The sequence below is a fragment of the Hydrogenophaga borbori genome, from assembly GCF_003417535.1.
GTDB lineage: Bacteria > Pseudomonadota > Gammaproteobacteria > Burkholderiales > Burkholderiaceae_C > Hydrogenophaga > Hydrogenophaga borbori.
On record NZ_QVLS01000008.1, the window covers coordinates 56,192 to 166,602 of the forward strand.

The 110,411-nt window shown below is 70.4% G+C and carries 107 protein-coding genes, 1 tRNA gene and 1 riboswitch (2 of these 109 running past the window's edge); of the genes, 56 read left to right on the top strand and 52 right to left on the bottom strand.

Annotated elements, in window-relative coordinates; all coding sequences use genetic code 11:
• The 3 genes in view from DY262_RS14005 to DY262_RS14015 are tightly spaced (at most 24 nt apart) and all read right to left on the bottom strand, a layout consistent with a single transcriptional unit that may run on beyond the window.
• Positions 1–180: the 5' end (the start) of a tripartite tricarboxylate transporter substrate binding protein gene (locus DY262_RS14005; protein WP_116959670.1), read on the bottom strand. 801 nt of this gene lie to the left of the window's left edge; the window shows 180 of its 981 coding nt (coding positions 1–180); the start codon lies at positions 178–180; its stop codon lies off the left edge, out of view.
• 24 nt (positions 181–204) lie between these two features.
• Positions 205–1,368 carry an acyl-CoA dehydrogenase family protein gene (locus tag DY262_RS14010; RefSeq protein ID WP_116959671.1) on the bottom strand — a complete coding sequence of 388 codons (1,164 nt, stop codon included), beginning with the start codon at positions 1,366–1,368 and terminating at the stop codon, positions 205–207.
• A 12-nt stretch (positions 1,369–1,380) separates the two neighbouring features.
• The gene (locus DY262_RS14015; RefSeq protein ID WP_416186973.1) at positions 1,381–2,226 is read right to left on the bottom strand and encodes an IclR family transcriptional regulator; all 846 of its coding nucleotides are present in this window, start codon (positions 2,224–2,226) and stop codon (positions 1,381–1,383) included.
• Between the two features lie 127 nt (positions 2,227–2,353).
• Between DY262_RS14015 and DY262_RS14020 the strand changes: the two genes are divergently transcribed.
• Positions 2,354–3,565 carry a CaiB/BaiF CoA transferase family protein gene (locus DY262_RS14020; RefSeq protein WP_116959672.1) on the top strand — a complete coding sequence of 404 codons (1,212 nt, stop codon included), beginning with the start codon at positions 2,354–2,356 and terminating at the stop codon, positions 3,563–3,565.
• Positions 3,566–3,605: 40 nt separating this feature from the next.
• Here the strand turns inward: DY262_RS14020 and DY262_RS14025 are convergent, their stop codons facing one another.
• From DY262_RS14025 to DY262_RS14035, 3 genes are read right to left on the bottom strand one after another with little or no spacing between them, the layout of a single operon-like run.
• On the bottom strand, positions 3,606–4,091 hold the full coding sequence (locus DY262_RS14025; RefSeq protein WP_116959673.1) for a MaoC/PaaZ C-terminal domain-containing protein: 486 nt from the start codon (positions 4,089–4,091) through the stop codon (positions 3,606–3,608).
• Between the two features lie 5 nt (positions 4,092–4,096).
• Complete coding sequence (locus tag DY262_RS14030) at positions 4,097–5,119, bottom strand: YhdH/YhfP family quinone oxidoreductase (RefSeq protein WP_181936505.1); 1,023 nt, start codon at positions 5,117–5,119, stop codon at positions 4,097–4,099.
• Positions 5,120–5,148: 29 nt separating this feature from the next.
• A complete protein-coding gene (locus tag DY262_RS14035) occupies positions 5,149–6,369 on the bottom strand; it encodes an acyl-CoA dehydrogenase family protein (RefSeq protein WP_116959674.1) in 1,221 nt (406 codons plus the stop codon).
• Positions 6,370–6,555: 186 nt separating this feature from the next.
• Here DY262_RS14035 and DY262_RS14040 point away from each other — a divergent pair, with 186 nt between their 5' ends.
• Both DY262_RS14040 and uvrA read left to right on the top strand, forming a co-directional pair.
• Positions 6,556–7,674 carry a CaiB/BaiF CoA transferase family protein gene (locus tag DY262_RS14040; RefSeq protein ID WP_116959675.1) on the top strand — a complete coding sequence of 373 codons (1,119 nt, stop codon included), beginning with the start codon at positions 6,556–6,558 and terminating at the stop codon, positions 7,672–7,674.
• 86 nt (positions 7,675–7,760) lie between these two features.
• Complete coding sequence (uvrA, locus tag DY262_RS14045; RefSeq protein ID WP_116959676.1) at positions 7,761–10,817, top strand: excinuclease ABC subunit UvrA; 3,057 nt, start codon at positions 7,761–7,763, stop codon at positions 10,815–10,817.
• 28 nt (positions 10,818–10,845) lie between these two features.
• Here the strand turns inward: uvrA and DY262_RS14050 are convergent, their stop codons facing one another.
• The 3 genes from DY262_RS14050 to DY262_RS14060 are packed head-to-tail and all read right to left on the bottom strand — an operon-like array spanning position 10,846 to position 13,499.
• Positions 10,846–11,724, bottom strand: coding sequence for a MipA/OmpV family protein (locus tag DY262_RS14050; protein WP_116959677.1), 879 nt, complete (start codon positions 11,722–11,724; stop codon positions 10,846–10,848).
• Positions 11,721–12,263 carry an RcnB family protein gene (locus tag DY262_RS14055; protein WP_245980995.1) on the bottom strand — a complete coding sequence of 181 codons (543 nt, stop codon included), beginning with the start codon at positions 12,261–12,263 and terminating at the stop codon, positions 11,721–11,723. The genes DY262_RS14050 and DY262_RS14055 overlap by 4 nt, the downstream gene beginning before the upstream one ends.
• Before the next feature lie 39 nt (positions 12,264–12,302).
• Complete coding sequence (locus DY262_RS14060; protein ID WP_116959679.1) at positions 12,303–13,499, bottom strand: DUF4382 domain-containing protein; 1,197 nt, start codon at positions 13,497–13,499, stop codon at positions 12,303–12,305.
• Between the two features lie 127 nt (positions 13,500–13,626).
• Between DY262_RS14060 and DY262_RS14065 the strand changes: the two genes are divergently transcribed.
• On the top strand, positions 13,627–15,174 hold the full coding sequence (locus tag DY262_RS14065) for a CYTH and CHAD domain-containing protein (RefSeq protein WP_116959680.1): 1,548 nt from the start codon (positions 13,627–13,629) through the stop codon (positions 15,172–15,174).
• 30 nt (positions 15,175–15,204) lie between these two features.
• On the opposite strand, the gene DY262_RS14070 is transcribed toward DY262_RS14065, so the two are convergent.
• From DY262_RS14070 to DY262_RS14095, 6 genes are all read right to left on the bottom strand, one after another.
• Positions 15,205–16,302 carry a DUF1513 domain-containing protein gene (locus DY262_RS14070; protein ID WP_245980996.1) on the bottom strand — a complete coding sequence of 366 codons (1,098 nt, stop codon included), beginning with the start codon at positions 16,300–16,302 and terminating at the stop codon, positions 15,205–15,207.
• A 76-nt stretch (positions 16,303–16,378) separates the two neighbouring features.
• Entirely contained in the window at positions 16,379–17,419 is a 1,041-nt protein-coding gene (locus DY262_RS14075) for an imelysin family protein (RefSeq protein WP_116959682.1), read from the bottom strand.
• Entirely contained in the window at positions 17,419–18,879 is a 1,461-nt protein-coding gene (locus DY262_RS14080) for a di-heme oxidoreductase family protein (RefSeq protein ID WP_116959683.1), read from the bottom strand. Before DY262_RS14080 ends, DY262_RS14075 begins: the two co-directional genes overlap by 1 nt.
• Complete coding sequence (locus DY262_RS14085) at positions 18,876–20,030, bottom strand: imelysin family protein (RefSeq protein ID WP_116959684.1); 1,155 nt, start codon at positions 20,028–20,030, stop codon at positions 18,876–18,878. The genes DY262_RS14080 and DY262_RS14085 overlap by 4 nt, the downstream gene beginning before the upstream one ends.
• Positions 20,031–20,132: 102 nt before the next feature.
• Positions 20,133–20,735 (bottom strand): glutathione S-transferase family protein, encoded by a 603-nt coding sequence (locus DY262_RS14090; RefSeq protein WP_116959685.1) that lies wholly within the window; start codon positions 20,733–20,735, stop codon positions 20,133–20,135.
• The gene (locus tag DY262_RS14095; RefSeq protein ID WP_116959686.1) at positions 20,732–21,445 is read right to left on the bottom strand and encodes a glutathione S-transferase family protein; all 714 of its coding nucleotides are present in this window, start codon (positions 21,443–21,445) and stop codon (positions 20,732–20,734) included. Before DY262_RS14095 ends, DY262_RS14090 begins: the two co-directional genes overlap by 4 nt.
• 162 nt (positions 21,446–21,607) lie before the next feature.
• Between DY262_RS14095 and DY262_RS14100 the strand changes: the two genes are divergently transcribed.
• From DY262_RS14100 to DY262_RS22140, 3 genes are all read left to right on the top strand, one after another.
• Positions 21,608–21,868 carry a hypothetical protein gene (locus DY262_RS14100; RefSeq protein WP_116959687.1) on the top strand — a complete coding sequence of 87 codons (261 nt, stop codon included), beginning with the start codon at positions 21,608–21,610 and terminating at the stop codon, positions 21,866–21,868.
• 276 nt (positions 21,869–22,144) lie between these two features.
• A complete protein-coding gene (locus DY262_RS21800) occupies positions 22,145–22,603 on the top strand; it encodes a hypothetical protein (protein ID WP_181936506.1) in 459 nt (152 codons plus the stop codon).
• Positions 22,518–27,578, top strand: a complete 5,061-nt coding sequence (locus DY262_RS22140) for a calcium-binding protein (protein WP_181936507.1) — start codon at positions 22,518–22,520, stop codon at positions 27,576–27,578. Before DY262_RS21800 ends, DY262_RS22140 begins: the two co-directional genes overlap by 86 nt.
• 8 nt (positions 27,579–27,586) lie before the next feature.
• Here the strand turns inward: DY262_RS22140 and DY262_RS14110 are convergent, their stop codons facing one another.
• The 3 genes from DY262_RS14110 to pyrF form a co-directional block, all read right to left on the bottom strand.
• Entirely contained in the window at positions 27,587–29,020 is a 1,434-nt protein-coding gene (locus DY262_RS14110) for a DUF1501 domain-containing protein (RefSeq protein WP_116959691.1), read from the bottom strand.
• Positions 29,021–29,030: 10 nt separating this feature from the next.
• Complete coding sequence (locus DY262_RS14115) at positions 29,031–30,872, bottom strand: DUF1800 domain-containing protein (protein WP_116959693.1); 1,842 nt, start codon at positions 30,870–30,872, stop codon at positions 29,031–29,033.
• A 150-nt stretch (positions 30,873–31,022) separates the two neighbouring features.
• On the bottom strand, positions 31,023–31,865 hold the full coding sequence (gene pyrF, locus DY262_RS14120; protein ID WP_116959695.1) for an orotidine-5'-phosphate decarboxylase: 843 nt from the start codon (positions 31,863–31,865) through the stop codon (positions 31,023–31,025).
• A 75-nt stretch (positions 31,866–31,940) separates the two neighbouring features.
• Here pyrF and DY262_RS14125 point away from each other — a divergent pair, with 75 nt between their 5' ends.
• Complete coding sequence (locus tag DY262_RS14125; protein WP_116959697.1) at positions 31,941–32,852, top strand: DMT family transporter; 912 nt, start codon at positions 31,941–31,943, stop codon at positions 32,850–32,852.
• Positions 32,853–32,867: 15 nt separating this feature from the next.
• Here the strand turns inward: DY262_RS14125 and DY262_RS14130 are convergent, their stop codons facing one another.
• From DY262_RS14130 to tsaB, 3 genes are all read right to left on the bottom strand, one after another.
• Positions 32,868–33,740, bottom strand: coding sequence for a uracil-DNA glycosylase (locus DY262_RS14130; RefSeq protein ID WP_116959699.1), 873 nt, complete (start codon positions 33,738–33,740; stop codon positions 32,868–32,870).
• Positions 33,737–34,282 (bottom strand): ribosomal protein S18-alanine N-acetyltransferase, encoded by a 546-nt coding sequence (gene rimI / locus DY262_RS14135; protein ID WP_116959910.1) that lies wholly within the window; start codon positions 34,280–34,282, stop codon positions 33,737–33,739. The genes DY262_RS14130 and rimI overlap by 4 nt, the downstream gene beginning before the upstream one ends.
• A 140-nt stretch (positions 34,283–34,422) precedes the next feature.
• A complete protein-coding gene (tsaB, locus tag DY262_RS14140) occupies positions 34,423–35,184 on the bottom strand; it encodes a tRNA (adenosine(37)-N6)-threonylcarbamoyltransferase complex dimerization subunit type 1 TsaB (RefSeq protein ID WP_116959911.1) in 762 nt (253 codons plus the stop codon).
• 61 nt (positions 35,185–35,245) lie between these two features.
• Between tsaB and dacB the strand changes: the two genes are divergently transcribed.
• A complete protein-coding gene (gene dacB / locus DY262_RS14145) occupies positions 35,246–36,715 on the top strand; it encodes a D-alanyl-D-alanine carboxypeptidase/D-alanyl-D-alanine endopeptidase (RefSeq protein WP_245981004.1) in 1,470 nt (489 codons plus the stop codon).
• A 4-nt stretch (positions 36,716–36,719) separates the two neighbouring features.
• Here the strand turns inward: dacB and DY262_RS14150 are convergent, their stop codons facing one another.
• The 3 genes from DY262_RS14150 to purE all read right to left on the bottom strand — a co-directional run bounded on the left by DY262_RS14150 (position 36,720) and on the right by purE (position 39,550).
• Entirely contained in the window at positions 36,720–37,715 is a 996-nt protein-coding gene (locus DY262_RS14150) for an L-threonylcarbamoyladenylate synthase (protein WP_116959913.1), read from the bottom strand.
• A gap of 13 nt (positions 37,716–37,728) precedes the next feature.
• The gene (locus DY262_RS14155) at positions 37,729–38,967 is read right to left on the bottom strand and encodes a 5-(carboxyamino)imidazole ribonucleotide synthase (RefSeq protein ID WP_116959702.1); all 1,239 of its coding nucleotides are present in this window, start codon (positions 38,965–38,967) and stop codon (positions 37,729–37,731) included.
• Between the two features lie 88 nt (positions 38,968–39,055).
• Positions 39,056–39,550 (bottom strand): 5-(carboxyamino)imidazole ribonucleotide mutase, encoded by a 495-nt coding sequence (gene purE / locus DY262_RS14160; RefSeq protein WP_116959704.1) that lies wholly within the window; start codon positions 39,548–39,550, stop codon positions 39,056–39,058.
• A gap of 77 nt (positions 39,551–39,627) precedes the next feature.
• On the opposite strand from purE, the gene trxA reads away from it, so the two are divergent.
• Positions 39,628–40,536 (top strand): thioredoxin, encoded by a 909-nt coding sequence (trxA, locus tag DY262_RS14165; RefSeq protein ID WP_116959707.1) that lies wholly within the window; start codon positions 39,628–39,630, stop codon positions 40,534–40,536.
• 83 nt (positions 40,537–40,619) lie between these two features.
• Here the strand turns inward: trxA and DY262_RS14170 are convergent, their stop codons facing one another.
• The 3 genes from DY262_RS14170 to DY262_RS14180 form a co-directional block, all read right to left on the bottom strand.
• Positions 40,620–41,528, bottom strand: a complete 909-nt coding sequence (locus DY262_RS14170; protein WP_116959709.1) for a phosphoribosylaminoimidazolesuccinocarboxamide synthase — start codon at positions 41,526–41,528, stop codon at positions 40,620–40,622.
• A gap of 118 nt (positions 41,529–41,646) precedes the next feature.
• Positions 41,647–42,645 (bottom strand): tripartite tricarboxylate transporter substrate binding protein, encoded by a 999-nt coding sequence (locus DY262_RS14175; RefSeq protein ID WP_116959710.1) that lies wholly within the window; start codon positions 42,643–42,645, stop codon positions 41,647–41,649.
• A 67-nt stretch (positions 42,646–42,712) separates the two neighbouring features.
• Entirely contained in the window at positions 42,713–44,407 is a 1,695-nt protein-coding gene (locus DY262_RS14180) for a long-chain fatty acid--CoA ligase (protein WP_116959711.1), read from the bottom strand.
• 166 nt (positions 44,408–44,573) lie between these two features.
• Between DY262_RS14180 and DY262_RS14185 the strand changes: the two genes are divergently transcribed.
• On the top strand, positions 44,574–45,401 hold the full coding sequence (locus DY262_RS14185) for an IclR family transcriptional regulator (protein WP_116959713.1): 828 nt from the start codon (positions 44,574–44,576) through the stop codon (positions 45,399–45,401).
• A gap of 78 nt (positions 45,402–45,479) precedes the next feature.
• Here the strand turns inward: DY262_RS14185 and fba are convergent, their stop codons facing one another.
• A complete protein-coding gene (gene fba / locus DY262_RS14190) occupies positions 45,480–46,544 on the bottom strand; it encodes a class II fructose-bisphosphate aldolase (RefSeq protein ID WP_116959715.1) in 1,065 nt (354 codons plus the stop codon).
• A gap of 164 nt (positions 46,545–46,708) precedes the next feature.
• Between fba and DY262_RS14195 the strand changes: the two genes are divergently transcribed.
• The gene (locus DY262_RS14195; protein WP_181936508.1) at positions 46,709–47,473 is read left to right on the top strand and encodes a DUF481 domain-containing protein; all 765 of its coding nucleotides are present in this window, start codon (positions 46,709–46,711) and stop codon (positions 47,471–47,473) included.
• 18 nt (positions 47,474–47,491) lie between these two features.
• Here DY262_RS14195 and pyk read toward each other — a convergent pair whose 3' ends face one another.
• Complete coding sequence (gene pyk, locus DY262_RS14200) at positions 47,492–48,919, bottom strand: pyruvate kinase (RefSeq protein WP_070399482.1); 1,428 nt, start codon at positions 48,917–48,919, stop codon at positions 47,492–47,494.
• 235 nt (positions 48,920–49,154) lie between these two features.
• Here pyk and DY262_RS21805 point away from each other — a divergent pair, with 235 nt between their 5' ends.
• Complete coding sequence (locus DY262_RS21805) at positions 49,155–49,313, top strand: hypothetical protein (protein ID WP_181936509.1); 159 nt, start codon at positions 49,155–49,157, stop codon at positions 49,311–49,313.
• A gap of 33 nt (positions 49,314–49,346) precedes the next feature.
• Here DY262_RS21805 and DY262_RS14205 read toward each other — a convergent pair whose 3' ends face one another.
• From DY262_RS14205 to DY262_RS14230, 6 genes are all read right to left on the bottom strand, one after another.
• On the bottom strand, positions 49,347–50,699 hold the full coding sequence (locus tag DY262_RS14205; protein ID WP_116959719.1) for a sensor histidine kinase: 1,353 nt from the start codon (positions 50,697–50,699) through the stop codon (positions 49,347–49,349).
• Positions 50,696–52,114: a CHASE3 domain-containing protein gene (locus DY262_RS14210; protein ID WP_116959721.1), complete on the bottom strand. Its 1,419-nt coding sequence runs from the start codon at positions 52,112–52,114 to the stop codon at positions 50,696–50,698. The genes DY262_RS14205 and DY262_RS14210 overlap by 4 nt, the downstream gene beginning before the upstream one ends.
• Before the next feature lie 12 nt (positions 52,115–52,126).
• Positions 52,127–52,552, bottom strand: a complete 426-nt coding sequence (locus tag DY262_RS14215) for a response regulator (protein ID WP_116959723.1) — start codon at positions 52,550–52,552, stop codon at positions 52,127–52,129.
• 169 nt (positions 52,553–52,721) lie between these two features.
• Complete coding sequence (locus DY262_RS14220) at positions 52,722–53,042, bottom strand: BON domain-containing protein (protein ID WP_070399486.1); 321 nt, start codon at positions 53,040–53,042, stop codon at positions 52,722–52,724.
• Positions 53,043–53,067: 25 nt separating this feature from the next.
• Complete coding sequence (locus tag DY262_RS14225; protein WP_116959726.1) at positions 53,068–53,505, bottom strand: BON domain-containing protein; 438 nt, start codon at positions 53,503–53,505, stop codon at positions 53,068–53,070.
• A gap of 71 nt (positions 53,506–53,576) precedes the next feature.
• Positions 53,577–53,822 (bottom strand): CsbD family protein, encoded by a 246-nt coding sequence (locus DY262_RS14230; protein WP_116959728.1) that lies wholly within the window; start codon positions 53,820–53,822, stop codon positions 53,577–53,579.
• Positions 53,823–54,064: 242 nt separating this feature from the next.
• Between DY262_RS14230 and DY262_RS14235 the strand changes: the two genes are divergently transcribed.
• On the top strand, positions 54,065–54,697 hold the full coding sequence (locus DY262_RS14235; protein ID WP_116959730.1) for a response regulator: 633 nt from the start codon (positions 54,065–54,067) through the stop codon (positions 54,695–54,697).
• 16 nt (positions 54,698–54,713) lie between these two features.
• Here the strand turns inward: DY262_RS14235 and DY262_RS14240 are convergent, their stop codons facing one another.
• Positions 54,714–56,159, bottom strand: a complete 1,446-nt coding sequence (locus tag DY262_RS14240; protein ID WP_116959732.1) for a phospholipase D-like domain-containing protein — start codon at positions 56,157–56,159, stop codon at positions 54,714–54,716.
• Between the two features lie 249 nt (positions 56,160–56,408).
• Here DY262_RS14240 and DY262_RS14245 point away from each other — a divergent pair, with 249 nt between their 5' ends.
• The 4 genes from DY262_RS14245 (at position 56,409) to DY262_RS14260 (ending at position 61,724) form a co-directional block, all read left to right on the top strand.
• Complete coding sequence (locus DY262_RS14245; RefSeq protein WP_009515886.1) at positions 56,409–56,573, top strand: DUF1328 domain-containing protein; 165 nt, start codon at positions 56,409–56,411, stop codon at positions 56,571–56,573.
• A 429-nt stretch (positions 56,574–57,002) separates the two neighbouring features.
• Positions 57,003–58,775 carry an N-acetylglutaminylglutamine amidotransferase gene (locus DY262_RS14250; RefSeq protein WP_116959734.1) on the top strand — a complete coding sequence of 591 codons (1,773 nt, stop codon included), beginning with the start codon at positions 57,003–57,005 and terminating at the stop codon, positions 58,773–58,775.
• Between the two features lie 22 nt (positions 58,776–58,797).
• The gene (ngg, locus tag DY262_RS14255) at positions 58,798–60,528 is read left to right on the top strand and encodes an N-acetylglutaminylglutamine synthetase (RefSeq protein ID WP_116959736.1); all 1,731 of its coding nucleotides are present in this window, start codon (positions 58,798–58,800) and stop codon (positions 60,526–60,528) included.
• Positions 60,525–61,724 carry an osmoprotectant NAGGN system M42 family peptidase gene (locus DY262_RS14260; protein ID WP_116959739.1) on the top strand — a complete coding sequence of 400 codons (1,200 nt, stop codon included), beginning with the start codon at positions 60,525–60,527 and terminating at the stop codon, positions 61,722–61,724. The genes ngg and DY262_RS14260 overlap by 4 nt, the downstream gene beginning before the upstream one ends.
• Here the strand turns inward: DY262_RS14260 and DY262_RS14265 are convergent, their stop codons facing one another.
• From DY262_RS14265 to DY262_RS14275, 3 genes are read right to left on the bottom strand one after another with little or no spacing between them, the layout of a single operon-like run.
• Positions 61,725–62,906: an MFS transporter gene (locus tag DY262_RS14265; RefSeq protein ID WP_116959741.1), complete on the bottom strand. Its 1,182-nt coding sequence runs from the start codon at positions 62,904–62,906 to the stop codon at positions 61,725–61,727.
• A gap of 46 nt (positions 62,907–62,952) precedes the next feature.
• On the bottom strand, positions 62,953–64,125 hold the full coding sequence (gene tgt, locus DY262_RS14270) for a tRNA guanosine(34) transglycosylase Tgt (protein ID WP_116959743.1): 1,173 nt from the start codon (positions 64,123–64,125) through the stop codon (positions 62,953–62,955).
• 46 nt (positions 64,126–64,171) lie between these two features.
• On the bottom strand, positions 64,172–65,089 hold the full coding sequence (locus DY262_RS14275; protein ID WP_116959746.1) for a LysR family transcriptional regulator: 918 nt from the start codon (positions 65,087–65,089) through the stop codon (positions 64,172–64,174).
• Positions 65,090–65,206: 117 nt separating this feature from the next.
• Here DY262_RS14275 and DY262_RS14280 point away from each other — a divergent pair, with 117 nt between their 5' ends.
• The 6 genes from DY262_RS14280 (at position 65,207) to DY262_RS14305 (ending at position 69,258) form a co-directional block, all read left to right on the top strand.
• Positions 65,207–66,490 carry an aromatic ring-hydroxylating dioxygenase subunit alpha gene (locus DY262_RS14280; RefSeq protein WP_116959748.1) on the top strand — a complete coding sequence of 428 codons (1,284 nt, stop codon included), beginning with the start codon at positions 65,207–65,209 and terminating at the stop codon, positions 66,488–66,490.
• Positions 66,487–66,981: an aromatic-ring-hydroxylating dioxygenase subunit beta gene (locus DY262_RS14285; RefSeq protein ID WP_116959750.1), complete on the top strand. Its 495-nt coding sequence runs from the start codon at positions 66,487–66,489 to the stop codon at positions 66,979–66,981. Before DY262_RS14280 ends, DY262_RS14285 begins: the two co-directional genes overlap by 4 nt.
• Positions 66,978–67,358: a chorismate mutase gene (locus DY262_RS14290; protein ID WP_116959752.1), complete on the top strand. Its 381-nt coding sequence runs from the start codon at positions 66,978–66,980 to the stop codon at positions 67,356–67,358. The genes DY262_RS14285 and DY262_RS14290 overlap by 4 nt, the downstream gene beginning before the upstream one ends.
• A complete protein-coding gene (locus tag DY262_RS14295) occupies positions 67,355–68,350 on the top strand; it encodes a Bug family tripartite tricarboxylate transporter substrate binding protein (protein WP_116959755.1) in 996 nt (331 codons plus the stop codon). The genes DY262_RS14290 and DY262_RS14295 overlap by 4 nt, the downstream gene beginning before the upstream one ends.
• Positions 68,351–68,372: 22 nt before the next feature.
• Positions 68,373–68,690, top strand: a complete 318-nt coding sequence (locus tag DY262_RS14300; protein WP_116959757.1) for a non-heme iron oxygenase ferredoxin subunit — start codon at positions 68,373–68,375, stop codon at positions 68,688–68,690.
• A 133-nt stretch (positions 68,691–68,823) separates the two neighbouring features.
• Positions 68,824–69,258 (top strand): c-type cytochrome, encoded by a 435-nt coding sequence (locus DY262_RS14305; RefSeq protein ID WP_181936510.1) that lies wholly within the window; start codon positions 68,824–68,826, stop codon positions 69,256–69,258.
• Positions 69,259–69,270: 12 nt separating this feature from the next.
• Here DY262_RS14305 and queA read toward each other — a convergent pair whose 3' ends face one another.
• Positions 69,271–70,314, bottom strand: coding sequence for a tRNA preQ1(34) S-adenosylmethionine ribosyltransferase-isomerase QueA (gene queA, locus DY262_RS14310; RefSeq protein WP_116959760.1), 1,044 nt, complete (start codon positions 70,312–70,314; stop codon positions 69,271–69,273).
• A gap of 63 nt (positions 70,315–70,377) precedes the next feature.
• Here queA and recG point away from each other — a divergent pair, with 63 nt between their 5' ends.
• The 4 genes from recG to DY262_RS14330 all read left to right on the top strand — a co-directional run bounded on the left by recG (position 70,378) and on the right by DY262_RS14330 (position 74,976).
• Positions 70,378–72,474: an ATP-dependent DNA helicase RecG gene (gene recG, locus DY262_RS14315; protein ID WP_116959762.1), complete on the top strand. Its 2,097-nt coding sequence runs from the start codon at positions 70,378–70,380 to the stop codon at positions 72,472–72,474.
• 117 nt (positions 72,475–72,591) lie between these two features.
• Positions 72,592–73,551: a hydrogen peroxide-inducible genes activator gene (locus DY262_RS14320; RefSeq protein ID WP_070399504.1), complete on the top strand. Its 960-nt coding sequence runs from the start codon at positions 72,592–72,594 to the stop codon at positions 73,549–73,551.
• Positions 73,548–74,426, top strand: coding sequence for a 4-hydroxybenzoate octaprenyltransferase (gene ubiA / locus DY262_RS14325; protein WP_116959764.1), 879 nt, complete (start codon positions 73,548–73,550; stop codon positions 74,424–74,426). Before DY262_RS14320 ends, ubiA begins: the two co-directional genes overlap by 4 nt.
• A gap of 49 nt (positions 74,427–74,475) precedes the next feature.
• On the top strand, positions 74,476–74,976 hold the full coding sequence (locus DY262_RS14330) for a GNAT family N-acetyltransferase (protein WP_116959766.1): 501 nt from the start codon (positions 74,476–74,478) through the stop codon (positions 74,974–74,976).
• Between the two features lie 12 nt (positions 74,977–74,988).
• On the opposite strand, the gene proC is transcribed toward DY262_RS14330, so the two are convergent.
• Genes proC through DY262_RS14345 form a run of 3 tightly spaced genes read right to left on the bottom strand, consistent with a single transcriptional unit; the run spans position 74,989 to position 78,156 of the window.
• Positions 74,989–75,822, bottom strand: coding sequence for a pyrroline-5-carboxylate reductase (gene proC, locus DY262_RS14335; RefSeq protein WP_116959914.1), 834 nt, complete (start codon positions 75,820–75,822; stop codon positions 74,989–74,991).
• 29 nt (positions 75,823–75,851) lie between these two features.
• A complete protein-coding gene (gene glpK / locus DY262_RS14340; protein WP_116959768.1) occupies positions 75,852–77,351 on the bottom strand; it encodes a glycerol kinase GlpK in 1,500 nt (499 codons plus the stop codon).
• A 19-nt stretch (positions 77,352–77,370) separates the two neighbouring features.
• On the bottom strand, positions 77,371–78,156 hold the full coding sequence (locus DY262_RS14345) for a DeoR/GlpR family DNA-binding transcription regulator (RefSeq protein ID WP_116959770.1): 786 nt from the start codon (positions 78,154–78,156) through the stop codon (positions 77,371–77,373).
• Between the two features lie 155 nt (positions 78,157–78,311).
• On the opposite strand from DY262_RS14345, the gene DY262_RS14350 reads away from it, so the two are divergent.
• The 27 genes from DY262_RS14350 to DY262_RS14480 all read left to right on the top strand — a co-directional run bounded on the left by DY262_RS14350 (position 78,312) and on the right by DY262_RS14480 (position 97,951).
• The gene (locus tag DY262_RS14350) at positions 78,312–79,391 is read left to right on the top strand and encodes an ABC transporter ATP-binding protein (protein ID WP_116959915.1); all 1,080 of its coding nucleotides are present in this window, start codon (positions 78,312–78,314) and stop codon (positions 79,389–79,391) included.
• Positions 79,391–80,476, top strand: a complete 1,086-nt coding sequence (locus tag DY262_RS14355) for an ABC transporter ATP-binding protein (RefSeq protein WP_116959773.1) — start codon at positions 79,391–79,393, stop codon at positions 80,474–80,476. The genes DY262_RS14350 and DY262_RS14355 overlap by 1 nt, the downstream gene beginning before the upstream one ends.
• A 58-nt stretch (positions 80,477–80,534) precedes the next feature.
• Positions 80,535–81,428, top strand: a complete 894-nt coding sequence (locus DY262_RS14360) for a carbohydrate ABC transporter permease (RefSeq protein ID WP_116959776.1) — start codon at positions 80,535–80,537, stop codon at positions 81,426–81,428.
• Positions 81,421–82,233 carry a carbohydrate ABC transporter permease gene (locus tag DY262_RS14365; protein ID WP_116959777.1) on the top strand — a complete coding sequence of 271 codons (813 nt, stop codon included), beginning with the start codon at positions 81,421–81,423 and terminating at the stop codon, positions 82,231–82,233. The genes DY262_RS14360 and DY262_RS14365 overlap by 8 nt, the downstream gene beginning before the upstream one ends.
• A gap of 30 nt (positions 82,234–82,263) precedes the next feature.
• Positions 82,264–82,572 (top strand): DUF2160 domain-containing protein, encoded by a 309-nt coding sequence (locus tag DY262_RS14370; protein WP_116959779.1) that lies wholly within the window; start codon positions 82,264–82,266, stop codon positions 82,570–82,572.
• A 90-nt stretch (positions 82,573–82,662) separates the two neighbouring features.
• Positions 82,663–84,393, top strand: coding sequence for an ABC transporter substrate-binding protein (locus DY262_RS14375; protein WP_116959781.1), 1,731 nt, complete (start codon positions 82,663–82,665; stop codon positions 84,391–84,393).
• A 63-nt stretch (positions 84,394–84,456) separates the two neighbouring features.
• Positions 84,457–86,001 (top strand): glycerol-3-phosphate dehydrogenase/oxidase, encoded by a 1,545-nt coding sequence (locus DY262_RS14380; RefSeq protein WP_116959783.1) that lies wholly within the window; start codon positions 84,457–84,459, stop codon positions 85,999–86,001.
• Positions 86,002–86,205: 204 nt separating this feature from the next.
• On the top strand, positions 86,206–86,574 hold the full coding sequence (rplN, locus tag DY262_RS14385; RefSeq protein ID WP_009514936.1) for a 50S ribosomal protein L14: 369 nt from the start codon (positions 86,206–86,208) through the stop codon (positions 86,572–86,574).
• 10 nt (positions 86,575–86,584) lie between these two features.
• The gene (gene rplX / locus DY262_RS14390; RefSeq protein WP_116959785.1) at positions 86,585–86,905 is read left to right on the top strand and encodes a 50S ribosomal protein L24; all 321 of its coding nucleotides are present in this window, start codon (positions 86,585–86,587) and stop codon (positions 86,903–86,905) included.
• Positions 86,902–87,447 (top strand): 50S ribosomal protein L5, encoded by a 546-nt coding sequence (gene rplE / locus DY262_RS14395; RefSeq protein ID WP_416186972.1) that lies wholly within the window; start codon positions 86,902–86,904, stop codon positions 87,445–87,447. Before rplX ends, rplE begins: the two co-directional genes overlap by 4 nt.
• A gap of 8 nt (positions 87,448–87,455) precedes the next feature.
• The gene (rpsN, locus tag DY262_RS14400; RefSeq protein ID WP_116959786.1) at positions 87,456–87,761 is read left to right on the top strand and encodes a 30S ribosomal protein S14; all 306 of its coding nucleotides are present in this window, start codon (positions 87,456–87,458) and stop codon (positions 87,759–87,761) included.
• 18 nt (positions 87,762–87,779) lie between these two features.
• Entirely contained in the window at positions 87,780–88,175 is a 396-nt protein-coding gene (rpsH, locus tag DY262_RS14405) for a 30S ribosomal protein S8 (RefSeq protein WP_070399518.1), read from the top strand.
• Between the two features lie 24 nt (positions 88,176–88,199).
• Positions 88,200–88,733 (top strand): 50S ribosomal protein L6, encoded by a 534-nt coding sequence (gene rplF / locus DY262_RS14410; protein ID WP_116959788.1) that lies wholly within the window; start codon positions 88,200–88,202, stop codon positions 88,731–88,733.
• Between the two features lie 11 nt (positions 88,734–88,744).
• Positions 88,745–89,110: a 50S ribosomal protein L18 gene (gene rplR / locus DY262_RS14415; protein ID WP_070399520.1), complete on the top strand. Its 366-nt coding sequence runs from the start codon at positions 88,745–88,747 to the stop codon at positions 89,108–89,110.
• Between the two features lie 18 nt (positions 89,111–89,128).
• Positions 89,129–89,647 (top strand): 30S ribosomal protein S5, encoded by a 519-nt coding sequence (rpsE, locus tag DY262_RS14420; protein ID WP_070399521.1) that lies wholly within the window; start codon positions 89,129–89,131, stop codon positions 89,645–89,647.
• Between the two features lie 11 nt (positions 89,648–89,658).
• The gene (gene rpmD / locus DY262_RS14425) at positions 89,659–89,841 is read left to right on the top strand and encodes a 50S ribosomal protein L30 (protein WP_070399522.1); all 183 of its coding nucleotides are present in this window, start codon (positions 89,659–89,661) and stop codon (positions 89,839–89,841) included.
• 14 nt (positions 89,842–89,855) lie between these two features.
• A complete protein-coding gene (gene rplO / locus DY262_RS14430; protein WP_116959790.1) occupies positions 89,856–90,296 on the top strand; it encodes a 50S ribosomal protein L15 in 441 nt (146 codons plus the stop codon).
• Between the two features lie 23 nt (positions 90,297–90,319).
• On the top strand, positions 90,320–91,639 hold the full coding sequence (gene secY, locus DY262_RS14435; RefSeq protein WP_116959792.1) for a preprotein translocase subunit SecY: 1,320 nt from the start codon (positions 90,320–90,322) through the stop codon (positions 91,637–91,639).
• 3 nt (positions 91,640–91,642) lie between these two features.
• Positions 91,643–91,861, top strand: a complete 219-nt coding sequence (gene infA / locus DY262_RS14440) for a translation initiation factor IF-1 (protein WP_009514918.1) — start codon at positions 91,643–91,645, stop codon at positions 91,859–91,861.
• 42 nt (positions 91,862–91,903) lie between these two features.
• Entirely contained in the window at positions 91,904–92,017 is a 114-nt protein-coding gene (gene rpmJ / locus DY262_RS14445) for a 50S ribosomal protein L36 (RefSeq protein WP_009514917.1), read from the top strand.
• Between the two features lie 22 nt (positions 92,018–92,039).
• Positions 92,040–92,405 carry a 30S ribosomal protein S13 gene (gene rpsM / locus DY262_RS14450; protein WP_009514915.1) on the top strand — a complete coding sequence of 122 codons (366 nt, stop codon included), beginning with the start codon at positions 92,040–92,042 and terminating at the stop codon, positions 92,403–92,405.
• A gap of 18 nt (positions 92,406–92,423) precedes the next feature.
• A complete protein-coding gene (gene rpsK, locus DY262_RS14455) occupies positions 92,424–92,828 on the top strand; it encodes a 30S ribosomal protein S11 (protein WP_009514913.1) in 405 nt (134 codons plus the stop codon).
• Positions 92,829–92,998: 170 nt separating this feature from the next.
• Positions 92,999–93,622: a 30S ribosomal protein S4 gene (rpsD, locus tag DY262_RS14460; protein ID WP_070399525.1), complete on the top strand. Its 624-nt coding sequence runs from the start codon at positions 92,999–93,001 to the stop codon at positions 93,620–93,622.
• A 102-nt stretch (positions 93,623–93,724) separates the two neighbouring features.
• Positions 93,725–94,708, top strand: a complete 984-nt coding sequence (locus tag DY262_RS14465; protein WP_070399526.1) for a DNA-directed RNA polymerase subunit alpha — start codon at positions 93,725–93,727, stop codon at positions 94,706–94,708.
• Positions 94,709–94,793: 85 nt separating this feature from the next.
• Entirely contained in the window at positions 94,794–95,189 is a 396-nt protein-coding gene (rplQ, locus tag DY262_RS14470; RefSeq protein WP_070399527.1) for a 50S ribosomal protein L17, read from the top strand.
• Between the two features lie 17 nt (positions 95,190–95,206).
• Positions 95,207–95,283 (top strand) — tRNA-Met (locus DY262_RS14475).
• Between the two features lie 204 nt (positions 95,284–95,487).
• Positions 95,488–95,583: riboswitch (glycine riboswitch) on the top strand.
• A gap of 55 nt (positions 95,584–95,638) precedes the next feature.
• Positions 95,639–97,951 (top strand): penicillin-binding protein 1A, encoded by a 2,313-nt coding sequence (locus tag DY262_RS14480; protein ID WP_245981007.1) that lies wholly within the window; start codon positions 95,639–95,641, stop codon positions 97,949–97,951.
• Here DY262_RS14480 and DY262_RS14485 read toward each other — a convergent pair.
• Genes DY262_RS14485 through DY262_RS14515 form a run of 7 tightly spaced genes read right to left on the bottom strand, consistent with a single transcriptional unit; the run spans position 97,909 to position 106,086 of the window.
• Positions 97,909–99,609, bottom strand: coding sequence for an FAD-dependent oxidoreductase (locus tag DY262_RS14485; protein WP_116959794.1), 1,701 nt, complete (start codon positions 99,607–99,609; stop codon positions 97,909–97,911). The genes DY262_RS14480 and DY262_RS14485 overlap by 43 nt on opposite strands.
• 17 nt (positions 99,610–99,626) lie before the next feature.
• Positions 99,627–100,799 carry an acyl-CoA dehydrogenase family protein gene (locus DY262_RS14490; RefSeq protein ID WP_116959797.1) on the bottom strand — a complete coding sequence of 391 codons (1,173 nt, stop codon included), beginning with the start codon at positions 100,797–100,799 and terminating at the stop codon, positions 99,627–99,629.
• 26 nt (positions 100,800–100,825) lie between these two features.
• A complete protein-coding gene (locus tag DY262_RS14495; RefSeq protein WP_116959799.1) occupies positions 100,826–101,272 on the bottom strand; it encodes a MaoC/PaaZ C-terminal domain-containing protein in 447 nt (148 codons plus the stop codon).
• 20 nt (positions 101,273–101,292) lie between these two features.
• Entirely contained in the window at positions 101,293–103,458 is a 2,166-nt protein-coding gene (locus tag DY262_RS14500; RefSeq protein WP_116959801.1) for an acetate--CoA ligase family protein, read from the bottom strand.
• A 12-nt stretch (positions 103,459–103,470) separates the two neighbouring features.
• Positions 103,471–103,911: a Zn-ribbon domain-containing OB-fold protein gene (locus DY262_RS14505; protein ID WP_116959803.1), complete on the bottom strand. Its 441-nt coding sequence runs from the start codon at positions 103,909–103,911 to the stop codon at positions 103,471–103,473.
• Entirely contained in the window at positions 103,908–105,101 is a 1,194-nt protein-coding gene (locus tag DY262_RS14510) for a thiolase family protein (protein ID WP_116959805.1), read from the bottom strand. Before DY262_RS14510 ends, DY262_RS14505 begins: the two co-directional genes overlap by 4 nt.
• A 16-nt stretch (positions 105,102–105,117) precedes the next feature.
• Entirely contained in the window at positions 105,118–106,086 is a 969-nt protein-coding gene (locus tag DY262_RS14515) for a Bug family tripartite tricarboxylate transporter substrate binding protein (protein WP_116959807.1), read from the bottom strand.
• Between the two features lie 195 nt (positions 106,087–106,281).
• On the opposite strand from DY262_RS14515, the gene DY262_RS14520 reads away from it, so the two are divergent.
• A complete protein-coding gene (locus DY262_RS14520) occupies positions 106,282–107,916 on the top strand; it encodes a sigma-54 interaction domain-containing protein (protein ID WP_245981009.1) in 1,635 nt (544 codons plus the stop codon).
• A gap of 20 nt (positions 107,917–107,936) precedes the next feature.
• Here DY262_RS14520 and DY262_RS14525 read toward each other — a convergent pair whose 3' ends face one another.
• Both DY262_RS14525 and ytfE read right to left on the bottom strand, forming a co-directional pair.
• On the bottom strand, positions 107,937–110,219 hold the full coding sequence (locus tag DY262_RS14525; RefSeq protein ID WP_116959811.1) for a nitric-oxide reductase large subunit: 2,283 nt from the start codon (positions 110,217–110,219) through the stop codon (positions 107,937–107,939).
• A gap of 17 nt (positions 110,220–110,236) precedes the next feature.
• Positions 110,237–110,411: the 3' end of an iron-sulfur cluster repair protein YtfE gene (ytfE, locus tag DY262_RS14530; RefSeq protein WP_116959812.1), read on the bottom strand. Its footprint extends 503 nt past the window's final position; 175 of the gene's 678 nt are visible here — the last part of the coding sequence; the start codon falls outside the window, past its right edge; its stop codon occupies positions 110,237–110,239.

The following is a 110,411-nucleotide window of genomic DNA, read 5'->3' on the forward strand; positions in this document are numbered from 1 at the left end:
GCGCGCGGACAGCTTGTCCGCGATGGCGCGCGCGATCGAGTCCACGATGCCGCCCGCCGAGAAGGGCACGATGATGCGCACCGGCTTGTTGGGGAAGCTGTCCTGGGCGAAGGACGGCGCGGTGGCCAAGGCCAGTGCGCTGGCGGCGCTGGCCAGCAGGGTGCGGCGGCTGAGGGTCATGTTTGTCTCCTGGTTGTGGTGGGGTCAATCGGTCGCGGCCATGGCCATGGTCCGCTTGGCAATATTGGTCAGGTGTATCTGGCTCGTGCCTTCGTACAGCCGGAACAGGCGCACGTCGCGGTAGAAGCGCTCCGCCACGTTGTCGTTGATGTAGCCCTGGCCGCCGAACACCTGCACGGCCCGGTCGGCGACGCGCCCGCACATCTCGCTGGCGAACAGCTTGCACATCGAGGCTTCCATGGTCACGTCGAGGCCGTCGTCGCGTTTGCGCGCGGTCTCCAGCAGCAGGGCGCGCGCGGCGTGTACCTCGGTGTTGCTCTGCGCGATCATTTGCTGCACCAGCTGGAACTCGGCGATGGCCTGGCCGAACTGGCGGCGGCTGGCCGCGCGCGCGACCATCTCGTCGACCAGGCGGATGGCCGGGCCGATGCACAGGCCCGCCAGGTTGATGCGCTGCTTGTTCAGGGCGCGCATGGCGGTGCGGAAACCCTGCCCTTCCATTTCGGGGCCGCCGACGATGGCGCTGGCCGGCACGCGCACCCGCTCCAGCACCACCTCACCCACGGGCGAGCCGTGCTGGCCCATCTTGCGGTAGGCCTCGGGCGTCGACAGGCCCGGCGCGCCGCGCTCGACCAGGAAGGCGGTGATGCCGCGGGCGCCCTTGCCGTGCGGGTCGGTGCGCGCGAACACGGTGAACAGGTTGGCCAGGGGCGCGTTGGTGATGAAGCACTTGCGCCCCGTGATCAGGTAGTCGCCGCCATCGCGAACGGCCACGGTCTTCTGCGCGGTCGCGTCCGATCCCGCCTCGGGTTCGGTGAGCGCGAAGCAGCCGGTCAGTTGCCCGCTGGCCAGCCGCGGCAGGTACTGGCGCCGCTGTTCTTCGGTGCCGTCCACCACCAGCGACTCCGAGGCGATGCCGGTGTTGCCGCCGAAGCGGGCGCGAAAGGCGGTCGCGCACTGCGAGACCTCGATGTTGACCAGCGACAGCTCCTCGCTCGTGAGGCCGGCGCCGCCATAGGCTTCGGGGATGCTGTGGCCGAACAACCCGAGGGCGCGCATGCGCTCCACCAGCGGCTCGGGGATGCGGTCCTCGCGGTCGACGTCCGCTTCGGCAGGGATGCACTCGTCGCGCACGAAGCGACGGACTTCGGCGAGCAGCGTCGAAAAGGCGTCGGGGTCTCGGATCATGGGGTCGGGTTCTCAGTTGGTGGCGCGAACGCCGTAGGCGAGCTCGATCTGGCGCACCGCTTCCAGCAGCAGGGGAGCCACCTCGCGCGAGAGCTTGTCCTTGGGCAGGCTGTAGCCGATGAGCGTGCAGTTCATGGCCACCGGCTGCTCGCGGGCGGGCAGGCGGATGGGCGCGGCGATGGCATGGACGTCCTTGCGCCAGTCGCCGCGCGAGTGGCAGAAGCCGTGGGCGGCGAACAGCTTCTGGTCGGCCTCCCAGGCCGCGCGGTGCTTGTCGTACATCTCGCGGTCGTGCACCTTGAGGTAGTTCAGGATCGCCGTCTGCTCCGGCTTGGGCAGGCTCTGGATGAGCGCGCGGCCCATGGCCGAGGCCAGCAGCGGGCGGGTGCTGCCGATGTCCGGCCAGTGGTAGTTGGCCTTGTCGGCGCGCACGGCATCCAGGTACACGACGTCGGCGCGGTCGCGCATGCCGAGGTTCACCGAACAGCCGGTCGCGCGCGCCAGCTGCTCCATGAAGGGCCGCGCCACCTGGCGCACCTGGGCGCCGGCGAGCACGGGATGGCTCAGGGACAAGACACCGCTGCCCAGGCGGTACTTCTGCAGCGCGGGATCGCGCGTGAGGTAGCCCAGCAGCGTGAGCGTGTAGGTGAGCCGCGAGACCGTGGGTTTGGGCAGGCCGGTGCGTTCGGCGATCTCGCGGTTGCCCAGCACCGGATCCGCCACCGTGAAGGCACGCAGCACGTTGAGGCCACGCGCCAGGTTCATGGAGAACTGGCGGTCCTCCGCGAGGTCGTGGGGATCGACGAGGCCGGGGAGGGTGATCGAGGTCATGCGGCGTTTCGCTTGCTTGGTGGCCATGATGGGTACTTCGAAAGACGGGGTAAACGGCTGTTTCGCTGTGCGAAACATCGATTGTGGGCAGCGAAAGGCTCTGGCACAACGGCGTGGCGCGGCCGACCGCGGCCACAGACTCAAGGACCTCACCGTGACCCCGACCCCCAGCTCAGCAGGCGCCCTCGCGGGCGTGCGCATCCTCGACATGGCCACCGTGCTGGCGGCCCCCATGGGCGCGACCCTGTGCGCCGACCATGGCGCCGAGGTCGTGAAGCTGGAACTGCCCGATGGCAGCGACGCCCTGCGCGGCCTGCAGCCGGTGCAGGACGGCGTGCCGCTGTGGTGGAAAGTGGCCAACCGCGGCAAGCGCGGCATCACGCTGGACGTGCGCCAGGCGCGCGGGCGCGAGCTGTTCCTGTCCCTGCTCCCGCGCTTCGACGTGCTGGTGGAGAACTTCCGCAGCGGCACGCTGGACCGCTGGGGCCTGGACATCGCCACCTTGCACGCGGCCAACCCGCGCCTGGTGGTGGTGCGGCTCACCGGCTTCGGGCAGACCGGGCCGTACAAGGCGCGGCCCGGCTACGCGCGCATCTTCGAGGCCATGAGCGGCTTCACCAACCTGACCGGCGAGGCCGGCGGGCCGCCGCTGCACAGCAACTTCCCGGTCGGCGATGCCGTGGCGGGCCTGTTCTGCGCCTTCTCCATCGCGTCGGAGATGGTGCGCCTGCGCGGTGACCCGAACGCCAAGGGCGTGGAAGTGGACCTGGCGGCCACGGAGGCGCTGTTCCGGCTGCTCGATTGCCTGCCGGTGGAGCACGAGCGGCTGGGCCAGGTGCGCCGGCCCGAGGGCAACCGCGCCAGCTACACGGCGCCGTCCAACATGTACCGCAGCCGCGACGGCCAGTTCTTCTCGCTCGTGGCCTCGTCGAACGCGATCTTCGCGCGCCTGTGCGAGGCCATCGGCGAGCCCGAGCTGGCCAGCGACCCGCGCTTCAACACCAACCCGGCGCGTGTGCAGAACCTGGTGGCGCTGGACCAGCGCCTGAGCGAGTGGTTTGCCCGCCACGACTACGCCGAGCTCGCCAGCCGCCTCGAACAGGCGGGCCTGCCCTTCAGCAAGGCTTACACCATCGAGGACATCGAACAGGACCCGCACTTCATCGCGCGCGGCGCCATCGTGCGCCTGCCGGACCCGGACTTCGGCAGCCTGCCCGCGCCCTGCGTGGTGCCGCGCGTGGTGGGACGTGAGATGAACGTGCCGCGCACCGGGCCGTCGGTGGGTGAGCACAACGCCGAGGTGTACGGCGCGTTGGGGATTGGCGCCGAGGAGCTGGAGCGGCTGCGGGCGCAGGGCGTGATCTGAGGCGCCCTCCGGGGGGGCGGTGGCGCACCGCGCCCGTTCTTCAGCTGGCCGGTGCGCGCTCCGGGTCGCGGAGGTACATGCACTGCACCTCCATGGTGTGCACGGCGGTGCCGTGCTGGTTCACGATCTCGCGCCGAAAGCCCACCACGCCGCGGTCGCCCTTGCTGGTGGGGTGGGTCTCGATCACTTCCATCACCAGGTGCACGGTGTCGCCGGCCTTCACCGGCGCGTGGATGCGCCACTTGTCGATGCCCAGCATGGCCACCAGCGTGCCGTCGTTCAGGCCCGACTGGCAGAGCAGCCCGGTGGACACCGCGAAGACCAGCGGGCCGTGGGCGATGGGCTCGCCATAGGGCTGCGTGCGACAGAACTCGTGGTCCATGTGCGGGGCGTTGAAGTCGCCCGAGACACCGGCGAAGTTGACGATGTCGGCCTGCGTGATGGTGCGCCGCGCGGTCTGGAAACGGTCGCCAAGCGCGAACTCGTCGAAGTACCTGCCGCGCGGGCGGGTGGTGGGGGTGCTCATGGGGATCAGGCTCCTTCGAAACGCAGCAGGGCGCGGCCCGAGTTGCGGCCCGCCAGCTGCGCCTCGCTGAAAGACAGCAGCTCGTCCAGGCCGATGAAGCCGAGCTGCGGGGTCAGGCGGTCGAAGTCGGGTTTCCAGTCGCCGCCCAGGCGCGCCCACAGGCGGTGGCGCTGCTCCCAGGGCGCGTTGGCCACGATGCCCACGAGCTTGACGGCCCGCATGATGAAGGGCAGCACGCTGCCGTCGAAGCTGTTGCTGGCGGCGTTGCCCACGCAGGCCACGCAGCCCTGGTCCTGGGTGGAGCGCAGCAGCCAGGCCAGCAGGGGGCCGCCGACGTTGTCGATGGCCGCCGCGAACTGCGCCTTCTCCAGCGCGCGCGGGGGCGCGGCCAGGATCTGGCCCGCGTCGAGCACCTCGCTGGCGCCGGCGGCGCGCAGCGCCTCGGCCTGTTCCATGCGGCGCGTGATCGCGACCGCCCGGTGGCCTGTGCGGGCCAGGATGCCCAGCGCGCTCAGGGCCACGGCGCCGCCCGCGCCGGTGATCGCCACGGGCCCCGAGTCCGGCCGCAGGCCCTCCATCTGGAAGCGCTCCAGCGCCATGGCCGCGGTGAAGGCCGGCACGCCGAGCGCGGCGCACTCCAGGGCCGTCAGGCCGGCGGGCAGGGCCTGCACGTGGGCCGCGGGCACGCGCACGATCTCCGAGAAGCCGCCGTCGAAGGCGATGCCGGTCTGGAAACCGTGCACCAGCACCGTCTGGCCCGGGGCGAACGCGGCGGCGTCCGAGCGCAGGACGTCGCCCACCAGCTCGATGCCGGCCACACGGGGGAAGCCGCTGATGATCTTGGCCTTGCCGTGCAGCGACAGGCAGTCCTTGAAGTTCACGCCCGCGTAGCGGTTGCGAATGACCACCTCGCCGGGGCTGAGATCGTCCAGCGTGAGTTCTTCCAGGCGGCTCTCGGCGCGGCCGTCCACCATATGGGTGCGAACGGCGCGAAAGCGCGGGGGGATGGCGGTGTGGGCGCTGGGCATCGTTGATTGACCTCTCGTCTTGGCTTTGATCAGTAGTCCACCAGGGAGCCTTCGTGCAGGCAGGGGTTGCGTTCGGCGCCGCGCGCGCGGCGCACCCAGTCCCGCCCGATCACGGTCTTGTGCACCTCGCTGGAGCCTTCGCCGATCTGGTTGAGCTTGGCGTCGCGGAAGAAGCGCTCCAGGGGGAAGTCCTGCAGGTAGCCGCGCCCGCCGGTGAGCTGCAGCGCGTCGGTGACGACTTTCATGCACAGGTCGGTGGCCTGCAGCTTGGCCATGGAGGCGTAGGTGGCGACGTCGGCGTCGCCGCGGTCGTACTTCTCGGCCACCAGGGACAGCAGCGCGCGCGAGGCCTCGATCTGCGTCGCCATGTCGGCCAGCATCCATTGCACGCCCTGGTGTTCGCCCAGGGTCTTGCCGAACACGCTGCGGTCGACGGCGTAGGCGGCGGCGATCTCCACCGCGCCGATCGCGCGGCCCAGGGCCATGGCGGCGTGGCCGATGCGCGCGCGCAGCAGGGCGTCCTGCGCCAGGCTGAAGCCCTCGCCCTCGGCGCCCAGGCGGTGCGAGGCCGGCACGGCCACCTGGGTCAAGCTGAGGGAGGCGATGGGCACGCCGTACCAGCCCAGCTTGCCCACGTCGGGGCTGATGGTGAAACCGGGTGCGTCGCGCGGCACCAGCGCGGCAAGAAAGGTCGAGGGCTCGTCCTCGGCGCAGCCCACGATGACGAACCAGTCGGCGGTGCTGGCGCGGGTGATGAACTTCTTGCGGCCGGTGATGCTGTAGCCGCCGGGCGTGCGCCGGAACACGGTCTTGAGGCCGCGCACGTCGGAGCCGGCCTCGGGTTCCGTCAGGCCGAAGGCGGCCTGCAGTTCGCCGGTGCACAGGCCGGGCACCAGCTGCTGCTTCAGGGCCTCGCTGGCGCCGGCCACGATGGCGCGCGTCGACAGGTCGGTGCCCGTGATGAGCGAGGCCGAGGTGCTGCACACGCGCCCCAGCTCTTCGATGATCCGGATGCGCAGCTGCTGTCGCGCGTCGCTGCCGCCATAGGCGCGCGGAAAGGCGGTGCCCACGATGCCCTCGCGGGCGAGCAGGCGGAAGTGGTCCCAGGCGAACACGTCCTGGCGGGCCACCTCGGCGGCCTGGGGGCCCAGGGTGTCGCGGCAGAGCCCGCGCACGCGCTGGACCATGGCCTGTTCGTCGCTGGTCAGTCGGTGCAGGAAGTGGTCGCCGAAGAGAGTGGGGTGGTTCATGGTGCGGGCCTTTGCGCGGCATCATGCGGCGCAGGGCAGGCCGAGTCGAGACGGTGTTTCGATGTGCGAAACGGCGCCTTGCGCCCGCGCCAGGGCGGTGGCCTGATGGGCGCTTCACACCGGCCGTGCCATGCCCCCGACCCCTTGCCTTCGACCGTTCGCCCACGCGCCTGGGGAGTGCCCGCCATGACGCGGCAAGGCCCGCTGGCCGGCCTGCGCGTGTTGGAGATCGAGGCGATCGGCCCGGTGCCGCTGGCCGCCATGCTGTTGTCCGACCTGGGCGCCGACGTGTTGCGGGTGGACCGGCCGGCGGCGCCCGAGCTCGGTGTGCCGCGCGACCCGCGCTTCGAGCTGAGCGCGCGCGGGCGCCGCTCCGTGGTCATCGATCTGAAGGAACCGGCCGGCGTCGAGCGCGCGCTGTGCCTCGCCGAGCGGGCCGACATCCTTCTGGAGGGCATGCGCCCCGGCGTGATGGAGCGCCTGGGCCTGGGGCCCGACGAATGCCTGGCGCGCAACCCGAGGCTGGTCTATGGCCGCATGACGGGCTGGGGCCAGCACGGTCCCTTGGCCGACACGGTGGGCCACGACATCAACTACATCGCCACCACCGGCGTGCTGCACGCCATCGGCCCGCGCGACGGGCCGCCGGCCGTGCCGCTCAACCTGGTGGGCGACTTTGGCGGCGGCGCCCTGGTGCTGGCCTTCGGCGTGCTGGCCGCGCTGCACGAAACGCGCGCCAGCGGCCAGGGCCAGGTGGTGGACGCCGCCATGGTCGATGGCTCGCTGGCCCTGCTGGCGCCCGTCATCGGCCGCTGGCAAAGCGGCGCCTGGCGCGATCAGCGCGAGGCGAACGCGCTCGATGGCGGCGCGCACTTCTACGGCTGCTACGCCACCTCGGACGGCCAGGCGGTGGCGGTGGGCGCCCTGGAGCCGCGCTTCTACGCGGCGCTGCTCAAGGGCCTGGGTCTGTCGCCGGACGCGCTGCCGCCGCAGCACGACCGCAGCGCCTGGCCCGCGATGCGCGCGCGCCTGGCGGCCCTGTTCGCGCAGCACCCGCGCGAGCACTGGGTGAAGGTGTTCGAAGGCACCGAGGCCTGCGTGTCGCCGGTGCTGTCGATCGCCGAGGCCACGCGCAACGCCCACCTGCGGGCACGCGGCAGCCTGCTCGAGCTCGACGGCGTGCTGCAGCCGGCGCCCGTGCCCCGCTTCTCGCGCACGCCCGGCGCCGTGGCGGGGCCGCCGGTGCCGCGGGGCGGTGGCGGGGAGGACGCGCTGGCCGACTGGGGCCTGGCCGCCCCGGGCTAGGCGGTCCGGGGCGCGAATGCGCTGCGGTTTATCATGCCCGGTTGCCCTGCACGAACCGCGCCTTGAACCCGATCCCGCCCGCCGATATGCCGCCCACCGACCTGAGCCCGGGCGATGCCGCCGCCCCACCCAAGGTGGCCGACGCCGACGCCCGCTACCTCGGCGATGCCATGCGCCTGCGCGGCGCCACGCTGTCGGTGCGCGGCGCGCGCACGCACAACCTCAAGAACATCGACCTCGACATCCCCAAGCACCGGCTGGTGGTGATCACGGGGCTGTCGGGCTCGGGCAAGTCCAGCCTGGCCTTCGACACGCTTTACGCCGAAGGGCAGCGCCGCTACGTGGAAAGCCTGTCGGCCTACGCGCGCCAGTTCCTGCAGCTGATGGACAAGCCCGACGTGGACCTGATCGAAGGCCTGGCGCCGGCCATCGCCATCGAGCAGAAGGCCACCAGCCACAACCCGCGCTCCACCGTGGGCACGGTGACCGAGATCCACGACTACCTGCGCCTGCTCTACGCGCGCGCCGGCACGCCGCACTGCCCCGACCACGACCTGCCGCTGGCCGCGCAGAGCGTGGCCCAGATGGTGGACGCCACCCTGGCCTTGCCCGAGGGCACGCGGCTGATGGTGCTGGCGCCCGTGGCGCGCGCGCGCAAGGGCGAGTTCGCCGAGCTGTTCGCCGACATGCAGGCGCGCGGCTACGTGCGCTTTCGCGTCGATGGCGCGGTGGTGGAGGCCGAGGCCCTGCCGGCGCTGAAGAAGAACGACAAGCACGACATCGACGTCGTGATCGACCGCCTGAAGGTGCGCGCCGAGGCCGACGCCGCCGGCACCCATACGCAGCGCCAGCGCCTGGCCGAGAGCTTCGAGGCCGCGCTGCGCCTGGCCGACGGCCGCGCCCTCACGCTCGACATGGACTCGGGCGAGGAACGCGCGCACTCGGCGCGTTTCTCCTGTCCGGTGTGCCACTACACCGTGGCCGAACTCGAGCCGCGACTGTTCTCCTTCAACTCGCCCCTGGGCGCCTGCCCCACCTGCGACGGCCTGGGCCACACCGAGTTCTTCGATCCCGCGCGCATCGTCGCCTTCCCATCGCTCAGCCTGGCCAGCGGCGCCATCAAAGGCTGGGACCGGCGCAACGGCCACTACTTCTCGCTGGTCGAGAGCCTGGCCGCGCACTACGGCTTCGACGTGGACACGCCCTGGGAGTCGCTGCCCGAGGCGGTGCGCCAGGTGCTGCTGTTCGGCTCGGGCGACGAGGAGATCCGCTTCCAGTACGCGCTGGACGGCGGCGAGCGCGCGAACAAGCGCGTGAACAAGAAGCACGCCTTCGAGGGCATCGTGCGCAACTTCGAGCGGCGCTGGCGCGAGACCGACAGCGCCACCGTGCGCGAGGAACTCGCGCGCTACCGCGCCACGCGGCCCTGCCCGGAGTGCGGCGGCGCGCGCCTGCGCCGCGAGGCGCGCCACGTCTTCGTGGGCGAGGGCGCGCAGCGCCGCGCCATCTTCGAGATTGGCCACGTCACGCTGGGCGAGGCCCTGCGCTGGTTTGCCTCGCTCGCGCTGAGCGGCGCCAAGGGCGAGATCGCGGGCCGCGTGGTGCACGAAATCCGCCAGCGCCTGAGCTTCCTCAACGACGTGGGCCTGAACTACCTCAGCCTGGACCGCAGCGCCGACACGCTCTCGGGCGGCGAGGCCCAGCGCATCCGCCTGGCCAGCCAGATCGGCAGCGGCCTCACCGGCGTGATGTACGTGCTTGACGAGCCCAGCATCGGCCTGCACCAGCGCGACAACGACCGCCTGATCGGCACCCTGCAGCACCTGCGCGACCTGGGCAACACCGTGCTCGTGGTCGAGCACGACGAGGACATGATCCGCGCCGCCGACCACGTCATCGACATGGGTCCGGGCGCCGGCGTGCACGGCGGGCGCGTGATGGCCCAGGGCCGCTGCGAGGACGTGGTCGCGGTGCCCGAGTCGCTCACCGGCCAGTACCTGGGCGGCACGCGCCGCATCGAGGTGCCGGCCCGGCGCACGCCCTGGCAGCCGGCGCGCGTGGCCACCGTGCCGGCCGAACCGGTCAAGCCCCGCTTCCCGAGCGCCAGGGGCCGCGCGGCGGCCGTGCCGCCGGCCTCGGCCGCCGACGGCGGCCAGGCGATCCGCGTGCTCGGTGCCAAGGGCCACAACCTGCGCGGTGTCTCGGTGGACTTCCCGGTCGGTCTGTTCACCTGCGTCACCGGGGTCTCGGGCTCGGGCAAGTCCACGCTGGTCAACGACACGCTCTACGCCGCCGTGGCGCGCGCCATCTACCGCTCGCACGACGAGCCGGCGCCGCACGAGGCCATCGAGGGCCTGGAGCACTTCGACAAGGTCATCAACGTCGATCAGTCGCCCATCGGCCGCACGCCGCGCAGCAACCCGGCCACCTACACCGGCCTGTTCACCGGCATCCGCGAGCTGATGGCCGAGGTGCCGGCCGCGCGCGAGCGCGGCTACGGCCCGGGCCGCTTCAGCTTCAACGTGGCCGGCGGGCGCTGCGAGGCCTGCCAGGGCGACGGCGTGGTCAAGGTCGAGATGCACTTCCTGCCCGACGTCTACGTGCCCTGCGAGGTCTGCCACGGCCAGCGCTACAACCGCGAGACGCTGGAGGTGCTCTACAAGGGCAAGAACATCGCGCAGATCCTGGAGCTCACGGTGGAGCAGGCGCACGCCTTCTTCGGCGCCGTGCCCACGCTGGCGCGCAAGCTGCAGACCCTGCTGGACGTGGGCCTGTCCTACATCCAGCTCGGGCAGGCCGCCACCACCCTGTCGGGTGGCGAGGCGCAGCGCGTCAAGCTCGCGCTGGAGCTGTCCAAGCGCGACACCGGGCGCACGCTCTACATCCTGGACGAGCCCACCACCGGCCTGCACTTCGCCGACATCGAGCTGCTGCTCAAGGTGCTGCACCAGCTGCGCGACGCCGGCAACACCATCGTGGTGATCGAGCACAACCTGGACGTCATCAAAACCGCCGACTGGGTGATCGACATGGGCCCCGAGGGCGGCACCGGCGGCGGCACCGTGGTGGCGCAGGGCACGCCGGAAGCCGTGGCCGCGAACCCGGCCAGCCACACGGGGCGTTACCTCAAGCGCCTGCTCTGAGGCCGGTGGCGCTTGAAGCCCTGCCGTCTCATCGGTTGCGGTAGGCCAGCCCCAGGCCCGCGCTGAAGGTGGTGGGCCGCGTGGCCAGCGGGCTGCGCCGCGCGGCGCCCTGCAGCTGCGCCACGCCCAGGCCCGCGTAGCCCACCCAGTGCCGGTTGATGGCGGAGGTGAGGCGCCAGCCCAGCGACAGGCTGTCCCAGCCCGAGCCGATGGCGTAGGCGGGCAGTCCGGTGGCCGCGGCGCCCTCGGGGTCGATGCCGTAGTGCGTCTGGCGGAACGTGCCGTTGGCCCAGCCGGCACCGAAGGACAGGTCCCAGTGCGTGTCGCGCGAAAGGCGGTGGCGGTAGTTCAGGCCCGTGTCCAGGCGCAGCCCGCCGTCGCGGCCCAGCAGGTCCTGCGAGGCCCGGCTGGTCAGGCTCCAGTGCTCGCTGAGCGTCAGGCCCAGGGTGAGCCGGCCGCGCACGGTGGCGCGCACCTTGCCCAGGCCGTGGTAGCGCGGGTCCTTCTCGTCGCGCCAGTCGCGGCCCTCGTCGATCGAGAGCGAGGTGTTGAGCGTGAGCCTGTCGCCGCGCGCGAGCTGGGTGCTCACGCCGCTGTCCACGGTCTCGCGGCCCTGGTTGAGCAGGGCGCTGGCACCGGAACTGGCGAAGCGCCAGCGCCCGAGTTGAAAGGCCCAGATGCCGCCCAGCGAGAGCTTCTGCTCGGCGGTGCCCAGCGGGTTGGCCGAGGAGCCGATGGCCGCGCCGATGAGGTAGTCGCGGCTGGCCTGCAAGGCCAGGTCGTCGCGCGGTGCCGGCGGCGCCGATGCCGGGGCCGGCTCGGCGGTGGGGGCTGCGTCGCCGCGTTCCTGCGCGAGCCCGGCCGCGGCGGACATCAGCAGCGCCGCGGCGGCCAGCGCGGGCTTCACAGCCGGCCCAGGTCTTCGATGGCGTCGACCACGATGCCGGTGCCGATGGCGATGAGCAGGATGTCGGTGGCCACGCGCACGTACTTGTGGCCCGCCGGCGGCACGCCCAGGCGGATGGAAATGGCGTCTGGCACGGGGTAGTAGACGACGTCGCGCGGCAGGGGCGCGCCGCGGTGCCACTTCTTGGCCTGGCCGGGGGGCATGCAGCCGTTGTGCTTCTTGGCCAGGCCGGGCGGGCAGTGGCCGGCGCGCCAGCGGGGCTCGTAGTACTCGACGGCGGCGCGGCGCTGCGTGTCGGTGAAGTAGCCGCCGATCTGCACGTTCACCGAGAGGTTCGTCCGGTCGCCGTCGGGACGGACATACCGGGTGCCGCCGTCGCGATCGCCACGGTCGCCGCGGTCATCGCCCTTGTGGGGTTTGCCGCCTTTGTGTTTTTCCTCGGACTGGCCGTGTTTGCCGCCGCCAGCGTGCGGGGGTTTCTCGGCCAGCGTGGGCGCGGCGGCCAGGGCCAGGGCGGTGCCCAGGAGGAGGGCGGACAAGGAGCGGGAGGGAATGGGCATGGCTTGAGGCTCTGCGGTTCAGGGGAAAACAAAATCCTGGTCGATGGTGTCGCTGGCGGCCGCGGTCAGGGGACCGGCGGTCTTGCTCACGCCGCCCGTGGTGGCGCGCAGCGTGAACTGGCCCGCCGCCGCGTTGTCGGCCGAGAAGCTCAGGCTGCTGCCGGCGGCGTGCTGGGCCACCTGCGGCGCCGCCACCGCGTTGCCGGTGTAGGCGTATTCGCCGGTGACGGCGTTCACCGGCCGCTCCACGAGCGTGAGGGTGTCGCCCGCCGTGAGCGTCTGGCGCAGGGCCACGGTCGCGTCGAGCTCGGTGGGCACGGGCGTGAGCGAGACCTGCCCCGTGAAGATGGCCGTGCCCGAGGCGGGCGGGTCGATGCGCTGGCCGGCCGGCGCGGCGCGCACCAGCTGACCGCTGAACACCTGCAGCTGGCGCACCGCCGCCGTGGCCCGCCCGGGCGTGACCACCACCAGCGTGTACTCACCCGGCTCCACGGGTTGCAGCTTGAACAGGCCGTTGGCGTCGGCCACGGTGGCGCGGCGCACCTCGCCGTTCTGCTGCAGCGAGACGCTGGCGCCCGCCGTGGCCGCGGCGAGGGAGACCTCGCCGATCACGCCGGTCTCCACACGCGGCAGCGTGCGCAGCACGGGCTTGAGCAGGTACTGGCCCGAACCCCCGGCCACCACCACGGACCGGCAGGCGTCGAAGTCGATCACCACGTCGGTCAGGCCGTCGCGCTGCACCGCCAGGCTGGTCTGCACCTTCAGGCCCGACTGCTGGCCACTGGGGGTTTTGAGCGGCACCCTCACGCCCGGGTTGCCGCTGAGCACGATCCAGTTGCGGTCGGCCTGGGCGCCGGTGTTGGGCGCCAGCACCAGGCGCAGGCGGGTGTAGGTGCCGGCGGGCACGCGCGTCTGCCCGAGGTTGAGCAGGGCGCCGTTGGTGTAGTCCAGCAGGTTGACGCTGAGCGGCGGGTTGACGGGGATGGAGCGCCAGCCCGGGTCGCTGTCGGGCGCGTCGGCGGTGTGCACGCGCACCTCGTTCACCGTGACCACCACCTCGTCGTAGCCGCAGGCGGGGTTGTCGGTGAGGGCCACGCGCAGCGTGCCGCTGCCGCCGTTCCCATCGCCGCCACCACCACCACAGGCGGCCAGCAAGCCCAGCAAGCCCAGCAGGGCCGCGCCCAGCGCGGCGCGCATCCAGGACATCGTGTGCATGTTTGTCTCCAACGACACCGCCGCGCTCAAGGGGGCGCGCCAGCGGTCATTGTTGGCCGAGGCGGCGCCCGCGTGGTAACCGGCTGTAAGGTAGCGACCCTCAGGCGAACTGTGGTCTGATCGATCCATGCCACAGGAAACCGAGCTCAAGCTCGCGCTGCACCCCAAGGACGCCGGGCGTTTGCTGGCCCACCCGCTGCTGGGCGGCCTGCCGCGCGTGGGCCAGCGCCTGTTCAACACCTATTTCGACACCCCCGAGCTGGCGCTGCGCGAGGCGCGCCTGGCCTTGCGCGAGCGCCGCGTGGGCGCGCGGCGCTGGCTCACGGTCAAGACCTCGGGCAGCAGCGTGGGCGGCCTGTCGCGGCGCGGCGAATGGGAGGTGCCCAAGCCGCGCGGGCGGGTCGATTTCGCGCGCGTGGTGGACGAGCCCGCGCTGGCCGCCGCCCTGCAGGACTGGGCGCCCCGGCTGCGCGCGGTGTTCCGCACCGACTTCGTCCGCCGTGCCCTGGTGGTGGAACACGCGGGCGCGCGCATCGAACTGGCGGTCGACGACGGGCACATCAGCGTCGGCAGCGCCCGGCGCGCGCGCCGCGAGCGCCTGCTCGAGGTGGAGCTGGAGCTGCTGGACGGCCCGGTCGACGCGCTGTTCGACCTGGCGCACACCCTGGCGCTCGGCCCCGAGGGCCAGGCGGGGCGTGCGCTGCGCCTGCACCCCGAGCCGCGCAGCAAGGCCGAGCGCGGCTACGCCCTGTTCGCCGGCCAGGCCGCCATGCCCCGGCGCGCCACGCCGCTGGCGTTGGCGCGCGGCATGGCGGTGCGCGAGGCCTTCCAGGCCGCCAGCCTGGCCTGCCTCACGCACCTGCAGGCCAACGAGGCCGAGCCGCGCGCGCTCGCCGACCTGCCGCTGGCCGGCGCGCCGCTGCCCGACCCGGAGTTCGTGCACCAGCTGCGCGTGGCCCTGCGCCGCCTGCGCACCGGCCTGCGGCTGTTTCGCGAGCACCTGCCGCGCCGCTGGGTGGCGCACTGGTCGGCGCACTGGAAGGGCCTGGCCGACGCGCTGGGCGCGGCGCGCAACTGGGACGTCTTCGCTACCGAATGGCTGCCCGATCGCCTGCCCGACAGCGACGCCCGCGCCGAGGCCCAGGCCCTGCGCGCCTGGGTGGACGCCCAGCGCCGCGCGGCCAACCTCGCGGTGGCGCGCCGGCTGGCCGACCCGGCGCACGCCCTGGCCTTGCTGGCCTTCACGCGCTCGGTGTTCGCGCTGCCGGCGCCGCGCGCGCGGGTGAACCTGCCGCGCTGGGCGGTGGCCCGGCTGCGCGCCGGCCATGCTCGGTTGCGCGAACAGGCGCGCGACGCGCGCCGCCTGGGCCCCGACGGCCGCCACGAGTTGCGCCTGGCGCTGAAGAAGCTGCGCTACACGCAGGAGTTCCTGATCGGCCTGCTCGACCCCCAGCGCGCCGCGCGCAGCACCGCCACCTTGGCCGAGGCGCAGGCGCTGCTGGGAGAGCTGAACGATCTGGCCACGGCGCAAGGCCTGCTGCAGCAGGTGCCGGCCCGTGTGGCGCCCACGCTCGTGGCCGCCTTGCAGTCGGGCCTGCAGGCGCAACTGGAGGCGGGCCTGCTGGCCCTGCCGGCCATGGAGCGCGCGCTGGAGCGCTCGCCACCGCCCTGGTGAGCGAACCGCGCCGGGGCGGGGGCCGGGCCCTCAGGCGCGCGCGCTCACCCAGTGGTTGTCGAGTTGCAGCGCGGACGACAGGGTCTGGCGCTCGCCGTCGTGCCAGGTGACCGCCGCGCCAGCGGCCCAGGCGTGCCCGGGCCGCGCGGCCAGGGCGCCGGCCGAGGGCAGGTTCACCCGCTCGGCGATGGCACCGCGCGCATCGAGTCCCAGCAGCGCGTTCGCTCGAGTGGCGCTGAGCCAGAAGCCGCCGCCGGCGCGCGCGCAGATGTCGGCGCCATAGCCGCGCGCGTGGGCCATGGGGGGCGCGGCGCGCAGCGCATCGCCGTCCCAGGTGGCCAGCAGGGGGGCGTCGCGGCGCGCGGCCTCGTCGTCGTGTTCGGCCTGCAGGGCGATGCCCACGCGCCGGCCCACCGGGTCCCAGGCGAGGTGGCGCACGCTCAGGCGCGGATCGTCCAGGCGCCACTGGCCCAGCAGTGCGCCCGAGGCCGGGTCGAGCGCCACCAGCGAGGGGTCCATGCGCGACAGGTCGCGGTGGCTGCGGCCGGTCTCGCTTTGCGTGGGGATGCCGCCGTTGGCCACGATCAGCGCGCCGGCCGGGACGCGGCCCAGGGCCTCGGGCAGCACCAGCATTTCGTGCGGGTCCATGCCCTGCGTGGCCCACTCGCCGGTTTTCTCCAGCGTGCGCGGATCGCGCACGCCGATCAGCCCGGCGGCGTCGGCCTGGTTGGTCTCGGTGGTCCACACCGCGCGCCCGTCGCTGGAGGGCAGCACGTGGCCGTTGAGCCGGCGGTCGTCGTTCACCCAATGCCACTGCGCCGCGCCGCTGTCGGGCCGCCAGCGCAGCAGCCAGTCGCCGGGGCGGCGCGCGGCCACCAGCACCGCACCGTCGGCTTCGAGGGCGAGGCCGTGCGCGCGCGTGGGCAGCGACAGCTGCGCCAGGGCCGATACGTGGTCCTCATCCACGCGCAAGACGCCCGCGAAATACCGGCCGCGCTCAGCCCAGCTGGCCATGAGCCGGCTGTGGGGGGCGTCGCCCGCCAGCGCGCGGGTGCCCAGGCCAGCGGCCAGCCAAGCCAGGACACCACGGCGAGTCAGTCCGGTGGCGAGCGAGGCGTCCAGGAACACCGCGGATCCGGCTTCGCCGGTCCGCTGGTGTGGTCCCCGGAAGGGGACGCCGCGCAGCGGCGCAGGGGGGAGCCGTCTAGTCGCCATCGGCACTGGAGAAACCCAGGTTGACTTCGAGGCTGCCCGCGACCTCGGACTGCATCAGCGTGGTCAGCTTCTTGAGCGCGCGCGCCGCCGCGTCCACGCCGGCGGGGGCGCCCGGCTGCACGCCCTGCATCGCGCGGTCGGCCTCGTCCACGGTCGCGCGCCAGCGATCGGCCAGCGCGATGTGTCCGCGCCCGCGCAGGTAGGACTCGATGCTCACCCGGCCCGCGCCGATGGCGGGCGCGCCGCTGTCGGGCTGGCGCGCCAGGGCGCGCAGCTCGGCCCAGCCGGCGGCCCAGGCCGCGCCGGTCTGGCCGCTGGGCAGCCGCGCGAAGGCGGGCGCCGCGCCGCGCGTTTCGGCCTCGCGCAGGGGTTTTTCCATGCCCGTCCAGCGCAGGCGCTCCAGGCCGCCCAGCCATTGGTTGATGAACTCCACGAAGGCCGTGACGGCGGCCTCTTCTTCGGGCGGCGCGGCGGCCAGCGCGTCGAAGGCGGCGCGCAGGGCCTCGGCCTCGCGCTGCACGGCCTGCGCGGCCAGCACGGCGTAGGCGCAGGCGCCGCTGCGCGGCGCGGCGGGCGCGCTCCACAGCAGGTACTCGATGGCGGGCAGGCCCTTGGCGGGCGTGCCCACGCGTTCCATGTCGTCCAGGGACTTGGGCTCGCGCGCCAGCGAGCGCTTGAGCAGTTCGGGACGCAGCGGCTGAAAGTCGATCTCGCGCAGCGAGCGGCGCTCGATCAGCGGGCCCACGGCCACGGCGGCCAGCCGTTCCCAGGCCAGCACGGTCTGCGTCCAGGCCGCGCGCGCCGGCGCCAGCGCGGCCGGGCCGGCGCAGTGGCCTTGCAGCGCCTGCACCAGCGTGGGCGCCTGCTCGGCGAAGGCGCGCGCCAGCGGCGCGGTGTGGTCGCGGTACAGGGCGGCCACCGCGTCGGGCGGGTAGTAGTAGGGCGCGGCGGCCTGCGCCCACAGCGCGCCGGGCGCGCACAGCAGCAGGGTGAGTGCCGCGCCAACCCGCCAGCGGAATCGGGTACGCATCAGAGGCTCTCCACGAATTTCACCAGGGCGCGGCGGTCGGCCTCGCCGAACTTCAGCACCTGCTGCTTGCTGGCCTCGGCCTCGCCGCCGTGCCAGAGGATGGCCTCGAGCACGCCATTGGCGCGGCCGTCGTGCAGCAGGCGGGTGTGACCGTTCACGTCCTTGATCAAGCCGATGCCCCACAGCGGCGGCGTTTTCCACTGGCGGCCGTTGGCCAGGAAGTCGGGCCGGCCATCGGCCAGCGCCTCACCCATGTCGTGCAGCAGCAGGTCGGTGTAGGGGTGGATGGTCTGGCCCTGCAGGGCCCGGCTGGTCAGGCGCGGGAAGGGGCCTTCGGCCGTGGTGTAGGTGGGCCGGTGGCAGACCGCGCACTGCGCCTGCGCGAACAGCCGCTGGCCCCGCAGCACCTGCGGGTCCTGGATGTCGCGGCGCGCGGGCGGCGCCAGCGTGGCCTGGTAGAACACCACCTCGTCCAGGGTCTTGGCGTCGATCTCGGGCTGGCCGTTGCGCGAGCCCTTGGGCGCGGCCAGGCAGTCCTTCTGCCGGGGCGTGCAGGTCTCGTCGGGGAACTGCGCCGAGGTGATGCCGATGTCGCCGTGGAAGGCGCCCGCCGTCTGGTGGGCGATGGTGGCCACGTTGGCCTTCCAGCCGAAGCGGCCGAGCATCTCGCGCTGCGCGAACACGTCCCACACGCGGTTGGGCTGGCCCTTGATGGGGCCGGGCAGCGCGGCCTGGGCCTCGGCGTTGGCCAGCACCTCACTTTCGGGGATGGCTTCGAGCAGGCCCACGCCGATGACCTGCGGCGCGATGCGCGGGCTGATCATGGCGCCCGGGGCGAAGGGGCCGTAGGCGAGGCGGTCGACGATGTACTCGGGCCTTTGCAGCGTGTAGGGCGTGCCGTCGGCGAAGCGGCCCTGGATGGCCTGCCAGCGCAGGCGCACCCGGCCCTCGGGCTTGACGCCCTGGATCGCCGCCGTGTTGAGCTGGTCGCCATAGACCGGGTCGTGCTTCGGGCCGCCGTGCGCGTCGCTGCCGGGCACCGACAGGCGCAGCAGCAGGGCCAGCGGTTCCTGGTCGGAGATGCCGCGCTTCCACGGTGGCGGCTCACCGCGGCCGTCGAACAGGTGGCAGGCGCCGCAGGAGCGCGCCAGGAAGTTCGGGCCCAGGCCGTCGCGCGCCTTGGTGCTCGCGGGGGCCTCGACCCAGTTGCGCTTGAAGAAGGAGTTGCCGATGACGAAGCGCGTGCGCTCCGGGTCGGTGAGGTTGGCGGCGGGGAAGGAGAAGGCGTTCTGCCCCGTGGCCCAGACCGTGGTCGCGCCGCCGGTCTTCTCGCCCAGGGGATCGGGCGCCGCGTCGGTGGGGCCGGCCGGGGCAGGCGCTTGTGCCGCCGCCTGCAGCGCGGCGACCGAGGTGAGCGCCGCCACGCCCAAGGCCGCGGCGGCCCAGGCCGCTCGCTTCACGGTTGCACCAGCGTGAGTTTGGCGATGCCCACGGCGGCGGCGGCGGCCACGATGTCCTTGGACTGCTCGGTCAGGCTCTTGATGGTGGCCTCGATCTTCGGGCGGCCCGCCGAGCCGGCGACGATGGCGCGGTCGAAGGGCGCGGGAATGGCTTCGGCCGACTCCACCGAGGTGCGGATCTGCTTCGTGGTCTTGTCGGCCACGCCGGCGTTCCTGGCATTCACCAGGTCGCGCAGGCTGGGGCCCTGCAGGGTGCTGCCGTCGGCGCGCACGTAGCGGCCCAGCCAGACGTTCTCGATGCCCTTGGCGTTGGCCACGGCGTCGCGGTGTGTGTTGTCGGAGAAGCAGCTGTGCTCGTCTTCCTGGTCCTGGCTGGCCAGGGCCACTTCGAGGCGCTCGCCGGCCAGTTCGCCGCGCGAGAGCGAGCCCATGGCCACGAACATCTTGCGCAGCGACTCGTTGCCGCCCTTCTCGAACTTCGCGCGGTAGTTGTTCTTGGCGCCCGGCGCCCAGGCCTTCACCAGGCCGCCCAGGTCGTCCACCAGCAGGTCGGTGACGGTGTTGAGGTACTGGCGTCGGCGGTCGGCGTTGGGGGCCTTGCCGTCGACAAAGTCCTCGAAGCTGCGGTTGCCCGGGCCGGTCTCGGACAGGTCCTGGCCCCAGAGCATGAACTCGATGGCGTGCCAGCCGGTGGCGATGTTTTCCTCGCCGCCTTTTTCGTTCAGCGCGGCCAGCGCCTTTTTGGTGAGGGGCTGCTTCTTGTTGTTGACGAGGCCGGCGGTCTTCTTGCCGTCCACATAGTCCACGTAGGACTCGTCCATGGGCCAGGCGTTGAGCCGGCCTTCGGGGCCGTTGTCGTTGTCGATGGGGCCGCCATAGAAGCGGAAGGCCTCGGTCTGTCCATAGAACTCGCGCGCCGCCAGCCAGGCCTTGCGGGCCGCGTCCTGGGTGGGCTGCGAGGGCGCGGCGGTGAAGGCCTTGACGGCGGCCTGCAGCGCCTTGGCGGCGCTCAGCGTGTCCTCGTAATTGGCGTGCACCAGGGCCGCGTAGTGCGCGGTCACGCTCGCGGGGCTGGCACCGGTCTGGGCATGCAAAGGGGCGGCCAGGCTCAGGGCGAGCACGGCGGCGGCGGCGAGGGGCTTCAGGCGCATGGCGGTTCTCCAGGACGGAAGGGGGAAACGCCGAATTCTAAATGCAAATAATTCTTATCCTTGACTTAAGCAGGGCTGACGGGGCCGCCGTCTGACCGGGGGCTACCGCGCCGCCACCCGATCCCGCCACGCCGCCAGGGCGGCGAGGCCCTGTTCCCCCGGCTTGAACTTGAGCAGCCGCGCGAATTCGATGGTGCAGAAGGCCGTGATGTCGGCGATGGTGAAGCGCTGCCCCGCCACCCAGGGCTGGCCTTGCAGCAGGCCGTCGAGCCAGCGCAGGGTCTCCATCGCCTTGGCCTGCTGCGACGCACCGAATTCGGGGAACTGCGGCTGCTCCAGCACCGCCAGCCCGGGGTGCTGGTGGCGGATCGCCTGCGCCAGCGGCAGCGTCACGTACCACTCCACGTGCCGGTCGGCCATCTCGATGAAGGCGCGCTCCTCGGCGTCGCGGCCCATCAGGTTGGGCTCGGGCTGCAGGCCCTCGAGGTAGGCGCAGATCGCGCGCGACTCGCTCAGCACGCGGCCGTCGTCGAGTTCGAGCACGGGGATGCGCGCCACCGGGCTGCGCGAGAGCGCGGGGTGCGATTTGTGTTCGTGCGCGTTGATGTCGACCAGCACCTCCTCGATGCCGGTCATGCCCTTCTCGGCGATGAACATCTGCACGCGGCGCGGGTTGGGCGCGCGCTCGGACACGTAGAGCTTCATCGGCGGTCCTCCTTCAGGCTCTGGCCGGTTTCCATCAGCTTGCGCGCGTCTTGCGAGAAGCGGCGCGCCGCTTCGTCGCCATCGCGCGTGAGGTCCACCGTCGACGGCGGCGATTCGATGCCGCGCTGCACCGCCGGGCGCGCGCGGATGGTGTCGCGCCAGCGCTTGAGGTGCGGCAGGTCGTCGATGTCCACGCCGGACCAGCGGTGCGTGCGCACCCAGGCCCAGTTGGCGATGTCGGCGATGGAGTAGTCGCCGGCCAGGTACTCGTGGTCTTTCAGGTGGCCGTCGAGCACGCGGAACAGGCGCTTGGTCTCGCCCTGGTAGCGATCGATCACCGCCGGGATCTTCTCGGGGAAGTAGCGGAAGAACACATTGGCCTGTCCCATCATCGGGCCCACGCCACCCATCTGGAACATCAGCCACTGCAGCACGCGCGAGCGGCCCTGCGCATCGCTTGGCATGAGCCGCCCGGTTTTTTCGGCCAGGTAAATCAGCACCGCGCCCGACTCGAACACCGCGAAGCCACCGGCTTCGTGGTCCACGATGGCCGGGATGCGGCCGTTGGGGTTGATGGCCAGGAACTCGGGACGCTTCTGCTCGCCGGCCGTGAGGTCCAGCACCTTGAGCGTGTAGGGCAGGCCCAGCTCCTCGAGCGCGATCGAGGCCTTGTGGCCATTGGGGGTGGCGGCGGTGTAGAGGTCGATCATGGGCAGATGCTACTGGGCGACCTCGGCTGGACGGCGGCGGCGGGTTGATCCCGAATACGGCGCGAGGGTATGGCGCGCAGCGGGCATGGAATATCGCGGCCGATTGGCAACCGGCCGCAGTTCAGCTGGCCGTTCGCTGGAGGCGATTCAAGGAGGCATTCCATGAACGACGACAACACCCCGCGTCACCCGACTCAGGAAAAACCCGCCACTCGGGAGCCCGCGGACAAGGACCTGTTCTCGGACCAGGACGGCGCCGACATCTTCATCGGCAACAAGGGCCTCGACCGCCTCTTCAGCGGGGCCGACAACGATGGGATCTTCGTTCATCTGAAGCTGATCGACGTACAGGCGAAGACCCAACAGGGCCCTCCCAGCGACGGCGGCGGAGGAGCAGAACCACAAGCCGGACAGCCCGACTGAAGCGCTGATGGGGATGCGTTGTATGGCGAGAGCAGGAGCGACAAACCCTCATTCACGCGCGAAGAGAGGCCTCAAAAAAAAGGTATCCCGCGAGGCGGTCACGGGCGATGCCCCACTGGATGATTTTTAAGGAGGAGCGAAATGAATGAAAAAAGTAAACGACACCGCTTCCGGCGATTGATTTCAACGTGCGCGTTGTTGACAGCAAGCGCCTTGGCGAACGCTGAGGACAGGCAGCCAACGGGGTGGGAGCTGGTTACTACTGAAGGGCAAACCATGCCGGTTCCCAAGGTCTGGCTTGAGGGTGAAGAAGCTCGCATCGCGCACAGCCTCAAGCTGCCTGACGTGGTGCCTAAGCCGCAGCCCTACGATTTCAAGCAGCCCTTCTGGGAGAGGCTTTGGTTCGGGGCGCACCGCAAGGCATCGGTGCGCTATTTCGATCACCTCTGTGCCACCGAGGCAGGGCAGTGGATCGTGCGAACGGTGCCGGATGTGGATGGCTTCTATTTCGCCCGACCGCTGGGCAGTCAGCTGCCGTTGCCCCTGATGACGCAGCGCTGGGGGCCGGAGAACCCGTGGGTGGAGAGAGAGTTGGTGGGCATGCTCGGCGATGAAAAGCACGCCGCATGGAGCTTCGTCTACCCGCCGCGTGTACACCACGGGCATCACCACCACCAGTACCGATACCTCGCGCCTGGGCCAGGGCGACGCTTTGCATGGCGGTGCGGGCGATGACTGGCTCTTTGGCGAAGCCGGGCAAGACCAAATGGACGGCGGCAGCGGCAAAGACGTGCTCTTTGGTGGTACCGACAGCGACTCGCTGGACGGTGGCGATGGCGACGACGTGCTGGTGGGTGACCTCAGCGACAAAGCCACCCCGCTGCATGGCGACGACCGGCTGAGCGGCGGCGCGGGCGATGACCGGCTGCAGGGTGATGGGGGCCATGACCAGCTGTTCGGCGGCGACGGCGATGACGAACTGCAAGGCGACGGCAAGGCCACCCCTGTGTACCTGCACGGTGACGACTTCCTCGACGGCGGTGCGGGGAGCGACACGCTCTGGGGCCACGGCGGCGCCGACCAGCTGCTGGGGGGCACGGGTGACGACGGCTTGTGGGGAGACGACGGCCCCAGCTTTGCCATCGACAAGACCTGGCACGGCCAGGACCTGCTCATGGGCGAGGAGGGCGACGACCTGCTGGTGGGCGGCGGCGCCGCCGATACCTTGTTGGGCGGCGCGGGCGACGACTGGCTCTATGGCGATGACGTCCCCGACGTTCCGGGCCTCTACACCGTCGACGCCAGCGCCCACGGCAACGACTGGCTCGACGGCGGTGCCGGCAACGACCAGCTGGTCGGCGGTGGCGGCCGCGACCAACTGCTGGGCGGTGAAGGCGACGACGTGCTGAAGGGCGGTGATGGCGACGACTTCCTGGACGGTGGCAGTGGCCTGAACCACCTGGCGGGCGGTTCTGGCAATGACACCTATGCCGTTCGGGGCGCCGATCTCGCTCAGCCCGCCCCCGCCACGGATCAGCCCTTTGACGTGCGCACCACCCTCAGCGACAGCCAGGGCAGCAACCTCCTGCGTGTGGATGCGCGGCAAAGCGACATCAGCTTGTTGCCCGGCTTGAACGCCGATGGCAGCACGGGTGTCTGCATGGTGTGGCGCACGGGCATCGACGCGCAGGGGCAGCCGCAGGTGGCGGTGCTGGCCATGGACTCGCTGCGCTCGGCCGCCAGTTTCACGGTCGAGTTTTCCGATGGCCAGCGCGTGGCGTTCTCGCGGTGGGTGGGCGATGCGCTGCAGGCCGAGATCACCGAAGAGAGTCCGCAGGCGGGCGATCTGCTCACGGGCGCCGCCGGCAACGACCACCTGGGCGTCTACGGCGCAGGCTCGCAGGTCATGGGCGGGCGGGGCGACGACACCATCACCCTGGGCGCCGAGGGCAGCGTGGTGCGCTTCGACCGCGGCGACGGGCACGATGTGCTGCAAGGCTGGTACGGCGAGCAGCACATTGCCTTCGGCGCGGGCATAAGGCCCGAAGACCTGAGCGTGCGGCTCACGCCGCAGGGCCGGATCGTGATCGCCATCGCGGATGTGGATGGCGCTGAGAGCGGTGATCGCCTCGAGCTGCCTGTTTCCTCCTGGGGCTTGCCGAGCAATGGTTTCCTGGCCGACGTGGGTTTTGCCGACGGCCGGACGCTGACGTGGCGGGACTTGCTCGCCCAAGGGGTTCGCATCGAGGCCGATCCGAACAGCATCTGGGTGACCGGCACCGATGCCAAGGACCAGTTCTCGGGCGTGCCGGCGAATGCCACGCTGGCGGGTGGCGCGGGCGACGATCAATACCACTTGTCTGCGGGCGAACGCGCCACCGTGCGCGACAGCCAGGGCCTCAACCGCATCGTCTTCAGCGCCGATGCCGCGTCCGATTGGGCGGCTGTGGGCGTGCAACGCGCCGCCCCCACCGCCGATGGCCTGGACTCCAACGACCTGTTGCTGAGCGCCGGTGGAGCCACCATTCGCCTGAGCGATGCGCTCACCCAGGGCGATCGTTTTGAGATCGCGCTGTCGGATGGTCAGGCGCGCCCGCTGGCCGAGCTGGTGCGGGGCCTGGGGTCCATGGGCGTTGAAGACGGATGGGACAACGGCTATCTCATCGGCGGCGATGGAGACGATCTGCTGCGGGGACAAGGCGGCCAGGACACGCTCAGTGGCCAGGGCGGCAGCGACGCCTTGCTGGGCGGCGAAGGCGATGACCTGTACCTCATTGATTTCGACCCTGGGCACGACCAGATCATTGACCTTCAAGGCCGCAACACCGTGCGTTTCGGACCCGGGGTGCCGGCGGACGCGGTTCGGATCGAGCGCGTGGGCGACGGCACCGACCTGCGCCTGTCGCTCGACGACGAGTGCAGCGTCACCGTGCGCCGCGCGCTCGAAGGGGCCGTGGTTCGTTATGAATTTGATGACGGCAGCGCCTGGACCCTGGACAACCTGATCGGGCGCCTGGGCCTGTCCCACGGCCTGAGCCTGGTGGGCACGTCCGGTAGTGACGAGTTGGTGGGGACCGTGCTGGGTGACTTCATCAGCGCCGGACCGGGCGACGACAGCCTGTCGGGTGGCCCAGGTGACGACGAGCTGCGTGGCGGCGCAGGCGACGACCGCTACCGGTTCCAGCTCGGCGACGGCGTGGACCGCCTCATTGACCCCGAGGGCGCGAGCGAGCTTCATTTTGGCCCGGGCATCACGCCTGAGCAGCTCTCGGCCGCGCACGAAACCCTTGATGGCACCCGCTGCGTTCGCCTGCGCTACAGCGCCGACGACAACCTGCTGATCCGCGACGACATGCCCTTGGACGGTTTGCGTTTTTTCTTTGACAACGGAGAGGTCCGGCAGGCCCATGCTTTGTATGCGGAAATCTTGATGAGCGATGGCGCACCGCTCGTGGGCAGTGCGGGGGATGACGTCCTTGTCGGTTACGCCTCGGCCGATGTGCTGCAAGGCTTGGATGGCATGGACACGCTGCAAGGTGGCGCCGGCAACGACCGCCTCGATGGTGGCGCGGGCTCCGACCATCTCTACGGCGGGCATGGGCAAGACAGCTATGTTCTGCGCGCTGGCGACGGCCTGGACCGCCTGGCCGAGGCCCCGGGCCAGTCCTCGCGCCTGCTGCTCGATGGCATCGCGCCAGAGGCGCTGAACTTCGGGCGCATCGGCAACGACCTGCTGGTGCGGCACGGGGGTTCCAACGCCGCCGCTTTCATCCAGGACGCCTATGGGGCGAACACCCGTTGGACATTGGTGGACGCGCAAGGCCGGGAGCAAGACCTGTTGGTCCTGGCTTCCCAGGCCATTGCCGAGCAAACCCCTGCACAAAGCCAAGCGGCCTTCGCAGCGGCGGCGGACGCCCAGGCCGGGCCGATGACCTCGGCTCGGATGTACCTGGGAGACGGCGGCTGGGGTTGGCTGGGAGGCTTGCACCGTACCGATGAAGCGGGCACTTTCACAGAGGATGCCGGCACCTTCGATGAGCGCGTCTACCGATGGGAGAAAACCACGCAGCACACCGCGAGCGACGAGGCTGACGTGGTGCTGGGCGGCGAACGGGATGGGTCATCCTTCAAGAGCGAACTGCTCGCCACGGTCGAACGGACTGAGACGGTGTGGGGCCAGCGCTTCGTTGGCTACAAAACCGTCACCACGGGCTCGCCGGATCGCTTCATGTCCTTCGACGACTACATGGTGGGTGCCGACGGGGTGTTTGCGACCAATCGCGTCTCGCTCGTGCCGGACAAAACGAACGGCATGGGCGTTGGCCACTTGTCTGTGTGGCTCCACGGCGACCTGCGCACCGAGTCCATCCCAGTCTACGAATCCGGCTGGGTGACGGAGAACCGCGTCGACTACTATTACCGAGCAACTTATGTCAACGTTCGCACGGTGGTCGAGCACCAGGGCGGTGACGGCGCCAACCACATCGGCCTGCAGGGGTCGGCCACCACGCTGGTGAGCGCGGGCGGTGGCGACGACGTGGTCGAGTCGCAGAACGCCACGCAGGAAACGCCTGGGTATAAGGACACCGGATCGCCCGACTGGATCGACGGCGGTTCCGGCGACGACCTCATCCGCGCGGGCGCTGGCGACGATGAACTGCGTGGTGGCCTGGGCAATGACACCCTCGTCGGCGGCGCCGGTGCCGATGTCTACGTGGTCGACGCCATGGACGACGGCTGGGACGTGATCGACGAGCGCGCCGTGCCCTCCGTGCATGTCACCGTCGCCACCTGGATGTACCCGCGCGCGGACTCGTCATCGCAATGGCGACTGGATCCGGCCGTGGAAGCTGAGTTGCGCTCGCTGGCCGGAAAACTTGACGAGGAGCAGGAGCTGCAATTGCAGGACGGGTCGCACTTCGAGTTCGACATGCCTGCAACGGCCGACAAGCTCAATGCGCTGATGCGTTTGGACCAACGCCCATTGAGGTTCGATGCCAGTTCCTATTCCGCGATCGACTCCCCGGACCTGGACGGGCTGATTGCCCGCGTCAGCGGGCGGCCCTTGGTGTCCTACTCCAATCCGTATTGGAGCAGCGACGCTCCGCACCCACCCAACTGGGGCAGCGAGGCTCCCCGCCCGCCAATCCACTTCGACGATCAGTCCTTGCGCTCCCTCGACGCCGACACCGTGCGCCTGGGCCCAGGCATCGACCCTGGCGCGCTGCAAGCGAGCTGGTCCACGGTGGACACCGAAGAAGGCCCCTGCCGTGCGCTCACATTGAGTTGGGGCGGCCCGGGCGGCGTGCACGTGCTCATGCCGGAGGACGGCGCTATTCCCGGAGCCGGCATCGAATGCTTCGAATTCGCCGATGGCACGGTGTGGTCGATGGAGCAGATGGTGGCGCTGGTGTCGAGCGCGCCCAAACCCGTGGTGGCTGCCGTGAGCGAGTGGCCCGCCCTGGCGTCAGGGAACGATCGCTGGCGGGATATCTGGGCTCTGGGCGACAACGGTGCCAGCAATCCGTTGTCGCAAGGCGTCTTCTCAGGAGCGGAGCTCAGCCCGGCGCAGGCGACCTTCGAAGCCCAGTTCAACAACCTCATCCACGCCATGGCGGCCTTCGCACCACCGCCGATGGCCAGCTTCACGCCGTCCAGCGACACCCAGGCCAGCGCCTTCGTGCCGGTGCTGGCGGCCAACCCGTTCTGAGCCCGCCCTCAGGCCATGAACCCCAGATTGCCCGGGTAGTCCACGCTGTTGAAGTTGCCGATGTAGGGCAGCACCTGGCCCAGTTCGCCGCCGCTCACGCCGAACCACTGCGCCAGCGTGGCCGCGTACTGGCTCACCGAGGTGCTGGGCAGCAGCCGGCCCTGGCCCACGTGCCACTGGTCGAAGCTGTCGCTGGTGCTGTTGGTCACGCTCACGGGCGGGGCCTTGCCGTAGAAGGCGCGGCCGCGCACGGCGCCGCCCACCATGAGGTGGTGCGAGCCCCAGCCGTGGTCGGAGCCGTCGCCGTTGGAGGTGAGCGTGCGGCCGAAGTCCGAGGCGGTGAAAGCGGTCACCTTGTCGGCCACGCCGAGCTGCACGGTGGCGTCGTAGAAGGCGGTGAGCGCGCCGCTCAGGCGCTCCATCAGGCCGGCCTGGCCGTTGAGCAGGTTGTCGTGCAGGTCGAAGCCGCCGAGCGAGACGAAGAACACCTGGCGCCGGCTGCCGAGCTGGTTGCGCGCGGCGATCAGCCGCGCGACCAGGCGCAGCTGGCTGGCCAGGCCGTTGTTTGCCGGGAAACCGCTGAAGGGCGCGGTGTTGGCGGGAAAGGCGTTGAGCGCGCTGGTGATGGCGCCTTCGGTGCCATAGGCGCGCGCGGTGACCAGGTTGTATTCGTTCTCCAGCGCGTGCGCGCGGGTCTGCATCGCGATGTCGACCAGCGCCGAGCGCACCGCCGGCGAACCGTAGACGTTGCCGTTGAGGCAGTTGATGCGGACCGCCCCGCCGCTGCCCACCTGGTAGCTCAGCGCCTCGTCGCCCGAGAGGAACACGGTGTTGCCGGCCACCGAGACGCAGGTGAGCACGCTGTTGGTGTTGCTCGATCGTGCCAGGTCGCCCACCTGGCCGCCCCAGCCCGTGGTGCTGCCTTCGGCGGCCGAACTCATCCACACCGATTGCTGGTCGTTGTGCGAGAACAGCTTGGGCGGGCGCGGGAAGGACGCGCTGTTGCTGTTGTACTGCTGCCGCGTGAGCGGCACCACCAGGGGCCCGACGTTGAGCTGCACGGCGGCCGCGCCGGTGTTGAAGAGGTTGGCCAGGCCCGTCATGGCCGGGTGCAGGGCGTACTGTTTGCCGTCGGGCAGCGGCACGGCGGGGTTGAGCACGGTGGCCGCCAGGTCGGCGCGCGGGATGGCGATGCCGCCGCGGATGGCGGCGTACTGGGCGTGGCTGGTGGCGTCGTAGTTGATGACGGTGTTGGCGTAGTCGTTGCCGCCAAACAGGAAGACGCAGACCAGGGCCTTGTAGTCGGTGGCGTCGAAGGCCGCGGCCTCGCCGATGGCGGCGAGGTTCATCACCGTGGGCAGGGCGGTGCCGGTGAAGGCGAGCTGACCGGCGCGGCGCAGGAAGGCGCGGCGGGTGTGTCGGGCGGGGGCGATGAAATGCATGGCGCGCTCCTCACTTCTGGATCAGGTACTCGGGGCAGGCCATCACCATGAGCACGGCGGCCCAGACCCGCCGGTTCCTGGCGTCGGCGCTGCTGGCGGCCGTGACGGTGGTGGCGTTGAGCGCGTTGACCATGAGCGTGCGCGTGGCGGGTGAGATCTGCCCCGCCGCCAGCATCAGGTTCAGGTGGTCCACCAGCGCGGCGGCGTTGGTCACCAGCGCGAGTTCGCGCGCGTAGTTGGCCTTCACGTCGTAGGCGTAGTTGTTCCACGCGGCATAGGGAACGCCCGGGTTGGGGCAGTTGATGCCGCGCTCGATCACGCCCTGCATGAAGTTGAGGTAGCCGCCCACGCTGGACTCGTTGACGAGCTGGAACTCCGGCGCCGTGGCATTGCGGGCCGCCAGGGCGGTGTTGGGCGGCACGTAGCCGGGGCGGAAGAAATTGAAGACCGAGGGCGAGCGCAGCGGGCTCTGACCGAGCTGGGTGCCGGCGTCGGCCAGGTCGAAGACCTTCCAGCTGCCCGCCGCCGACGTGACGTCGAAGCTGCGCGCCCACTGAATGAAGCGGACCATGGGCTCGCGCAGCTTGCCGTGGGTGCTGCTGGACAGCGAGAGGCCGCCGCGCGCCTCGGGGTCGAGCAGGATGGCGACCATCACCGCCTGCAGGTCGCCGCGCTGGCCCTTGCCGTTGTTGTTGAACTTGCTCGCCACGCGCGCCACGTAGGCCGGGCTGGGGTCGCTGGTCACCAGGCGCTGGATCATCTGGCGCGCGAAGAAGGGCCCGGTGTTGGGGTGGTTGAACAGCGTGTCCAGGGCGATGCGCAGCGCCGCGCGCCCGGGCGTGCCGGCCGGCACCGTGGCGCCCAGGAAGCGCGCCTCCAGCGTGGAGTGGCGGCTCTCGCGCAGGCTCATGGGCTTGCGCGCGAAGGCGCTGGATTCGATGGTGTAGTTCTGCCCGACCGGCGTGTGTCGCACGCCGTCGGAGGTGTCGAAGTCCCAGCCGGTGAAGACGCGCGCGAGGTGGGTCACGTCGTCCTGGGTGTAGCTCTCGATGGGGCGTCCCCCGCTCATCTTGGGCGTGCCATCGAGGTTGAGTTCGAGCAGGCCGATGGTGAAGAGCTGCATCACCTCGCGCGCGTAGTTTTCGTCGGGCACGCGGCCGGTGGAGGGGTTCTCCTTCTGGTTGCCCTTGGTGTTGAGGAAGTAGCCCATGGCCGGGTGCAGCGTCACGTCCTCGAGCAACTGGCGGAAGTTGCCGAAGGCGTTGCGCATGAGCATGTCCCACCACGAGGCGTAGGCGTGGCTGCGCCAGGTGAACTCGGCCGTGGTCAGCGAGCTGACAAAGATCTCGGACAGCGCGAGCGCGACGCGCTTGCGCATGGCCTCGCCGCCCGACAGCAGCTGGCTCCAGAGCATGAAGTCGGCCGGGTACTGGTTGAAGAAGTAGTTGTTGCTGTCGATGGCGCCATAGCCGCGCGCCTGCAGCCAGTCCCAGCCGCTCTGGCCTCGGGGCTGCTGGAACTGGCGCGCCAGCCACAGGGCGTAGCCTTCGCTGCGCAGTGCCGCGATCTCCTGCGGCGTGGAGGAGAACTGCGCCTGCTGCAGGAAGCGCGCCGCCTCGGCGTCGTTGTTCGCGGCGAGGTAGGTGTAGCCGTCGAGGGAAAAGTCCACCACGGGCACGAAGGGCGGTTCGGCCGATCCGCCGTCGCTGCCACCGCCGCCCCCCCCGCAGGCGGCCAGCGCCGCCGTGGCCGCTGCCGCGGCACCGGCGATCGCTGCGCGGGTGCGCGCCGCCGGGTCTTCGTGCTCGATCAGCGCATCGCTGGGCAGATCGTCCTGTTCGATCGTCGCCATGGCCACCCTCCATCTGGATGGGGCGCGAGTCTAGGCAGGCGACCGCGGGCGCCGATGGCGCGTTGCGCTTGGTTACAGGGGGGTGTCGTGGCGTCGCCGCATCCGCTGAGCGGCTTACCGTATGGGGGTATTTGTCAAGCCGCCGGTCGTTCAGCCGATGCGCGCCGCGTGCAATTGATCACGCGTTTTGAGGGCCGCCTGGCGCGCCGCGGCGGCGAAGTCGTCGCCCGCCGAGGCATAGAGGATGGCGCGCGAGGAGTTCACGACGATGGGGCCGGTGATGGCATCGCCCTGCAGGCGCAGGCCCGCGCGCACGGTGGCCGTGGCGTCGCCGCCCTGAGCGCCCACGCCGGGGATGAGCAAGGGCAGCGTGGGGGCGAGTTCGCGCACGCGCGCGATCTCGGCCGGGTAGGTGGCGCCCACCACCAGGCCGAGCTGGCCATTGAGGTTCCAGGGCCCCTGCGCGAGGCGCGCCACGTGCTCGTACAGCAGGGGTTGGCCGGCGACGGAGGACAGGCGCTGCGCCTGCAGGTCGTCGCCCCCGGGGTTGGAGGTGCGGCACAGCAGGAAGGCGCCCTTGCCGTGGCGGCGCAGGTAGGGCTCCACCGAGTCGAAGCCCATGAAGGGCGAGAGCGTGACGGCGTCGGCGCCGAAGCGCTCGAAGGCCTCGATGGCGTACTGCTCGGCGGTGGCGCCGATGTCGCCGCGCTTGGCGTCGAGGATCACGGGCACGCCGGGCGCGGCGCGGCGCATGTGCGCGACCAGGCGCTCGAGCTGGTCTTCGGCGCGGTGCGCGGCGAAGTAGGCGATCTGCGGCTTGAAGGCGCAGACCAGGTCGGCGGTGGCATCGACGATGGCGGCGCAGAAGTCGTGAATGCGCGAGGCGTCGTTCTTCAGGTGCGCGGGGAACTTGGCGGGGTCCGGGTCCAGGCCCACGCACAGCAGGCTCGCGTTGTCGCGGGTGGCGGCCTGCAGCTGGTCGATGAAGGTCATGGGCCGGGATTTTAGGTGGGGGCATCGGCCGCCCGCCCGGTGGACGGGATTTGGAACAACCGTACGATCGGCAGCATGCACTCGATATCGCGCCGGCAACTGGTTCTGCTCGTCCTCCTCACCCTGGTGTGGGGCATCAACTGGCCGATCATGAAGATCGGCATCGCGGGTTATCAGCCGCTCACCTTCCGCGCCCTGAGCATGTGGATCGGTCTGCCGGTGCTGGCCGGCGTGCTGTGGTGGCGCGGGGCGCCGTTCCGGATGGCGCGCGAGCACTGGGGCCAGTTGGCGTGGCTCACGGTGATCAACATGCTGTTCTGGCACACGCTGGCGGTGCTGGCGATCCAGTCGCTGTCCAGCGGGCGCGCGGCCATCCTGGGCTACACCATGCCGGTGTTCTCGGCCATCGTGGGCGCGCTGTGGTTCGGCCAGCGCCTGCCGATGCGCGCCTGGGGCGGCGTGGCAGCGGCTGCCCTGGGCGTGCTGCTGCTGCTGTGGCACGAGTTCGTGCGCCTGTCGGGCGCGCCGCTGGCCGTGGGCATGATGCTGCTGGCCGCGGCGATGTGGGCCTGGGGCACGCAGCAGATGCGGCGCACCACGCTGCCCTACGACACGCTGACGATCTCGTTCTGGATGATCGCGCTGACCACGGTCTGGATGAGCGCCCTGTCCTGGCTGTTCGAGCGCGAGGCCTGGGGCGTGATGCCGGGCCCGGTGGTGTGGGGGGCCATCGTCTACAACGCGCTGGGCGTGTTCGCCTTCGCGCAGGTGGCCTGGCTGGTGCTGGCGCGCGACCTGCCGCCGATCGCGTCCACGCTGAGCGTGATGATGATCCCGGTGTTGGGCGTGTTCAGCGGTGCCTGGCTGCTGGGCGAGGTGCTGCACTGGCAGGACTGGGTGGCGGTGGCGCTGATCATGCTGGCGATCGCGGCCGTGCTGTGGCCGGCGAGGCCGGCCGCGCCGGGCGCCGAGCCGCCGGGGGCCTAGAGCCCCCGTCAGACACTACCGATCGATCTCCATGGCCAGGCACAGGTCGGCCCAGGCCTTGGCCTTGTCGATGGGTGTGCGCAGCAGGTAGGCCGGGTGGTAGGTCACGATGACCGGCACGCCCTCGTAGCGGTGCAGCCGCCCACGCAGGCGGCCGATGGGCTCGGTGGTCTTGAGCAAGGACTGCACCGCGAAGCGGCCCATGGCGATGATCAGCTTGGGCCGGACCAGCGCCACCTGGCGCGACAGGAAGGGTTCGCACTGCACCACTTCCTCGGGCGCCGGGTTGCGGTTGGCCGGCGGGCGGCACTTGAGCACGTTGGCGATGAACACCCCGCGCGCGTCCATGGCCTGGCGGTCGCGCCCGCAGGCGCGCAGCATGGCGTCGAGCAGCTGGCCGGCGGGGCCCACGAAGGGCTCGCCCTGGCGGTCTTCCTGTTCGCCGGGGGCCTCGCCCACGATCATCCAGTCGGCCTCGGTGTGGCCGACACCGAACACGGTGTTGCGCCGCGACTCGCACAGGCCGCAGGCGCGGCAGTCGGCCACGGCCTCGCGCAGCGCGGGCCAGTCGAGCGTGGCGATGTCGCTGCGCGCGGGGCTGGGGGGGGCGGCCGGTGCCGGCATCGGCGCAGGCGCAGGCGCAGGCGCCTGGGGCGGGCGGACCGCCGCGGGCGAGCGCCCGGCGGGTGCGGGCGAGCGCCCGGCGGGTGCGGGCGTGGCCGCCGCGGCGGGCGCCGCCACGGCGCTGGTCGCCGGCTCGGGGCTGGCCGCGGGCGCGCGCGGCGGCGCGGGCACCCAGACCTTCACGCCCATCTCGGCCAGCATGGCGCGCTGGCGCGCGTCGAGTTCGCGCACCCAGCCGTCGGGCGTGTCGGTCCGGTCGCTCATTCGGTGCCCCGCGTGCCGTCCAGGCCCAGTTGCATCACCACCGCGTCCTCGCGCTGCAGCGCCGACAGCGGGTAGTAGCCACGGCGCACGCCCACCTCGCGAAAACCGCAGCGTTCATACAGCCGGCGCGCGGGCGCGTTGCTCTGGCGCACCTCCAGCCACAGCGACAGGGCGCCCTGGCCGCGCGACCACAGCGCCAGCGCGTCGAGCATGAAGCGCGCCCAGCCCTGGCGCTGGTGCGGCGGGTTCACGGTGAGGTTGAGCAGGTGCACCTCGTCCACGCCGGGCATGGCCACCAGGTAGCCGAGCAGCCAGCGGCCGTCGGGCCGGGGGGGCCAGGGGCTTTCGCCCGCGTGCGCTTCGCCGATCAGCATCACGGCCGGGTAGCCGGCCTGCAGCGAGTCGCGGAAGTGCCGCGGCGACCACGGGTGGCCGTAGGCGCTGGTCTCGACCGCGTGCACCGCGTCCAGGTCGGCCTCGGTCATGGGCGTGAAGGCGATGGCGCGCGCCTGGGCCTCCAGCGGCACGGGCAGGGTGTCCATGGGCGCGGGCCACAGGCCGGTGGCCCATCCGGGCAGGGTGGCGGCCGCATCCATCGAGGGATGGCGCGGAACCGGCTTTGCCGGGCCGCTGGCATCGCCCCCTGGAGGGGGTGACGGGCAAAGCCCGGCGCGGGGGTGCTTCATGCGCCGGCCTCGCGTTCGGCCGTGGTGCGCGCGACCTTGTCGCGCACGTACAGCGGCAGGGCCTCGGCGGCGCCGACCGCGGCGCCCCGGGCCATCAGCGCCGGGGCCAGGCGCAGCAGGGCGTCGGCGGTGGGCAGGGCCGCGCGGCGGCGGCCGGGCGCGTCGCGCAGGGCGTCGGCGTAGGCCGCGAAGGCGTTGCCCGCGAGCAGGGTGCGGGTGCCGTCGGCCAGGCCCTGGTCGTGCAGCCAGCCCGCGAGGTCGGCGGGCGCGCACAGGCGGGGCGGGGCGAGGGCGACCGGCGATTCACCGTCGAGCGCGTAGGCCGCCACGTAGAGCTCGTCCATGCGCGCGTCGAGCAGTGCCACCAGGTGCGCGGGTGGCGCATGGCCGTCGCCGGCGTCGTCGGCGCGGGCCTGCTCGGCCAGGGCCAGCAGGGTGTCGACGGGCAGGACGGGCAGGCCCTGGGGGTGCCGTGGCCCGCGCGTGCCATAGGCCAGGCCCTGGGCCACGGCGCAGGCGGTGCGCAGGCCGGTGAAGGAGCCCGGTCCGCGCCCGAAGGCGATGGCGTCCAGCCCGTCCAGCGACCGGTCGGCCTCGGCCAGCAGGCGCCGCACCTGGGGCAGCAGTTCCAAGGACGCCTGGGCGCCGCCGGGACCCTGGAAGCGGTGCACGGCCTCGCCGACCCGCCCCGAGCCCAGGGCCAGCGAGAGGGTGTCGGTGCTGGTCTCGATGGCCAGGAAGCACGGGGCGGCAGGCATCGGGCGATTATCGGCCACCGGCCTGGAGGGACTTGCCGGGGCCCGGCCGATAATCGCCCGCGTGAACCGCTTCCTGTCGTCCCTGCTGTTGGCGCTGGCCATTGCCCTGCCGGCCTGTGCCCAAGGGCCTTCGCGCGAGGCGCTGCCGCCACCGGTGGCGGCGGCGCTGGCACGGGCCGAGGTGCCCGCCACCGCCTTCGCCGCCGTGGTGGTGCCGCTGGACGGCCATGAGGCGCGGGTGCGCCACCAGTCGGGGATGCCGGTCAATCCGGCCTCGGTGATGAAGCTGGTGACCAGCTACGCCGCCTTCGACCTGCTGGGCCCCGGCTACACCTGGAGCACGCGCTTCTACACCGACGGCCCGCTGGAGGCCGGCGCGCTGCGCGGCAACCTCTACGTGCGCGGCGGCGGCGACCCCAAGTTCGTGCTCGAGCGCATCCAGGAGGCCTTCGCCGCGCTGCAGGCGCAGGGCGTGCAGCTCATCCTGGGCGACATGGTGCTCGACAGCAGCGCCTTCGACCTGCCGCCCTACGACCCCGGCGCCTTCGACGGTGAGGCCCTGCGCCCCTACAACGCCGGACCCGACGCGCTGCTGGTGAACTTCAAATCGGTGGTGCTGAGTTTCCTGCCCGACGCGGCGGCGGGCGTGGCGCGCGTGGTCAGCGAGCCGCCGCTCGCGGGCCTGGCCATCGACGCCAGCGTGCCGCTGTCCAACGGCGCCTGCGGCGACTGGCGCGGCGGGCTGCGCGCGCGCTTCGACGACCCCGGCCGCATCGCCTTCCAGGGCCGCTACCCCCTGCGCTGCGGCGAGCAGAAATGGCCCGTGGCCTACCAGGACCCGGCCAGCTTCGCGGCGCGCGCCATGGAGGGCCTGTGGCGCGCCGGCGGCGGCCTGCTCACGGGCCAGGTGCGCGCCGGCCTCACGCCGCTGGACGCCAAGTTGCTGCTCGACGCGCCCTCGCTGCCGCTGGCAGACATCCTCACCGACGTGAACCAGTGGAGCAACAACGTGATGGCCCAGCAGGTGTTCCTCACGCTGGGCCAGCTGGCGCCGCAGGCCACGGCGCTGCCCGGCAGCGGGCCGCTGCCCTGGAAGCGCAGCGGCTTCGAGCAGGCGCGCACGGTGCTGGGCAACTGGTGGCGCCGCACCTTCGGCGAGCGCGTGCCCGCGCCCGTCATCCAGAACGGTTCGGGCCTGTCGCGCGACGAGCGCATCACGCCCGAGGCCCTGGCCCTGCTGTTGCGCCACGCGGCGCGCCACCCGCAGGCCGACGCCTTCGTCGGCACGCTCTCGCTGGCGGGGGTGACGGGCACGGCGCGCCGCTACGCCGCCGATGAGCGCAGCCCGGTCTACGGCCACGCCTGGCTCAAGACCGGCACGCTGCGCGACGTCACCGGCGTGGCCGGCTACGTGAACGCGGCCAATGGCGTGCGCTATGTGGTGGTGGCTTTCGTGAACCACCCCAACGCGCCGGCGGCGCGCCCGGCGCTGGAGGCGCTGGTGGAGTGGACCGCCCGGCTGGCGGATTGAGGGCTCAGGCCGCGGCGCGGCTCAAGCGGTCGCGCACGCCGTCCCACTCGGGGCCGTCGGGCGGCGTTTCCACCCAGATCAGGCGCACGCCGGTGGCGTCGAGTTCGCGCAGCACGGCGAACAGCTCGCGCGCGGCGTCCTCGGCGTCCTCGGGCATGCGACGGCGCGGCGTGCCGCGCGCGGTCTCGATCGGGCTGCGCGCGTACAGGGCGATGTGTCTGGCGTCCTCGCCCAGCACCTGGAAGGCGGCGCGCAGCTGTCTGGCGTCCATCAGCCGCACTTTGGCGCGCGGCGCGTAGTGCGATTCCAACGTGCCCGAGGCGCGCGGCGCGGCCCCGTCGCGCGCGCGCAGCGGCTGGCCGGCGATGGCCTCCAGCCGCGCCGGCGTGAGCACGCCCGGGCGCAGCAGCACCGGGTGGCCGCGCGTGCAGTCCACGATGGTCGATTCGATGCCCACGGGGCAGGCGCCGCCGTCGAGCACCAGCAGCGCGTCATCGGCCAGCGCAGCGAACTCCTCCATCACGTGCGCGGCGCTGGTGGGACTGACGCGACCGAAGCGGTTGGCGCTGGGCGCGGCCACGCCGTGCACGCCATGCGTGGCGGCGGCGCGCAGCACGGCCTGGGCCACGGGGTGCGAGGGGCAGCGCAGGCCGACCGAGTCCTGCCCGCCGGCGGCCACGGCCGCGACCTCGGCGCGGCGCGGCAGGATCAGCGTGAGCGGGCCGGGCCAGAGCGCGGCGATCAGGCGCTCGGCGAAGGCCGGCACCTCGCGCGCGTAGTGGTCGACGGCGGCGCGCGGCGCATCGGCCGCGACGTGCACGATCAGCGGGTGGTCGGCCGGGCGGCCCTTGGCCTCGAAGATGCGCCGCACCGCGCTGGCGTTGTCGGCGTCGGCGGCCAGGCCGTAGACGGTCTCGGTGGGCAGGCCCACCAGGCCGCCGTCGGCCAGGCGCCGCGCGGCCTGTTCGATGGCCTCGGGCCGCGACGCGTCGAGCAGCAGCGGCATGGCGGGCCTAGAGCGGCGGCAAGCCCAGCAGGGCCAGCGCTTTCGCGGCGGTGTCGCGCACCGCGGCCACCGTGGGACCGGTGATGTTGAGGTGGCCCATCTTGCGGCCCGGGCGGGCGCTGGCCTTGCCATACAGGTGCAGGTGCGTGCCGGGCAGGGCCAGCACCTCGTCCCAGGGGGGCGTGACGGGCGTGTCGCTGGCCTGCGCGTGCCGCGCGTTCGGGGCGAACCACAGGTCGCCCAGCAGGTTGAGCATGATGGCCGGGCTGTGCTGCACCGGCGCGCGCAGCGGCAGGCCGGCGACCGCGCGCACCTGCGCCTCGAACTGCGAGACGTCGCAGGCGTTCTGCGTGTAGTGGCCGCTGTTGTGCGGGCGCGGCGCCATTTCGTTGACCACCAGGTCCAGGCCGCCGCGGCCGTCGTCGACCAGGAAGTACTCCACGCAGAGCACGCCCACGTAGCCGAGCTGGCGCGCGATGGCCATGGTGGCGGCCTGCGCGCGCCGCGCCAGGGCGGGGTCGATCGCGCCGTCGTAGACCTCGGTGACGGCGAGGATGCCGTCGCGGTGCGTGTTCTTCTGCACCGGGAAGCTGACGCACTGGTCGTCGGCGCCGCGCGCCACGATGACCGAGCATTCGGCGCGCAGCGGCAGGAGGCGCTCCAGCACACAGGGCACCCGGCCCAGGCGGTCCCAGGCGGCGGCGAGTTCGGCGCGGTCCTTCACGCGGGCCTGGCCCTTGCCGTCGTAGCCCAGGCGCGCGGTTTTCAGGATGCCGGGCAGCAGCTCGGCCGCCACGGCGGCGAGCTGCTCGGGCGAGTCGATGCTGGCGTGGGGCGCGGGCCGCACGCCGTCGTTGTCGGCGGCGCAGCGCTCGAAGTGCGCCTTCTCGGCCGCCCGGTCCTGGGCAATGGCCACGCTGGCCGCGCCGGGCGCCACCGGCCGCAGCGCCGCCAGCGACGCCAGCGCGGGCGCCGGCACGTTCTCGAACTCGGTGGTGATGGCGTCGCTGCACCGGGCCAGCTGGGCCAGGCCCTTCGGGTCGTCGTAGGCGCAGCGGATGTGGTGGTGGCTGATGAGGCCGGCCGGGCTGTCGGCGTCGGGGTCGAGCACGGCGGTGCTGAAGCCCATGGCTTGAGCGGCCTGCACGAACATGCGGCCGAGCTGGCCGCCGCCCATCACGCCCAGCGTGGCGGGGCGGCCCGAGGCGTCGGTGGCGCCGGGAAGCAGGGGGAGCGATGCGTTCATGCGTTCATGCGGTCCGGCGCCGAGCCGCTGTCCGCCGGATCGGCCCCCTCGGGGGGCGGCGACCCACGCAGCGTTGGCGCATGGGGACTCATGTATTGGGAGGAAGGGTCATGGCCCGCGCGGCCTCGGTCTGTTCGGCGCGGAAGGCCTGCAGTTGCTGACGCAGGACCGGGTCTTCGCCGGCCAGCATGGCCACCGCGAACAGGGCCGCGTTGGCCGCGCCGGCGGGGCCGATGGCGAAGGTGGCCACGGGCACGCCCTTGGGCATCTGCACGATGCTGTGCAACGAATCGACTCCGCTGAGGTGTTTGCTTGCCACGGGCACGCCCAGCACAGGCACCACGGTCTTGGCGGCCAGCATGCCGGGCAGGTGGGCGGCGCCGCCCGCGCCCGCGATGATGGCCTTGAGGCCGCGCGCCGCGGCGGCCTCGGCGTAGGCGAACATGTCGTCGGGCATGCGGTGGGCCGAGACCACCCGCGCCTCGTGCGCGACGCCGAACTGCTGGAGGATCTGCACGGCGTGCTGCATGGTGTCCCAGTCGCTGCTGGAACCCATGACCACGCCCACGGGGATGGGGTTCATGGAATCGGCTTTCGGCCCGCGGGGCCTCCGGTAAAGTGGCGATTTTACGTTTTGCCCCCAATTACCCGAGCGCAGCCATGATCGACGTCACCATCGCCAACTTCGAAGCCGAGGTCATCGAGGCCTCGATGCAGACCCCCGTGCTGGTGGACTTCTGGGCCCCGTGGTGCGGTCCCTGCAAGGTCATCGGCCCCATCCTGGAAAAGCTCGAAACCGAATACGGCGGCCGCTTCAAGCTGGTGAAGGTCGACTCCGACCAGGAGCAGCAGCTCGCCGCGGCCTTCGGCATCCGCAGCATCCCCACCTGCGTGCTGCTCATGAACGGCCAGCCGGTCGACGGTTTCATGGGCGCGCTGCCCGAGGGCCAGGTGCGCGCCTTCCTCGACAAGCACGTGCCCGGCGAGGGCGAGCTCGTGGCCGAGGCCGAGGAAGCCGCCGCGCAGGAGGCGCTGGCCGACGGCGACACCGAGACCGCGCTGGAGCGCCTGCGCCAGGCCGTGCAGGCCGACCCGGAGAACGACGACGCGCGCTTCGACCTGGTGAAGCTGCTGCTGGAGCTGGGCGAAGACGACGAGGCCAAGGTGGCCTTCGCGCCCGTCATCGCCAAGGCCGCGGGCGTGCGCCGGCTCGACTCGCTCAAGCGCTGGATGGACGCGCGCGACGCGCAGGCCGAGGTGACCGAGCCCGAGGCCCGCATGGCCGCGCTGGACACGGCCATCGCCGCCAACAAGCGCGACTTCGACGCGCGCTTCGCCCGCGCGCAGCTGCTGATGGCCTACGGCCAGTGGACGGCCGCGATGGACGAGCTGCTGGAGATCCTGATGCGCGACAAGTCCTGGAACGACGAGCTCGCGCGCAAGACCTACATCGCGGTGCTCGACGTCATCGAGCCGCCCAAGCCCAAGGTGGCCGAAGGCCAGGTGCCCCCGGAGGACCCGACGGTGGCGAGCTACCGCCGGCGCCTGTCGTCCGTCGTGCTGAGCTGAAGCGGGCGCTCGCGCGGCGCCGCGGCGCGGGCCGCGCCTCGCAGGCCGCGGCCATGCCCGGGGGGCGGGCCGGCGGTGAAGCCTCAGCCGACCAGGCGCGTGAGCGCCTCGCGGTACTTCTCGGCGGTTTTCTCGATCACCTCGCGCGGCAGGCGCGGCGCGGGCGCGGTCTTGTCCCAGGGCTTGCCGTTCACCTTGGCGCTTTCGAGCCAGTCGCGCAGGTACTGCTTGTCGTAGCTGGGCGGGTTGCTGCCCACCGCGTAGCTTTCGGCCGGCCAGTAGCGCGAGCTGTCGGGCGTCAGCACCTCGTCCATCAGCACCACGCGGCCGGCGGCGTCCAGGCCGAACTCGAACTTGGTGTCCGCGATGATGATGCCCTTCTCGAGCGCGATGGCGGCGGCCGCGCGGTAGAGCCGGATGGCGATGTCGCGGATCTGCGCCGCGACGTCGGCGCCCACCATCTCCACCGTGCGCTCGTAGGTGATGTTCTCGTCGTGCTCGCCCATGGCGGCCTTGGCGGCCGGCGTGTAGATGGGCTCGGGCAGCTGGGAGGCGTTGAGCAGGCCCTCGGGCAGCGGCACGCCGCAGACCGAGCGGCTCTCCTGGTATTCCTTCCAGCCGCTGCCGGCCAGGTAGCCGCGCACCACCGCTTCCACCGGAATGGGCTTGAGGCGCTGCACCAGCATGGAACGGCCCACCACCTGCGCCCGCTCGGCCGGCGTGACCACGCTCTCGGGGTCTTCGCCCGTGAGGTGGATGGGGCAGATGCCGAGCCCCTTGGGGCCCAGGCGGTCGAACCAGAACAGCGACAGCCTGGTGAGCAGTTCCCCCTTGCCGGGGATGGGCTCGCCCATGATCACGTCGAAGGCGCTGATGCGGTCGGACGCCACCATGAGGATGCGGTCGTCGCCGACGGCGTAGTTGTCGCGCACCTTGCCGCGCGCAAGCAGCGGCAGCGACGTGAGGTTGGAGGTGTGCAGGGCGGAGGTCATGGCGCGGTAGGAGTCGGAGGCAAGAAAAAGGCCCGTTGAACGCTCAACGGGCCTTGCGCAGTTCGGCCGGATTATCGCAAGTTGGCGCGGCCGCCGGGGCAATGCCCGACCCGGGCCCTCACTTGGCGGCCAGTCCCAGGCGTTCGATCAGGGCCTTGTCCTTGGCGAAGGTCTCGCCGGCCCATTTCTTGTAGTCCTCGCCGTTGCGGTACCACACGGCCTGGTTGAGCTGGGCCAGCACCTCCATGTGCTTCGGGTCGTCCATGGCCTTTTTGAAGGCGTCGTGCAAGGCCTTGACCACGGCCGGGTCCATGCCTTTGGGGCCGGCCAGGCCGTAGGGCGAGGTGGACACCACGCCATAGCCCAGCTCCTGCGCGGTGGGCACCTCGGGCCAGCGCTGGGTGCGCTGCTCGCCGAAGGTGACGAGCAGGCGCATCTGGCCGGCGTCGACGTACTTGTCCCAGCCGCTGGCGTCGCTCTGGGCCATCACGTGGCCGCCGAGCAGGGCGGCCTGCAGGTCGGCGTTGCCCTTGAAGGGCACGTGCACCAGCTTGACCTTGGCGTTGCCGGCCAGCTCCTCCATCAGCAGGTGCGGGCTGCTGCCGGTGCCGGTGGAGCCGTAGTTGATTTCTCCCGGGCGCTGCCGCGCGGCCTCGATGTAGTCCTTGAAGGTCTTGTAGGGCGAGTCGGCCTTGACGGTGAGGCCGAAGGTGTAGCCCGAGACGCCAATGATGTAGGTGAAGTCGTTCAGGGGGTCCCAGCTGGTCTTCTGCATGTGCGGCATGCGCAGCAGGCCCAGCGGGAACTGGGCGATGGTGTAGCCGTCGGGCTTGGCGGTCTGCGCCATGGCGCTGGGGCCCAGTGTGCCGCCCGCGCCGGGGCGGTTCTCCACGGTGATGGCCTGGCCCAGGTGCTTGCTGGCCAGCTCGGCCAGGGTGCGCAGGTGGCGGTCGGTGGAGCCGCCGGCCGGCCAGGGAATGATCAGCGTGATGGGCCGGCTGGGGTAGGCCTGCGCCTGGGCCGCGACCCAGGGGGCCGCGCCGGCGCTGGCGGCCACGCCGGCCAGCAGCAGGCTGCGGCGGCGCAGGGTCGGGGCGTGTTCTGTCGGGCGGGTCATCGTCTTGTCTCCTTGCGGGTGGGTTGCCGGATGGCGATGGGTGCCGCGCAGCGCACGGCGCGGGGGATCACGGGGGGGCGGCGGCGTCGCGCGCGGCCTGCTGCTCCTGCAGTTCGCGCCACATCACCTTGCCGCTGCCCGAGCGGGGCAGCGACGCCACGAATTCAACGATGCGCGGGCTCTTGTAGGCGGCCATCCGGCCGTGCGCCCAGTCGATCAGGTCCTGCTCGCTCACGCGGCCGCGCTGTCCGGGGCGCAGCACCACCAGGGCCTTGACCGTCTCGCCGCGCCGCGCGTCGCGCGCGGCGATCACGCAGGCCTCCTGGATGGCGGGGTGGTGGTACATCAGCGCCTCCACCTCGGCGGGCCAGACCTTGTAGCCGCTGGCGTTGATCATGCGTTTGAGGCGGTCGGTCATGAAGAAGTAGCCCTCTTCGTCGACGTGGCCCAGGTCGCCGGTGCGAAGGAAGCGCTGGCCGCCGATCTCGATGAAGGCCTGCGCCGTGGCCTGCGGCTGGCGCCAGTAGCCCTGCATCACCTGCGGGCCGCGCAGCACGATTTCGCCGGTCTCGCCCACGGGCCGCTCGGCCCCGGTCTCGGGGTCGATCACGCGGGCGTCCACCTCGAACACGGGCAGGCCCAGGCACTGCGGCTTGGGCCGGTGCGGCGGGTTGATGTGCGTGGCGCCCATGGCTTCCGTCATGCCGTAGCCCTCGATGTAGTCGCGGCCGGTGAGGGCCTTGAGCCGCGCGGCCAGGGCGTCGGGCATGGCCGCGCCGCCGCCGCGCACGCAGCCCAGGCGGGAGAGGTCGAAGCGCTCCAGGTCCGGCTGGGCGAGGAAGTCGATCACCATGGTGGCGATGGCCTGCCACACGGTGACGCCGTAGCGCTGCATGCAGTGCGCGGCGGCTTCGCGGTCCCAGCGCGAGAGCACGACCAGCGTGGCGCCCGCGTACAGCGGCCCGTTGAGGCTGCCCGACAGGCCGGTGACGTGGAAGAAGGGCAGCACCGCGAGACAGACCGTGTCGGGCGTGGTGCCGAACCAGCGCGCGCCGCCCACCAGCGTGGCCATCACGCTGCGGTGGGTGTGCATGCAGCCCTTGGGCAGGCCGGTGGTACCCGAGGTGTAGGGCATGGCGCACAGGCCGTCGGGGCCGGTGGTGAGCGGACCCGGCGTGAGACCGGCCGCCAGCGCGTCGGCCCAGGCGGTGAGGGCGGGATGGTCGCCCAGCGGTTCGCGCGGCGCGCGCACGAAGTCGGGCACGCGCAGTTCGGTGGGCCCGCGCAGGTGGTCGCTGTAGGTGGCGACGAGGACGTGCCGCAGGCCGGTTCCGTCGGCGCCGTCCGCCAGCAGGGGGCGCAGCTGCGGCAGCAGGTCCTGCGCGGCGATGGCCACGCGCGCGCCGCTGTCGTTCACGCAGTGGCGCAGTTCCTCCACGCGGTTCATGGGGTTCACCGGCACCACCACCGCGTTGGCGCGCAGGATGCCGTAGAAGGCCAGCGCCCACTGCGGGCTGTTCTGCAGGCACAGCAGCACGCGGTCGCCGGGCCGCACGCCGCAGCGCTGCTCCAGGAAAGCGGCGATGCGCTCGGCTTCGCTCAGGGCCTGCCCGTAGCTCAGCGGCGTGTCGTAGTAGACGGTGAAGGGCTTGCGCGGGTGGCGCGCGGCCGAGGCCTCCAGGTTCCGGAAGACGTTGGCGTGCGGCGCCGCGAGCGTGCGCGGCAGGCCGGGCGGCCAGTGATCGGCGGGCGGGGGCGGCATGGTGGTGGCTGTTGTATTCCGCTGGTCGGAAAAACCGTCCGTGTGCGATCAATATGCGGCGCGGGCCACCCAAGCGTCAATGTGGCTCAGGGAAATCGAGCCCCCCGGTTCCCGGGTGAGGGGGTTTAAATTCCGATCCGCGGAATAAAAAGGAAACCTTCGATCCATGGGACGCCAGCGCCACGCCCTTTCGCCCACGCCCGACGAGGCCGATCCCTCGCAGGACCGGCGCTTCGTCACCGCGCTCGCGCGCGGCCTGGTCTTGCTGCGCTGCTTCGGCCCGGCCGACCGCTGGCTCGCGCACCAGGCGCTCGCGCGCCGCAGCGGCCTGCCGCAGGCCACGGTGTCGCGCCTCACGTTCACGCTCACCAGCCTGGGCTACCTGCGCCACCGCGCCGCCACCGGCGAGTACGCGCTGAGCCCGGCGGTGCTGTCGCTGGGCTTCAGCGTGCTCTCCAATTTCGAGATCGGGCGCCTGGCGCGGCCCTTCATGGAAACGCTGGCCGAGGACACGCAGGCCGCCATCTCGCTGGGCGTGCGGCATGGCACCTCGGTGGTCTACGTGGCGCATTGCCGCAGCACGGCGCGCCTCATCCTGGGGTTGGACGTGGGCACGCGCCTGCCCTTTGCCGAGACGGCCATGGGCCGCGCGATGTGGTGCGCCTCGGCGCCGGGCATGCGCGCGCTCGTGGCGCAACGGCTGCGGGCCGAGGACCCGGCGCGCTGGCCCGAACGGGAGGCGGGCCTGCGCCGCGCCGAGGCCGATCACGCGGCGCGCGGCTACGTGGTCTCGGCCTCGGAGTGGGAGCAGGACATCGCCGCCATCGGCGTCGGCGTGGACCTGGGTGATGGCCGCGAGCCCCTGTCGCTCACCGTGGGCGGGCCGGCCGCGCGCCTCAGGGGCGCGCTGCTGCACGAGCACTTCGCCCCGGCGCTGGTGCGCACGGGGCGCGAGATCGTGGCGGCGATCCAGGCGGGCGACTGGGAAGACTGATCCGCCGCGCCGCGCCCAAGAAAAACGCCACCGACGGCCAGGCCGAGCGGTGGCGTCAGCGCCCCGGGCGCGCGGGGATCAGTTCACGACCTGGGCCAGTTCGCCCTTGGCGTACTTGGCCGCCACCACCTGCAGGCTGTCGCCCTTGATCTTGCCGGCCTGGCCTTCGCAGCCGAATTCGATGTAGCGCTGCTTGCAGACCTGCTTGGCGGCCTCGCGCGCGGGCTTGAGCCACTCGCGGGCGTCGAACTTGTCGGGGTTCTCGGCCAGGAACTTGCGCACCGCGCCGGTCATGGCCAGGCGGATGTCGGTGTCGATGTTGATCTTGCGCACGCCGAACTGGATGGCCTTCTGGATTTCCTCGACCGGCACGCCGTAGGTTTCCTTCATCTTGCCGCCGTACTGGTTGATCTGGGCCAGCAGCTCCTGCGGCACGCTGGACGAGCCGTGCATCACCAGGTGGGTGTTGGGCAGGCGGCGGTGGATTTCCTTGATGCGGTCAATGGCCAGGATGTCGCCCGTGGGCTTGCGCGTGAACTTGTAGGCACCGTGGCTGGTGCCGATGGCGATGGCCAGGGCGTCGAGCTGGGTCTTCTTGACGAAATCGGCGGCTTGCTCGGGGTCGGTCAGCAGCTGCTCGCGCGTCATGGTGGCGTCGGTGCCGTGGCCGTCTTCCTTGTCGCCCTTCATGGTCTCCAGGCTGCCCAGGCAGCCCAGCTCGCCTTCGACGGTGACGCCCAGCTTGTGGGCCATGTCGACGACCTTGCGGGTGACGTCCACGTTGTAGTCGTAGCTCGCGATGGTCTTGCCATCGGCCTCCAGGCTGCCGTCCATCATCACGGAGGAAAAGCCCAGGTTGATGGCGCCCTGGCAGACGTCGGGGCTCTGGCCATGGTCCTGGTGCATGACCAGGGGGATGTGCGGGTACATCTCGATCGCGGCCTGGATCAGGTGCTTGATGAAGGGCTCGCCCGCGTACTTGCGTGCACCGGCGCTGGCCTGAAGGATGACGGGAGCGCCCACTTCGTCGGCGGCCGCCATCACGGCCTGCACCTGTTCGAGGTTGTTCACGTTGAACGCCGGGATGCCGTAGCTGTTGGCGGCGGCGTGGTCGAGCAGTTCGCGCATGGAAACGAGCGCCATGGGATTCCCCTTTATCCGTTGAATCGTTGGTAACCGTGGTGTAACCCGCCATTTTAGCTTTGGGGTCCTGCCGGGCCGTGTCGTCACCAATGGTCACAACCCCATGGGGAACTGTCGGCGTGCAAAGCCACACGTTCAGGCTTTTGCAGAAGAAAGGAACCGCCATGGCACGCCGCCCCCTGATCGCGACGCTGACGTCTGCCGCCCTGCTGGCGCCGGCGCTCACGCAGGCCCAGGTCACGCTCAAGCCCGACGGCCAGTGGCGCTACCTGCTGAGCGCGGGCGCCAACTTTTCCTCCGGCAACAACGACGCCGCGACCCTGAACCTGGCCGCCGAGGGCGCGCGCCAGACCAACACGGACAAGTGGACCTGGGACGCCAAGGCCGACCGCGCCCGCAGCAACGGCGTGGACACCGTGGAGCGATACGGCCTGCGCACCCAGTACAACCGCGACTTCTCCATCGACTGGTTCGGCTTCGGCTCGGGCGAGCTGATGCGCGACCGGCTGGCGAACATCTCGGGGCGCTACTCGCTGGCCACCGGCGTGGGCCGCCACATCTGGAGCGACGCCTCCGGCTTCTTCGACATCTCGGGCGGCCTGGGCTACAGCTACGACCGCTACATCGCGCCCACCGTGATCGCCGACGAACTGCGGGGGTCCTACGGCCGCCTGGAGTTGGTGCTGTCGGAAGAGTCCAGCCACAAGCTCACCGACACCACCAGCTTCCGCCAGAAATTCTCGGTCTTTCCCGACCTGCGCGATTCGGGCAAGTTCCGCGCCGTGCTGGACCTGGGCCTGACGGTGGCGATGACGCAGCGCGTGAACCTGACCGCGGGCCTGAACCACCGCTACGACAGCGACCCCGGCACCAACCTCAAGAAGGCCGACACCATGTTCGTGACTGGCGTCTCGATGCGGTTCGACTGAGCGCCGCGGGGCCCGGCCTCAGCCCGCGCGGCAGATCTTCAGCGTGTTGGTGCCGCCGGGCTGGCCCATGGGCTCGCCCACGGTGATGGCGTAGACGTCGCCGGCCTGCACGATGCCGCGTTTCTTCAGGTGCGCCTCGGCGTCGGCCAGGGCGTTGTCGCGGTCCACGTTGGTCTCCATCAGCAGCGGGCGCACGTTGCGGTAGAGCGTCATGCGCCGCTGGGTCGTGAGGTTGGGCGTCATCGCGTAGATGGGGGTGCGCACGATGTGCCGGCTCATCCACAGCGCGGTGGAGCCCGAGTCGGTAAGCGCCACGATGGCCTTGGCGCCCAGGTGGTGCGCGGTGAACAGCGCGCCCATGGCGATGCTGTGGTCGATGCGCGTGAAGGTCTTGCCCTGGAAATCGGCGCCGAGCTCGTGCAGGTCGGCCTTCTCGGCCTCCAGGCAGATGGCGGCCATCTCCTGCACGGTCTCCAGCGGGAACTTGCCGGCGGCGGTCTCGGCGCTGAGCATCACCGCGTCGGTGCCGTCGAGCACCGCGTTGGCCACGTCGCTCACCTCGGCGCGCGTGGGCACGGGGTTGACGATCATGCTTTCCATCATCTGCGTGGCGGTGATGACGACCTTGTCCATCTCGCGCGCCAGTCGGATCATGTGCTTCTGCAGCGCCGGCACGGCGGCGTTTCCCACCTCCACCGCCAGGTCGCCGCGCGCGACCATGATGCCGTCCGAGGCCTTGAGGATGTTGGCGAGCTCGGGGATGGCCTCGGCGCGCTCGATCTTGGCGATCAGGCCCGGCTTGTGGCCACCGCCGGCCACCGCGCAGAGCTGGCGCGCCAGCTCCATGTCGGTGGCGTTCTTGGGAAAGCTCACCGCCACGTAGTCGGCCTTCAGGCCCATGGCGGTCTTGATGTCGTCCATGTCCTTGGCGGTCAGCGCGGGGGCGGTGAGGCCGCCGCCCTGCTTGTTGATGCCCTTGTTGTTGGACAACTCGCCGCCGAGCTTGACGGTGGTGTGCACGGCCGGGCCCTGCACGGCGTTGACGGTGAGCACGATCAGGCCGTCGTTGAGCAGCAGGGTGTCGCCGGGCTTGACGTCGCGCGGCAGCTCCTTGTAGTCCAGGCCCACGCCCTGTTCGTCGCCGGGTTCGGTGCGCTCGGCGTCCAGCACGAACTTCTCGCCCGGCACCAGCTGCACCTTGCCCTGGGCGAACTTGCCGACGCGGATCTTGGGACCCTGCAGGTCGGCCATGATGCCCACCTCGCGGCCGGCGCGCTGCGCGGCCTCGCGCACCAGCGCGGCGCGGTCGATGTGGTCCTGCGCCTTGCCGTGCGAGAAATTCAGCCGCACCACGTTGACGCCGGCGCGGATCATGGCCTCGAGCAGGGCCGGATCGCTGGAGGCAGGGCCGAGGGTGGCAACGATCTTGGTGGCGCGCGTAGCCATGGGGTGCAGTCTCCTGAAAGGGCCGGAACACCGGCGGACATGTAATTTGGTTTCATTATCCCTGAAGAAATTTCCGCGTGGTTACAAGCGCGGAACGGCCCGGAGCCCCCTGTAGGACTGGGCCGACACGCCGAACCGCCGCCGTCCTGCGGGGCGTGGGCCGCGGCGCCCCTACAGTGGCCCTGGCGATCGATCGGGGCGCGCCGCGCGCCACCCCGACCCCCAAGGAGGACCCATGCGCCACGCCGCCCTTGCCATCCTGGCCTACCTCGGCACCGTCGTCATCGCGGTGGCGGCCAGCCTGGCGCACCCGACGTCCGATGGCGAGCGCCATTTCGTGAAGGCGGTGGCGGAGCTCGGCACCGCGGCGGCCAGCGCGCTCAGCTGGCGCTGACCCCTCCCTTCGGACCGGTCGCGCGGCGCCGCCTCAGTCCGGCACTGCCGGCGCGGCGGCGGGCGCTGCCGGCAACCGCGCCTCGATCAAGGTGCCCTGGCCCGGGGCGCTGGTGATGCGCAGCTGCCCCGCGTGCGACTCCACCCGCACGTTCATGCCCAGCAGGCCGTGGTGGCCGGCGGGCACGTCCTCGATGTCGAAGCCGCGCCCGTCGTCGCGCACCGACAGGTGCACGGCGTCGCCGCTCTGCGCGAGCCTCACCCACACCTCGCGCGCCTGGGCGTACTTCTGCACGTTGGTGAGCGACTCCTGCACCAGCCGGTAGGCCGTGAGCTCGGTGTCCTTGCAGAGCGTCACCGGCGAGAACTCGGTGTGCACGGGAATGCCCAGTCGGCCGGCGGCCTCCTGGCACAGCATCTCCAGCGCGGGGATCAGGCCCAGCTGGTCGAGCGAGGACGGGCGCAGGTGCTCGATGATGCGCCGCTTGACCGCGATGCTCTCGTTGACGCGCTGCTCGAGGCCGGCCAGGCGCTCTTTCGCCGTCTCGGGCAGGTCGGCCACGCGGCGCAGGCGCGCCAGCTCCAGCTTCATCGCCGTGAGCAGGCCGCCCATTTCGTCGTGCAGCTCGCGCGCCACGCGGCCGCGCTCGTCCTCGCGCGCGTTCACGTGGTGGCCGGCCAGGTGGCGCAGCGCGCTGGTGCGCACGGCGACCTGCTTGGCCAGGCGCTCGTTCTCCTCGGCCTTGCGCTCGTCGGACTCGCGGATCTGCCGCATGAACAGGCTCAGCGCGAGCAGCGAGACCAGCACCAGCCCATGCAGCGCCACGCGGTTCACGAGCAGGGCGTCGTGCAGCGAGATGCGCGCGCGGGCCTGGACCGCGCCGGCGCGCTCCAGCACACCGTCGAACTCCTGGCGCAGGTCGGCGTAGAGCTGGCGGCCATGGTCGCCGCTGGCCAGCACCTGGGCCTGCGTGTTCTGGCCCTTCTCGGTCATCTCGACCCACAGCGCCAGCATCGCGTTGCGCTCCACCACGCGCTCGCGCACCTTGTCGATCGAGGCCTTGCGCTGCGGGTCGAGCGCGATCAGCCATTCGAAGGCGCCGGGCCGCACGACGGCCATGTCGTCCATGGCCGCGCGGTAGTTGGCCAGGTCGCCTTCGTTGCCGCTGGCGATGAAGGCGCGCGCCGCGGTCTCGGCGTCGGTGAGCGCCTGCAGCGTGCGCGCGGCCTGCATGCGGGCGTCGGTGAGGGCAATGCCCTGGCGCAGCGTGTTGTTCGAGTGCTGGTAGCTGCTCTCGTTGATGGCCATGACCACGATGGCCAGGGCCACGATGAGCGGCATGACCCAGCGGGTGCGGGCGACGCGTTCGATCGACGACTTGATCATGCGGGTGGGTCCTCGGGCAGGGCGGTGGGCTCGGTGGGGCGCGCGCGCCCGGGCAGTCTGACCTCGACGTGGGTGCCGTCGCCCGGTGCGCTGTGCACGGTGAAGGTGCCGCCCAGCGACTCGATGCGGTGGCGCAGGTTGCGCAGGCCCAGGGCCGAGGTGGAGCCGCCGCGCTCGGCAAAACCGCGCCCATTGTCGGCCACCGACAGCGCGACGGCGCCGTCCTCGCCGCTCAGGCGCAGCACCACCCGGCCGGCGCCGGCGTGGCGCTCCACGTTGGACAGGGCGCCCTGGGCCACGGCGAACAGCGCCTGCCGCGTCGAGGCGTCCAGTTCCAGCGGCTGCAGATCGAGTTCGACCGCCACGCCGGTGCGCTGGTGCAGCTCGTCCGCGCGCTGCTCCAGCGCGGCGTGCAGGCCCAGGTTTTGCAGCGCCGAGGGCATCAGGCCCTCCATCAGGCGCCGCTTGGTTTCGATGCCCTGGTCGAGGGTGGCGCTCAGGTGCTGCAGGCGCGCGCTCACGTCGGCACTGGGCGCGGACAGGGCGTGGCGCAGGCGGGTGAGGTCGAGCTTGGCCGTGGTGAGCAGCGCGCCCAGGTCGTCGTGCAGGGCGCGCGCCAGACCGCCGCGCTCGCCTTCGCGCATTTCCTGCAGGCCCAGATTGAGCAGGGCCAGTTCCTCGGTGCGCTGGCGCACCTGCTGCTCGAAGGCGTCGCGTTCCGCCCGCAGCTGGGCCGCGTGCGCCACCTGGCTGGCCTGCAGGGCCACGTTGTTGCGCAGGAAGAAGATGTAGGCCAGCAGGCTCAGCAGCGCCAGGCCGTGCACTCCCAGACGCCCCATTTCCAGCGTGCGGTAGATGGCGGCGCGCTCGCCCGCGATGCGGCGCTCCTCGGTGGCCAGCAGCACGTCGGCCACGCGGCGCACGGCGTCCATCTTCTCGCGCCCGATGTCGGTGAGCACCAGCCCCTGCCAGGCGGCGTGGGAGCCGGCGTCGTACAGGGAAATGGTCTCGGCCGCCTCGGACACCTTCTGCAGCGACTTTTCCTCCAGCGTGTCCACCAGCCGCGCGAGTTCGGGGTCGCTGCGGTAGTGCTCGTGCAGGCGGCCGATGGCGTTGCCCAGATCGGTGCGCGCGGCCTGGTAGGGCTGCAGGTACGCGGCGCGGCCGGTGAGCAGGTAGCCGCGCTGCGCGGACTCGATGTCGAGCAGGCGGCGCATCACGGTCTGCAGGGCATTGCGCGCGGTGTCGCGCCCGCCCAGGTTGACCAGGGAGTCGAGCGCGCGCTGGTAGGTCCATTCGGCGCCGGCGAACACGCCCACGGCCAGCAGCACGGCCAGGGCCACGCTCAGCGGCATGTGCCACCGGGCCGCGCGCCAGTGGGCGCGGCGCCAGGGGCGGGGGCGGGGGGTCGGCATGACTGCCGCGCCTCAGTGCAGGTCGCCCGGGGCGGTGGCGGTGCCGTCGGAGATGCGCTCGCAGTAGCTGATCAGGTCCTCGAGCTCGCAGGACTTGTCGAATACGCGGTCGGCCCCGAGCTGGGCGCAGCGCTTGCGGATGTCGGGCGTGGCGTAGTTGGTGAGCACCACCCGCCGCCCGGGCAGGCCGGCGTCCTGCGCGGCCTTGAGCACGCCCAGGCCCGAGCCGGTGAGCAGGAAGATGTCCACGATCATGAGGTCGAAGCGATCGCCTTCGGCCTCACCCGTGCCGGCGGCCCCGGTGAGCCAGTTCACCGCTTCCGTCTCGTTGCGTGCGTGGCCCACGACCTCGACATTGGCCAGTTCCTGCAGGGTGGACACGAGGTTGTCGTAGATGACCTTGTTGTCCTCGACGATGAAGGTGCGAAGCGGTGACACGGGGCGGACGGAGACGTTGGGCGGGCGAAGGGCCGGTGAAAGGGGAACGGGCGCGCGGGCACGGCCATGATGCCGTGTTCGCGCGCCCCCCGGGCTTCCTGTCCGCTGATGGTGTTGTAGGAGGCTTCCTACAGGCTGCCGGCGGGGAGGCGCCGGGGGCGCGCCCCGCTCAGCGCACCACGATGTCGTTGCGCACCGACTTCACCCCCGGCGTGTTGCCGGCCAGGCGGGCCGCGGCGCTGCGCTCGGCCTCGGACTTGGCGAAGCCCGAGAGCTGCACCGTGCCGTTGAGGGTCTCGACGTTGAGCGACATCGCGCTCACCGCCGGGTCCTCGGCGAAGCGCGCCTTCACGCGGGTGGTGATGGTGGCGTCGTCGATGTAGGCGCCCACGGTCTGCTGGTCGCGCGCGACCGAGCAGCCGCTGACCTGGATCAGCGCCAGGCCGGCCGCTGCGGCGAACACGGCGGTGGTGAGTCGGGTGGCAATCATGGACATCTCCTGTGGTGGGTTGTGATCAGCTGGCCTGGACGGTCAGGCGGTTCTCGACCTTCACCACGCCTTGCACGGCCTGGGCCAGGGTGGTGGCGCGGTCGCGGGCCGCGGCGGTGGGGGCCGTGCCTTTCAGCTCGACCTGCCCGTTGGTGGTGTCGACGTCGATCGCGAGCGCGCTCAACTGGTCGTCAGCGGCCAGCGCGGCGTTGACCTTGGCGGTGATGGCGGCGTCGGAGGCGTCACGGGCGATGGTGTCGGTGGCCTCCTTGCCGGCCGCCTGCATGTCCTGGCCCGCCTGGCGGGCGTCGTCGCGCATCTCGCGGCCGGCCTGCTGGACTTCGTTCACGGCGTTGTCCATGCGTTGGCCCACGGTGGCGTCTTCGCGTTCTCCGCAGGCCACCAGCGCCAGAGAGGCGAGGGCGGCGGCGGCGAGGGCGGTGTAACGGGTGCTGGCTTTCATGGTGCTTCCTTTCGAGGGCCGGCGCCGAAGGCCGGCCGGGAGGGTGAGGGGGTTGGGGGGCTGGCGGCCGCTCAATGCGGGCGGCGCGTGCCGCCGCCGGGCGGGTCGAACCAGTCGTCGCTCACGGTGCGCTCCCACGCGGCCACCTGGCGCTCGGCCTCGTCCTTGGCGCAGCCGTAGCGTTCCTGGATCTTGCCGGCGAGCTGCTCGCGGCGGCCGGCGACGACGTCGAGGTCATCGTCGGTGAGCTTGCCCCACTGTTCGAGCATCTTGCCCTTGACCTGTTTCCAGTTGCCTTCGATGCGATCCCAGTTCATGTGTTGGCTCCTTGAGGGTTGCGGGTTGCGTAGCGCCATCCGGAGGGGTGGCGTCGGCCGTTGCGCGCTGCGCCAGCCGTGAAGTCACTGTAGGAATCCGGGGCCGCGCGCGCTGTCGGGCGGATCGCCGAGCGCCTGTAGGACGGCGCCGATGCGCGCGCCCCGCTTGTAGGAAGCGTCCGACCCCGGGCGCGCGGCGGGCCTGCTAAATTGCAGCGCTCCGCTTCATCCATGAAAGACACATGATCAAGGTAGGCATCGTCGACGACCACGCCATCGTGCGCTCCGGCTTGCGGCAGTTCCTCGGCGAACACGTGGACCTGAAAGTGACGGGCGAGGCGAACAACGGCCGCGAGGCCCTGGAGCTGGCGCGCGGCGGCGAGGTGGATGTTCTGCTGATGGACATCTCCATGCCCGACCACAGCGGCGTGGATGCTCTGCAGGCCATCAAGGCGCGCTTTCCCGATCTGCCGGTGCTCATCCTCAGCGGCTTTCCCGAGGCGCAGTACGCCACCACGCTGCTGCGCTACGGCGCCAGCGGCTACCTCAACAAGGAATGCGAGCCGGAGGAGATCGTCAACGCCATCCGCCTGGTGGCGCGCGGGCGGCGCTACATCAGCCCCTCGGTGGCCGAGCTGCTGGCCGACAACGCAGTGGGCGACAGCGAGCGCCTGCCGCACGAGCTGCTGTCCGAGCGCGAGCTGCAGGTCTTCCTGCGCCTGGCCAAGGGCGAGACCGTGGGCAGCATGGCCGAGTCCATGTTCCTGAGCGTGAAGACCGTGAGCACCTACCGCACGCGCGTGCTGGAAAAGCTCAAGCTCGCCAGCAACAGCGAGCTCACCTACTACGCGCTGAAGAACGGACTGATCCAGTAGGCGGGCCGGCGCCGGCTCACAGCCAGCGTTCCAGCAGCCGCCCCACGCCCTCCATCAGACGCCCGCCGAGGCCGCGCCGCTGCCAGGCCTCCAGCGTCACGGCGCGCGACGCCTGGCGGTCGCGCTCGAACAGCGCGTTCATCTGGCCGCCGAACTCCTCGCCCAGCACGATCACGTTGAGCTCGTTGTTGGCGACGAAGCTGATCCAGTCCAGGTTGCTGGAGCCCACCGTGGAGAACACGCCGTCGATCACGGCCGTCTTGGCGTGCATCACGGCCTGGTCCATCTCGAAGATGCGCACGCCGGCCTGCAGCAGCTGCGTGTAGTACGACCGCCCCGCGTGCAGCACGAGCGAGGAGTCGCTGCGGCCGGGCAGCACCAGCTCCACCGACACCCCGCGCCGCGCGGCATCGCACAGCGCCTGCACGAACACCTCGCCGGGCGCGAAGTAGGCCATCGCGATGTGCACCTCCACTTGCGCCGCGTCGATCGCCGCGATCAGCGCCGTGTAAATGCGGTTGCCCTCGTCTCGCGGGTCGCTGGCCAGAACCTTCACCACGCGTTCGCCGGGCTCGGCGGCGAGCGGCTTGTCGGGTGGCACACCGAGTTCGCCCGGGCAGCCCTGCTCGCGCCAGGTGGTCTCGAACACCGTCGCCAGCGCCGGCACCACGGGGCCGCGCAGCTCGATCTGGGTGTCGCGCCAGCCATCGTCGATGGGCGAGGCCCCGGCCGGGGGCGCCGAGCGGCGCCACGAGGCCGATCCCGAGCCGTACACCCGGCTGATGTTGATGCCCCCCGTGAACGCCACCTGCTGGTCCACCACCAGCAGCTTGCGGTGGTCGCGGTGCGTGATGCCCCAGTAGCCGGGCCGGCGCACCGGGTTGATGGGGTTGAACTCGCACACGGCGACGCCGCCGTCCTTGAGCCGCTGGAAGAACGCCACCGGCGTGGTGATGGAGCCCACCGCGTCGTAGATCACCGCCACTTTCACGCCGTCGGCGGCGCGGCGCAGCAGCAGATCGGCCACCTCGGCGGCCACGCCCTGGTCCTCGAAGATGTAGCTCTCGAGCAGGATGCGCCCGCGCGCCTGGGCGATCGCCGCCTTCATGGCGCCGAAGGTGGCCGGGCCGTCCACCAGCAGCCGGGTGCGGTTGCCCCGGTACAGGTCGGCATCGCCCGATTGCGTGAGCGTGCGCAGGTGGTGGCGCAACAGTTCGTGGCGGCCTTCTTGGCTCAGCTCGCGCAGGGTCTGGCGTTTCTCATCCCGCGACAGCACGCCGTCGGCCCCTCGCACCGTGACCAGGCCGGGGCCGCCGCCGGCCTGGGCCAGCTGCGGCTCGCGCGGCGGCAGACTGCTGCAGCCCGCCAGCAGATACAGCGTGAGCGCGCACAGCCAGGCCCAGGCGAACCACCAGCGGGCAGGGGGCAGGGAGCGGGGCGGGTCGAGGTCCTCGTGGCGCATGGTGGTGGGGGCGCAGTGGGGTCGCCCGCAGTGTGCGGCGCGGCCCCGCGCGGCGCCGTCGGCGCGCGCGACGGGCCGGCGTCGGACGGCGCCGACACGGCGCCCACCCGTCGGTGCGGTCCTACAGGTCGATGCGGTGCGCACTTGCAGCGCGCGGGGCGGCGAATGCCTAGAGTGAAGCCATCACAACGGTGGTCGTTGTGAATGCAACGCCGGGGTCGCGGCAGCGGCCTCGCAGAGGAGCCAGACATGCTGCATTACGCCGTGGTTTTCTTCGTCATTGCCTTGATCGCTGCCGTGCTGGGTTTTGGTGGCATCGCCGCCAGCGCGGCTGGCATCGCCAAGATCCTCTTCGTCATCTTCCTGGTGCTGGCGCTCGGCTCCATGCTGCTGGGCCTGTTCCGGGGCCGGTAGGGAAGTATCGAATAGTGGTACCGATTGTCTCCAGCGTTTGAACCGGTTCGAAGAACCGGTTCTTTTTTGGCGCTCGCTTCGTGGCGCGGCCCACCGGGGGGCGGGAACCGGCCTCCATAATATGAAAAATCATAATTAAAACTTGAACATCATGCGAATTTGAGTATGATGAACCACTCCACCCCATCATCAACCCGCGTGCACCCCGTGCCACGGTGTGGGGGGAGCCCCGGCGCTGCCGGGCGCCCTCGGGCGATTCGCTTCCCGCATGGCCGGCCCCGCCGGCCACCCGCCTCGGACGTGCACCGGCCGATCGACGCCTTCTCCCCGCTGTTTCCAGGTTCTGTCCGGCGCTGCCCGGTCCGACCGCCGTTCCCGAAGCACCGCCTGGGCGCCGACCGGCCATCCGAACAGGAGGGCAACACCGCCATGTGTGGACTTGCAGGAGAGATACGTTTCGACGGCCGGGCCGTCGACCCCGGCGCGATCGCGCGCATGAACGACCGGCAGAGCGCCCGCGGGCCCGACGGCCAGGGCCTGCTGGTCGCCGACCGCCTCGGCCTGGGCCACCGCCGGCTCAAGATCATGGACCTGTCGGACGCCGCGCAGCAGCCCATGACCGATCCGCTGCTGGGCCTGGGCGTGGTCTTCAACGGCGCCATCTACAACCACCATGAACTGCGCGAGGACCTGGTCGCGCGCGGCTACCGCTTCCATTCCAGCGGCGACACCGAGGTGCTGATCAAGGCCTACCACGCCTGGGGACCGGGCTTCGTGCGGCGCCTGCAGGGCATGTTCGCCTTCGCCCTGTGGGAACGCGACAGCGGCAAGCTGCTGCTGGGGCGCGACCGGCTGGGCATCAAGCCCCTGTACCTGGCGCCGGTGCCGGGCGGTCTGCGCTTCGCTTCCACGCTGCCTGCGCTGCTGGCCGGGGGCGGGGTGGACGCCGGCATCGACGCCATTGGCCTGCACCACTACCTGTCGCTGCACGCCATCGTGCCGGCGCCGCGCACCCTGCTGCGCGGCGTGCGCAAGCTGGCGCCCGGGACGCTGCTGCACGTGGACCCCGACGGCCAGCAGCGCGAGGAGCGCTACTGGTCACTGTCCTTCGATCGCGACGCCAGCGACGAGCAGCGCTCCTTCGACGACTGGCAGGAACTGCTGCTCGACGGCCTGCGCACGGCCGTGAAGCGCCGCCTGGTGGCCGACGTGCCCGTGGGCGCGCTGCTGTCGGGCGGCGTGGACTCCAGCCTCATCGTGGGCCTGATGGCCGAGCAAGGCGTGCGCGACCTGCGCACCTACAACGTCGGTTTCGAGGACGTGGGCGGCGAGTGCGGCAACGAGTTCGTGTACGCCGACACCGTGGCGCGCCACTTCGGCACCACGCACGAGCGCCTGTTCGTGCCCGAGTCCGAGTTGCTGGACCGCCTGCCCGCCGCCATCGAGGCCATGAGCGAGCCCATGGTCAGCCACGACTGCATCGGCTTCTACCTGCTCAGCGAGGCCGTGGCGCGCCACAGCAAGGTGGTGCAGAGCGGGCAGGGCGCCGACGAGGTGTTCGGCGGCTACCACTGGTACCCCAAGCTGGACGGCAGCCAGCGCCCGGTGGACGACTACGCGGCCGCCTTCCTCGACCGCGACCACACCGAGATGCGCGCCGTGCTGCAGGACCCCTGGCTGGGCGAGGACCACACCCGCGCCTTCGTCGCCGAACGCCTGCACGCGCCGGGCGCGCGCGACCCGGTGGACCAGGCCCTGCGCCTGGACACCACCGTGATGCTGGTGGACGACCCGGTCAAGCGCGTGGACAACATGACCATGGCCTTCGGCCTGGAGGCGCGCGTGCCCTTCCTGGACCACGAGCTGGTGGAGCTGGCCGCGCGCATTCCCGCGCGCCACAAACTGGCCGACGGCGGCAAGGGCGTGCTCAAGGCCGTGGCGCGGCGCATCGTGCCGCGCGAGGTGATCGACCGCCCCAAGGGCTACTTCCCCGTGCCCGCGCTCAAGCACCTGCAGGGGCGCGTTCTGGCCATGGTGCAGGACGCGCTGCACAGCCGCGCCGCGCGCGAGCGCGGGCTGTTCCGCGAGGGCTATGTCCAGACGCTGCTGGCCGCGCCCGGTGAGCACATCACGCCGCTGCGCGGCTCCAAGCTCTGGCAGCTCGGCCTGCTGGAGCTGTGGCTGCAGACCCACCTGCGCTGACCCACGAGAGGAGACACACGAGATGAGCACCGTCCGCCACCACGCCCCGCGCGCCCTGCGCCTGGGGCGCTCGCCCATTCCCCACCAGGCCGCCGAGCGGCGCGACGCCACCGTGCACTGCGGCTGGGGCCGCCTCATCGCCGGCCACAGCTTCGACGACCCGGCCGCCGTCGCCCAGGCCCTGCTGCAGGAGACGCCGGGCGAGCGCGACATCGCCTTCTACCTGGACAAGCCGCACGTGGTGGTCTCGCACGCGCCGCAGCAGCTGTTCGTCGACCCGTCCGAGACCTTCCGCCTGGCGCTCAACACCTACGCGGCGCAGCGCGCGCGTCGCCAGGGCTTCACCATCCGGCGCCTGCGCTCGCGCGCCGACGTCGCGGCCATCAACGCCATCTACCGCGCGCGCCGCATGGTGCCGGTGGACCCGGCGCGCGTCTGGGGCGAGCGCGGCGACCGCGCCACCGTCTACGTGCTCGCCGAGGACCGCCAGAGCGGCGAGGTGCTGGGCGTGGCCATGGGCCTGGACCACACCGAGGCCTTCGGCGACACCAACGGCGGCAGCAGCCTCTGGGCCCTGGCCGTGGCGCCGCAGGCCAGCCACCCGGGCATCGGGGAAGCGCTCACGCGCTACCTGGCCGAGCTCTTCATCGCGCGCGGCCGGGCCTTCATGGACCTGTCTGTGCTGCACGACAACACCCAGGCCATCGCGCTCTATCGCAAGCTGGGTTTCCAGAACATCCCCGTGTTCGCGGTGAAACGGCGCAACGCCATCAACGAGTCCCTCTTCACCGAAGGCAGCGACCGCGACGGCCTCAATCCCTACGCGCGCATCATCGTTGACGAAGCGCAGCGGCGCGGCATCCGCGTCGAAGTGATCGACGCCGAGCACGGCTACTTCCGCCTCACCCACGGCGGGCGCGGCGTCACCTGCCGCGAGTCGCTGAGCGAACTCACCAGCGCCGTGGCCATGAGCCGCTGCGCCGACAAGCGCGTGACCTCGCGCCTGCTGGCGCGCGCGGGACTGGCGGTGCCGGCCCAGGCCACGGCCAGCGACCGCGAGCACAACGAGGCCTTCCTGCGCCAGCACGGCGCGGTGGTGGTCAAGCCGGTGGACAGCGAGCAGGGCAAGGGCATCGCGGTCAACCTCACGTCCATCGAAGAAGTGGAGACGGCGATCGAGCACGCCAGCCATTTCGGCGGCGGCGTGCTGCTGGAGCAGTTCTGCGAAGGGCAGGACCTGCGCATCGTGGTCATCAACCACCAGGTGGTGGCCGCCGCCGTGCGCCAGCCCGCCACCGTGGTGGGCGACGGCCAGTCCACCATCGCCGAGCTCATCGACAAGCAGAGCCGCCGCCGCGCGGCGGCCACGGGCGGCGAGTCGCGCATCCCCGTGGACGGCGAGACCCGGCGCTGCCTGGCCGGCCAGGGCCATGCGCTGGGCGACGTGCTGCCCTTCGGCGAGTCGCTGCCCGTGCGGCGCACCGCCAACCTGCACACCGGCGGCACCATCCACGACGTGACGGACCGCCTGCACCCGGCGCTGCGCACGGCGGCCGAACACGCCAGCCGCGTGCTCGACATCCCGGTCACCGGCCTGGACTTCCTGGTGCCCTCGGTGGAGGGCCCCGACTATGTGGTCATCGAGGCCAACGAACGCCCGGGCCTGGCCAACCACGAACCCCAACCGACGGCGCAGCGCTTCGTGGACCTGCTCTTCCCAGGCACCGCGCCAGCGGCGCCCACCGCACCATGAACACCAGCGACAACGCCCGCCTCCCCCTGCCGCCACTCGACGAGGCCTACCTCGAAGAGACCCTGCTGCAGCTGCTCGCCATTCCCAGCCCCGTGGGCCTGACCGACGCCGTGGTGCGTTACGTCGCGGGCCGGCTCGATGGACTCGGCATTCCCTATGTGATCACGCGCCGCGGCGCCATCCGTGCCACGCTCAGGGGCCAGGAACGGCACCCGGCGCGCGCCATCGTGGCCCACCTGGACACGCTCGGCGCCATGGTGCGCGAGCTGAAGGACAACGGCCGCGTGGGGGTGGTGCCCATCGGCACCTGGTCCTCGCGCTTCGCCGAGGGCGGGCGGCTCACGCTGTTCACCGACACCCAGCAGATCCGCGGCACCTGCCTGCCGCTGATGACTTCGGGCCATGCCTTCGGCGATGCCATCAACGCCCAGCCCAACACCTGGGACAACGTCGAGGTGCGGCTGGACCTGCCGCTGCACAGCCGGGCCGATCTCGCCGGCGCCGGCGTGCACGTGGGCGACTGGATCGCCTTCGACCCGCAGCCCGAGGTGCAGCCCGGCGGCTACATCAACGCCCGCTACCTCGACGACAAGGCCGCCGTGGCGGTGCTGCTGACCGCCTGCAAGGCGATCCAGGACAGCGGCGCGCCCCTGCCGGTGGACGTGCACCCGCTGTTCACCATCACCGAGGAGGTGGGGTCGGGCGCCTCGGCCGCGCTGCACGGCGACATCGCCGAGATGGTGAGCCTGGACATCGCCATCGCCGCGCCGGGCCAGGCCACCGACGAGCGCGCCGTCACCATCTGTCTGCAGGACCTGTCGGGGCCTTTCGACTACCACCTCTCGCACAAGCTCATCAAGCTGGCGCAGGCGCATGGCATCGAGCACCGGCGCGACGTCTTCAAGTTCTACCGCAGCGACTCGGCCGCCGCCGTCGAGGCCGGCAACGACATCCGCACCGCGCTCATCGGCTTCGGCGCCGACGCCTCGCATGCGCAGGAACGCACGCACGTCGACTCGCTGCGCGCGCTGGGGCAGTTGTCGGTGGCTTACCTGCTGTCCGACCCCGTGGCGCGGCGCGATCGCCAGAGCATGGGTTCGATCGAAGGTTTCACCGAACAGCTCAAGCCCGAGGAAATGCAGGTCAACACCACGCCCTTGCCCGACCCGCAGGAATTCCTGGAGGCCAAGGACTGATCAGCGCGGCGCGCGCTCTTCGGCCAGCAGCGGGCGCAGCGCCCACAGCCCCAGCGCGGGGCCAATGGCCAGCCAGGGCAGCAGTGCGCCAAGCGGCACCGAGTCGGCCAGCCACACGAACAGCAGGATGCTCGCGATGCTGATGCCGAAGCCGATGCTGTTGGTGAGCGTGAGCACGCTGCCCACGGCTTGCGGCGGCGCGTTGCGCGCGGTGAGCGTGCTGAACTGCGGCGAGTCGCCCGACACCGTGATGCCCCAGAGCACCAGCCAGGCGTAGAAGGCCAGGTCGGGCGCACCCAGCATCAGCGGCGTGGCCAGGCAGCAGGCGCCGCTCATGGCCAGCTGCGCGCCCGCCACGCGCGCGCTGCCCCAGCGCTGCGCCACCCAGCCGCCGCCCGCGCAGCCCAGCGCGCCCGCGCCAAGCACGAGAAACGCGGCCCAGGACAGACCGGTGCCCGACAGCCGCGTGGCCAGGATCAGCGGCACCATGACCCACATGGTGTAGAGCTCCCACATGTGGCCGAAGTAGCCCAGCACCGAGCTGCGCACGCGCGGATCCGTCCACACGGTGCCCAGGGCGCGCCACTGCAGCTGGCTCACGCGCGCCACCGCGCCGGGCGGATCGCCCAGCGCCGCGTACAGCAGCACACCGCCCGCGGCCGCCAGCGCGGCCACGCCCAGCATCAGCGTGGGCCAGGGCAGGGCGTCGCCGAGGGCGCGCAGGGCATGCGCGCTGGCCGAGCCCACCACCAGCGCCGCGATCAGCAGGCCCAGGGCCGCGCCCAGGCCCTTGCTGTACCACTGGGCGGCGATCTTCATGCCCACCGGGTAGATGCCCGCCAGGAAGAAGCCGGTCGCGAAGCGCCACAGCAGCAGCGAGGTGTAGTCGCGCACCGTCCACCACGCGCCCACGGTGCAAGCGGCACCCGCCAGCGCGCACACCAGGAACACCCGCCGCGGCGCGAAGCGGTCCGCGATGGCCAGCAACGCGAACACCAGCGTGCCCGCGATGAAGCCGAACTGCAGCGCCGAGGTGAGCGTGCCCACCGCGCTGGTGGCCCAACCGAGCTCGCGCTGCAGGTCGGGCATGACCGCATTCACCGCGAACCAGAGTGAGGTGCCCGCGAACTGGGCGAGCACCAGGACGGGCAGGACGTGGCGGGGGGTGGCGGGCGGGCTCATGGCGCGCAGCTTAATCGCGTGCCATTTGCTGCGCTGCCGCGAAAGTTCAGACCCCGCGCGCCCGCTCCGCGTGGAAGCGCTGCCGGAATTCGCCGAACATGCCCGCCTCCAGCGCCGCGCGCACCTCCTTCATGAGGTTCAGGTAGTAGTGCAGGTTGTGGATGCTGGCCAGCATGGGGCCCAGCATCTCGCCGCAGCGGTCCAGGTGGTGCTGGTAGGCGCGGCTGAAGCCCTCGCGCCCGCCCTCGGCCCAGCTCACGCCGCTGTTGCCGGCGCAGGCGTAGCAGGTGCAGGTCTCGTCCAGCGGGCGGTGGTCGGCCTTGTGCCGCGCGTTGCGGATCTTCAGGTCGCCGAAGCGCGTGAACAGCGTGCCGTTGCGCGCGTTGCGCGTGGGCATGACGCAGTCGAACATGTCCACGCCGCAGGCCACGCCTTCCACCAGGTCCTCTGGCGTGCCCACGCCCATCAGGTAGCGCGGCTTGTGCGCGGGCAGGCGGTGCGGGGTGTGGGCCATGATGCGGCGCATCTCCTCCTTGGGCTCGCCCACGCTCACGCCGCCGATGGCGTAGCCGGGGAAGTCCATCTCCACCAGCGCGTCCAGCGACTCCTGGCGCAGGTGCTCGAACATGCCGCCCTGCACGATGCCGAACAGCGCGTTGGGGTTTTCCAGGCGCTGAAACTCGGCCTTGGAGCGCTGCGCCCAGCGCCGGCTCATCTCCATGCTCTGGCGCGCCTCGGCCTCGGTGGTGATGTGGCCCTTGGTCTCGTACGGTGTGCACTCGTCGAGCTGCATGACGATGTCGCTGTTGAGCCCGGTCTGGATCTGCATGCTCACCTCGGGCGACATGAAGAGCTTGTCGCCGTTGACGGGGCTGGCGAAGTGCACGCCCTGCTCGGTGATCTTGCGCATCTCGCCCAGGCTCCAGACCTGGAAGCCGCCCGAGTCGGTGAGGATGGGCTTGTTCCAGCGCTCGAAGGCGTGCAGGCCGCCGAAGCTTTTCATCACCTCCTGTCCGGGGCGCATCCACAGGTGGAAGGTATTGCCCAGGATGATCTGCGCGCCCATGGCCTCCAGGCTGGCGGGCGTCACGCCCTTGACCGTGCCGTAGGTGCCCACGGGCATGAAGATGGGCGTCTGCACCACGCCGTGGTTGAGCGTGAGCGTGGCGCGGCGCGCGTGGCTGCTGGGGTCGGTCTTGAGTACCTCGAAGGTCAGCATGGGGTGTCTCGTGTCTCGATGGATGGGCGCGGGGGGCGGTGCGGTCTCAGGCCGGCAGGTCGCCGAACAGCCGCGCCACCAGGCCGCGCAGCCACAGGTGGCCGGGGTCGCGGTGCAGGTGGGCGTGCCAGAGCTGGTGGATGGTGTTGGTGGGCAGGCGCAGCAGCAGCGGGCGCATGACCAGATCGAAGGGGCCGAGGGCGCGCCGGGCGAAGCGCTCGGGCACCGTGGCGATGAGGTCGGTCTCCGCCAGCACATGGCCCAGGGCCACGTAGTGCGGCACCGTCAGGTGCACCTGGCGCGCCACGCCCAGGCGCTCGAGCGCGGTGTCGACCTGGCCGTGGCTGGTGCCGGCGGCCACCACGCGCACGTGCGCGGCCTGCCGGTACTGGGCCGCGCCCAGGGCCTTGCGGGTGCCGGCCAGGGGGTGGCCGGCGCGCATCAGCGCCACGTAGGGTTGGCGGAACAGCGCCTGCTGGAAGAAGCCCGACTGCAGCTGCGGCAGCGAGCCCAGCGCCAGGTCGACCTGACCGCTGGCCATTTCCTCGCGCAGCGCCTCGTGCGCCACGGGCACGCAGCGCAGGGTGACGCCCGGCGCCTCGGCGGCCAGCGCGTCCATCAGCACCGGCAGGAAGTAGATCTCGCCCACGTCGCTGAGCGCCAGGGTGAAGCAGCGCTGGCCGTGTGCGGGGTCGAAGGAGGCGCGCACGTTGAGTGCCTCGCGCAGCGTGCCCAGGGCCTGGGCCACGGGCTCGGCGAGCTGCTGCGCGTAGGGTGTGGGCTCCATGCCGTGCGGCTTGCGCAGGAACAGCTCGTCGCCCAGGCATTCGCGCAGGCGGCGCAGCGCGTTGCTCACCGCCGGCTGGCTTTGCCCCAGGCTGGCCGCCACGCGCGAGACATTGCGCTCGCGCAGCAGCTGGTGCAGCACCACCAGCAGGTTCAGGTCGATCTCGGACAGCTCCATGGGGGTCGGTATTCTATTTGTGAATATCTTGTATCACCTGGATTCCGTTGCCGGATGATGCGCGGCGCGCCAACATCGCGGCGTGCCCCACGCGCACCGACCCTTGGAGACAAGACCATGAACCCCACGCCCGACACCGGCGGCGCGCCGGACGCTTTGCGCTGGGAGGCCGGCGACACCAGCCGCATCCCCTTCGCCGTCTACACCGATGAGCAGCGCCACCGGCGCGAGCTCGAACGCTTCTTCTACCGTGGCCACTGGTGCTACGTGGGCCTGGAGGCCGAGATCCCCAACCCGGGCGACTACCGCCGTTCGGTGGTGGGCGAGCGCTCGGTCATCATGGTGCGGGCCGAGGGCGGCGCCATCCACGTGGTGGAGAACGTCTGCGCCCACCGCGGCATGCGCTTCTGCCGCGAGCGCCACGGCAACAAGAAGGAGTTCGTCTGCCCCTACCACCAGTGGAGCTACGCGCTCAATGGTGATCTGCAGGGCGTGCCCCTGCGCCGCGGCGTGCGCCAGGACGGCCAGGTCAAGGGCGGCATGCCGGCCGACTTCGACCCCAAGCAGCACCACCTCACGCAGCTGAAGGTGGCCGTGCGCGGCGGCGTGGTGTTCGCCTCCTTCGACCCCGAGGTGGAGTCGCTGGAGGACTACATGGGCCCGACCATCCTGGGCTACTTCGACCGCCTGTTCAACGGCCGAAAGCTCAACATCCTGGGCTACAACCGCCAGCGCATCCCCGGCAACTGGAAGCTGATGCAGGAGAACATCAAGGACCCGTACCACCCGGGCCTGCTGCACACCTGGTTCGTCACCTTCGGCCTCTGGCGCGCCGACAACAAGTCGGAGCTGCGCATGGACGCGCACCACCGACACGCGGCCATGATCTCCACGCGCGGCAGCGCGGGGCAGGCCACGGGCAGCGCCTCGCAGGTCACGCAGGTCTCCAGCTTCAAGTCCAGCATGCAGCTGGAGGACCCGCGCTTCCTCGACATCGTGCCCGAGCCCTGGTGGGGCGGCCCCACGGCGGTGATGACCACGCTGTTCCCCAGCGTGATCTTCCAGCAGCAGGTCAACAGCGTGTCCACGCGCCACATCCAGCCCGATGGCCACGGCGCCTTCGATTTCGTCTGGACGCACTTCGGCTTCGAGGACGACACACCCGAGATGACCCAGCGCCGCCTGCGCCAGGCCAACCTGTTCGGCCCGGGCGGTTTCGTCAGCGCCGACGACGGCGAGGTGATCGAGTTCTCGCAGCAGGGCTTCGAGAGCAAACCCGGCCACCGGGCGCTGGCCGAACTCGGCGGCCGCGAGGTGGGCGAGACCGACCACATGGTCACCGAGACCCTGATCCGCGGCATGTACGCCTACTGGCGCCAGGTGATGGAGGCCCCGCTATGAACCGCGACACCGCCGCCCTGGACCTGTCGCTCTACCACGAGCTTCAGGCCCTGTACGCCGATTACGCCTCTGCCGTGGACAGCGGCCAGTGGGACCTCTGGCCCGGCTTCTTCACCGAGGACTGCGTCTACAAGCTGCAGCCGCGCGAAAACCACGAGCGCGGCTTCCCGCTGGCCACGCTGTCCTTCGAGAGCCAGGCCATGCTGCGCGACCGCGTGTACGGCATCAAGGAAACCCTGTTCCACGACCCTTACTACCAGCGCCACGTCGTGGGCGCGCCGCTGGTGCGACGGAGGGACGAGCGCGGCGCGCTGCACTGCGAGGCCAATTACGCGGTGTTCCGCACCAAGCTGGATGGCCCGAGCACCGTGTTCAACGTCGGGCGCTACCTCGACGTGGTGGTGCGCACCCCGCAAGGCCTGAAGTTCGCGCAGCGGCTGTGCGTGTACGACAGCGAAATGATCCCCAACGCCATCATCTACCCGATATGACACAGAACAACAAGGAGCCCGATCCCCACGGCGGCCCGCTGCGGCGTTTCAACGACCCGGCCTACGTGCCCCTGTGCCGCAACCTGGCCGAGGTGCGCGAGAACATCGACGCGCTGGACCAGAAGATCGTGGCCCTGCTGGCCGAGCGCGGGCGCTACGTGAAGGACGCGGCCCGCTTCAAGCGCGACGCCTTCCAGGTGTCGGCGCCGGCGCGCCAGCAGCAGGTCATCGACAAGGTGCTGGCCCTGGCCGAGCGCCATGGCGCCTACCCCGAGGTGGTGGAGGCCTGCTACCGCGCGCTGATCGCCGGCTTCATCGCGCGAGAACAGACCGACTTCACCCAGATGAGCGACGTCGAAACCGGAGACCCGACATGAACCGAATCCAGAACCGCTGCGCCGCGCTGCTTGCCGGCCTCACGCTGGCCACCACCGCCGGGCAGGCCCTGGCCCAGGCGGCCCCGGCCACCGATTGGCCGCAGCGCCCGGTGCGCGTGGTGGTGCCCTATGGCCCAGGCTCCTCGCCCGACATCCTGGCGCGCCTCGTCAACGAGCGCCTGACGGCCCGCCTGGGCCAGGCCTTCATCGTGGAGAACCGCCCCGGCGCTGGCGGCAACTCGGGCACCGAGTACGTGGCCAAGGCCACGCCCGACGGGCAGACCTTCCTGCTCTCGGTCAACGCGCCCCTGGTCTACAACACCATCCTCTACAAGAACCTGCGCTACGACCCGTTCCGCGAGTTGGCCCCGGTGACGCTGGCCGTGACCTCGCCCAACGTCTGCGCCGCGGCCAACAGCATGGGCGTGGATTCGGTCAAGGGCTGGCTGGACGCGCTGCGCGCGCGCCCGGGCCAGTACAACTTCGCCTCCACCGGCAACGGTTCCATCTCGCACCTGGGCGTGGAGCTGCTCAAGATCAAGACCAAGTCCTTCGCGGTGCACATCCCCTACGCCTCGTCCTCGCAGGCGGTCACGGCCATGCTGCAGGGCGACGTGCACTTCGCCTGCCTGCCCGGCGCCACCGTGATGCCGCAGGCCAAGGCCGGCAAGCTCAAGGTGCTGGCCATTACGTCGGCCGAGCGCTCGCCGCTGTTGCCCGAGGTGCCCACGCTCAAGGAGTCGGGCGTGCCCGACATCCAGGCCGCGCCCTGGTTCGCCTACATGGCGCCGGCCGGCACGCCGCCGGCCATCGTGCAGCGTTTGAACCAGGCCCTGGTGGCCACGCTGCGCGAGCCCGAGGTCGCCGAGAAGCTCAGGGCCCAGTACTTCGACGTGATCGCCAGCACCCCGGAAGAACTGGGCCGCTTCATGCGCGAGGAACAGGCGCGCTGGCGCCCCGTGATCCAGCGGGCCGGCCTGACGCCCGATTGACCCCGCGACGCAGGAGCACGACATGACCACCCCCCGATGGACCGACGTGGCCGCCGAGGCCGACCTGTTCGAGGGCGCCGGCATTCCCGTCGCGCCCGAGGGCCACGACATTGCCTTGTTCGCGATCGACGGCGAGGTGTTCGCCACCGACAACCTCTGCACGCACGGCCACGCCAAGCTCTGTGACGGCTTCCTGGAGGGCCACGAGATCGAGTGCCCCTTCCACCAGGGCCGCTTCGACGTGCGCAGCGGCGCGCCCACCTGCGCGCCGGCCACCGAGGCCGTGAAGACCTGGCCGGTGAAGGTGGAGGGCGGTCGGGTCTACCTGGACCTGGGCTGAGGCGGGCGGGGCGGCGCCCGCAACTTGCGCCGCGTCAACATGGGTGGCACCGGCGCCTCCTAGGATGAATTCGAGGGTTCACCACTGCGGCGTGGTGGTGTGGCCTTCGCTTCAACCCCACTGGAGGCATCCCATGAAAAAGTCGATCAAGTACGCGGCCGTGGCGGCCAGCCTGCTGGGCGCCCTGGCCGCGCAGGCGCAGGCGCCCCAGGCCACCGTTGACCTGGGCAAACTGGAGTTCACCGACAACTGCGCCGCGTGCCATGGCGTGGACGGCAAGGGCAACGGTCCGCTCGGCGGCCTGTTGCAGAAGAGTCCACCGGATCTGTCGCAACTGGCGAAGAAAAACGGCGGCGTGCTGCCGGTCAACCGCATGTATGCGGTGATCGAGGGCACCGCCGCCATACCCAGCCACGGGGTGCGCGACATGCCCGTCTGGGGACGGGAGTACCGCATCGAGGAGGGGCAGCGCCTGCGCGAGGCGCGCGGCCTCTACGAGCCGGCCGAGGTGGTGCGCGCGCGCATCCTGACGCTGATCGAGTACATCAGCCGGCTGCAAACGCCGTGAGCCGCCGCGCGTTCAGCGCCGGCGCAGCAGCATCGCGTCACCGTAGCTGAAGAAGCGGTAGCGCTGTTCGATGGCATGGCGGTACAGCGCCATTACGCGCTCGTAGCCCGCGAAGGCGCTCACCAGCATCATCAGCGTGCTCTTCGGCAGGTGAAAGTTGGTGATCAGCCGGTCCACCACCTGGAAGCGAAAGCCCGGCGTGATGAAGATCTGCGTGTCGCCCTCGGTGCGGCCGAAGGCGGCCCAGCTCTCCAGCGTGCGCACGGTGGTGGTGCCCACCGCCACCACGCGCCCGCCGCGCGCGCGGCAGGCCTCGATGGCGGCGATCGTGGCATCGGGTACGCGGTACCACTCGGCGTGCATGGTGTGCTCGGCGATGTTCTCGGTCTTCACCGGCTGGAAGGTGCCGGCGCCCACGTGCAGCGTGACCTCGGCCGTCTGCACGCCGCGCGCGCGCAGCGCGGTCAGCAGGGCCTCGTCGAAGTGCAGCGCGGCGGTGGGGGCGGCCACGGCACCCGGGTGTTTGGCGAACACGGTCTGGTAGCGGCGCTCGTCCTCGGTGGTGTCGCCGTGCTCGATGTAGGGCGGCAGCGGCACGTGGCCATGCGCGGCCATCAGGGCGTGCGGCTCGCCGCTGAAGCGCCAGCGGAACAGGGCGCCCTTCTCGTCGGGCCAACGGCCGAGCAGTTCGGCGCTGAAGCCGCCGTCCATCTCCAGCACCGCGCCCACCGAGGGCTTTTTGCTCACCTTCATGTGCGCCACCACCTCGTGGTTTTGCAGCACGCGCTCCACCAGCAGCTCCACGGCGCCGCCCGTGGCCTTGCGACCGAACAGGCGGGCCTTGATGACCTGGGTGTCGTTGAAGACCAGCAGGTCGCCGGGGTCCAGCAGGCCGGGCAGCTCGTGGAATACGCGGTCCACGGGCGCGTCGGCGCGGCCATCGAGCAGGCGCGAGGCGCTGCGCTCGGGCGCCGGGTGTTGGGCGATGAGTTCGGGGGGCAGAGCGAAGTCGAAGTCGCTCAGGGTGAAGCGGCGGTGGTCGGCGGGAGAGCTCATGTCGCTTGAGGGCCGGACGGACCCGTTCCAAGGAAGGGGGAGGGGCGAAGGCAGAATTGTCCCATGGCCGAACCCGCCGCCACCGCCGCCCCAACCCCGCCCAAGGCCCTGTCCGCGCCGCAGAAGGCCATGCACAAGCTGGGCCTCAAGCGCGACATCGACCTCGCGCTGCACCTGCCGCTGCGCTATGAGGACGAGACCCGGGTGATGGCCCTGCGCGAGGCGCGCGAGGGCTCGGTGGTGCAAATCGAGGGCACGGTCACGCACAGCGAGGTGCAGTACCGTGGCCGGCGCCAGCTGCTGGTGACGCTGGACGACGGCAGCGACACCTGCACGCTGCGCTTTTTCAGCTTCTACCCCTCGCACCAGAAAACGCTGGCGGTGGGCGCGCGCATCCGCGCGCGCGGCGAACTCAAGGGCGGCTTCGCGGGCTACACCATGCTGCACCCGGCGTTCAAGCTGGCGGGCGGTGAGCTGCCGAACGCGCTCACGCCCATCTACCCCACCAGCGCGCAGCTGCCCCAGGCTTACCTGCGCAAGGCCGTGGTGGGCGCGCTGGCCCGCGTGGACCTGCGCGAGACCCTGCCGCCCGATCTGCTGGCCTCGCTGCAGCGCACGGCGCGCGTGAGTCCCACGCTGCGCGAGTCGCTGCAGCAGCTGCACCACCCCGCGCCCGACGTGGCGCTGGCCGCGCTGGAGGATGGCAGCCACTCCGCCTGGCAGCGCCTCAAGGCCGAGGAGCTGCTGGCCCAGCAGCTGTCCCAGGCCCTGGCCAAGCGCGAGCGCGACGCCCTGCGCGCGCCCGCGCTGCCGCTGCGCCGCGAAGGCCTGCACGAGCAGCTGCTGGCGGCGCTGCCCTTCGCGCTCACGGCCGCCCAGCGCCGCGTGGGCGAGGAGATCGCGCTCGACCTGGGGCGCCAGGTGCCCATGCACCGCCTGCTGCAGGGCGACGTGGGCTCGGGCAAGACGGTGGTGGCCGCGCTGGCGGCGGCCATCGCCATCGACGCGGGCTGGCAGTGCGCGCTGATGGCGCCGACCGAGATCCTGGCCGAGCAGCACTTTCGCAAGCTCATCGGCTGGCTGGAGCCGCTGCTCGAACCGCTGGGCAAACGCGTGGCCTGGCTCACCGGCAGCCAGAAGAAAAAGCAGCGCGCGGAGATGCTGGCGCTCATCGCCAGCGGCGAGGCCGCGCTGGTGGTGGGCACGCACGCGGTGATCCAGGACCAGGTGGTGTTCCAGCGCCTGGCGCTGGCCCTCATCGACGAGCAGCACCGCTTCGGCGTGGCGCAGCGCCTGGCGCTGCGCGGCAAGACCGGTGGCGCGCTGGAGCCGCACCTTCTGATGATGTCGGCCACGCCCATTCCGCGCACCCTGGCCATGAGCTACTACGCCGACCTGGACGTCTCCACCATCGACGAGCTGCCGCCCGGGCGCACGCCCATCGTGACCAAGGTGGTGAGCGATGCGCGCCGCGCCGAGGTGGTGGCGCGCATCCGCGGCCAGATCGACGAAGGCCGGCAGGTCTACTGGGTGTGCCCGCTGATCGAGGAGAGCGAGGCCCTGGACCTGAGCAACGCCACCGCCACGCACGCCGAGCTGTCGCAGGCCCTGCCGGGCGTGCTGGTGGGCCTGCTGCATTCGCGCATGTCGCCGGCCGAAAAGAAGGCGGTCATGTCGCTGTTCGAGCAGGGTCAGATGGGCGTGCTGGTGTCCACCACGGTCATCGAGGTGGGGGTGGATGTGCCCAATGCCTCGCTCATGGTGATCGAGCACGCCGAGCGCTTCGGACTGTCGCAGCTGCACCAGCTGCGCGGGCGCGTGGGACGCGGCGCGGCGGCCTCGGCCTGCGTGCTGATGTACTCGCCGCCTGAAGGCGGGCGCCTGGGCGAGACCGCGCGCGAGCGCCTGAAGGCCATGGTCGAGACCAACGACGGCTTCGAGATCGCGCGCCGCGACCTGGACATCCGTGGCCCGGGCGAGTTCCTGGGCGCGCGCCAGTCCGGGGCGCCGCTGCTGCGCTTCGCCGACCTGGCCACCGACACCCACCTGCTGGACTGGGCGCGCGAGGCCGCTCGGACCATGCTGGACCAGCACCCGCGCGAGGCCGAGCAGCACCTGGCGCGCTGGCTCGGCAGCAAGGCCGAGTACCTGAAGGCCTGAAGCCAGTCCGGCGCGCGTGTCTGATCCAGACACGCCGTGGAACCGGCTTCGCCGGGCCACTGGCGTGGTCCCCCTGGGGGGAAGACGCGCAGCGGCGCAGGGGGGCACAATAAGCCCATGACGCTCACCGAACTCAAGTACATCGTGGCCGTGGCCCGCGAGAAGCACTTCGGCAAGGCGGCCGAGGCCTGCTTCGTCTCGCAGCCCACGCTGTCGGTGGCGATCAAGAAGCTCGAGGAGGAACTCGAGCTCAAGATCTTCGAGCGCAACGCCAGCGAGATCGCGGTCACGCCCCTGGGCGAGGACATCGTGCGCCAGGCCCAGACCGTGCTGGAGCAGGCCGCGGCCATCAAGGAGATCGCCAAGCGCGGCAAGGACCCGCTGGCCGGCCCGCTCAAGCTTGGCGTCATCTACACCATCGGCCCCTACCTGCTGCCCGAGCTGGTGCGCCAGGTGATCGAGCGCACGCCGCAGATGCCGCTGGTGCTGCAGGAAAACTTCACCACCAAGCTGCTGGAGCAGCTGCGCCTGGGCGAGATCGACTGCGCCATCCTGGCCGAGCCGTTTCCCGACACCAACCTGGCCATCGCGCCGCTGTACGACGAGCCGTTCATGGCCGCCGTGCCGCACACGCACCCGCTGGCCGCGCAGGGCCACATCACGGCCGACGAGCTCAAGCGCGAGACCATGCTGCTGCTGGGCACGGGCCACTGCTTTCGCGACCACGTGCTGGAGGTCTGCCCCGAGTTCGCGCGCTTCTCCAACGACACCGAGGGCATCCGCAAGAGCTTCGAAGGCTCCTCGCTGGAGACCATCAAGCACATGGTGGCCGCCGGCATGGGCGTGACCCTGGTGCCGCGCCTGTCGGTGCCGCGCTCGGCCCTGGGCGGCCCCCAGGCGGCCCGCGACGACCTGGGCGATTCGCCCTACGTGCGCTACCTGCCGTTCCAGGGCGAGGCGCCCACGCGCCGCGTGGTGCTGGCCTGGCGGCGCAGCTTCACGCGCTACGAGGCCATCGCCGAACTGCGCAACGCCATCTACGCCTGCGAGCTGCCGGGCGTGAAGAGACTGTCGTGACGACCACCGCCCCCGCTCCGCGGGCGCCCTCGCGCCTGTCGCTCTGGCTCGACCTGATCCGCTGGAACCGCCCCGCCGGCTGGCTGCTGTTGCTGTGGCCCACGCTGTCGGCGCTGTGGGTGGCGGCGGGCGGCTTTCCCGGCTGGCATCTGCTGCTGGTGTTCACGCTGGGCACCGTGCTGATGCGCAGCGCCGGCTGCTGCGTCAACGACGTGGCCGACCGCGACTTCGACCGCCACGTCAAGCGCACCGCCCAGCGGCCCGTCACCTCGGGCCAGGTGTCGGTGAAAGAGGCGCTGGCCGTGGGCGCGGTGTTGGCCTTGCTTGCCTTCGGCCTGGTGCTCACCACCAATGCGCTCACCATCGCGCTGTCCTTCGCGGCGCTGGCGATCACCCTGGCCTACCCCTTCGCCAAGCGGCTGGTGTCCATGCCGCAGGCGGTGCTGGGCGTGGCCTTCAGCTTCGGCATTCCCATGGCCTTCGCGGCGGTGCAGGGGGCCGTGCCCACGCTGGCCTGGGTGCTGCTGCTGGGCAACCTGTTCTGGGTGCTGGCCTACGACACCGAGTACGCCATGGTCGACCGCGACGACGACCTTCGCATCGGCATGAAGACCTCCGCCATCACCCTCGGCCGCGCCGACGTGGCGGCGGTGACGGCCTTCTACCTGCTGCACCTGGCGATCTGGACCCTGGCCCTGTGGCCGCAGCTGCGCTCACTGGTGTGGCTGGCCGCGCTGGCCGTGGCGTTGGCCCAGGTGGCCTGGCACTTCACGCTGATCCGTGCACGCACGCGCGAAGGCTGTTTCGCGGCCTTCCGCGCCAACCACTGGCTGGGGTTCACGCTGTTCATCGGGGTGGCGGTCGGCCTGGTCTGAGGGCTTGGCTCGCCCAGGCAATGCTTCGCTGCCCTCCCTTTTTTCACAGATGCCCATTCGCCGCCTGACGTCCGACGACGCGCCCGCCTACCGCGAACTGCGCTTGCGCGCGCTGCGTGAGCACCCCCAGGCCTTCACCTCCGATTGGGAAGAGGCGAGCGCGCGGCCACTCGAGGAATCGCGGCAGCGCCTGGGGTCGGGTGAGGTGCCTTTCTGGGGCGCGTTCGACGACGGCGGCGCGCTGGTGGGCATGGTCGGTCTCGACTGCCCGTCGCGCGCCAAGCAACGGCACCAGGGCACGGTGGTGGCGATGTACGTGGCCAGGGAAGCGGCCGGGCGCGGCTGGGGGCGCGGGCTGCTGCGGGCGCTCATGGCCCATGCGGCGTCCATCGGGCGGACGGACCTGGTGCTCACCGTCACCGAAGGCAACGCATCCGCCATCCGGCTGTACCAGGAGGCCGGCTTCGTCGCGTTCGGCACCGAGCCGCGTGCCATCGTGGTGGACGGGCGCCTGCACGCCAAGGTGCACATGCACCGCCGCCTGGCCTAGTGGGCGCCGGTCCTACCGGCCGAACTCCTGCCCCAGTTCCTCGGCGCGTCGCTGCGCCGCCTTCAGCGCCGTTTCGAACGACGCCTTCATGCCCGCGGCCTCCATGGCCGTGAGCGCGGCGTAGGTGGTGCCCCCCTTGGAGGTGACGCGCTCGCGCAGCACCTGTGGCGGTTCGGCCGAGCGTTGCGCCAGCGTGGCCGCGCCCACGAAGGTGCCCACGGCCAGTTGCAGCGCGGTGTCGGCCGGCAGGCCCATGCGCGCGCCGGCGTCGCGCATGGCCTCGAGGAAATAGAACACATAGGCCGGGCCCGATCCGGACAGCGCGGTGACGGCGTCCAGATCGCGCTCGGTGGCCACCCAGACCAGCTCGCCCGTGGTGCGCACCACGCGCTCGACCAGGGCGCGGTCGGCGGCCGAGGCGCCGTCGCGCGCGAACAAGCCGGTCATGCCCAAGCCCACGAGCGCGGGCGTGTTGGGCATGGCGCGCACGATGCGCTGCGTGCCCAGCCAGGCGGCCATGCTGTCGCTGGTGATGCCGGCGGCCACGCTCAGGTGCAGGGCGCCGCCCAGGTGCGGGCCGGCGGCGAGCGCCGCGTCCTTGAAGGTTTGCGGCTTCACGGCCCAGACCACCAGGTCCGACGGCTTGAGCCCTGCGCCCGCCGCGCCGAACAGCGCCACGCCGGGGAACTGCTGAGCCAGGCGGGCGCGCTGCTCCTCCCAGGGTTCGACGATCTGGAGGGCGCTGGGCGCATGGCCCTGGCGCAGCAGGCCGCCGATGACGGCGCTGGCCATGTTGCCGCCGCCGATGAAGGTGATGAGGGGGGAGGGAGATGCGGGCGTGTTCATGCGCGCCATTGTCGCCGCGCGCCGCGGCCCTAGGCAGCGGTCGTCTGCCGCACCGCGTGCTCCCAGGCCGCCATCTTCTCGGCCGCCCGCTCGCGCGAAATCTGCGGCTCGAAGCGGCGCTCGGCGCGCCACTGCGCGCTGAGTTCGTCCGTGCCCTGGTACACGCCCGCGTGCAGCCCCGCGAGGTAGGCCGCGCCGAGCGCGGTGGTCTCCACCACGGCCGGGCGCACCACGGGAATGCCGAGCAGGTCGGCCTGGATCTGCATCAGCAGGTCGTTGACGCTGGCGCCCCCGTCCACGCGCAGCTCGCTCACCGGCACGCCGCCCGCGGCCACGGCGTCGCGGCTCATGGCCTGCAGCAGGGCCGCGCTCTGAAAGGCGATGCTCTCCAGCGCGGCGCGCGCGATGTGCGCGATGGTGGTGCCACGCGTGAGGCCGGTGATGGTGCCGCGCGCATCGGGCCGCCAGTAGGGCGCGCCCAGGCCGGTGAAGGCCGGCACCACCACCACGCCGTCGGCGTCGGGCACGCTTTCGGCCAGGGCCTGCACCCCGCTGCTGGCTTCGATGGCGCGCAGGCCGTCGCGCAGCCACTGCACCACCGCGCCGCCGATGAACACGCTGCCTTCCAACGCGTACTGCGCCGGGCCCGGCGCCTGCGCGCAGGACGTGGTGATGAGGCCGTTCTGGCTGGTCTGGAAGCGTTCGCCGGTGTGCATGAGCATGAAGCAGCCCGTGCCATAGGTGTTCTTGGCCATGCCGGCCCGAAAGCAGGCCTGGCCGAACAGCGCGCTCTGCTGGTCGCCGGCCACGCCGCCAATGGGGAGGGTGCCGCCCAGCCAGTCGGCGTGCACCTGGCCGAAGTCGTCGCTGGACGGCAGCGTCTGCGGCAGCAGGGACCGCGGGATGCGCAGCAGCTCCAGCAGCTCGTCGTCCCAGTCGCGCGTGTTCACGTTGAACAGCATGGTGCGCGCGGCGTTGCTGTGGTCCGTGACGTGGCGCGCGCCGCGCGTGAGCTGCCAGATCAGCCAGCTGTCCACGGTGCCGAAGGCCAGCTCGCCGCGCTCGGCCTGTTCACGCGCGCCGGGCACGTGGTCCAGGATCCACTGCAGCTTGGTGCCCGAGAAGTAGGCGTCGATGCGCAGGCCGGTCTTGCGCTGCACCAGGGCCTCGTGGCCCTGTTCGCGCAGCGCGGCGCAGGCGCCCTCGGCGCGCCGGTCCTGCCAGACGATGGCGTTGTACACCGGCTCGCCGGTGCGGCGGTTCCACACCAGCGTGGTTTCGCGCTGGTTGGTGATGCCGACCGCGCGCACCTCGCCGGCGCGCAGACCCGCCTTGGCCAGCACCTCGCGCGCGGTCTCCCGCTGGGTGTTCCACAGATCGCGCGGGTCGTGCTCCACCCAGCCGGGCTGCGGGTAGATCTGCGGGAATTCGCGCTGGGCCATGGCCACCACGCGGCCCTGGCGGTCGAAGACGATGCTGCGCGAGCTGGAGGTGCCCTGGTCCAGGGCCAGCAGGTGGGTGGGGTTCATCGGTCGTGTTCCGGGGCTTTCAGGATGCGAGTGCCGCGCGCTCGCCGGCGACCACGCATTCCACGTGGCTCTGCTCGATCAGCGCGTTGAAGGGGTCGGGCGGTGCCGCGTCGGTGAACAGGGCGTCGAGGTCGTCGAGCCGGGCCAGCTCCACCATGGCGGGTCGGTTGAACTTGCTGTGGTCGGCGGCCAGCCAGACCTGGCGCGACTGCGCCACGATGGCGCGAGCCACCTTGACCTCGCGGTAGTCGAAGTCGCGCAGCGTGCCGTCGGCTTCGATGCCGCTGATGCCGATCAGGCCGATGTCGACCTTGAACTGGTGCATGAAGTCCACGGTGGCCTCGCCCACGATGCCCTGGTCGGCCGCGCGCACCTGGCCGCCCGCGACGATGACCTCGCAATCGGGGTTGGTGCTCATGAGCGAGGCGATGTGCAGGTTGTTGGTGATCACGCGCAGGCCCCGGTGGCGCTGCAGCTCGCGCGCCACGGCCTCGATGGTGGTGCCGATGTTCATGATCAGCGAGCAGCCGTTGGGCACGCGCGCCGCCACGGCGCGCGCGATGCGCTGTTTGGCGTCGGCCTGCATGGCCTGGCGCTGGCGGTAGGCGATGTTCTCGGTGGTGGAGCCGGGCAGGCGCACGCCGCCATGAAAGCGGGCCAGCAGGCCGGCCTCGGCCAGGCGCTGCACGTCGCGGCGAACGGTCTGCAGGGTGACGCCGAAACGTTCGGCCAGGGCTTCGATGGTCTGGGGGCCGTGCGCGCGGACCTCGTCGAGCAGTTGCGTGTGGCGGGGATTCAGGTTCATGTCGGGGTGGCCGGCGATCGGGTTCCGAACATATCGGAAAACACTGATGGACTTCTAAGGGTATTTACCGAACATAAAAGGAAAAAAAACGAACAAAGATACGCGAAAACGAAAGCGCGGCGCCGGACTTATTGCACGCCGCGTCCACCACGCCCATGCAGCTGTCACTGGATCAGATCACCAAGACCGTGGGGCCTTCGGTCCACCTGTACCCGCTGAGCCTGGCGCCCGTGCCGGGCGCGGTCACGGTGCTGCTGGGCGCCACGCAGGCGGGCAAGACCAGCCTGATGCGCGTGATGGCCGGGTTGGACACCGCGAGTTCCGGGCGCGTGCTGGTGGACGGCGAGGACGTGACGCGCCGCCCGGTGCGCGAGCGCAACGTGGCCATGGTCTACCAGCAGTTCGTCAACTACCCCTCGATGACCGTGGCGCAGAACATCGCCTCGCCGTTGCGCCTGCGCGGCGAGCGCGATGTGGAGGCCCGCGTGCGTGCGCTGGCCGCGCGACTGCACATCGAGCCCTTCCTGGACCGCCTGCCGGCCGAGCTGTCGGGCGGGCAGCAGCAACGCGTGGCGCTGGCGCGCGCCCTGGCCAAGCGGGCGCCGCTGATGCTGCTCGACGAACCCCTGGTGAACCTGGACTACAAGCTGCGCGAGGAACTGCGCGAGGAGCTGTCGGCGCTGTTCGCCGCTGGCGAGGGCACGGTGGTCTACGCCACCACCGAGCCCGGCGAGGCCCTGCTGCTGGGCGGCCACACGGCCGTGATGGATGCGGGCGAGCTGCTGCAGTACGGCCCCACGGCCGAGGTCTTCCATCGGCCGAAGAGCCTGCGCGTGGCGCGCGCCTTCAGCGACCCGCCCATGAACCTGCTGCCCGCGCGGCGCGGCGCCCAGGGCGGCCTGCGCGTGGCTGGCGCGGCGGACTGGCCGCTGGACCTGCCCCTGTCGGCGGGCGATGACTTCGTGCTCGGTGTGCGCGCCGGTGGCCTGCGCGAGCGAGCACAACCCGGGGACCTGGCCATCGAGGGCCGTGTCGAGCTGGCGGAGATCGCGGGCTCCGACACCTTCGTGCATGTGCACAGCGCCGTGGGCGAATTGGTGGCGCAGCTGGTGGGCGTGCACAAGCTGGACCTGGGCGCGCCCATCCGGCTGCACCTGCACCCCGACCAGCTCTTCGTCTTCGACGCGAGCGGTCCGCTGGTGCGCGCGCCGCTGGTCCGCCAGGGAGCGCGTTGATGGCCCTGATCGAACTCGACCTCGCCCACGCCTACGCGCCGGACCCGCGCACCGACGAGGACTACGCCCTGCTGCCGCTGAAGATGGCGTTTCGCGACGGCGGCGCCTACGCGCTGCTGGGCCCCTCGGGCTGCGGCAAGACGACCATGCTCAACATCATCTCGGGGCTGCTGGTGCCTTCCCAGGGCACGGTGCGCTTCGACGGCCGCGACGTCACGCGCGAGTCGCCGCAGCAGCGCAACATCGCGCAGGTGTTCCAGTTCCCCGTCATCTACGACACCATGACGGTGGCGCAGAACCTGGCGTTCCCGCTGCGCAACCGCAAGGTGCCGCAGGCCGAGATCCGCCAGCGCGTGGGGCGCATCGCCGAGATGCTGGAACTCAGCGGCCAGCTCGACCACCGCGCCGCCGGGCTGAGCGCCGACCAGAAGCAGAAGATCTCGCTCGGGCGCGGCCTGGTGCGCTCGGACGTGTCGGCCGTGCTGTTCGACGAGCCGCTCACTGTGATCGACCCGCACCTGAAGTGGCAGCTGCGGCGCAAGCTCAAACAGATCCACCACGAGCTCAAGCTCACGCTGATCTACGTCACGCACGACCAGGTGGAGGCCCTGACCTTCGCCGACGAGGTGGTGGTGATGTCGCGCGGCCGCGCGGTGCAGAAGGGCACGGCCGCAGACCTGTTCGAGCGCCCCGCGCACACGTTCGTGGGCCACTTCATCGGCTCGCCCGGCATGAACTTCCTGCCCGCGCAGGCGGTGCGCGGCGGCGTGCTGGTGAACGAGCAGCCGCTGGCCTTCCAGGACGAGCGGCGTCTGCCCGAGGGGCCGGTCAAGCTGGGCATACGTCCCGAGTACCTGCGCCTGGGCGAGCCCGGCGACGGCCGCTCGCTGCCGGCCCGTGTGGGCCGGGTGCAGGACATCGGCACCCACTTCCTGCTCAGCTGCGAGCTCGGCCCGCACACGTTGAAGTGCCGGCTGGGCGCCGAGGCCGCGCCACCCGCCGTGGGCGACACCGTGCACCTGCGCCTGCTGGACGCGCACACCTGCTTCTACCGCGACGAACAACTGGTGGAGAACGCGACATGAGCGCCGCACGGCCGCCCGAAGGCGCTCGCACCGCAGTGCGCCGCACGGAGGTTTTCCCATGAGCACCATCAACAAACCCGTGAACCAGAAGGCCTGGTGGCTGGTGCTGCCGGTCATCCTGTGCGTGGCCTTCTCGGCCGTGCTGCCGCTGATGACGGTGGTGAACTACTCGGTGCAGGACATCATCTCGCCGCAGCGGCGCGTGTTCGTGGGCACCGAGTGGTTCGCCATGGTGATGCGCGACAGCGAGCTGCACCTGGCGCTGTGGCGCCAGATCCAGTTCTCGCTCGCCGTTCTGCTGGTGGAGATCCCGCTGGGCATCGCGCTGGCGCTGTCCATGCCCGCGCAGGGCTGGCGCGCCTCGGTGGTGCTGGTGGTCGTGGCGCTGTCGCTGCTGATCCCCTGGAACGTGGTGGGCACCATCTGGCAGATCTTCGGGCGCACCGACATCGGCCTGCTCGGCCACACGCTGGAGCGCCTGGGCTTCGCCTACAGCTACACCGGCGACCCGAGCCACGCCTGGTGGACCGTGCTGGTCATGGACGTGTGGCACTGGACGCCGCTGGTGGCGCTGCTGGCCTACGCGGGCCTGCGCAGCATCCCCGACGCCTATTACCAGGCCGCCCGCATCGACGGCGCCAGCCCGTGGGCGGTGTTCCGCTACATCCAGCTGCCCAAAATGCGCGGCGTGCTCATGATCGCCGTGCTGCTGCGCTTCATGGACAGCTTCATGATCTACACCGAGCCCTTCGTGCTCACCGGCGGCGGCCCGGGCAACGCCACCACCTTCCTGTCGCAGTACCTCACCACCAAGGCGGTCGGCCAGTTCGACCTCGGGCCCGCGGCCGCCTTCTCGCTGATCTACTTCTTCATCATCCTGCTGTTCTGCTTCGTGCTCTACAACTGGATGCAGAGCCTGGGCACGTCGGACAAGGAGCAGGGCCATGCGTGAATCCCGTTTCCGCGCGCGCACGCTGTTCCTGATGGCCTACCTGGTGTTCGCGCTGCTGCCCATCTACTGGATGGTGAACATGAGCTTCAAGACGAACGGGGAGATCCTGTCCTCGTTCACGCTGTGGCCCGAGACCTTCACCTGGGACAACTACCGCACCATCTTCACCGACGCCTCGTGGTACTCGGGCTACATCAACAGCCTGATCTACGTCGGCATCAACACCGCGATCTCGCTCACGGTGGCGCTGCCCGCGGCCTACGCCTTCTCGCGCTACCGCTTCCTGGGCGACAAGCACGTGTTCTTCTGGCTGCTCACCAACCGCATGACGCCACCGGCGGTGTTCCTGCTGCCCTTCTTCCAGCTCTACACCACGCTGGGCCTGATGGACACGCACATCGCCGTGGCGCTGGCGCACCTGCTGTTCAACGTGCCGCTGGCGGTGTGGATCCTGGAAGGCTTCATGAGCGGCATCCCGCGCGAGATCGACGAGACCGCCTACATCGACGGCTACAGCTTCCCGCGCTTCTTCTTCACCATCTTCCTGCCCCTCATCAAGGCCGGCGTGGGCGTGGCCGCGTTCTTCTGCTTCATGTTCAGCTGGGTGGAGCTGCTGCTGGCGCGCACGCTCACCAGCGTGAACGCCAAGCCCATCGTGGCGACGATGACGCGCACGGTGTCGGCCTCGGGCATGGACTGGGCCACGCTGGCGGCGGCCGGCGTGCTGACCATCGTGCCGGGGGCGATCGTGATCTGGTTCGTGCGGCACTACATCGCGAAGGGCTTCGCGATGGGCCGCGTCTGACAAGCCCGTTCCCAACGATTGGAGGACCCCATGTTCGACTGGATGGTCTGGACCCCGCCGGTGGCGATCTTCTTCACCGCCATCGCGCTGCTGCTCTTTGGCATGACGGTGTGGGAAGTCCGTGCGCCCACCATCGAGCGCAAGGGCTTTCTGCCCATGAAGACCACGCGCGGCGACCGGCTCTTCGTGGGCCTGCTCGGCGCCGCGTACATCAACCTGGCCTTCGTCGGCATGGCCGGCCGCTTCGCCGAATGGTTCCGGCTGGAGCAGGAGCCCTCGGCCTGGATCGGTTTCGCCGTCTCGATGCTGTGGCTCGCCCTGGTGATGCGCAAGGGCTGAGCGAGGTTCTCAACGACCGGACCGCCGCTTCCCCGGTGCCGTGTCGATCCGCTGGCGGGGAGGCACACCATCAACACCCAAGGAGACAACATGAAACTGCGACACACGGCGCTCGCTGCGCTGATCGCGACCGGCGCGGCGCTGCCCGCCTGGGCGGATGAGGCCGCCGCCAAGCGATGGATCGACAGCGAGTTCCAGCCGTCGACCCTGAGCAAGGCCCAGCAGGCGGCGGAGCTCAAGTGGTTCATCGACGCCGCCGAGAAGCTCAAGGCCAAGGGCATCAAGGAAATTTCTGTGGTGTCCGAGACCATCACCACGCACGAGTACGAGTCCAAGACCCTGGCCAAGGCCTTCAGCGAGATCACGGGCATCACCGTCAAGCACGACCTGATCCAGGAAGGCGACGTGGTCGAGAAGCTGCAGACCTCGATGCAATCGGGCAAGTCCATCTACGACGGCTGGATCAGCGACTCCGACCTCATCGGCACCCACTACCGCTACGGCCAGATCCTCAACCTCACCGACTACATGGCCGGCGCGGGCAAGGACTTCACCAACCCGGGCCTCGACCTCAAGGACTTCATCGGCACCAAGTTCACCACCGGCCCCGACGGCAAGCTCTATCAGCTGCCCGACCAGCAGTTCGCCAACCTTTACTGGTTCCGCGCCGACCTGTTCGCGCGCCAGGACCTAAAGGACAAGTTCAAGGCCAAGTATGGCTACGACCTGGGCGTGCCGCTGAACTGGAGCGCCTACGAGGACATCGCCGAGTTCTTTACCAACGACGTGAAGACCATCGACGGCAAGCCCATCTACGGCCACATGGACTACGGCAAGAAGGACCCGTCGCTGGGCTGGCGCTTCACCGACGCCTGGCTCTCCATGGCCGGCACCGCCGACATCGGCACGCCCAACGGACTGCCGATCGATGAATGGGGCATCCGCGTGGCCGCCGACAAGTGCACGCCGGTGGGCGCCTCGGTGGCGCGCGGCGGCGCGACCAACTCGCCGGCGGCCGTCTACGCGCTCACCAAGTACGTGGACTGGATGAAGAAGTACGCGCCCAAGGAGGCCACGGGCATGACCTTCGGCGAGGCGGGTCCCGTGCCCGCCCAGGGCCAGATCGCGCAGCAGATCTTCTGGTACACGGCCTTCACCGCCGACATGACCAAGCCAGGCCTGCCGGTGGTCAATGCCGACGGCACGCCCAAGTGGCGCATGGCCCCCGGCCCCAACGGCCCGTACTGGAAGCAAGGCATGCAGAACGGCTACCAGGACGTGGGCTCCTGGACCTTCTTCAAAAACCACGACGCCAACCGCACCGCGGCGGCCTGGCTTTACGCGCAGTTCATCACCGCCAAGACCACCTCGCTGAAGAAGACCATCGTCGGCCTCACGCCGATCCGCGAGAGCGACATCCAGAGCAAGGCCATGACCGACATGGCGCCCAAGCTGGGCGGGCTGGTGGAGTTCTACCGCTCGCCCGCGCGCGTGGCCTGGAGCCCCACGGGCACCAACGTGCCCGACTACCCCAAGCTCGCGCAGCTGTGGTGGCAGAACGTGGCGCAGGCCGTCACGGGTGAGAAAACGCCGCAGCAGGCCATGGACGGCCTGGCCGACCAGATGGACCAGGTGATGGCCCGTCTGGAGCGCGCCGGCATGGAACGCTGCGCGCCCAAGCTCAATCCCAAGGGCGACCCCAACAAGTGGCTGAGCGACAAGGCCGCGCCCTGGAAGAAGCTGGCGAACGAAAAGCCCAAGGGCGAGACCATCGCCTACGATCAGCTGCTCAACGCCTGGAAGGCGGGCAAGGTCCGCTGACTGTTGCCCCGCGCCGCGTTGCCCCGGGCGCCTCACGCCCGGGGCCCGTCCGCCCTGTTTCGCATGAACCGAGAACAACGACTCGCCACCCTCGCCGGTACCGAACGCTTCGACCTGGTGGTCGTGGGCGGCGGCGCCACCGGCCTGGGCGTGGCGCTCGACGCCGCGCTGCGCGGCTTCTCTGTCGCCCTGTTCGAATCGCATGATTTCGCTGGCGGCACCTCCTCGCGCGCCACCAAGCTGCTGCATGGCGGCGTGCGCTACCTCGCGCAAGGCAACGTGGCCCTGGTGCGCGAGGCCCTGGCCGAGCGCACCACGGTCATGGCCATCGCGCCCCACCTGGCGCAGCCGCTGCCTTTCGTCATGCCCAGCCACCAGTGGTGGCAGACGCCGTTCTACGGCATCGGGCTCAAGCTGTACGACCTGCTGGCCGGGCGCGCCGGCCTGGGGTCCACCGAGTTCCTGGACCGTGCCCGCACCCTGGCCGCCCTGCCGGGGGTGAACCCCCAGGGGCTCAAGGGCGGCGTGCGCTACTGGGACGGCCAGTTCGACGACGCGCGCCTGGCCATTGCGTTGGCGCGCACCGCCGAGGCCGCGGGCGCGGCGGTGTTCAACCACGCCGAGGTCAGCGCCATCGCCGCCGACGGCAACGGGCACGCGCTCACCGTGAAGGACCGCGTGGACGGCGCCGAACACCGGGTGCGTGCGCGCTGCGTCGTCAACGCCACCGGCGTCTGGGTCGACGCCCTGCGCGAGGCCGCGGGAACCCCGTCGCACATGGTGCGGCCCAGCCAGGGCGTGCACCTGGTGGTCGACCGCGACTTTCTGGGCGGGGAGCACGCGCTGCTGGTGCCCCGGACCCGCGACGGGCGCGTGCTGTTCGCCGTGCCCTGGCTGGGCAAGCTGATCCTGGGCACCACCGACACGCCGCGCCAGGACCTGGCGCGTGAGCCCGAACCGTTCGCGCAAGAGCTGGGCTTCATCCTTGACGAAGCCTCGCGCGCGCTCAGCCGGCCGGTGCGCCGCGCCGACATCCGCAGCGCCTGGGTGGGCCTGCGCCCGCTGGTGGCGCCGCCGAGCGACGGCGGCGCCGGCACCAAGGCGCTGTCGCGCGAGCACACGGTGGTGGTCGACCGCAACGGGCTGGTCACGGTCACCGGTGGCAAATGGACCACCTACCGCGCCATGGCCGAAGACGTCCTGCAGCAGTGCTTCGACGCCGGCCGCCTGCCGCCCCGCCCCGGTGGGCAGAGCGCCAGGCACCGCCTGGTGGGCGCGCCGGTGCGCGCATCGGTGCCCATCCACGCCGCGCCCGGCTGGCACCTGTACGGCACCGAGGCCGAGCGGGTGCGTGGCCTGCCCGGCGCCGATCAGGCGCTGGGCCTGGGCCTGCACGCCGCGATGGTGCGGTTCGCGGTTCGATGTGAGCATGCGCTCACTGTTGAAGATGTTCTGGCCCGCCGCTGGCGTGCGCTCTTTCTGGACGCCACCCAGGCGGCGCGCATGGCGGGCTCGGTGGCCGCCATCCTGCGCGAGGAGGGCATCGCCGACCCGCGCACCGACGACTTCCTGGCGCTCGCCCGTCGTTACGCCGCACCCGGTGTTTGACGGGCGCCGTCGACTCATGCCATAATGCGCGGCTTCGCTCCCTTTTTGGGGGGTGATGTATCTTGGCGAAAGCCTTCTGCCCACCGAAGGGTGGCCTCCGCCGCGGCAGCAGCCGCTTGCAGTGGAAGCCCTCCAACGACGGGCCCAAGACTGATCGCTGTTGTCCGTGGTGGACAACAGCATTCAAGTTGGGACTTAAATCAAATGATTCAAACGCAATCTCGACTCGATGTTGCTGACAACACGGGTGCGAAATCCGTGATGTGCATCAAGGTGCTCGGCGGCTCCAAGCGCCGCTACGCCAGCGTGGGCGATGTCATCAAGGTCAGCATCAAGGAAGCAGCGCCTCGCGGCCGCGTCAAAAAGGGCGAGGTCTACAACGCCGTGGTGGTGCGCACCGCCAAGGGCATCCGCCGCCAGGACGGCGCACTGATCAAGTTCGACGGCAACGCGGCTGTGTTGCTCAACGCCAAGCTGGAGCCCATCGGCACCCGCATCTTCGGCCCGGTGACGCGCGAGCTGCGCACCGAGAAGTTCATGAAGATCGTGTCGCTGGCCCCCGAGGTCCTCTGAGGTAAGCACCATGAACAAGATTCGTACCGGTGACGAAGTCATCGTGATCGCGGGGCGCGACAAGGGCAAGCGGGGCAAGGTGGCCTCGCGCACCGACGAGCAGCACCTCGTGGTCGAGGGCGTCAACGTCGTCAAGAAGCACGCCAAGCCCAATCCCATGAAGGGTGTGACGGGTGGCATCGTCGAGAAGACCATGCCCATCGATCAGTCCAACGTGGCGATTTTCAACGTGGCCACTGGCAAGGCCGACCGCGTGGGCATCAAGGTTCAGGCCGATGGCAAGCGCGTTCGCGTCTACAAGTCCAGCGGCGAAGAGATCAAGGTGGCATGACCATGGCACGTTTCAAGCAACACTACGCCGAGAAGGTGGCGCCCGAGCTGACCAAGAAGTTCGGCTACAAGTCGCCGATGGAGGTGCCGCGCATCACCAAGATCACGCTCAACATGGGCGTGAGCGAGGCGGTCGCCGACAAGAAGGTGATGGACAACGCCGTGGGCGACCTCACCAAGATCGCTGGCCAGAAGCCCGTCGTGACCAAGGCCAAGAAGGCCATCGCCGGCTTCAAGATCCGTGAGCAACAGGCCATCGGCTGCATGGTCACGCTGCGCGGCGCCCGCATGTACGAATTCCTTGACCGCTTCGTCACCGTGGCCCTGCCCCGCGTGCGCGACTTCCGCGGTATCTCGGGTCGTTCGTTCGATGGCCGTGGCAACTACAACATCGGCGTCAAGGAACAGATCATCTTCCCCGAGATCGAGTACGACAAGGTCGATGCCCTGCGTGGCCTGAACATCAGCATCACGACGACCGCCAAGACCGACGAAGAGTGCAAGGCTCTGCTGGCGGGTTTCCGTTTCCCCTTCAAGAACTGAGGTGGCGTGTGGCTAAACAAGCACTGCTCCAACGTGAACTCAAGCGCGAGAAGCTCGCCGCCAAGTTCGCCAAGAAATACAACGAGCTCAAGGCCATCGCCGGCGACGCCAAGAAGTCGGACGAAGAGCGCGAAGCCGCCCGCCTGGCGCTGCAAAAGCTGCCCCGCAACGCGAACCCGACCCGTCAGCGCAACCGCTGCGAGATCACCGGTCGCCCGCGTGGCACCTTCAACCACTTCGGCCTGGCCCGCGCCAAGGTCCGCGAAATGGCTTTTGCCGGCGAAATCCCCGGCATCACCAAAGCCAGCTGGTAAGCCTTAGGAGAACCCCACATGAGCATGAGTGATCCTATCGCCGACATGTTGACCCGTGTCCGCAACGCGCAGATGGTCGAGAAGGCCACCGTGGCGATGCCGGCGTCGAAAGTGAAGGCGGCGATCGCCCAGGTCCTGAAGGACGAGGGCTACATCGAAGACTTCAAGGTGGTCAACGAAGGCGGCAAAAGCGAGCTGGTCATCACCCTGAAGTACTACGCCGGCCGTCCCGTGATCGAGCGCATCGAGCGCGTGAGCCGTCCCGGCCTGCGCGTCTACCGTGGCCGCAACGCCATTCCCCAGGTCCAGAACGGCCTCGGCGTGGCGATCGTGACCACCCCGCGCGGCGTCATGACCGATCGCAAGGCGCGCGCCACCGGTGTCGGTGGTGAAGTGCTGTGCTACGTGGCCTGATGCGGGCATCGAGGAGAGACTGAAATGTCACGTATTGGAAAACTGCCGATCACGGTTCCCACCGGGGTCGAGGTCGTCCTCAAGGACGGCCTGATCAACGTCAAAGGCGCCAACGGTGCCCTGAGCTTGGCCGCCAACGCGCTGGTCAAGATCGACATCAACGCCGGCAAGGTGACCTTCGCGCCGGTCGACGAGTCGCGCGAAGCGAACGCCATGTCCGGCACCATGCGCCAGCTGGTCAACAACATGGTCACCGGTGTCAGCAAGGGCTTCGAGAAGAAGCTCAACCTGGTCGGCGTGGGCTTCAAGGCCCAGGCCCAGGGCGCCAAGCTCAACCTCACGGTGGGCTTCTCGCACCCGGTGATCATGGACATGCCCGCCGGCATCAAGGTGGAAACGCCCGCGCCCACGGAAATCGTGATCAAGGGTGCCGACCGCCAGCGCGTCGGGCAGATTGCGTCGGAAGTGCGCGCCGTGCGTCCGCCCGAGCCCTACAAGGGCAAGGGCATCCGCTATGCGGATGAGAAGGTCGTGATCAAGGAAACCAAGAAGAAATAAGGAGTCCGATCATGCTGACCAAGAAAGAACAACGCCTGCGCCGCGCGCGCCAGACCCGCATCCGCATCGCCCAGCAGGGCGCGGTGCGCCTGACGGTGAACCGCACCAACCTGCACATCTACGCCAACGTCGTGTCCGCCGACGGTTCGCGCATCCTCGCCTCGGCTTCCACGGCCGAGAAGGAAGTGCGCGCCCAGTTGGGTGCCTCGGGCAAGGGTGGCAACGCCGCCGCTGCCGCCGTCATCGGCAAGCGCATCGCCGAGAAGGCGAAGGCCGCCGGCATCGAGAAAGTGGCGTTCGACCGCTCGGGCTTTGCCTACCACGGCCGCGTCAAGGCCCTTGCAGACGCCGCCCGCGAGGCCGGCCTGCAGTTCTGATGAAACGGGATCAACGACATGGCTAAGTTTCAGGCAAACATCAAGAACGAAGCGAACGAGGACGGTCTGCGCGAAAAGATGATCGCGATCAACCGCGTGACCAAGGTGGTCAAGGGCGGTCGCATCCTCGGTTTCGCAGCGCTCACCGTCGTCGGCGACGGCGATGGCCGCGTGGGCATGGGCAAGGGCAAGGCGCGTGAAGTGCCGGTGGCCGTGCAAAAGGCCATGGAGCAGGCCCGCCGCAACATGATCAAGGTGTCGCTCAAGGATGGCTCCCTGCACCACGCGGTGCACGGCGAACACGGCGCCTCGAACGTGATGATGCTGCCGGCCGTCAAGGGTACCGGCATCATCGCGGGCGGCCCGATGCGCGCTGTCTTCGAAGTGCTGGGCGTGACCGACGTCGTGGCCAAGAGCCACGGTTCGAGCAACCCTTACAACCTGGTGCGCGCCACGCTGGACGCGCTCGAGAAGTCCACCACCCCGGCCGAGGTCGCCGCCAAGCGCGGCAAGACGGTCGAGGAAATCCTGGGCTGAGAGGAATCCCCATGAGCACTCCCAACACCCTGAAGGTCCAGCTCGTGCGCAGCCCCATCGGCTGCAAGCAGAGCCACCGCGACACCGTGCGCGGCCTGGGCCTGCGCAAGCTCAATAGCATCAGCGAACTGCAGGACACCCCGGCCGTGCGCGGCATGATCAACAAGATCAGCTACCTGGTCAAAGTCCTCTGATCGGAGACGACGACATGGAACTCAACAACATCAAGCCAGCCGAAGGCGCCAAGCACGTGAAGCGTCGCGTGGGCCGCGGCATCGGTTCGGGCCTGGGCAAGACCGCGGGTCGCGGCCACAAAGGCCAGAAATCGCGCGCCGGTGGCTACCACAAGGTGGGCTTCGAAGGCGGTCAGATGCCGATGCAGCGCCGTCTGCCCAAGCGTGGTTTCAAGTCCGCGCTGCTGCAGTTCAACGCCGAAGTGACCCTGGGCCAGCTCAACGCGATCGAGGCCACCGAGATCGACGTTCTGGTGCTTAAGCAGCTCGGCCTCGTGCCCCAGCTCACCAAGCGCGTGAAGGTCATCAAGTCCGGTGAGATCACGCGCGCCGTGACGCTCAAGGACGTGCTGCCGACCGCTGGCGCCAAGGCCGCGATCGAAGCCGCCGGCGGCAAAGTCGCCGCGGCCGCCTGATCACGCCCGTTCGAAAGGACCTCGTGGCAACCGCTTCCCCGTCCCTGGCCAAGACCGGCAAGTACGGCGACCTGCGTCGCCGGCTGGTCTTCCTGCTGCTGGCGCTGGTGGTGTACCGCGTCGGCGCGCACATTCCTGTGCCGGGCATCAATCCGGAGCAGCTCCAGCAGCTCTTCCAAGGGCAGCAGGGCGGCATCCTGAGCCTGTTCAACATGTTCTCGGGCGGCGCGCTCTCGCGCTTCACCGTGTTCGCGTTGGGCATCATGCCGTACATCTCGGCCTCCATCATCATGCAGCTCATGACGTACGTGATCCCCACGTTCGAGCAGCTGAAGAAGGAGGGCGAAGCGGGCCGCCGCAAGATCACCCAGTACACGCGCTACGGCACGCTGGCGCTGGCGATCTTCCAGGCCATGGGCATCGCGCTGGCGCTGGAAGGCCAGGCGGGCCTCGTGATCGATCCGGGTATGGGCTTTCGCCTGACGGCGGTGGTGAGCCTGGTGGCGGGCACGATGTTCCTCATGTGGCTCGGCGAGCAGATCACCGAACGCGGCCTGGGCAACGGCATTTCGCTGCTGATCTTCGCAGGCATCGTCGCCGGCCTGCCGAACGCCATCGGCGGTCTGCTGGAGCTGGTCCGTACCGGTGCCATGAACGTGCTGGTGGCCCTGTTCATCATCGCGCTCGTGGTCCTGGTGACCTACTTCGTGGTGTTCGTCGAACGCGGCCAGCGCAAGATCCTGGTGAACTACGCGCGCCGTCAGGTGGGCAACAAGGTCTACGGCGGCCAGTCGTCGCACCTACCGCTCAAGCTGAACATGGCCGGCGTGATCCCCCCGATCTTCGCTTCGTCCATCATCCTGCTGCCCACCACGGTGGTGAGCTGGATCAGCACCGGCGATTCGACCCGCTGGCTGCGCGACCTGGCCTCGGCCCTGTCGCCCGGACAGCCGATCTACGTGGCGCTGTATGCGGCGGCCATCATCTTTTTCTGCTTCTTCTACACCGCCCTGGTTTTCAACAGCCGGGAAACCGCGGACAACCTGAAGAAGAGTGGCGCCTTCATCCCCGGCATTCGTCCGGGCGACCAGACGGCCCGCCACATCGACAAGATCCTGCTTCGGCTGACGTTTGCCGGTGCGATCTATATCACCGCGGTGTGCCTGCTGCCCGAGTTCCTGATCCTGGAATACAACGTGCCCTTCTACTTCGGTGGCACGTCCCTCCTGATCATCGTGGTCGTGACCATGGATTTCATGGCCCAGGTGCAAAACTACATGATGTCGCAGCAGTACGAATCGCTGCTCAAGAAAGCGAATTTCAAGACTTCCCTCGGCAACTGAACCATGGCCAAGGACGACGTGATCGAAATGCAGGGTGAGGTGGTTGAAAACCTCCCCAACGCGACTTTCCGCGTCAAGCTCGAAAACGGGCACGTGGTCCTCGGCCACATCTCCGGCAAGATGCGCATGCACTACATCCGCATCCTGCCCGGCGACAAGGTCAAAGTGGAGCTCACGCCCTACGACCTGACCCGTGCCCGCATCGTGTTCCGCGCCAAGTGAAGCGCCTGTACTGAACGTTTACCGGATTTCTAGGAGAAGAAAATGAGAGTTTCGGCTTCGGTCAAGAAGATGTGCCGCAACTGCAAGATCATCAAACGCCACGGCGTCGTGCGTGTGATCTGCACCGATCCCCGCCACAAGCAGCGTCAAGGCTGATCGATTCGTCAAGAGGATTCACATGGCTCGTATTGCAGGCATCAACATTCCGCCGCACAAGCACGCCGAGATCGGCCTGACGGCGATCTTCGGTATCGGCCGCACCCGCGCTCGCCAGATCTGCGACGCGTGCGGCATCGCGTACAGCAAGAAGATCAAGGACCTCTCCGACGCGGAGCTCGAGAAGGTGCGTGACCAGGTGGGCACGTTCACCATCGAGGGTGACCTGCGCCGCGAGACCACGATGAACATCAAGCGCCTGATGGACATCGGCTGCTACCGTGGCTTCCGCCATCGCCGCGGCCTGCCGATGCGTGGTCAGCGCACCAAGACCAACGCACGCACGCGCAAGGGTCCGCGCAAGGCCGCCCAGTCGCTGAAGAAGTAATCGGTTCGAAGGAAAACCATGGCCAAGTCCCCCTCCAGCAGCGCCGCCGCCCGCGTTCGCAAGAAAGTCCGCAAGAACATCGCGGACGGCATTGCGCACGTGCACGCGTCGTTCAACAACACCATCATCACCATCACCGACCGCCAGGGCAACGCGCTGTCGTGGGCGTCGTCGGGTGGCCAGGGCTTCAAGGGTTCGCGCAAGTCGACGCCCTTCGCGGCCCAGGTGGCCTCCGAAGTGGCCGGTCGCGCCGCGATGGAACAGGGCATCAAGAACCTCGACGTCGAGATCAAGGGCCCCGGCCCGGGTCGCGAGTCGTCGGTGCGTGCGCTGGGTGCCCTGGGCATCCGCATCACCTCGATTTCCGACGTGACGCCCGTGCCCCACAACGGCTGCCGCCCCCAAAAGCGCCGCCGCATCTGAGCCCGTCTTCACCGGGCATCTGGCTTCGCGCTAGAATGCCGGGTTCTCCGAGCGCCACCGCAGTCATGCTGCGGTGGCATTTTTGCTAAGCCCACCGCCCCCGCCATCGCGGGATGGCTCCCGCAATCACAGTCCCTGTGGGTTGCGGCAGACGACAAAAGGAAACCAACGTGGCACGTTACCTCGGCCCCAAGGCCAAACTGTCCCGTCGCGAAGCCAGCGACCTGCTGCTCAAGAGCGCGCGCCGCTCGATCAGCGACAAGGCCAAGTTCGACTCCAAGCCCGGCCAGCACGGCCGCACCTCGGGCCAGCGCACCTCCGACTTCGGCGTGCAGCTGCGCGAGAAGCAGAAGGTCAAGCGCACCTACGGCGTGCTCGAGCGCCAGTTCCGCCGCTACTTCGCCGAGGCCGACCGCCGCCGCGGCAACACCGGCGCCAACCTGCTGTTCCTGCTCGAGTCGCGCCTGGACAACGTCGTGTTCCGCATGGGCTTTGCTTCCACCCGTGCCGAAGCGCGCCAGATCGTGTCGCACAAGGCCATCACGGTGAACGGCCAGTCGGTCAACATCCCGTCCTTCCTGGTCAAGGCCGGTGACGTGGTCGCTGTGCGCGAGAAGTCCAAGAAGCAGGCCCGTGTGATCGAGGCGCTGGAACTGGCCAAGCAGATCGGCTTCCCCGGTTGGGTTGAAGTGTCGGTCGACAAGGTTGAAGGCGTCTTCAAGAAGACCCCTGACCGCGATGAATTCGGCTCGGACATCAACGAGTCGCTCATCGTCGAACTGTATTCGCGTTAATCCCGTCCCCGGCCGGGCGCGGCATCCGCTGCGTCGCCGGGCCATTCCATGCTCCGTCTGCCTTATCGGTGTAACGAGCCGAGGGAACTGAAGGAAGTCTGAATGCTGAACAACCTGCTCAAGCCCAAGTCCATCAACGTCGAGCAACTCTCGGCCAATCGCGCCAAGGTCACGCTGGAGCCCTTCGAACGCGGCTACGGGCACACCCTGGGCAACGCCCTGCGCCGCGTGCTGCTGTCGTCCATGGTGGGCCATGCCCCCACCGAAGTGACCATTGCTGGCGTGGTGCACGAATACTCGTCCATCGACGGCGTTCAGGAAGACGTGGTCAACCTGTTGCTCAACCTCAAGGGCGTGGTGTTCAAGCTCCACAACCGCGACGAGGTGACCCTGAGTCTGCGCAAGGACGGTGAGGGGGTCGTGACGGCCGCCGACATCCAGACGCCGCACGACGTCGAGATCGTCAACCCCGACCACGTCATCGCCACGCTGTCGGCCGGTGCCAAGCTGGACATGCAGATCAAGGTCGAAAAGGGCCGCGGCTACGTGCCTGGCACGCTGCGCCGTGGCGACGAAGCCGCCCGCTCGATCGGCCGCATCGTCCTCGACGCGTCCTTCTCGCCGGTCAAGCGCGTGAGTTACACGGTGGAAAGCGCCCGCGTCGAGCAGCGCACCGACCTCGACAAGCTGGTGCTCGAGATCGAGACCAACGGCTCCATTGGCCCCGAAGAGGCCGTGCGCGCCTCGGCCAAGATCCTCGTTGAACAGCTCGCCGTGTTCGCCCAGCTGGAAGGCGCCGACCTCTTCACGGAGGCGCCGCAACAGCGCAGCTCGCAGCAGTTCGACCCGATCCTGCTGCGCCCTGTGGACGAGCTCGAACTCACCGTGCGTTCGGCGAACTGCCTGAAGGCCGAGAACATCTATTACATCGGTGACCTGATCCAGCGCACCGAGAACGAGTTGCTCAAGACCCCGAACCTGGGCCGCAAGTCGCTCAACGAAATCAAGGAAGTGTTGGCCTCGCGTGGTCTCACGCTGGGCATGAAGCTCGAGAACTGGCCGCCCGCCGGCCTCGACAAGCACTGATCTCAACCCCTGAGCCCTCGGGCCAGGCCATGACGAACCGCCGGTACCTGATACGGCCGGCGGCAAAAGACGGAAAGGAAACACCATGCGTCACGGACACGGACTTCGCAAACTCAACCGCACCAGCGAGCACCGCCTCGCGATGCTGCGCAACATGATGAACTCGCTGCTCACGCACGAGGCCATCAAGACCACGCTGCCCAAGGCCAAGGAACTGCGCCGGGTCGTCGAGCCCATGATCACCCTGGCCAAAGAGCCGACGGTGGCCAACCGCCGCCTGGCCTTCAACCGCCTGCGCGATCGCGACGTGGTGGTCAAGCTGTTCGACGAACTCGGCCCGCGCTTCAAGGCCCGTCCCGGTGGCTACACCCGCATCCTGAAGATGGGTTTCCGCGTGGGCGACAACGCGCCCATGGCCCTGGTGGAGCTGGTTGACCGCGCCGAACCGGCCGCCGATGCCGGTGAAGCCGACAAAGCGTGATATAATTTTTGGCTTGACGCGGAGTGGAGCAGCCTGGTAGCTCGTTGGGCTCATAACCCAAAGGTCGCAAGTTCAAATCTTGCCTCCGCAACCAAACAAACCCAGTGCCAGCTGGTGAAGAAGGCCCTCGAATCGAGGGCCTTTTTTCTTGGTGGCGCCGCGAATGCCTGCCGCGCGCGGCGTCGGCCGGCGACGGCCCGGATGCCATAATCGCCGCACTGCGGGAGAGCGGGGCCCCGGGCCCCCGCCGAAGGCGCAAACTCCCATCATCGCTCAGGCACCAGGACCGCAGTCACCCATTTCGCCGACTGGAGAGCGGCCGTCGCACGGCCCACCGAAGGGGCAAGCCGCGTCAGCGGCTGAAACTCTCAGGTTCAAGGACAGGGGGAGAGGCGCAGCAGGCATCACGTCCATGCGACGCGAGCCTGCGACCACCTCTCGGAGTCCTGGTGCCTCATCACATTCCCCACATTCCCCCGCGCAGGGGCGCGCCGACGCGTTTCCTGATCGGCCTCAGCCTGGGCCTGCTCACCGGCGCCTCGCTCGGCGGCGCCTACATGCTGCACCGCCTGTGGCAGGCACTGCCCAGCGTGGAAGCGCTGACCGACTACCAGCCCAAGTTGCCGCTGCGCATCCACGCCCGCGACGGCCGCCTGCTGGCCGAATTCGGCGAGGAGCGCCGCGAGCTCGTGGCCATCGAGCAGATCCCCAAGCGCATGCGCGAGGCGCTGTTGGCGATCGAGGACGCGAACTTCTACCAGCACCGTGGCGTGGACTTCTCCGGTCTGGCGCGCGCCGCCTGGCGCAACCTCTTCGCCGGCGGGCACGCGCAGGGCGGCAGCACCATCACCATGCAGGTCGCGCGCCTGTTCTTCCTCAGCCGGGAGAAGACCTACCACCGCAAGATCATGGAGGTGCTGCTGGCCTACAAGCTCGAAACGCGCTACGGCAAGGACACCCTGCTGGAGCTCTACATGAACCAGGTCTACCTGGGCGAGCGCGCCTATGGGTTTGCCGCCGCCGCCTCGGTGTACTTCGACAAGGGGCTGCACGAGTTGAGCTTGGCCGAGGCCGCGATGCTGGCCGGACTGCCCAAGGCGCCTTCGGCCTACAACCCCGTGGTCAATCGCGAGCGCGCGGTTGTGCGGCAGCGCCACATCCTGTCGCGCCTGCTGGCGCTCGGCTGGATCGACCAGGCCGCGCACGACCAGGCCCTGGCCGAGCCCCTGGTGCTGCGCGCGCCCGGGCGCTTCGCCGACCTGCACATGGGCCATGCCGTGGAGCAGGCCCGCCAGCGCGTGGTGGAGCGGTTCGGCGACGCGGCCTACACGCGCGGCCTGGACGTGGTGCTCAGCATCGACGCCGACCTGCAACGCGAGGCCATGCGCGCGCTGCGCACCGGCTTGCTGAGCGCGCAGCAGCAGCGCGGCTACGCCGGACCCGAGGCGCGACTGCCCGCGCCCTGGCGCTTCGACCGAGCCGGCCTGCGCCGTGCGCTGGCGGCCTTTCCCGACAGCGGCGCGCTGCAGGCGGCCCTGGTGCGCGAGGTGTCGTCCGAGGGCCTGCGGGCCCACCTGCGCGACGGCCGACTGGTCGCGCTGGCGCTGGGCCCGGGCCAAGGCCGGCGCATCGAGGTCGGGTCGGTGATCCGCGTGCAGCGCGACGCCACGCAGGGCTGGCGCCTGGCCCAGCTGCCGCGCATGGAGGGCGCTCTGGTGTCCATCGACATGGACAACGGGCACATCCTGGCCCTGGCGGGGGGCTTCGATCCGCGCCTGGGCCAGTACGACCACGCCTTGCAGGCGCTGCGCCAGCCCGGCTCCACCTTCAAGCCCTTTGTCTATTCCGCGGCGCTGGAGCGCGGCTACTTTCCTGGCACGCTGGTGGAAGACCGCCAGCGCGTGGTGACGCCGGCCGCGCCGGGGCGCCGGGCCTGGGCGCCGCGCAACTACGGCGGCCGTTACGACGGCTTCCTGACGGTGCGCGATGCCCTGGCCCGCTCCCGCAACGTGGCTACGGTGAACCTGATGGAGGCCGCGGGCCCGGCCCATGTGCGCGACTTCGCGGCGCGCTTCGGCTTCGACCCGCAACACAATCCGCCGACGCTGCCGCTGGCGCTGGGGGCGGGTGCGGTCTCTCCGCTGGGGCTGGCGCAGGCCTACGCGGTGTTCGGCAGCGGGGGCGAATGGCGTCCCGCCGTGCTGATCACCCGCGTCAGCGTGCGCGACGGCACGGTGCTGTTCGAGGCCGACGCGCGCGCGCCCGCCGTGCGGGCGGTCTCCGAGCGCAACGCCTACATCATGGACAGCATGCTGCGGGGTGTCGTGCAGCAGGGCACCGCGCGGCGCGCCCTGCGCCTGGCGCGGTCCGACGTGGCGGGCAAGACCGGCACCTCCAACCAGGCGCGCGACGTCTGGTTCGCGGGTTATTCGTCGGGGGTGTCCACGGTGGTGTGGATGGGCTACGACCAGCCGCGCAGCCTGGGCCGGGCCACCGGGGCCACGCACGCGCTGCCCGTATGGACCGAGTTCATGGCGCGCGCGGTGGCCGATCGCACCCCGAGCGAGCGCGAGCGGCCGGCCGGTGTCGCGCTTCTCGCGGGCGACTACGCCTATGCCGAGTACGCGGACCGCGCTTGCGTGCGCGACGACAACGACCGGGTGGCGGGGCCTTTCGACTGCGCGCCGGGCGCTTCGCTGGCACCGCCCACGGGCGTTGCTCAGGAACGGGCGTCGCCGGCCAGGTGCTGCGCCGCGATGTAGGCGAAGGTCATGGCCGGGCCGATGGTGATGCCGGCTCCGGGGTAGGCGCCGCCCATCACGCTGGCCATGTCGTTGCCGACCGCGTACAGGCCGGCGATCGGCGCGCCGTCCGCCTCGTGCAGCACGCGCGCGTGCGCGTCGGTGCGCAGGCCCTGGAAGGTGCCCAGGTCGCTGGGCTCCAGGCGCACGGCGTAGAAGGGCCCGTGCTCGATCGGCGCCAGGTTGGGGTTGGGCCGGCGCGTGGGGTCGCCGCCGAAGTGGTTGTAGACGTTGGAGCCCTTGCCGAAGTCTTGGTCCACGCCGTCGCGCGCGAAGCCGTTGTAGCGGCTGACCGTGGCCTCCAGCGCGCGGGGCTCGATGCCGAGCCGCTGCGCCAGGTCGGCGATGGAGTCGCCGCGCACCAGGTAGCCCTGCTCGATGTAGCGCCCGATCGGCATCGGAAAGGGCGGCACCACGCCCATGCCGTAGCGGCGGATGGTCGCGTGGTCGCAGAGCAGGAAGGACTCGACGCGCTCATCGTCGGCGCAGGCCTTCACCATGGCGGGCACGAAGTCGTGGTACGAGTCCGCCTCGTTGGCGAAGCGCCGGCCTCGGCGGTCCACGGCGATGAAGCCGGGCTTGCAGCGGTCGATGAAGTGCGGGTAGGGCGTGAACGTGCCGTCGCCATTGGGCAGCTGGGATACGGGCGTCCAGGCCGCGGGGTTGGACGCGCCGCGCGAGAAGCCCGCGCCGTGCGCCTGCGCCAGCTGCGCGCCGTCGCCGGTGTTGCCGGGCGGCGCCAGGCTGACGTGGTTCTTGCCCGCGGCCACGTGCGGGTAGCGTTCGCGCCGCCAGGCCTCGTGGCGCGGAAAGCCGCCGCTGGCCAGCACCACGCCCCGGCGCGCGACGATCTCCACGGCGCGGCCGTTGCGGCGCACCAGCCCGCCGGTGATGCGGCCGTCGCGCTCGGTCAGGCGGATCAGCGGCGTGTTCGTCCACAGCGGCACGTTCTTCTCGAACAGCGACAGCGCCAGGCGCGCCACCAGCGCGTTGCCATTGGCGATCGCCGTGCCGCGTGACCAGCTCAGGCGATCGCGGGCGTAGCGGGCCAGCATGCGCAGCACGTGCAGGCCCGAGCGCGGCGAGCGCGTGGCATTGAACAGGTGCGGGATGTCCGCGCGCGAGACCGACATGCCGCCGAACAGCATCATGGTGGCGATGGGCACGCGCAGTTCGCGGAAGCGCTCGCCCAGGCGGCGGCCGTCGAAAGGCTCGGGCAGCAGCGAACGCCCGCCGCTGGAGGCGCCGGGGCGCAGGGGGTGGTAGTCGGCCCAGTTCGGGATCAGCTGGTAGCGCACGTGGCTGCGCGCCAGCATGTGGTCGAGCATGCGCGGGGCCTGTTCGACGAAGGCGCGTGCCTTGGCCTCGTCGAAGAACTCGCCAGCCTCTTCCTTCATGTAGGTGAGCGCGTCCTGCGGCGAGTCCTTCAGGCCCGACTCGCGGGCCAGGCGGTTGCCGGGGATCCAGATCACGCCCGCCGAGTAGGCAGTGGTGCCGCCGAAGAAGGCTTCCTTCTCCACGACGAGGACATCCAGGCCGCTGTCGGCGGCGGTGAAGGCGGCGGTGAGGCCGGCGGCACCGGAGCCCGCGACCAAGACATCACATTCGATGATTTCCATGCTGCTGCTCCCTGGCTTCACAGGCCCATGAGCTGGGCGATGATGTTGCGCTGGATCTCATTGGCACCGCCGCCCACGGGGCCGATGCGCGAGTCGCGGAAGAAGCGCTGCATGTCGTGTTCCATCATGTAGCCCGCGCCGCCCATGATCTGCATGCCGAGGTTGGCGCAGTCGAAGTCGTTGTCGGTGGACACCACCTTGGCCATCGCGGTCTCGATGCGCGGCTCGACACCGGCGTCCAGCATCTCGGCCACGCGGAAGGTGAGCAGGCGCGTGGTCTCGGCCTTGATGCGCATGTCGGCGAACTTGTGCGCCACGGCCTGGAAGCGGGTGATGGGCTGGCCGAACTGCACGCGCTGCGTGGCGTAGTCCTTGGCGTAGTCGACCACGTGCTGCGTGTTGCCAGCGCCCGCGGCGGCCAGGCACAGCCGCTCCATGTTCAGGCACTTCATCAGGCCGCGCCAGCCCTTGTTCTCGGGGCCGATGAGGTTCTCGGCCGGCACCTCCACGTTGTCGAAGAAGACCTCGTTGGCGCGGGTGCTGCGCCGACCCAGGGTGTCGAGCATGCGCACCGTGACGCCGGGTGCGTCGGTGGGGATCAGCAGCATGCTGATGCCCTTGTGTCCGGCGTAGGCCGGGTCGCCGGCCGGCCCGGTGCGCACCGCCGTGACCAGGTACTGCGACACGTGCGCGCAGGTGATGTAGAGCTTCTGGCCATTGACCACGAAGCGGTCGCCACGGCGTTCGGCCTTGGTGGTGATGGCCGCCGCGTCGGAACCCGCGCCGGGCTCGGTCAGCGCGATCGCCATGCGGATGCTGCCGTCCATGATCCCCGGCAGGTAGCTGCTCTTGAGGTGTTCGCTGCCGTGCAGGGCGATGTGCTGGCCCGCGTAGATGGCGGTGGTGAGGTAGGCCGTGGCCACGCTGGCGTAGTGGTAGGCCATGGCCTCCACCAGCACGGCGAGGTCCTTGTGCGAACCGCCCGAGCCGCCGTCGGCCTCGCTGAAGGGCAGGCTCATCCAGCCGGCGTCGGCCAGGGCCTGGTAGGCATCCAGCGGGAACTCACCCGCGCGATCGAGTTCGCGGATCTTTTCCGCGGGCAGCTTGGACTCCAGCAGGTCCAGCACCGAGTCGCGGATCATGTTTTGCTGCTCGGTGAAGCCGAAGGTGTTCCAGTCTTGTCGTGCCATGGCGAAGGTCTCCAGGAATTGGGGGATCAGGCGCGCGTGCGCACCAGGGTGGCGAAGAGGCCGGACTGAACCACCTCGTCGCGCTGGTTGAGGATTTCCATGTGGCGGCGCACCACGCCGGCCTTGCCGCTGGAGGCCAGTCGTTTGTCGGCCACACGCCAGCGCAGGCGGATGCGGTCGCCAAAGAACACCGGGGCCAGGAACTTCCATTCCTCCATGCCCAGGAAGGCCAGGGCCGTGCCCTGCATCTGGCCGGCCTGGGCCGACAGGCCGGTGGCCGCCGACAGCACCAGCAGGCCGTGCGCCACGCGCTGCCCCATGGGCGTGCGGGCGGCGTACTCGGCATCGGTGTGCAGGGGGTTGTTGTCTTCCGACAGCTCGGCGAAGGCCATCACGTCGGCCTCGCTGATGGTGCGTTCGGGTGTCAGAACGGGCTCGCCCTGCGGGTCGAAGTCTTCGAAGAACCATCCCATGGTCTGTCTCCTTGTCGTCGTCACTGGGCGGCGGGCGCTTCGGCCGGGCGGCGCACGATGAGCGCGTCCACGGCCACGAAGCGATCGCCACGGGCCATCACCGGGTTGAGGTCGATTTCCTCGACCTCGTCGCCGAGGTCCAGGCACAGGCGCGAGAAGCACGCCACCAGATCGGCCAGTGCGTCCAGGTCCACGCCGGGTTTGTTGCGGTAGCCCTTGAGCAGCGGGTAGACCTTGAGCCGTTGAAGCATGGAGGCGGCCTGCGCCGGGCTCAGCGGCGCCAGCTCGGTCGCGACGTCGCCGAACAGTTCGATCAGCACGCCGCCCAGGCCCACCATCACCAGCGGGCCGAACACCGGGTCGCGCTTCATGCCGAGCACGAGTTCGAAGTCGCCGCGCTCCATGGGCTGCAGCAGAAAGCGGCCGGGCGCCGCGCCGGGCGAGCGCTCGCGCAGCGAGGCCAGCATCTGCGCGGCAGCCTGCGCCACCGCCTCGGCGCTGTCCAGGCCCACGCGCACCAGGCCCAGCTCGGTCTTGTGCGCGATGCCGGGCGCGTCGTACTTCAGCACCAGCGGCAGCGGCATCTCGCGCGCCAGGGCCTCGGCCTCTTGCGCGTCGGCCGCCGCGCGCTCGGCCACCACGGGCAGCCCATAGAGCGCGACCACCTGCTTCGCCGCCTGCTCGGTGACCACCATCGGTTGCTGGCGCAGCAGGCTCAGCGCCTGTTCGCGCACGGGTTCGTGTGCCGTGGCTGCGGTGCGCGTGGGCGATGCCGAGGCGGCGTGCCAGCGGTGCCAGTCCTGCCAGGCAGCCAGCGCGCGGAAGCAGCGCTCGGTGTCGCGGAAGAAGCCGATGTGTTCGTCGCCCTGGTAGGTGGCGGCGCCCGGGCCTTCCAGCCAGTCGGGCAGCCAGACGATGCACACGGGCTTGCCGGCCTCGCGCGCCAGCGCCGACACCACCGGGCTGCGCTGATCGGCCATGCGCTGGCCGGCCGTGACCTGCGGCAGCACCAGGGCGCCGTAGTGGTCGTCGTGCAGCATGGCGCGCGCGCAGGCCTCGAAGGCCTCGGGGTTGTTGAGCACCTGGCCGGTGATGTCGCAAGGGTTGTGCGCGGAGCCGAACTCCGGCACGGTGGCATCCAGCACGGCCTGCGCCTCGGCGTGCGGCTGCGGCAGCGTCAGGCCATGGTTGGCGCTGGCGTCGGCGCACATGATGGCCGCGCCGCCCGAGGTGGCCATCACGGCCACGCCGCTGGCCCGTGGCGCTGGCGCCTTGGCCAGGAAGTCCGCCATTTCCGTGAGTTCGGCGAGCGAGTGCGCGCGCACGAAGCCGCCACGGCGCATCGCGGCCTCGAAGGCCTGAGCCGAGCCCGCCAGGCTGCCGGTGTGCGACTGCGCGGCGGCGGCCGCCGCCTCGCCCACGGCGGTCTTGTAGACGACCACCGGCTTGGCGGCTTCACGCGCTGCTTCGGCCAGGGCCTGCAGCCGATCGGCATCGCCCGCGGCCTCGAACACGCAGGCCACGCTGCGGCAGTCGGGGTCCTGCACCAGGTAGTGGGCGAGGTCCAGCGCATCGACGTCGCAGGAGTTGCCCGCCGTCAGCAGGTGGGAATAGGCCATGCCGTGCTGGGCGCCTTGCTGCAGGGCGTAGCCCAGCGCGCCCGACTGGCTGACCAGGCCCACGCGGCCCCGGGGCCGGGGCAGTTGCGCGTAGCCCATCTGGAACAAGAGGCCCGCGCCCAGTGCGTTGTTGGCCATGCCCAGGCAGTTGGGGCCCAGGATGCGCAGACCGCTGTCGCGCGCGATCTCGCTCATGGCGCTCTGAAGCGCGATGCGCTCGGGCAGGCCGGTTTCGCTGAAGCCGGAGGCGTACACGATGGCACCGCCGGCACCGACCGCGGCCGCTTCGCGCACGGCCTCGAGCGCGGCTTGCCAGGGCACGGCGATGACCACGCAGTCGGGCACCGAGGGCAGGGCACTCAGGCTGGCGTGGCAGGGCCGGCCATCGAGTTGCTCATAGCGCGGGTTGACCAGGTGGATCTCGCCCGCGTAGTGGGCCAGGTTTTCCAGCGTGCGGCCGGAGAAGGCGCCGGGTTTGGCGCTGGCGCCCACGATGGCGATGCTGCGCGGAGCGATCAGGCGCCGCAGTTCGTGCGGCGCGTAGAGGGGCCGGGGTGCAGAGGGCATGGTGCTTGCGTGTCAGGGGGAGTCGGACAATCGGGCCGCGAACAGCGGGCCGTCCTCATAGGCCAGCACGACCAGTTCCACCTCGCGGTCCAGGGCCTGGGCCGTGGGGGTGTCGCCCACCAGGCGCGTGGCGATGCGCAGGCCGGCGTGCAGGTCGACGATGGCGACCTGGTAGGGCGCCTCGGCACCGAAGACCTTGGGCGCGGCGTAGATGGTGGTGGCCGAATACAGCACGCCACGCGGCGCGATGGCGCGCCACTCCACGCCACGCTGCCAGCAGTGCGGGCAGAAGGGCTTGGGCGGGAAGGCCAGGCGCTCGCAGTGCGGGCAGTGCGTGGCGAGGAACTGCCCTTGGTCCAGGGCTTGCCAGAAGCGCTGGGTGAAGGCCGACTGCGCGGGGGGGAAGGGGCGCGAGCCGGTCATGGGCAGGCGCGGCATGGGATTCGTATTCATGCTGCAGCCTCCAAAAGATGCACCAGCGCAGCGTTGTAGTTGCCGAGCTCGCAGGCCGCCATCGCGATGTGCGCATCGGCCACCTGGCGCTCACCGGCGCGGCGCGTGAGCTGCTCGAAGACCTCGATGTAGGAGTACAGCGGCGTGATGAAGGGCGGGTGGCCGCGCGCGAGCAGGCCGCCCGAGGTGCAGATGGGCAAACGCCCGCCCAGCGAGGTCTCGCCGGCCGCCGCCTGCGCGGCGCCGCGCCCGCGCGGCGTGAGGCCCAGGGCCTCGCTCACCAGCACCTCGACGATGGTGCAGGGCGCATACAGCTCGGCCACGTCCACGTCGGCGGGCTGCAGGCCCGCGGCCTGGTAGGCCTGTGCGCCCGCGCGCACCGCGGCGTTGAAGGCGATCATGTCGGACGGCACTTCGGAGATCTGGTGCGCGCCCTCGTGGTGGAAGCCGCGCCCGATCACGCGAGCATGCGGGCGGCCCAGGGCGCGCGCCGCGTCCTCGCTGGCCAGCACGATGCAGGCCGCGCCGTCGGAGCGTGGTGGTACCTCGAACAGGCCGAAGGGCTCGACGATGGGGCGCTGCGCGAGCACTTCGTCCAAGGTCACCGGATCGCGGTACTGCGCCAGCGGGTTGAGCGCTGCGTGGCGCCGGTTCTTCACCGCCACGCTGGCGATCTCGGCGCGCGTGGCGCCGGTCTCGTGCATGTAGCGCATCGCGTCCATGGCGTACCACGAGATCGGCGTGAAGCCGAAGGGCGTGTGGAAGGCCACGTCGCCGGTGGCGCGCATCGAGCGGTTCATGTGCTCGGCGCTGCCGATGGCCGTCTCGAAGTTCACGCCCAGCGCCAGCGCCACCTCGGCGCGCCCGCTGGCGATCATCTGCGCCGCCTGGTCGAAGGCCAGCCCGCCGGTCATGCCATTGCCCACCACCTCCATCACCACGCCGTTGCTCGGCAGGCGCAGGTAGTTGGCCATGAAGGTGCCGAAGTACAGCTGCTGGGTGTAGGGGCGCGGGTGGCAGAACACCATGGCGTCGATGGACGCCTTGTCCACGCCGGCCTGGGCGACCGCGTCCAGCACGCAGCCGGCCAGCACCTCGTGCTCCAGCACCTGCCGGTCCAGGCCGGGCGCGGTCTGCACCCGGCCGCAGGGGATGCCGGCGGCGCCGACGATGGTCACGGCTCGGTTCATGGGATTCGCGCGCGCCTCAGGGCTTCTTGGCCAGCAGGCCGGCGCGCTCGACGAAGTCGCGCTCTTGCAGGTAGGCCTCGCTGGCCCATTTCGCGTATTGCTCGGAAGATCGGTACCAGGCGACCTGGTACAGGGTGTCCAGCAGGGCCTTGTTCTCGGGGCTTTCCATCGCCGCCTTGAAGGCGTCGTGCAGGCGCTTGACCACCGCCGGCGGCAGGTTGCGCGGGCCCACCAGGCCATAGGGCGAGGAATAGACGATGTCGTGGCCCAGCTCCTTCGCGGTGGGCACCTCGGGCAGGCGCGACAGGCGCTCGGCGTCGAAGATGTTGAGGATGCGGACCTTGCGCGCCTCGGCCTGCGCGATCACGCTGCCCACGTTGTTGAGCGTGACCATGACATGGCCGCCCAGCATGGCGGTGGTGGTTTCGCCGCCGCCTTTGAAGGGTACGTGAATGGCCTTGAAGCCGGCCTGGTGGGCCAGGGCCTCCATCAGCAGGTGCAGCGACGAGCCCGGGCCCGGCGTGCCATAGGTCAGTTGGCCGGGATTGGCCTTGGCCCAGGCGATCATGTCCTTCAGGGTCTTGAAGGGCGAGTCCTCGCGCACCGCGACGGCGAAGGTGTAGCCGCCCAGGCCGATGATCCAGCTGAATTCCTTGAGCGGGTCCCAGTCCACGTTCTGCACATGGGGCTGGCGCAGCAGCGACACCGTGCTGGCGGCGATGGTGTAGCCGTCGGGCTTGGCCAGGCGGGCCATCTGGATCGGGCCGATGGTGCCGTTGCCGCCCGGCTTGTTCTCGATCACGACGGGCTGCCCCAGCGAGCGCGAGGCCAGTTCGGCCAGCTTGCGGTACTGCGCGTCCGTGGGACCGGTGGTGTAGGGCACGACCAGGGTGATGGGCCGAGCCGGGAAGTCCTGGGCCGCCGCGGGGCCCATGGCCGCCAGCAGCAGGGATGCGATGCAAAGCTGTCTGCGCGAGAGGGTCATTGCGTCTCCTGTGTTTGTGGTGGGGCGGGCCGGGCCCGCTCGCCCGACGGGCGCGGGCCGGACCCTTTTTGCAAAGCCTGTGCCAGGCCCTGGGCGCCGGGAATCGGGGGGGTTTGCCTAGAATGTGTATTCATTGAAGACATTTTGGTGTCCCTTATGAAGACAGATCAAAAAAGTGTCCCTCCTGAGAACGCTGTGAGCGAGACCGAATCCCTGGGCATCTGGTGGCGCGACGCGCGCGGCGGCCAGGAGCAGGCGCACGGCAGCGCGCGCCTGGCCGCCGTGCGGCAGCAGGTGCTGCCGGCGCTGGAGCGCTGGCTGCGGCGCGGCCTGGCCTCGGGCCTGTTCGCCGTGGAGGCCGAGCCCACGCCCCTGGTCGTCATGGCCTGGACCGTGGGCCCGGCGCAGCTGATGCTGATCCGGCCCGTGGGGGAGGACGACGACGCCCTGACGCGCTTCCTGGCCACGGTGCCCTTCGCCACCGCCGTGCTGGGCCATTTTCTGGCCAGTCCGCACGACGCCATCTCGGTCGTCGACCGCGCCGGGCGCCTGTGCTACATCAGCCCGACCCACGAGCGCTGGCTGGGCCTGCGCCCGGGCGAGGCCCTGGGGCGGCCGGCCAACGAGGTCATCCCGAACTCGCGCATGGCCGAGGTGGTGTCCTCCGGCATCGCCGAGATCGGCCACCCCTACTCGGCCGACGGCGTGGCCACGCGCATCGTCAGCCGCATCCCCATCCACGCGGACGGGGCGGTCGTGGGCGTGGTGGGCCGTACGCTGTTCAAGGGGCCGGAGGTGGTGCAGCGCATGTACCGCGAGGTCTCGCGCCTGCAGAGCGAGGTGGCGCGCTACCAGCGCACCCTGGGCGTGATCGCGCCCGAGCCCGAATCGCTGGCGCGCCTGGTCGGCCACAGCGCGCCCATGCAGGCGCTGAAGAAGGAGATCCGCCTGGTCGCCGAGCTCGACGTGCCGGTGCTGATCCTGGGCGAGAGCGGCGTCGGCAAGGAGCTGGTGGCCCAGGCCCTGCACGACCTCAGCCCGCGGCGCGAGCAGCAGCTGGTCTCGCTCAACCTGGCTGCCTTGCCCGCGAGCCTGCTGGAGTCGGAGCTGTTCGGTTACGCCCCGGGCAGCTTCACCGGCGGCCACAAGCAGGGGCGCATCGGCAAGTTCGAGCTGGCCGACCGCAGCACAGTGTTCCTCGACGAGGTGGGCGACATCCCGGCCGACATCCAGGTCAAGCTGCTGCGGGTGCTGGAGGACCACCAGGTCGAGCGCCTGGGGGCACACCGCTCACGCAAGGTCGACTTCCGGCTGGTGGCCGCCACCCACCACAAGATGGACGAACTGGTCGCGGCCGGGCGCTTCCGCCTGGACCTGTTCTACCGGCTGGCCGGCGTGACCCTGCACGTGCCCAGCCTGTCCGAGCGGCTGGAGGACATCCCCGAGCTGCTGACCCGCTTCGTGCAGCAGTTCTGCGCCCGCAACCGCTGGGAGGTGCCGGAGCTGCACGCCGAGCTCGCGCCCTTCCTGGCGCAGCAGGCCTGGCCCGGCAACGTGCGGCAGCTGCGCCAGCGCATCGAGGAGGCCCTGGTCTTCTCGGCCGGTCAGGCGCTGGAGCGGCGCCACTTCGAGCGCCACGGCGCGGGCCGCCCGGCGCGCGCCCAGGCCCCGGCCTTGGCCAGGGCGGTGCTGGCCGACAGTCAGCCGACCATGGCCCAGGTGATGCAAAGGGCGGCGCGCCAAGCGGTCGAGGACCTGGGCGGCAACAAGCAGAAGGCGGCCAGGGCGCTGGGCATTTCCCGTTCGCACCTGTACCGCCTGCTCGGCTGAGGCGGCGCCTCAGCCGCCGTTCAACCGCGCGCTTCGCTCAGCCGCGGCCCCGGCCGGGCCGGCGCGCCGGCGCCGCCCATCAGCCCCAGCACCACCTGCAGTGCCACCGACACGGCGCCGCCGATGAACACCAGGTCGCCGAAGGTGCGCACCCAGCGCAGCGTCTGCAGCAGCGGCTGCTGCATGAAGGCCTCGCTGCGGGCGTACCACAGGCCCTCGCCCACGCTGGCCATGAACTGGATGAAGCCGATCGGCAGCAGGCTGGTGAAGATCATCAGCACCAGGCCCCCGTTCAGGCCCCAGAAGCCAGCCTTCATCAGCGGCTCGCTGAACACGAAGGCGGGCCGCAGGTAGCGCAGCACCATCAGCGTGAAGCCCAGCGCCAGGAAGCCGTAGACACCGAACAGGGCGGCGTGCGCGTGCACGGGCGTGGTGTTCAGGCCCTGGATGTAGTACAGCGAGATCGGCGGGTTGATCATGAAGCCAAAGACGCCCGCGCCCAGCATGTTCCAGAAGGCCACGGCGACGAAGCACAGCAGCGGCCACTTCAGGCCCTCCATCCAGGGCGCGCGCGTTTTCAGGCGCCAGTTCTCGAAGGCCTCGTGGCCCAGCACGATCAGCGGCACCACCTCCAGCGCGCTGAACGAGGCGCCCACGGCCATCACCGGCGTGGTGGTGCCCGCGAAGTACAGGTGGTGGAAGGTGCCCGGGATGCCGCCCAGCAGGAACAGCGAGGCCGAGGCCAGGCTGGCCGTGGTGGCCATGCGGCGCGACACCAGGCCCATGCTGGAGAACACGAAGGCCAGCGCCGTGGTGGCGAACACCTCGAAGAAACCCTCCACCCACAGGTGCACCACCCACCAGCGCCAGTACTCCATCACCGACAAGTGGGTGCGCTCGCCGTAGAACAGGCCGGCACCGTAAAACAGGCCGATGGCGCCGACCGAGGCGGTGAGCAGGGCCAGCAGGTTCTTGTCCTCGCCGTTGCGGGCGAACAGTGCGGGCAGCACGCCGCGCAGCATCAGCACCAACCACAGCAGAATGCCGGCCCACTTGAGGATCTGCCAGATCCGTCCCAGGTCCACGTACTCGTAGCCCTGGTGGCCAAGCCAGAAGCTCCACGCGGCCGGCATCTTGTGCGCGATGGCCAGGTAGTTGCCCACGAAGGAGCCGACGCAGACGAAGACCAGCGCCCAGAACAGCGCGTCCACGCCCAGCTTCTGGAACTTCGGGTCCTTGCCGCCGTTGATGACGGGCGCCAGGAACAGGCCCACGGCCAGGAAGCCGGTGGCGATCCAGAACAGCGCGGCCTGGATGTGCCAGGTGCGCGTGAGCGAATACGGGAACCACTGCGACAGGTCGATGCCGTAGAAGCTGCGCTCCACGGTGTAGTGCGCGGTGAAGCCACCGATGAAAACCTGGAAGACGAACAGCGCCACCACCAGGAACAGGTACTTGCCCAGCGCGCGCTGCGAGGGCGTGAGCCCGACGGCGGTCAGTGGATCGCGCGCGGGCGCGGCGGGCAGCGGCCCGTCGTGGTCGCGCAGGAAGGCCCAGGCCCAGACCAGCAGGCCGATGCCGGCCAGCAGGATCACCACGCTGGCGATGGACCAGACCACGTTCTCCTTGCTGGGCACGTTGTTGATCAGCGGCTCGTGCGGCCAGTTGTTGGTGTAGGTCACCTTCGAGTTCGGCCGCTCGGTGGCCGCCGCCCAGGCGGTCCAGAAGAAGAAGTGCGTGAGCTGCTGGCGCCGTTCGGCGCTGGGCAGGGTGTTCTCCTTCATCGCAAAGCGCTCACGGCTCTTCACCAGCGCGGGCGCGTCCGAGAACAGCTGGTCGTAGTAGGCCGCCGTCTGCGCCATGGCCGTCGCGCGGCGCTCGCTCACCACCAGCGCGCCGTCGGTGCCGGCGCGGTTGGCGCGGTACTCGGCCTGCAGCTCGGCGCGCAGCGCGCCTTGCTGGGCGGCGTCGAGCTGAGCGAAGGGCCGCGCATGCCGCTCCATCGCGGCCAGGTCCAGCCAGGCCGTGAGTTCGCGGTGCAGCCAGTCGGCCGTCCAGTCCGGCGCCTGGTAGGCGCCGTGGCCCCAGATGGAGCCCAGCTGCATGCCACCCACCGACTGCCAGGCGGTCTGGCCGTCCAGGATGTCCTTCTGTGTGAACAAGGCCTTGCCTGCGGCGGTGCTCACCTGCGTGGGGACCGGCGGCGCCGAGCGGTAGACGTCGGCGCCGAAGTAGCCCAGCAGCGAGAACATCACGATGCACACGCCGATCAGCGCGAACCAGTACTTCTTGTAAATGCCCATGAGGCTTCTCCCTTGTGTCAGTGCACTTCTGCCGGCGCGAAGCGCTCGAACAGCACGTTGTTTTCCAGGTGGATGTGCGCGATCAGGTCGTCGCGGAAAGCGCGCAGGCCGGTGTAGAGCGCGCGCCAGGTGGTGCAGGCGCCGCGCGGCGGCGTGAAGTCCTGCGTGAGTTCGAGCAGGCGGCGCAGCGCC

Bases quoted from the DNA above. Each gene is read 5' to 3' on its own strand.
- DY262_RS14010 (WP_116959671.1), bottom strand. From the start codon at position 1,368: ATGATCCGAGACCCCGACGCCTTTTCGACGCTGCTCGCCGAAGTCCGT.
- DY262_RS14015 (WP_416186973.1), bottom strand. From the start codon at position 2,226: ATGGCCACCAAGCAAGCGAAACGCCGCATGACCTCGATCACCCTCCCC.
- DY262_RS14025 (WP_116959673.1), bottom strand. From the start codon at position 4,091: ATGAGCACCCCCACCACCCGCCCGCGCGGCAGGTACTTCGACGAGTTC.
- DY262_RS14030 (WP_181936505.1), bottom strand. From the start codon at position 5,119: ATGCCCAGCGCCCACACCGCCATCCCCCCGCGCTTTCGCGCCGTTCGC.
- DY262_RS14035 (WP_116959674.1), bottom strand. From the start codon at position 6,369: ATGAACCACCCCACTCTCTTCGGCGACCACTTCCTGCACCGACTGACC.
- DY262_RS14040 (WP_116959675.1), top strand. From the start codon at position 6,556: ATGACGCGGCAAGGCCCGCTGGCCGGCCTGCGCGTGTTGGAGATCGAG.
- uvrA (WP_116959676.1), top strand. From the start codon at position 7,761: ATGCCGCCCACCGACCTGAGCCCGGGCGATGCCGCCGCCCCACCCAAG.
- DY262_RS14060 (WP_116959679.1), bottom strand. From the start codon at position 13,499: ATGCACACGATGTCCTGGATGCGCGCCGCGCTGGGCGCGGCCCTGCTG.
- DY262_RS14065 (WP_116959680.1), top strand. From the start codon at position 13,627: ATGCCACAGGAAACCGAGCTCAAGCTCGCGCTGCACCCCAAGGACGCC.
- DY262_RS14075 (WP_116959682.1), bottom strand. From the start codon at position 17,419: ATGCGTACCCGATTCCGCTGGCGGGTTGGCGCGGCACTCACCCTGCTG.
- DY262_RS14085 (WP_116959684.1), bottom strand. From the start codon at position 20,030: ATGCGCCTGAAGCCCCTCGCCGCCGCCGCCGTGCTCGCCCTGAGCCTG.
- DY262_RS14090 (WP_116959685.1), bottom strand. From the start codon at position 20,735: ATGAAGCTCTACGTGTCCGAGCGCGCGCCCAACCCGCGCCGCGTGCAG.
- DY262_RS14095 (WP_116959686.1), bottom strand. From the start codon at position 21,445: ATGATCGACCTCTACACCGCCGCCACCCCCAATGGCCACAAGGCCTCG.
- DY262_RS14100 (WP_116959687.1), top strand. From the start codon at position 21,608: ATGAACGACGACAACACCCCGCGTCACCCGACTCAGGAAAAACCCGCC.
- DY262_RS21800 (WP_181936506.1), top strand. From the start codon at position 22,145: ATGCCGGTTCCCAAGGTCTGGCTTGAGGGTGAAGAAGCTCGCATCGCG.
- DY262_RS14110 (WP_116959691.1), bottom strand. From the start codon at position 29,020: ATGCATTTCATCGCCCCCGCCCGACACACCCGCCGCGCCTTCCTGCGC.
- DY262_RS14115 (WP_116959693.1), bottom strand. From the start codon at position 30,872: ATGGCGACGATCGAACAGGACGATCTGCCCAGCGATGCGCTGATCGAG.
- pyrF (WP_116959695.1), bottom strand. From the start codon at position 31,865: ATGACCTTCATCGACCAGCTGCAGGCCGCCACCCGCGACAACGCGAGC.
- DY262_RS14125 (WP_116959697.1), top strand. From the start codon at position 31,941: ATGCACTCGATATCGCGCCGGCAACTGGTTCTGCTCGTCCTCCTCACC.
- DY262_RS14130 (WP_116959699.1), bottom strand. From the start codon at position 33,740: ATGAGCGACCGGACCGACACGCCCGACGGCTGGGTGCGCGAACTCGAC.
- rimI (WP_116959910.1), bottom strand. From the start codon at position 34,282: ATGGACACCCTGCCCGTGCCGCTGGAGGCCCAGGCGCGCGCCATCGCC.
- tsaB (WP_116959911.1), bottom strand. From the start codon at position 35,184: ATGCCTGCCGCCCCGTGCTTCCTGGCCATCGAGACCAGCACCGACACC.
- DY262_RS14155 (WP_116959702.1), bottom strand. From the start codon at position 38,967: ATGAACGCATCGCTCCCCCTGCTTCCCGGCGCCACCGACGCCTCGGGC.
- purE (WP_116959704.1), bottom strand. From the start codon at position 39,550: ATGAACCCCATCCCCGTGGGCGTGGTCATGGGTTCCAGCAGCGACTGG.
- trxA (WP_116959707.1), top strand. From the start codon at position 39,628: ATGATCGACGTCACCATCGCCAACTTCGAAGCCGAGGTCATCGAGGCC.
- DY262_RS14170 (WP_116959709.1), bottom strand. From the start codon at position 41,528: ATGACCTCCGCCCTGCACACCTCCAACCTCACGTCGCTGCCGCTGCTT.
- DY262_RS14175 (WP_116959710.1), bottom strand. From the start codon at position 42,645: ATGACCCGCCCGACAGAACACGCCCCGACCCTGCGCCGCCGCAGCCTG.
- DY262_RS14180 (WP_116959711.1), bottom strand. From the start codon at position 44,407: ATGCCGCCCCCGCCCGCCGATCACTGGCCGCCCGGCCTGCCGCGCACG.
- DY262_RS14185 (WP_116959713.1), top strand. From the start codon at position 44,574: ATGGGACGCCAGCGCCACGCCCTTTCGCCCACGCCCGACGAGGCCGAT.
- fba (WP_116959715.1), bottom strand. From the start codon at position 46,544: ATGGCGCTCGTTTCCATGCGCGAACTGCTCGACCACGCCGCCGCCAAC.
- DY262_RS14195 (WP_181936508.1), top strand. From the start codon at position 46,709: ATGGCACGCCGCCCCCTGATCGCGACGCTGACGTCTGCCGCCCTGCTG.
- pyk (WP_070399482.1), bottom strand. From the start codon at position 48,919: ATGGCTACGCGCGCCACCAAGATCGTTGCCACCCTCGGCCCTGCCTCC.
- DY262_RS21805 (WP_181936509.1), top strand. From the start codon at position 49,155: ATGCGCCACGCCGCCCTTGCCATCCTGGCCTACCTCGGCACCGTCGTC.
- DY262_RS14205 (WP_116959719.1), bottom strand. From the start codon at position 50,699: ATGATCAAGTCGTCGATCGAACGCGTCGCCCGCACCCGCTGGGTCATG.
- DY262_RS14210 (WP_116959721.1), bottom strand. From the start codon at position 52,114: ATGCCGACCCCCCGCCCCCGCCCCTGGCGCCGCGCCCACTGGCGCGCG.
- DY262_RS14220 (WP_070399486.1), bottom strand. From the start codon at position 53,042: ATGATTGCCACCCGACTCACCACCGCCGTGTTCGCCGCAGCGGCCGGC.
- DY262_RS14225 (WP_116959726.1), bottom strand. From the start codon at position 53,505: ATGAAAGCCAGCACCCGTTACACCGCCCTCGCCGCCGCCGCCCTCGCC.
- DY262_RS14230 (WP_116959728.1), bottom strand. From the start codon at position 53,822: ATGAACTGGGATCGCATCGAAGGCAACTGGAAACAGGTCAAGGGCAAG.
- DY262_RS14235 (WP_116959730.1), top strand. From the start codon at position 54,065: ATGATCAAGGTAGGCATCGTCGACGACCACGCCATCGTGCGCTCCGGC.
- DY262_RS14240 (WP_116959732.1), bottom strand. From the start codon at position 56,159: ATGCGCCACGAGGACCTCGACCCGCCCCGCTCCCTGCCCCCTGCCCGC.
- DY262_RS14245 (WP_009515886.1), top strand. From the start codon at position 56,409: ATGCTGCATTACGCCGTGGTTTTCTTCGTCATTGCCTTGATCGCTGCC.
- DY262_RS14250 (WP_116959734.1), top strand. From the start codon at position 57,003: ATGTGTGGACTTGCAGGAGAGATACGTTTCGACGGCCGGGCCGTCGAC.
- ngg (WP_116959736.1), top strand. From the start codon at position 58,798: ATGAGCACCGTCCGCCACCACGCCCCGCGCGCCCTGCGCCTGGGGCGC.
- DY262_RS14260 (WP_116959739.1), top strand. From the start codon at position 60,525: ATGAACACCAGCGACAACGCCCGCCTCCCCCTGCCGCCACTCGACGAG.
- DY262_RS14265 (WP_116959741.1), bottom strand. From the start codon at position 62,906: ATGAGCCCGCCCGCCACCCCCCGCCACGTCCTGCCCGTCCTGGTGCTC.
- tgt (WP_116959743.1), bottom strand. From the start codon at position 64,125: ATGCTGACCTTCGAGGTACTCAAGACCGACCCCAGCAGCCACGCGCGC.
- DY262_RS14275 (WP_116959746.1), bottom strand. From the start codon at position 65,089: ATGGAGCTGTCCGAGATCGACCTGAACCTGCTGGTGGTGCTGCACCAG.
- DY262_RS14280 (WP_116959748.1), top strand. From the start codon at position 65,207: ATGAACCCCACGCCCGACACCGGCGGCGCGCCGGACGCTTTGCGCTGG.
- DY262_RS14285 (WP_116959750.1), top strand. From the start codon at position 66,487: ATGAACCGCGACACCGCCGCCCTGGACCTGTCGCTCTACCACGAGCTT.
- DY262_RS14290 (WP_116959752.1), top strand. From the start codon at position 66,978: ATGACACAGAACAACAAGGAGCCCGATCCCCACGGCGGCCCGCTGCGG.
- DY262_RS14295 (WP_116959755.1), top strand. From the start codon at position 67,355: ATGAACCGAATCCAGAACCGCTGCGCCGCGCTGCTTGCCGGCCTCACG.
- DY262_RS14300 (WP_116959757.1), top strand. From the start codon at position 68,373: ATGACCACCCCCCGATGGACCGACGTGGCCGCCGAGGCCGACCTGTTC.
- DY262_RS14305 (WP_181936510.1), top strand. From the start codon at position 68,824: ATGAAAAAGTCGATCAAGTACGCGGCCGTGGCGGCCAGCCTGCTGGGC.
- queA (WP_116959760.1), bottom strand. From the start codon at position 70,314: ATGAGCTCTCCCGCCGACCACCGCCGCTTCACCCTGAGCGACTTCGAC.
- recG (WP_116959762.1), top strand. From the start codon at position 70,378: ATGGCCGAACCCGCCGCCACCGCCGCCCCAACCCCGCCCAAGGCCCTG.
- DY262_RS14320 (WP_070399504.1), top strand. From the start codon at position 72,592: ATGACGCTCACCGAACTCAAGTACATCGTGGCCGTGGCCCGCGAGAAG.
- DY262_RS14330 (WP_116959766.1), top strand. From the start codon at position 74,476: ATGCCCATTCGCCGCCTGACGTCCGACGACGCGCCCGCCTACCGCGAA.
- proC (WP_116959914.1), bottom strand. From the start codon at position 75,822: ATGAACACGCCCGCATCTCCCTCCCCCCTCATCACCTTCATCGGCGGC.
- glpK (WP_116959768.1), bottom strand. From the start codon at position 77,351: ATGAACCCCACCCACCTGCTGGCCCTGGACCAGGGCACCTCCAGCTCG.
- DY262_RS14345 (WP_116959770.1), bottom strand. From the start codon at position 78,156: ATGAACCTGAATCCCCGCCACACGCAACTGCTCGACGAGGTCCGCGCG.
- DY262_RS14350 (WP_116959915.1), top strand. From the start codon at position 78,312: ATGCAGCTGTCACTGGATCAGATCACCAAGACCGTGGGGCCTTCGGTC.
- DY262_RS14355 (WP_116959773.1), top strand. From the start codon at position 79,391: ATGGCCCTGATCGAACTCGACCTCGCCCACGCCTACGCGCCGGACCCG.
- DY262_RS14360 (WP_116959776.1), top strand. From the start codon at position 80,535: ATGAGCACCATCAACAAACCCGTGAACCAGAAGGCCTGGTGGCTGGTG.
- DY262_RS14365 (WP_116959777.1), top strand. From the start codon at position 81,421: ATGCGTGAATCCCGTTTCCGCGCGCGCACGCTGTTCCTGATGGCCTAC.
- DY262_RS14370 (WP_116959779.1), top strand. From the start codon at position 82,264: ATGTTCGACTGGATGGTCTGGACCCCGCCGGTGGCGATCTTCTTCACC.
- DY262_RS14375 (WP_116959781.1), top strand. From the start codon at position 82,663: ATGAAACTGCGACACACGGCGCTCGCTGCGCTGATCGCGACCGGCGCG.
- DY262_RS14380 (WP_116959783.1), top strand. From the start codon at position 84,457: ATGAACCGAGAACAACGACTCGCCACCCTCGCCGGTACCGAACGCTTC.
- rplN (WP_009514936.1), top strand. From the start codon at position 86,206: ATGATTCAAACGCAATCTCGACTCGATGTTGCTGACAACACGGGTGCG.
- rplX (WP_116959785.1), top strand. From the start codon at position 86,585: ATGAACAAGATTCGTACCGGTGACGAAGTCATCGTGATCGCGGGGCGC.
- rplE (WP_416186972.1), top strand. From the start codon at position 86,902: ATGACCATGGCACGTTTCAAGCAACACTACGCCGAGAAGGTGGCGCCC.
- rpsH (WP_070399518.1), top strand. From the start codon at position 87,780: ATGAGCATGAGTGATCCTATCGCCGACATGTTGACCCGTGTCCGCAAC.
- rplF (WP_116959788.1), top strand. From the start codon at position 88,200: ATGTCACGTATTGGAAAACTGCCGATCACGGTTCCCACCGGGGTCGAG.
- rplR (WP_070399520.1), top strand. From the start codon at position 88,745: ATGCTGACCAAGAAAGAACAACGCCTGCGCCGCGCGCGCCAGACCCGC.
- rpsE (WP_070399521.1), top strand. From the start codon at position 89,129: ATGGCTAAGTTTCAGGCAAACATCAAGAACGAAGCGAACGAGGACGGT.
- rpmD (WP_070399522.1), top strand. From the start codon at position 89,659: ATGAGCACTCCCAACACCCTGAAGGTCCAGCTCGTGCGCAGCCCCATC.
- rplO (WP_116959790.1), top strand. From the start codon at position 89,856: ATGGAACTCAACAACATCAAGCCAGCCGAAGGCGCCAAGCACGTGAAG.
- infA (WP_009514918.1), top strand. From the start codon at position 91,643: ATGGCCAAGGACGACGTGATCGAAATGCAGGGTGAGGTGGTTGAAAAC.
- rpmJ (WP_009514917.1), top strand. From the start codon at position 91,904: ATGAGAGTTTCGGCTTCGGTCAAGAAGATGTGCCGCAACTGCAAGATC.
- rpsM (WP_009514915.1), top strand. From the start codon at position 92,040: ATGGCTCGTATTGCAGGCATCAACATTCCGCCGCACAAGCACGCCGAG.
- rpsK (WP_009514913.1), top strand. From the start codon at position 92,424: ATGGCCAAGTCCCCCTCCAGCAGCGCCGCCGCCCGCGTTCGCAAGAAA.
- DY262_RS14465 (WP_070399526.1), top strand. From the start codon at position 93,725: ATGCTGAACAACCTGCTCAAGCCCAAGTCCATCAACGTCGAGCAACTC.
- rplQ (WP_070399527.1), top strand. From the start codon at position 94,794: ATGCGTCACGGACACGGACTTCGCAAACTCAACCGCACCAGCGAGCAC.
- DY262_RS14485 (WP_116959794.1), bottom strand. From the start codon at position 99,609: ATGGAAATCATCGAATGTGATGTCTTGGTCGCGGGCTCCGGTGCCGCC.
- DY262_RS14490 (WP_116959797.1), bottom strand. From the start codon at position 100,799: ATGGCACGACAAGACTGGAACACCTTCGGCTTCACCGAGCAGCAAAAC.
- DY262_RS14495 (WP_116959799.1), bottom strand. From the start codon at position 101,272: ATGGGATGGTTCTTCGAAGACTTCGACCCGCAGGGCGAGCCCGTTCTG.
- DY262_RS14500 (WP_116959801.1), bottom strand. From the start codon at position 103,458: ATGCCCTCTGCACCCCGGCCCCTCTACGCGCCGCACGAACTGCGGCGC.
- DY262_RS14505 (WP_116959803.1), bottom strand. From the start codon at position 103,911: ATGAATACGAATCCCATGCCGCGCCTGCCCATGACCGGCTCGCGCCCC.
- DY262_RS14510 (WP_116959805.1), bottom strand. From the start codon at position 105,101: ATGAACCGAGCCGTGACCATCGTCGGCGCCGCCGGCATCCCCTGCGGC.
- DY262_RS14515 (WP_116959807.1), bottom strand. From the start codon at position 106,086: ATGACCCTCTCGCGCAGACAGCTTTGCATCGCATCCCTGCTGCTGGCG.
- DY262_RS14525 (WP_116959811.1), bottom strand. From the start codon at position 110,219: ATGGGCATTTACAAGAAGTACTGGTTCGCGCTGATCGGCGTGTGCATC.